This is a genomic window from Cetobacterium sp. 2A (genome assembly GCF_014250685.1).
GTDB lineage: Bacteria > Fusobacteriota > Fusobacteriia > Fusobacteriales > Fusobacteriaceae > Cetobacterium.
The window spans coordinates 1-115343 of the sequence record NZ_JACFAJ010000001.1 but is presented as its reverse complement, the minus strand read 5'-3'; the positions used below and the strand labels follow the sequence as shown (position 1 = coordinate 115343).

Genomic DNA, 115343 nt, shown 5'->3' with positions numbered 1-115343 from the left:
AAGGCTTCTTTTATAACATCTATTTTTTTTGAATATTTTATATTTAAGCTTTCTTTTTCAAGAATATCTTCATTGAAAATAGAGCCATTTCCACAACCACTTAAAATTACATTTGAAATATTAAAAAGTGGTTTTGTTTCTTGAGATTTAGTTAGAATTAAAAGCCTACGATTAGATTCACAAGAAGTTGCTGAAATAAAATCATCAATATTTTTTAGCATGTCTCTTGAATAAAGATGTCCAATTGCTAAATCTTCTAAGTCTTTTGGAGTACACATAAAGGTAGCTAATTTTTTTTCATTTACTATGATATCAACAGGTGCTTCCATACAAATATTTATTTTCATAATTATTTAACCTTTCTATTTATAATGTAATATGATCTAAATATAGTTGAAACTATTAAGATTCCAAGAGCCATAGAACCAGCAATTATAAAGGTTTCAACAGCTTTAAGTAACGATTCTTGGTATCTATCTTGTATAAGATAGAACATTGTATAGTATACTCCACCACCAGGTGCTAGTGGGATGAGAGCTGCAATTAATAGAGTTGTTACAGGAACTTTAATCTTCCTTGCTACAAGTTCTGAGTAAAGTGCAATAGATGTTGTAGCTATAAAATAAGAAGTTGAAATAGCAAAGTTATATTTTAAACTCAATAAATAGAAAAACCATCCAATTCCACCACCAAAACTTGAGAAAAGTAAAAGGTTACCTTTTACGTTAAAAATCAATCCAAAGCTATATGTAACAACTATAGCAAAAAAAATTTCTGTAAGCATTTATTATATTCCTCCCCCTAGCATCATAAGAAGTTTAAGAGATATTCCCGCTCCTACAGCAAGAGCAATTCCAATCATTACAACTTCTGTCATTCTTGATAAACCTGAAACTAAATCTCCAGCTATAATGTCTCTAATTGAATTAATAAAAGCAACTCCTGGAACTAATAGCATAAGAGCTGAGATTATACTAATTGAAACATTATTGATAAGAGATAAATAGAAGAACATATAAGATACTATTGAACAAATAGCACCGCCGACTATATTTATAAAAAAATTATTTAGTTTTAAAGGTGAAGAAAAATGTTCAAATATAGAAATTAGAGCTCCTGATATAAATGCTGGAATAAAGTCATTGAAGCTTCCTTTGAAAAGAAAAACAAAAGATGCTGCTCCAAGAGAATATCCAATGAAACTTTGTCTAAAATTTGGAGGAGTTTCATTATAAACTTTTATAAGTTCTTTTTCTAAGTCTCCTAGAGAATATTTATCCATGTTTCTTAATATATTATTTAATATATAAATTTTATTAAGATTTGTTTGTCTTGAAGTTATTCTTTGAATCAAAGAAGAAATTTCTCCATCTTTATTAGTACCGGATGCCATTATACAAGTAAGAGCAGAAAAACATTCTATTTTTAGACCATAGAATTTACCTATTTTTACAACGACATCTTCTACTCTATAAACTTCTCCACCATTTTCTAAAACTATTCTACCTGCAAAACACGCTATTTTAAGAATCAACTGATCGTTAGAATTATTTGACATTTTAAAGCTCCTTTTAGTTAATGAGAAATTAGATTAATTGTAACTGCAAAGTGAAAAGTTGTAAACAATATTTTAAAAAATAAAAGAAAAAAATAAAAAATAAAAAAAAGCGTTGACATTTTTTGGAGCCTATGATACTATTATTTTGTTGATGCGACGCGGCAAGCGAAGCAAGACGGCAGTAACAACTGCCTGGGTGGCGGAATAGGTAGACGCACGGGACTTAAAATCCCGTGGTGGTTACACCGTGCCGGTTCGATTCCGGCCCCAGGCACCATATTTATGCGGGAATAGCTCAGATGGTAGAGCGTCAGCCTTCCAAGCTGAATGTCGCGAGTTCGATCCTCGTTTCCCGCTCCAAAAATGCCCCGTTCGTTCAACGGTTAGGACAATAGATTTTCACTCTATAAACAGGGGTTCGATTCCCCTACGGGGTACCAAAAAATTTAAAACTGGTGAGGTTCCCGAGCGGCCAAAGGGATCAGACTGTAAATCTGACGGCTCAGCCTTCGAAGGTTCGAATCCTTCTCTCACCACCACCGCCGCTTTAGCTCACATGGTAGAGCAACTGACTTGTAATCAGTAGGTAATTGGTTCGATTCCGATAAGCGGCACCACTTATGAAATTTTAAGACACTATTTAGTGTCTTTTTTTATATACTTGGTATAATAAATTATAAATGAGCATTTAAGGAGGGGTTATGTTAATTTTTGGATTATTGTTAATTATTATTGTTTTAATATGTTTAAATGTAAGAATAGTATCTCAATCTCAAGCCTATGTAATAGAAAGACTAGGTGCATTTAAAGCTACATGGGGTGTTGGAATTAATGTTTTGATTCCGTTTGTTGATAGAATAGCGAAAAAGGTATCTTTAAAGGAACAGATATTTGATTTCCCACCACAACCTGTAATTACAAAAGATAATGTTACTATGCAAATTGATACTGTTGTTTATTTTCAAATAGTTGATCCAAAACTTTATGCATATGGAATAGAGTATCCAACAAGTGCAATAGAAAACCTAACAGCGACAACTTTGAGAAATATAATAGGTGAAATGGAATTAGATGCAACTCTAACTTCAAGAGATGTTATTAACACAAAGATGAGAGCCGTATTAGACGAAGCAACTGATCCATGGGGAATAAAGATAAATAGAGTAGAACTTAAAAATATTTTACCTCCAAAAGAGATACAAATAGCTATGGAAAGACAGATGAAAGCTGAAAGAGAAAGAAGAGAAGCAATATTGATAGCAGAGGGTCAAAAAAGATCAGCGATTTTAGTTGCAGAAGGACAAAAAGAATCTGAAATATTAAGAGCCGAAGCAGAAAAGTTAGCAACTATATTAAGAGCTGATGGTCAAAAAGAGGCTACGATTAAAGGTGCTGAAGCAGAATCAGAGGCTATAGTAGCTCTTCAAAGAGCTAAAGCAGAAGGAATAAAAGCTTTAAATGAAGCTATGATAACAAAGGAAGTACTAACTTTAAAAGGAATGGAAACTTTTGAAAAAGTTGCAGATGGGCAATCAACTAAGTTAATAATCCCTTCAGAAATTCAAAATTTAGTAAATTTTAGTTCGATATTTAAAGAAACTAAATAGATAAAATAAAAATATCCCTCTCTAGAATTTATTCTAAAGAGGGATATCTTTATATAATAACTACATTTTTTATACCAAAACTTAAAGATAATTTTTTCAAGTTTTCCATGTATTGTGTAGTTGGTGAGTTGATTCCAACAAGTTTTGTTTCTCTAACTCCTATAGATCTATATTTTATAAGTTTATAATTTATTTCTGTATCAGATATGATTTCCGAAACTTTTTCAACGGTTGTTTCATTATCCAAAACTCCTGGAACTATAACTGTTCTTACTTCAAATAATTTATTTGAATTTTTTAAAAATAATAAATTTTTTAAAATATTATCATTATTAATTCCAGTGAGTTTTATATGATCATCACTTTTCCATGCTTTTACATCAAGCATAAAATAATCCGTATATTTTATAAAATCTCTGAATAGATCTTTTGATAAATCAAGAGTTCCATTTGTATCTACAAAGCAAGTAAGATTTGGATATTTTAATTTTATATTTTTAAAGAAATTACTGATAAATTGGTATTGTAATGAACATTCTCCACCACTTACAGTAACGCCTTTTATAAAGTGTTTAACTTTTTCAACTTCTTCAAGAAGAGATGTAACTGAATAATTTTTAGTATATTCATTAGAGCCGATAGAAATCGTTTCTGGGTTATGACAATAAGCACAATCTATATTGCACCCTTGGAAAAATATAGCTATTCTATTACCAGGTCCATCTACATTTGAAAATTTTATAATTTTATTAACTACAGCTATTTTATCTTCCGTATTATTTTCTAAGTTTTCTATCAAGAGCTTTTCCATTGTCTCTAGCTCCTTTTCCAAGAGCAGTTGTATCACGAAGAACAACCTCTCCCTTATCTAACTTCATCATTTCAGACTTTTTAACAAGATATCCAGTAACTCTTATAACGTCACAATCACTTCCGTAAAGTGAGAAAAATCTCATATTTTGTGAGAAGCTTCCTTTAATGATATCTAGTATAGCATCAGGATTTTTTTTGAAAGTTTCATCAAAAACAAAGATATCCCCTATTCCACTTGGGAAATATTCGTGGAATTTAGAAGATTGTACTATATGGTCATAAAGTTCAGGTTCTTCATTTACTGGTATTCTACATCCTGGGCTTTCATTTTCGTCAGTTTCAATACCAACTTGAGAATGGAAAAGATGATTGTTATCGAAGAAATCTCCAGCATATGGTGATTTATGTTCCTTGATAATTTCATTTAGTTTTTGTACGATTTGAAGACCCAAACTATTTGCTTTTTCGTTGTGACCAAATCTTTCATTCTTATCTGTTGCATTTAAAAGATTATTTACACACTCTGCTAAACCTACAATCCCAAATAAGCCAGTGAACTTATCTTTTTCTAAGAATCCTTCTTTTACCAAGAAATTACTAGAATAGAATCCACTTTCTTCTATTATAAATTTAGATCTTTCATCTATATATTTTAAAGTTTCTTTTGCAGCTTCAGGTAAAACTTCATTTAAAAATACTTCTGGACAGCTAGCTAATTTTGAAAGTTTACCAAGTCTAATTCTCACTAGAGTATTAGCTCCCCCACCAACTTTTAAACCATTGTAGCAACTAACGATTCCGTATTCTCCAGAAAAATCTTTTGAAAACATATTGTTGTTAGCAAAACTTGGTTTAGAAGTAACAAGAGCTGTTTGAATAGCATCTATAGAAAACTCATCAGATGTTGTGTCATCATATTTGATAGTTAGATTAGGTGTTGGAAGTTGTAGTTCTCTCATAGCTTTTAGTATAAGTCTTCCGGCAACCGTATCAACTGGACCAATATTAGCGTGACAGAATGAATCTGTAATAGTAGAGTCTATATGCTTTAGAAATAGCTTGATAGCCAAATAAGACTCGTCATTATCTTTTGTATATGGATTTAGAAGATAATCGATATTTCCTAGATAAACTGGCATAGTTGTTATAGATGGAACATGTTTGTAAAATATTAGTAAATTATGAATAGCTTCCCATAAATTGGTAGCTGGTTGAATATTTAAAAAAGAACTTCCATTTTTCATGAATTTTTCATAGTCGGGAACAATGTATCTAGGTCTATAAGGAGCGTTACCTTCAAATAAATCGCAAACGATACCATCTTGTTTAAATTTTTTAATATAATCACTTACATTTAAAACTTCAATACTATTTTCTGCATATCTTGCAAGAGAAACGACTTTTTGTTCAAAAGTAATTTTTGAATTTTTGATTATGTTTAAAACATCATTCATAAATCTCACCCCATATTATAGTAATAAAAAAATGAGGAGCATTATACTCCTCTAATTTTTATTTGATTATTTTGGTGCGAGAAGAGGGACTTGAACCCTCACGTCAAAGACGCCAGATCCTAAGTCTGGTGCGTCTGCCATTCCGCCACCCTCGCAAATTTGGTGCCTAGAAAAGGATTCGAACCTTCGACCGTTCGGGTATGAACCGAATGCTCTAGCCAACTGAGCTATCTAGGCGTTATATATGGCAGGTCAAGAGGGACTCGAACCCGCAACCCTCGGTTTTGGAGACCGATGCTCTACCAATTGAGCCATTGACCTAAATGGTCGGAATAGCAAGATTCGAACTTGCGGCCCCCTGCTCCCAAGGCAGGTGCGCTACCGGACTGCGCTATATTCCGACGGATTAATCAAACTACTGTCTGACTACTTAATTATAGTATCACAACAAAAAAAAAATGTCAACAATAAAAATAAAATAATTTTACAAATAATTCTATTAAAGATATAATTGGTCAAATATACAATAAATTAGATGGGTGATAAATTATGAAGAACTATTTATGTGGGGATATAAAACAAAAAATATTTAAGATTATAGATCCTATGTCTAAAGCTTTAAATATAGAAATAGATATAGTGGACAGTTTGGGGATAAGAATTATTGGAACTGGAATTTATAAGCAAAGAACAGGAAATAAAATAAATGAAATAGTTTATAAAAAATCAATATTGAAAAATAAAACTCTTGTAATAGAAAATCCTGGACAAAATGTAGAATGTAGAGATTGTACGAATGGATTTCAATGTATGCAAAAAATTGTTTTGGTAACACCTATGATTTGTGAAGGAGATATAGTTGGAACTATTGCTTTTCTTTCATTTAGTGAGCATCAAAGGGAGAATATACTAAGAAGTATAGAAAGTTACACAGAAGTTTTAGAAAATTTGAGTGAAATGTTAATAAATCAATTTTTAAAAAATAACTATGAAGATATTTATAAAAATCTTTTTTTTGAAACAGATGAAAATATAATGGTTTTAGATAAAGATAATAATATTTTAGATTATAATTGTGGGAGTAAAAATTTATTTGTGGATATAAAAGATTTAAAAAACAAGAAAGTTTTCATAAAACCTATTGGATATAAAAATTATGAGGTTAATATTTCTGGAATAAAAAAACATTTGGAGTTAGAAATTCGTGAGCTTGGCGAGAATGTAAAAATATTATATATAAAAAAATTAATTGAAGTTGATGAATCTCTTATGGATGATGCAATATTGATTGGACACTCTAAAATAATGACAAGTTTAAAAGAAAAAATGAAAAAAATTTCAAAATTAACGTCACCTTTAATTATAATTGGAGGAATTGGAACAAATAAAGAGATGTTCGCAAAATGGTTACATAAAAATTCAAAGCAAAAGACAGGGAAATTTATAAGCGTAAATTGTAGAGATGAAAAAAATAAGAATTTACTTGATAAAAAATCTGAAATAGAGTTACTGCTTGGAAAAATTCAATTGGCTAATAAAGGAACAATTTTTTTTGATGAGATAGAAAATATGGAATTACATCTGCAAGAACAATTACTTTTATTTTTAGAAAAGAATAGAAAGCTGGATGTAAGGGTAATAGCTGCAACAAAAATAAATTTATTGGATCTTGTAGAAAAAAATAGCTTTTTAGAGGATTTATACTACAAGTTAAGTGTTTATAGACTTGAAATTCCAAGTATGAAATATAGAAAAGATGATATAGAAGATATATTAGATTATTTATTTTTAAAGTGTTCAGAAAAATTATTAAAAAAAATAACACTGATAGAACCAAGAGCAAAAAAACAGCTTTGTGAATATGATTGGAAAGGCAATTGGAAAGAAGTAGAAAGTGTCGTTAAATATATAGTGGAGTCTGTGGATGAAACTGGAATAGTAACAAAAGATATGATACCAGAAAAAATAAAAAATAATTTTGAAATTTCTGATTTTAAGTATAAACAAATAAGAAAAATTTCAGAAATAGAAAGAGAAGAGATATTGGCGGCATTGATTCAATATGGATGGGATATTGAATCAAAGAAAAAAATATCAAAAAAATTGGGAGTTGGAATAGCAACTTTATATAGAAAAATGGAAAAATATCAAATTGATAAAAATGAAGTACAAAAACTTCAATAACCTTTGAAAATAAAGAAAAAAAGTAAAAAAAATCATCATTAAAAAATATCAAATTGATAATAAAATTATTTAACCAGAACCTTTCTGTCTTGAAAAGGTTCTTTTTGTTTTGAAAAAGAATGTTTGAAAGAGAAGATATTTGAAGTAATATTTTAGCAGATTATAGATTACTGAGCTTTGAAGGAGGATTTAGTTATGGATAAATTTATAAAATGGGAAAAAAATAGAATCCCTAATTCAGAAAAAATTGATTGTGCAAATATATTATCCTTAGAAGAGGTAGAAAAAGCTAAAAAATTTCATGAAAGTTTTCCTGAGTACAGTAAAACACCTTTAGTAAAGTTAGATAATTTAGCAAATGAAATTGGATTGGGAGGAATTTACCTAAAAGATGAATCTTTCAGATTTGGATTAAATGCATTTAAAGTTTTGGGTGGATCTTTTTCGATGGCAAAATATTTAGCAAAAAAATTAGGAAAAGATATCTCAGAATTAGATTATAAAGAGTTAATAAAAAAAGAAACTAAAGAAAAGATAGGAAATATGACCTTTTATACAGCAACTGATGGAAATCATGGAAGAGGGGTGGCTTGGACAGCTAATAAATTAGAACAAAAATCAGTTGTTTATATGCCTAAGGGATCCTCGGAAATAAGATTACAAGCTATAAAAAACGAAGGAGCAATAGCATCTATAACTGATATGAATTATGACGATGCAGTTAGACTTGCAGCGGAAGATGCAAAAAATAATAATGGATTAATTGTTCAAGATACTGCCTGGGAAGGTTATGAAGAGATTCCAACTTGGATAATGCAAGGGTATGGAACTATGGCTTTAGAAGCAATTGAACAATTAAAATCATACGGGATAGAAGAGCCAACACATGTATTTGTACAAGCTGGAGTAGGATCTTTAGCTGGTGGAGTACAAGGAGTTTTAGTAAATGCATATAAAAATATTCCTAAAACTGTAATTGTTGAGTCAAATTTGGCAGATTGTTTATACAAATCAGCTGTAGCAGCAGATGGAGAACCAAGAATTGTAGGAGGGGATATGCAAACCATAATGGCTGGGTTAGCATGTGGAGAGCCTAATATAATATCTTGGGAAATTTTAAAAACATATAGTGATACTTTTGTTTCATCACCTGATTGGGTTGCAGCAAATGGTATGAGAATTTTAGGAAATCCTTTAGGACATGATACTAGAGTAGTATCAGGAGAATCAGGAGCAGTTACAACAGGATTACTGTATGAAATTATGACCAATGAAGATTATAAAGAACTTAAGAATGAGTTGAAGTTGGATAAAAATTCTAAAGTATTATTATTTAGTACCGAAGGAGATACAGATCCTAAAAAATATAGAGAAATCGTTTGGATGGGAGGAAAATATGAATTCTAAAAAAATGTTAACTAAAGAGAGAGAAAATAAATTAATTAAATTATGCCAAGAGCTTGTTCAAAATCCAAGTAACTCTGGAGAAGAAAAAAGGGTGGTAGAAGTAATAAAGAGAAATATGTTATCTATGGGATATAACAGTGTTCATATAGACAGATTTGGAAATATAATTGGGTGTATTAAGGGAAATCGTCCAGGAAAGAAAATTTTATTTGATGGTCATATAGATACAGTTCCAGTTGTTAATAGAGACAAATGGACACAAAATCCATATGGTGGGGATATCGTTGATGGAAAAATATATGGGCGTGGGACTTCAGATATGAAGGGACAAACTTCAGCATTCATAGTGGCTTGTGCAAGTTTTGCAGAAGATTGCGGTAAGGATTTCGATGGTGAAATATATTGTGCTGGAGTAGTTCATGAGGAGATATTTGAAGGAATAGCTGCTAGAGAAATAAGTAATTATGTTAAACCTGACTATGTTGTAATAGGTGAGTCGTCTGAATTGAACTTAAAAATTGGGCAAAGAGGAAGAGGAGAAATTGTAGTAGAAACATTTGGAAAACCAGCTCACTCTGCTAACCCACAAAAAGGAATCAATTCAGTTTATAAAATGGCCTCAGTTATTCAAGAAATAAATAGAATTGTTCCACCAGAAACAAAACTTGGGAAAGGGATACTAGAACTAACAGATGTTAAATCATCTCCATACCCTGGAGCCTCTGTAGTACCTGAATACTGTAGAGCTACCTATGATAGAAGACTTCTTGTAGGTGAAACAAAAGAGTCTGTTCTAGAGCCAATTCAAGAGGTTCTAACAAACATGATGAGAATAGATCAAGAGCTGAAAGCTAAAGTTTCATTTGCTGTTGGAAAAGAAACTTGCTATACAGGAGAAACAATAGAAGGGGAAAGATTTTTTCCAGGATGGCACTATGATGAAAATGATGATTTTGTACAGGCTGCATATGAAGGGCTAAAAGAATCTGGGATTAATCCTGAAATAACTCAATACTCATTCTGTACTAATGGATCACATTACGCTGGAGAAGCTGGAATAAAAACTATAGGATTTGGACCATCAAAAGAAAATTTAGCACATACAATAGATGAACATATAGAGATAGAGCAGTTGATATTGGGAGCTAAAGGATACTATGGAATTTTAAAATCCGTTTTTAAAAAATAATAAAGGTGGAAAATGATGACTATTTTAATAAAAAATGGACTAATTGTAGATGGAACTAAAAAATTGCCTTATAAAGGAAATATTTTAATTGAAAATCAAAAAATAATTTCTATTGGAAATTTTAATTTATTAAATAAAGTTGATAAGGAAATAAATGCGGAAGGACTAGTTGTTTCACCTGGATTTATAGATACTCATAGTCACTCAGACTTAAAAATTTTAGAGATACCTTATAATGAAGTAAAAGCTAGACAAGGAATAACAACAGAGGTCTTAGGTCAAGATGGGATTTCGATGGCGCCTCTTCCTATGGAGTATATAACACCTTGGAAAAAAAATTTAGCAGGACTTGATGGAACAAGTGAAACTATAGATTGGAATTATAAAACAACTGATGGATATTTGAAACTTATGGAAAAACAAGGTGTGGGATTAAACTACGCATATCTTGTTCCACATGGAAATATAAGAATGGAAGCTATGGGACTTGAAGGAGTCCCAGCTTCTAAAAATCAGATAGAAGTGATGTGTGAGATAACAAGAAGAGAGATGGAGGCAGGAGCCTATGGATTATCCACAGGGTTAATATATATGCCATGTGCTTACTCTGAAACTGAAGAGTTAATTGAAATATGTAAAGTAGTAGCAGAATATGATGGAATGTTAGTAATTCATCAAAGAAGCGAAGCGGGAACGATAATTGATTCAATGAAAGAAGTTTTAGAAATTGGAGAAAAATCTGGAGTAAAAATTCACTTTTCTCATTTTAAAGTTTGTGGAAAACAAAATTGGAAATATATAGATGATGTAATAGAACTCTTAGATCAAGCAAAAAATAATGGAGTAAAAATTTCTTATGATCAATACCCATATGCAGCGGGAAGTACAATGTTAGGTGTTGTATTGCCACCTTGGGCTCATGATGGTGGAACTGATAAATTATTAGAAAGACTTAAAAATCCAATTCAAAGAGAGAGAATGAAACACGATATTGAAAATGGAATTCATGGTTGGGATAATTTTATTGAATTTGCTGGGTTTGATCAGATATTTGTAACTTCAGTACAAAACTCTAAAAATGAGCATCTTATTGGAAAGAATCTTATAGAAATTTCTGAAATAAGAGGAACTAATCCATATGATTCAACATTTGACCTTTTATTAGAAGAGGAGAATGCGGTTGGAATGGTCGATTTTTATGGTCTAGAAGAACATGTAATAAAGTTTTTAAAAAGAGAAGAACAAAATGTATGTACGGATGCTTTACTTTCAGGAAAACCTCACCCAAGAGCTTATGGATCTTTTCCAAGAGTAATAGGAAGATATGTGAGAGAAACTCCTATTTTAACTTTGGAAGAGGCAGTTTATAAGATGACAAAAAAAGCTGCTGAAGCAATGGGAATTACAAATAGAGGAGAACTAAAAGAAGGGATGTTTGCAGATATAACTATTTTTAATTTGGATACAATAACTGATGTGGGAGATTATGTAAATCCTAAGCAGTTTCCAATAGGAGTTCAATATCTACTTGTAAATGGTGAGATGATAATTGATAATGGAGATTTTAAAAATAATACTCCTGGAAAAGTTTTAAGAAAAAGGAGGGGAATTTCTGAATGTACATTTTAGGAAATGGAAGAATAATAACTCAAGATTCTGCTAATCCATATATAGAAAATGGGGCAATAGCAATAAAAAATGACAAAATTTTAGAAATTTCATCTCTTGGTGAATTAGAAAAAAAATACCCTGATTTTGAATTTATAGATGCACAAAATAAAGTAATAATGCCAGGACTTATAAATACGCATATGCATATCTATTCAAGTTTTGCTAGAGGAATGAAAGTTTTGGGTTCTACAAGAAATTTTGATGAAATTTTAAAAAATTTGTGGTGGAAAGTAGATAAAAATTTAAATGCTAATGATATAAAATACAGTGCTCTGGCTACTTACATAGAATCAATAAAAAATGGAGTCACCACTGTTATAGATCATCATGCAAGCCCACTAGAAATAGAGGGAAGTTTAAAAATAATAGCAGACGTAGCAAATAAACTTGGAATAAGAACTTCCCTTTGTTATGAAGTTTCAGATAGAGATGGAATTGAAATAGCGGAAATTGGAATAAAAGAGAATGTAGATTTTATAAAATATACAAACTCTTTAAATTCAGATATGCTAAAAGGTATGTTTGGACTTCACGCTTCATTTACATTATCGGATGAAACTTTAGAAAAATGTCAAAATTTAATGAAAGATTTAAATGTAGGTTATCATATTCATGTGGCAGAAGGATCTACTGATTTGACAAATAGTTTAGAAAAATATGGAAAAAGAGTTGTAGAAAGACTAGATAAGTATGGGATATTTGGAGAAAAAACTATAGCAGTACATTGTATCCATGTGAATGATTCTGAGTTAGATATAATAGAAAAATCAGGATGTTGTGTAATTCATAATCCAGAATCAAATATGGGAAATGCAGTTGGGTGTTCTCCTGCAATTAAAATGTTAGAAAAAAATATTTTAGTTGGTTTAGGAACAGATGGATATACTGCCGATATGCTAGAATCTTTAAAAGTTGCAAATATAATTCATAAACATTCTCTTTGTGATCCAACTGTTGGATGGATTGAATCACCTAAGATGTTATTTGAAAATAATAGAGAAATAGCGAAGAGACAATTTGGATGTGAAACTGGAATATTAAAAACAGGAGCAAAAGCTGATATAGTTATTATGGATTACACTCCACATACTGAAATGAATAGTGATAATTTATATTCTCATATTTTATTTGGAATCAGTGGAAAGAGTGCAATCACTTCAATAATTAATGGGAAACTGATTATGAGAGATAGAGAATTTGTAAATTTAAATGAAAAAGAAGTATTTGAAGAATCTAGAAAAATTTCTAAAAAAATGTGGAAAAGACTTGGAATATGACAAAATAAGAATTAGGGGGATTAAAATGGAGGGGATAAATACAAAGCTTGAAAGAGTAATGTCAGAACCTGTAAGAACCTTATTAATATATGCATTGCAACATATTGCAGCGATGTGTGCTGGAGCAATAGCTGTTCCGATTATTTTGGGTGGAGCATTAAGCTTGCCACAAGAAGAAATTCAATTTTTAGTCAATGCAACTCTTATGGTTTCAGGAGTGGGAACTATGATTCAAACTTTAGGAATTGGGAAAAAGTTTGGATCGAGATTACTTATGATAGAAGGTGTAAGCTTTGCAGGCGTTGCTGCATTAACTTCTGTAGCATCAGCATATAATGGGGTAGATCCAAGACTTGGAATTTCAATTATGTTTGGTGCAACTATGATATCAGGGGTATTTACCATGATATTTGCTCCAGTAGTTGGAAAAATGCTAAAATTTTTTCCAAATTTAGTTTCTGGAACAGTTGTCACTTGTATGGGACTTTCACTTTTACCAGTAGCCATAAGATGGATAGGAGGAGGAAATACAGCTTCACCATCATTTGGAAGTTTTGATAATTTAATTTTAGCTGGATTCACTTTAATAGTTATATTACTAACTCAAAAATTATCAAAAGGATTTATTGGAAATATAGCTATCTTAATTGGATTATTGTTAGGAACATTAGTTGCTACAGTATTTGGAATGGCAGATTTTTCAGCCGTATCAACAGCTAAAATAATAAATTTAAATGTTCCTTTCTATTTTGGGATTCCTAAATTTGAAATATCAGCTGTACTATCTTTAATATTAGTTCAGATGGTAATAATGACAGATGCTACTGGAAATCAGATAAATTTAATGGATATTTCAAATCAAGAGTTATCAAAAGAAAGACTTACAGCCGGTCTTAGAGGACATGGATTATCTTCTTTTATAGGTGGAATATTTAATTCATTTCCACAATCGTTATTTGGTCAAAACGTAGGAGTAGTTGCTTTAACAGGGAAAAGTAATAGGTATGTTGGTTTTACAGCCGGACTTTTACTACTAACTGTTAGTATCTTTCCTAAGTTAACAGCTCTATTGACATCGATTCCATATCCTGTTTTGGGAGGTGCTGGAATAATCATGTTTGGAATGGTTGCGGCAAATGGAATAAAGAGATTAGGAACTGTAGAGTATAATGGAAATAGAAATTTAGTAATTGTGGCAACAAGCTTAGGAATGGCGCTTATTCCAATTTCTGTTCCTCAAATCTTTAATAATTTTTCACCATGGGCAAATATATTATTTAAAAGTCCAATAACGCTAGGAGCTTTAACTGTTGTAATACTAAATATCATTTTTAATGAGTTAGGAAAAAATAAAAAAATGGAGGTTAGCAATGGCTAATTTAAATATAAAATTTGCAGGATTAAATTATAAAAACCCAGTAATAATTGGAGCTGGGCCACCATCAAAGGATGCAGAGACTATAATAGAAGCGATAAAAAATGGTGCAGCTGGAGCTGTAGCAAAAACTGTATCAAGTCAAGCAGCAGTAATTCCAAAACCTTGTATGCATGATTTTAAAGGAAAACACTTTTTAAATACAGAGCTTTGGTCTGAACTTGCGGTGGAGCATTGGATCGAAAACGAATATGAAAACTGTAAGTTAAATGATGAGCCATTAATAATTGGAATGGGATATGTAGCAAAAGATATTGAAAAATTAATTCCTCTTATAGATAGATTTGCAGATGCGTATGAAATTTCAAGCCACTATGTTGGAAGAGACATAACTCCTATGTTAGAAACTTTAAAAACAGCTAAGAGATTGACTAAAAAACCTGTATTTATGAAGATATCTCCAGGTGTTGGAGATATAGGAGAATTAGGAAGACAGCTAGAGTTAAATGGAGCTGATGGAATTGTAGCTATTAACTCTGTTGGACCATGTCTATCAATAGATATAGAAACAGGAATGCCACATATGGGAAGTCAAACGGGTTATGGATGGATGTCAGGTCCTGCAATAAAACCAATAACTTTAAGACATGTATATGAATTGGCAAAAGCTGTTAATATACCTATATTCGGAGTTGGTGGAATTTCAAAAGGTGAAGATGTTATTGAGATGGTTATGGCAGGTGCGACAGGAGTTCAAGTATGTACACAGGCTATAGTTGAAGGACCTAAGGCATTTGGAAGAATAGTTAAGGAAACCAATGATTGGCTGGACTCTCACGGGTATAGATCATTAGATGAGATTAGAGGATTAGCTATAAAGAACTTAGCTCAAAGAACTTCTAATAATTATGAAACGATAGCACCTACTTTAAATTCAAATCTCTGTGTTGGATGTAGCATCTGCGAAAATATATGTCCGTATAACGCAATAGAAATAAAAGAGAAAAAGGCGATAATAGATTCTAAAGTATGTTTTGGATGTGGGGTATGTACTTCGAAGTGTCCTACAAAAGCTTTAAATATAGCATAAAATATATATTTTGGGGGAGATATTGAATGTATACCTTTAAAATCAATGATAAAGAGATTAAAACAACTAAAAATATGAGTTTATTAAATTTTTTAAGAGATGAAATGCAGATTACTTCTGTTAAGAATGGATGTTCAGAAGGTGCTTGTGGAACATGTATGGTTTTACTAGATAAAAAGGCCTTTAGAGCATGTCTTTTAACTACAGAAAAAATTAATGGAAAATCAATCATGACAGTTGAAGGTATAGAGGAAAAAGAGAGAAAAATATATGAATGGGCTTTTGCAGAAGCAGGGGCTGTACAATGCGGATTTTGTATACCTGGAATGGTAATCAGTTCAAAAGGATTATTAGATATAAATATAAATCCAACAGAAAATGATATAAAGAAAGCTTTGAGGGGAAATATCTGTAGATGTACTGGATATGTAAAGATAATAGAAGCTGTTATGAAAGTGGCAAAAGCTATTAGAGAGGGTTATGAACCAGACAACAGCTACACAGGGAAAATAGGAGAAAGAACTCCGCGTATAGATGCCCAAGATAAAATATCGGGAAAAGCAATATATAGCGAAGATTTAAAAATAGAAAATTTATATTATGGTGGAGCTGTAAGAACAAAATATCCAAGAGCACTAGTAAAAAAAATTAATACATCTAAAGCTCTTGAAACTTCAGGTGTTGAGTCAGTATATTTAGCTTCAGATATTCCAGGAAATAGAAATATAGGTCATTTAAGTTTTATTTCTGATTGGGATGCTTTGATAGCCGTGGGAGAAATTACTCGATATATAGGAGATGCTGTTGCTTTAGTTTTAGCAAAGGACAAAGAAAGTTTAAAAAGAGGAATAGCAGCTATTGAAGTTGAGTATGAAGAGCTTCAACCATTGACATCTCCAAAAATGTCTTTGGAAGAGAATGCACCAAAAATTCATGAAAAGGGAAATGTATTATTTTCTCAAAAACTTTCTAGAGGAAATGTTGAGAATGCGTTAAAAAGTTCAAAGTATGTTGTAACTCATACATATAAAACACCTTTTACAGAGCATGCATACTTAGAGCCTGAAAGTGCTATAGCGGTCCCTACTAAACATGGAGTGCATCTTTATACATCATCACAAAGTATCTACGATGAGCAAAGAGAAGTTAGTAGACTTCTAGGAGTGGATCCATCTTTAGTTGAAGTTACAAGCAACTATGTAGGTGGAGGATTTGGTGGAAAAGAAGATATGTCAGTTCAACATCACGCTGCGTTGATGGCATATTTAAGTAAAAAAAATGTTCAAGTTACACTATCAAGACAAGAGAGTATAAATGTCTCAACAAAGAGACATGCAATGGAGATAGAGATGACAACTTCATGTGATGAAAATGGAATATTGACTGGAATGAAGTGTAATATTTTGTCAGATACAGGAGCATATTCTTCATTGGGAGGACCTGTTCTTCAAAGAGCATGCACACATGCATCAGGACCATATAATTATCATAATATTGAGGTTTTAGGAACGGCTGTTTATACAAATAATCCACCAGGTGGAGCATTTAGAGGATTTGGGGTAACTCAATCGGCTTTTGCAACCGAGGCTAATTTGAATAAATTGGCTGAATTGGTTGGGATATCTCCATGGGAAATTAGATTTAAAAATGCTATTGAACCTGGAATGACTTTACCAAATGGGCAGATAGCTGACGAAGGAACAGCTTTAAAAGAAACACTTCTGGCAGTAAAGGATTATTATGATAATAATGAAATTGTAGGAATATCATGTGCTATGAAAAATGCTGGAATTGGAGTAGGACTTCCAGATGTAGGAAGAGCTATAATTTCAATAGAAAAAGGCAAGCTCCACATCAGATGCAGTGCTTCATGTATTGGACAAGGATTTGCAACTATTGCAACGCAAATAGCTTGTGAAGAGCTAGGAATAGATAGAAGTTTTATAGTTGTAGAGGCACCAAATACAGTTAGAACTCCAAATTCGGGAACGACAACAGCATCAAGACAGACAGTTTTTAGTGGGGAGGCTGTTAGATGTGCTGCTCTAAAAGTTAAGAAATTTTTGCAAACAGAAACTTTTACTAATAAAAGTTTAGAATATATATTTAAAAATTTTGATGGGGAAGAATTTACTGGAGAGTATTCGGGAGTAACTGATGCAATGAGTTCAGAAAAAGAAAATCCAATGAGTCATGTTGCGTATGGTTATGCAACACAGGTTGTTAAGTTAGATGAAGCTGGAAAAGTTTTAGAAGTAGTAGCTGCTCATGATGTAGGAAAAGCCATAAATCCGACTGCTGTTGAAGGGCAGATCGAGGGTGGAGTTGTCATGGGATTGGGATACGCATTGACAGAAGATTTTATTTTAGAAAATGGAATTCCAAAACAAAAATTTGGAACTTTAGGGCTATTAAGAGCTACGGATATTCCTAAAATTCAATCGATAATAATTGAAAAGAATGTGGAAGAGTTAACCTATGGAGCTAAAGGTGTTGGAGAAATAACAACCATTCCTACAGCACCAGCAGTACAGGGAGCTTACTATAAATTAGATAAAATATTTAGAACAGAACTTCCTCTAAAAAATAGTTTTTATAAAAAATAATGTTTTTTAATTGGAGGAAAAGATGATTTTAAAAAATGGAACTATTCTAAGAAACGATAAAATGGAATTATTAGATATTTTAATAGAAGATGGAAAAATAAAAAAAATAGACTTCGATATTCAGGAAGAAAATCAAGAAGTTGTAGATTTAAGTGGTAAATATATTGTACCTGGTGCAATTGATGTACATACTCACTTTGATATAGATGTAGGGATAAAATCGGTGGATGATTTTATCTCTGGTAGTATTGCTGCTGCCTGTGGTGGAACAACTACAATAATAGATCATCCTGGATTTGGGCCAAGAGGGTGTAGTTTAGAATATATGATAGATAAATATATGATAAACGCCAAATTTTCTCATATAGACTATTCTTTTCACGGCGTAGTTCAAGAGTTGAATGAAAATACTTATGAAGAACTTCAAAAATTAAAATCAAGAGGAATAAATAGTTTTAAAATATATTTAACATATTTGTATAAACAAAATGATTATGAAATTATAACATTATTCGAATATGCAAAGAGGTTAGATATGATTGTAGCTGTTCATGCCGAAAATGACTCAGTTATACAATATTTTAAAGAAAAATTTCAAGCAGAAAAGAAATTGGATATAACTTATCATTCGCATTCAAGACCAAATGATGTCGAAGCAGAAGCAGTTTGTAGGTTAATAAAATTGGCTAATATTATTAATTATGAAAAATTATATTTGGTACATATTTCTACCAAAGAAGCTATGGAACAAATTTCAATTGCGAAATTGGAAGGGAAAAAAGTATATGTTGAGACTTGTACTCAATATCTTTATTTGAATAATGATAATTACTTAAAACAAGATGCTATAAAATATGTATTGAGTCCACCACTCAGAGAAGATAAGGATATAAAATCTCTTTGGGAAAATTTAAGAAAAGGTAATATAGATATTATTGCAACGGATCATTGTGGTTTTTCTTTAAATCAAAAGTTGAAAGGTAATACTAATTTTTTAAATTGTCCTAATGGAATCCCCGGTGTAGAGGAAAGAAATTTAATATTTTTTTCGGAAGTATTAAATGGAAAAATGAGTGTGAAAGAATATTTAGATTTGTTAGTATTAAATCCAGCTAAAATATTTGGGATGGAAAAATTTAAAGGAAGTATCGATGTTGGAAAAGATGCAGACTTAGTGGTTTTTGAAAAAATTGAAAATATTTTGGATGAAGAAAAACTTCATTCTAAATCAAAATACAGTTGTTTTAATGGCTTTAAGTTGTTAAGTAAAATTGATAAAACATATCTTAGAGGAGATATGATTGTGAATTCCGGAATATTTTTAGAAAAATCTCCAAAAGGAAAATTTATAGAAAGAAATTAGACGAAAAAGTCATGGTAAATAAGCTGTATTTCCCTCAGTTTTTTATTGTGACTTTTTTTTAAATTAAGATTATAAATGTTTGGAAATTTGACAAATATTGTAATGTTGTGTTAGGATTTAAGTAATACTTAAAAAAAAGGGGAGGTTTTACATGGTATTTACAGAGAGAAAAAACAAATTAATTAATGAAATAACAAAGAGGATTAATAGCTTTAATTTTAAGGAGCAAAGAGTATTTTATTTATCTTTTCTAATTATTTTTGTTATTTTATCAACAATATTTGCTGATAAGATTGGGTTTGAAATTACAATAAATAAAATTTTAAATAGTATATTAAATAATTTTGGATTTTTATATTTACTAATAGTTTTAATTATATCAATGTTTTGTTTATTTTTATGTTTTAGTAAATATGGCCAAATAAGGCTTGGAGATGATGATTCGAGGCCGGAGTACTCAAATGTTTCTTGGTTCTCTATGTTATTTTCCGCTGGAATGGGAGTTGGATTAGTATTCTTTGGAGTAGCTGAACCACTTTCTCACTATGTCAATCCGCCTTTTAAAATAGTTGGTGGAAGTAAAGAGGCAATCGCTTTTGCATTTAAAACGTCGTTTTTTCACTGGGGAATTCACCCATGGGGAATATACAGTTTCCTAGCTCTAACTATGGCCTATTTTCAATTTAGAAAAAAAGAAAAAGGTCTTCTAAGTTCTATATTTTCTCCTCTTCTTAAAAACTTTAAATATAAAGAAATAATAAAAAATGTTATTGACATAATCGCTATTTTAGCTACAATTACAGGAGTTGCTACAACTTTAGGTTTGGGAGCTTTACAAATAAACAGTGGACTTAATTTTTTATTTCAAATCCCTGAAAATTTAACAAGCCAAGTTATTATAATCCTAGTAGTTACAGTTATATTCATATATTCTGCAATTGGAGATTTAAGTAAAGGAATAAAAACATTATCTAATTTAAATGTTTTTTTAGCTTTAGCATTACTATTAGCTGTTATAGTAATTGGACCAACTATCTCAATTTTTAATGTTTTTGTTGAAAATTTAGGTGATTATTTAAGTAATTTTCTAAAAATTAGTCTTAGAACAAATAGTTTTGGAGATAAGACTTGGATGTCATCATGGACAATTTTTTATTGGTCAAGCTGGGTAGCTTGGACACCATTTGTAGGAACATTTATTGCCAGAATATCAAAAGGAAGAACAATTAAAGAGTTTATAATAGGAGTTATTTTACTTCCATCATTAGTTTCTTTTATCTGGTTTTCTGCTTTTGGAACTCTTGGAATAAACTTAGGAATGGAAATTGGAAGAGAAGCAATAAAATCTGCAGAAACAGCCTTATTTATTGTTTTTAACCATTATAATTATGGTTCGTTAATGAGTATACTATCAATATTTTTATTAGGGTCATTCTTTGTTACTTCTGCTGACTCAGCAACCTATGTTTTAGGAATGATGTCATCTAATGGAGAACTAAATCCTCCTAAGACTAAAAAAATAATATGGGGATTGGCACAGTCATTTTTAGCAATAGCTCTTATTTTTGCAGGTGGTTTGAATATGTTGAAAACTGCTTCAATAGTTATAGCTTTTCCACTTCTTTTATTATTTCCAATTATGATAGTTTCATTAGTATTAGCTTTGAAAAAAGATCCGATTACAAGAAAGAAAGAATTTATAGAAAAGAAAATAGGATCATTATCGATTGAAGAATTAGATGAATTAATGAATGTTAAAACAGACTAAATTACAAATGGGGGAAATATGAAATTATTAAGTGATTATCATATTCATAGCAAATTTTCAGGAGATTCTAATGAAGAGCTAGAAAAAATAATAAATCAAGCTCAAAAATTAGGAATGAAAGAAATAGCTATAACAGATCATTACGATTTTGATGTAATTAATGTAAGTGAGAATTTCATGGTAAATTTTGAAGAATATGTCCCAAAAATTCTTGAATTAAAAGATATATACAAAGATAAAATTGATATTAAATTGGGAGTAGAATTTGGGATGCAACCACATCTGAAGGATTATGCTAGAAATTTACTTAAAATGTATCCTTTCGATTTTATAATTGCTTCCTCTCATTCTATAGATAGAATAGATGTAAGTTCTAAAGATTTTTTTATAGAAAAGACACCTGAAAAAGCTCATGAGGATTATTTTAAAAACTTATTAAAAAATTTGGATTCTTTTGATGAATTTAGTGTTTGGGGACATTTAGATTTTATTACTAGATATGGTGGACCTCAATACAGAGAATTAAATTATAAAAAAAATTGGGATATAATAGAAGAGATATTAAAAAAGATTATATCATTAGGAAGAGGAATAGAGATAAACACTTCAGGATTTAGATATGGAGAGAATAGATTTTATCCAAAGGATGAAGTGTTGAAGAGATATTTTGAACTTGGTGGTGAGGTTATAACCATAGGTTCTGATGCTCATAAATTTGAAGATATTGGTAAAGATTTTAATGTAGCTTATGATTTTTTAGAAAGTATAGGAGTCAAATACATATCTTCATTTAAGAATAAAGAAGTTAGTTTTAAAAAGTATAAATAAAGGAGAGTCTATATAGTGAAATTTTCAGAATTTAAATATACAAGACCAGATTATGAAGTAATAAAAAATCAGATGGAAAATTTAATAGAAAAAATTGAGAACTCTGAGAACGAATCTCAACAATATGAAAACATTCTAGAGATAAATAAGATTAGAAATCATATATTTTCAATGAAATCGATATGTTATATAAGACATACAATAAATACTGAAGATACTTATTATGATAGTGAAAATAATTATTGGGATGAGCAATCACCTCTTTATGAAGAGCTAGATTCTAAATTTTATAAGGCTATTGTAAACTCTAAGTTCAGAGTAAAATTAGAGGAAAGATTGACTAAACACTTCTTTAACCTTGCTGAGAATTCTTTGAAAAGCTTCTCACCTGAGATAATAGAAGATCTTCAAGAAGAAAATAGATTAGGATCTCAATATCAAAAGTTAATAGCATCAGCAAAAATAATATTTGAAAATCAAGAATATAATTTATCAGGGTTAACACCTCTATCTTTAAATAAAGATAGAGAAATCAGAAGAAAATCTCTAGAAGCTAAATACAATTTCTTTAAGGAAAATGAAGATAAAATAGACGAAATATTTGATAAACTTGTAAAAGTAAGAGATAAGATATCAAAAAAATTAGGATTAAATAACTTTGTGGAATTAGGGTATATCAGAATGGATAGGACAGATTATAATCCTGAAATGGTAGCTAATTTTAGAAAACAGGTAAAGGAATTTATTGTACCCATAGCATCGGAGCTTTATAAAAATCAGCAGAAGAGATTAGGCATTGATACTCTTAGATATTATGATGAGAAATTTGAATTCGAAGATGGAAATGCAATCCCAAAAGGAGATGCAGAGTGGATACTTAAAAATGGATCTAGGATGTATTCAGAGTTATCTGAGGAAACAGATGATTTCTTTAAATTTATGGTAGAAAATGAGCTATTAGATTTAAAAACAAAAGCTGGAAAAGCTGGTGGTGGATATTGTGATTATATCTCGGAGTATAAATCTCCATTTATATTTTCAAACTTTAATGGAACATCGGGAGATATAGATGTTTTAACACATGAAGCTGGACATGCTTTCCAAGCTTATAGATCTAGTTGGATAGAAATACCTGAATTAAATTTTCCAACATATGAGAGTTGTGAAATTCATTCTATGAGTATGGAATTCTTTACTTGGCCTTGGATGAATTTATTCTTTGAAGAGGATGCAGACAAATATAAATTCTCACATTTGGGAGGAGCTATTAAGTTTTTACCTTACGGGATAACTGTTGATGCATTTCAACATGAAATTTATGAAAATCCTAACTTAACTCCAAAAGAAAGAAAAGATATTTGGAGAAAGTTAGAAAAACAATATCTACCCCATAAAAATTATGAAGGTTGTGAAATTTTAGAAAATGGTGGTTGGTGGTTCCAACAATCACATATATTCCAAAGTCCATTTTACTATATTGATTATACTTTAGCCCAAATGTGTGCTTTACAATTTTGGAAAAAAATGAATGAAAATAGAGATGAAGCTTGGAAAGATTATTTAAATTTATGTGATGTAGGAGGAACAAAATCATTTTTAGAGTTGGTGAAATTATCTAATTTAATTTCTCCATTTGAGGATGGTTGTGTGAGTTCTGTGGTAGCACCTATAGAGAACTGGTTAAAAGAAAACCTACGAGATTAATCTCGTAGGTCTTTTTTTATAAATAAGATTTTAGAATTTCCAAATTCCCTTCAATTTCGATATTTAAAAGAGCTGGAATAAAGTAAGTGTCTCCAGTTACTAAAGGATAAACTTCGTCGTTGCACTTCATAGTTCCATTTCCTGAAAGAATTGAAAGTATTTTAAAGTTTGAATTTAAATCATCAAAATGTTTACCAGTAATAAAAAGTTTATCGATATTAAAATATTGATTTCTAACTAACTCTTCCTTACTACAATTTTTTAACTCTATAGTCTGTCTATTTTCAGATGTAGTTATAATTGGAGATTCATCGAAGTTTATAACTTCACCAGCTTTTTCTAAGTGGAGTGGTCTTAGTTCTCCATCTACTAGTCTATCAAAATCATAAATTCTATATGTTGTATCAGAATTTTGTTGAGTTTCACATATAACAATACTTCCAGTTAAACTAGCATGAACTAGTCCTGGTTTTACATCTATAAAATCACCTTTTTTAACACTAACTATATTAAAAATATCGTCAAATTCTTTTTTATTAAATTTTTCAAAAAAACTTTCTTTATTTATTCCTTTTTTAATTCCTAGAATTAAAGTAGCATCTTCACTTGCATTTATAACATACCAAGTTTCAGATTTTCCAAATTCTCCTTCAACTCTTAGTGCATAATCATCACTTGGGTGAACTTGTACAGAAAGTTTGTCATTAATATCTAAATATTTTATAAGTAATGGAAAATTATTACCATATTTTTTATAAACTGTTTCTCCAACAAATTGTTCTTTATATTTTTCAAGCAGTTCTTGTAAACTTAATCCTGAAAATGGACCATTTTCAACAAAACTCATTCCACTTTTGTGAGAACTAACTTCCCAAGACTCACCATAGTTATCTTCAGTAGGTAGTTCGATACCTAAAAGTTCTTGAAAACCATGTCCTCCCCAAACTTTTTTAACTAAATGCTTTTTAAACTTTAATGGATACATAATTCAACTCCTCTAATTTTTCAATTGTATTTGAAAAAATTTGACATACTGAATTATATTATTTTTATATTTAAATTTCAATGTAAATAATTTTAATGCTTATCAATTATAAGGTTAAATAATTTCTCCGCAGCAGTTTTTGGACCTTCTTTTTCCATTCCTACAATACCGAGAGAAGTTTTGATCTGTCCAACTTTAACACCTTTATCAAACATTTCTTTAAAGAAACTATCAATTAAAAGATCAGTTTCTTTTTGTTTTTGAACTGGTCCAAATGGATTTGCAAAATATGATTTAACAAGACCAGTCTCGCTTGTAGTTCCTTTAGCCATTCTAGCACCAGCTTTAAATACTGGAATAGCCTCTTCAGGTGAGGAGAAAAATTCAATCGGTTCTCCTTGCTCATAGTTATTAGCGTAAAGGAATATATCTATAGGGTATCCTTTTATAATTTCATCATAAGTTGAAACTGGAATTATAATTCTAGAATTTATTTTATCTGGATTCATAAAGATACTTCTATCTATTTGCTTGTAAGCATATCCAATATCTAAGTCGTCTAATCTGATAAAAGCTCCAACTTCTGTTCCATACCCTTTTGGTTTACCATCAGATATTTTTAAAACTCCCATGTCATCAAATATAATTTTCATTTCTTTTATATACTCTTCACTTAGAATTCTAAATGCTTCAAGGGACTCTGATTTTCCAGCTCCACTATCTCCCATAATAACAATATTGAATGTTTTTCCATTTTTCATTGTTATATTCACCATTGCTCCATGAATTGGAAGATGACCTTTTTCAATCATTTTAACATTATGAAGAGTTAAGATCATTTTTTTCATATAACCAAAATAATCGATATCTTCATTATAATTAGCATATCCAATCATTATATTATTTACTTTGTCATTATAAAATGTTGTTTTCATTTCTGATTCGAAATCTTTTACTCCATACATGTATATAATATCGGGTTTCATTCCTTCATATTCTTCTTTTTTTGCTAGTTCAAAGAGATTACAAAGTGTGATTCCTTGAGCCATGAAATTTGTATCAAAATATACAAAGGCAAGAAGTTCTCCAACTTTAGCTGGAAAGCATAGCCAGTTATTAAGATTTATCCCAAGGTTTTCAAGAGGATTTTCTACAACTTCTTTAAATGTTCCTTTTCTTGTATTTCTTTTTGGATATGTAATAAATGGTGGTTGAAGTACTATGGACTCAATAAATGGAACTTTTTCTAAATATGAGTATTCCGCGGGGCAACTCCATTTTATATCTGTTAAAACAATTCCAGCATTAGCTCCAGCAGAAAGCTGTCGATAAACTCTATGACTATATCCGATAATTTTTTCTTCAATTTTTCTATATGTATTTAAAATTAAATTTGTAAAATTATTCATAGAGTCTATGAAATTAACACTTTGAAGTCCATCTTTAGTTTGTTTATTTCTAACTACCGCATATCTTTCGAATTTTCTCCAAAATGAGTAAAAACCCTCTATAAATTCAATTAAAATTTCTTTGTTTTTAAAAAGATTAGAATATTTCTCATCAAAATTTTCTATTTCTGGAATATCAAGTACTATTAATAATTTAAAAAGTTTAGTTAATTCATGAGATAAAAAATTAGATTTAAAATTTTCATGTAGATATTTGAATACAAGTGTATCTTTTTTCTCAATTTTATCTAAGTATAAGGTTAATACTTTATTGAAACTCACACTATTTAAAAGGGATTCAGATGAGTCGCAATATCTTATAGTAAAATTCATAATAGCACTATTTCTACTTATAGCAATTTCTTGTTTCATTTTTTACCTCCTAAAATTTCTTATAGCATAATTCTATACAAAAAATAATTAGATGTCAAATATATTTGAAATTATTTTGATCTTATTTTTTAAAAATAAAAAAATATTTTCAAAAAAGGTTGAAATTTTAATTTTTATTGTTTATAATGAGTTAAATAATAAATTATTTTAAGAGGTGGAGAAAGATGCTAGCTAAAGAATCAAAAGTAAAAGAGATACATGATAAGGTTTTTGAGAGTGCCAATAAAGCAAAAGAAGCTAGTAAAAAATATGGAGTTGAAAATGTTATTAATGCAACGATAGGATCATTGTATGATGAGAAAGAAAAACTTGTAACTTTTAATAAAGTTGTTGAAGTATATAAAAATATTTGTTCAGAAGATATTTTTGGATATGGGGCTGGAATAACTGGAACTGAAGATTATAAAGAAGCAGTTAAAAGAGTTGTTTTAGGAGAAAATTACTCAAATGTTTTTAATGAAAATTATTTAGATGTTGTAGCAACTCCAGGAGGGACTGGTGCTATAAGCAATACAATGAAAAATTATTTAAATAGAGGAGAAAAGGTTTTGCTTCCAAATCTTATGTGGGATTCTTATAAATTAATTGCAGAAGAGGTTGGAGGAAGTCATCAAACTTATAACTTATTTAATGAAAAAGGTGAATTTGATATAGAGGATTTTAAAAATCAAGTTTTTAATTTGATATCAGTTCAAGAGTCTTTAGTGGTTATTATTAATGATCCTTGTCAAAATCCAACAGGATACAAGCTATCTATAGATGAATGGAAAGCGATATTAGATGTATTGAAAGAAGCAAGTGAGAAAAAACATGTTATTTTAATCAATGATATAGCATATATTGATTTTGACGAAAGAGATGAAAAGGAAAAAGACGAATACAGATTTTTATTTAAAGACTTACCAAAAAATTTATTAACAATTTTTATATTCAGTATGTCTAAATCATTTACAAGCTATGGATTAAGAGTTGGAGCGCAGTTGGCACTTTCTTCAGATGAAAATGTGATTAAAGATTTTGAAAAAGCGAGTAAGTTTTCATGCAGAACATTATGGTCCAATGTATCTAGAGGTGGAATGAAAATGTTTTCTGAGATAGTTTTAAATAAAGATCATTATGAAGATTTACAAAAAGAAAGAAATGAATATATTTCCCTTATAAGAGAAAGAGCGGATATTTTTCTAAAAGAAGCTAATGATGTTAAGTTAGAAACTTATAACTATAAGAGTGGTTTTTTCATAACTATTCCTGTTAAGAAAAATATAAAAGAAGTAGTTAAAAATTTAGAAGCAAATCATATTTATACTGTAGTTTTAGATTCATCAGTAAGAGTTGCACTTTGTAGTATTAATAAAGGAAAAGTTAAAGGATTAGCAAAAAAAATTAAAGACTGTATAAATAAAGTGAATTAAAATTTATATAGACATATGGGAAGACTACGTTTAAAATATGGTAGATAATAAAATCTATTATGGGGGAAATAAAATGTGGTCTTCAAAATTGATTGAAGTATTTGATTATGTCATAGAAAATAATAAAAATGCAACTATAAAAGAGATAGCATCTAAATTTAATATCTCTCAAAGAAGTGTTAGATATGAGCTTGAAAAATTAAATGAAAAATTAGTGATGAATGAATATCAAGAGATAGAAATAGAAAAAGGTATTTTAAAATTTGAAAATCTGAATGAAATAAGAGAAATTTTAGAAAGTTATGATCAGTATAATATTTCTTCGGATGAAAGAGAGAGTTGTATTATTTTAAAAACTCTTTTAGATAGGGAAATAAATCAAAGAGAAATTTCAGAAGAATTAGATATAAGTAAAACTACCGTTAAAGGGCATTTAAAAGAAGTAAAGAAATTTTTAGAAAAGTATAATTTAACTTTAGATATCCAATATAGAAAAGGACTTGAATTGAAAGGGAAAGAGGAGAATATTCGTGGAGCTCTTTTAAAAATTTTAAATGTGATATCTCGTGGGAATTCAGTATATCTTAAAAATAAAGTAAAGGAACTTATTTTAGATAGAATTGATGAAGTTGGAATTAAAAGATTTATAAATTACTGTCAAAAACTTATAGAAATAATAATATCAGACGAAGCTCACGATATTATTGTAAATTACTTAAAGATAAGTCTATATATGAATAAAAAAGGTTATACTATAGAAAGCATAAAAAATGAAAAGTTTTTATCAGAAACTAAGGAATATAAATGTATAAAAAAAGGTTCTCCAATACTCGAAGAATGGTATGAGGTAGAATTTTCAAAGTTTGAATATCTAAAGATAACTGATTATTTCTTAGGAAGTAATACATATAATCTAAATTATTCATATTATGATAATTGGGTTGAAATTGAAGTTATAGTAAAAAATATGATTCAAGAATTTAGTGATAAGATAGAAGAGGATATTTCTCAAGATAAAGTTCTATTGGAGGGACTATTAAATCATATAAAACCAACTATATATAGAATAAAAAATCATATAGAGCTTGAAAACTCAATATATAAAGAGATTCTAGAGAGTTATTCACATCTATTTGAAATAGCTGAGACTGTTATTAAAAATCTTGAAAAATCTATGGGAGTAAAGTTTACAGAAGATGAAATATCATTTTTAGTAATTCACTTTAAGGCAGCTATGGATAGAAATGTTGTCAGAAGTGAAAAAGCTAAAGTTATATTGGTATGTGGCTCAGGATATGGGACTTCAAAACTTTTGGCTCAACAGATAAAACAATATTACGATGTTGATATAGTTGATATAATTCCGAAATATATGTTAGAAAAGGTTGTAGCTAAAGAATGTGTAGATTTAGTTTTAACAACTATAGATATAGAGAAGGGATTTACATCTAAACCTATAATTAAGTTAAATTCTATTTTAAATGATGAGGATAAGAAAAAAATAGAGAGTTATGGAATCTTAAAAAATAGTAAAAAGATATCTATGAAGAGTTTAATTGAAGTAATAAGAAAAAATAGTAAAGAGTTGAATGAAAAAAGTCTTAAAAGAGACTTACAATCTCTTCTTGAAGGATTTTTAGTGGACGATATTTTTCACGATAACAATACAATTTTCGACTACTTAAGATCAGATAGGGTTTTAATAAATGAAAAAGTGAAGGATTGGAGAGAAGCAATTGAAAAGGTCGGAAATCTTCTTATAAAATCAAAATCAATAGAAGAAAGTTACATAAAAAACTCTATAAAAACTATTGAAGAGTTTGGTGGTTATATGGTTTTAGGGCCTCAAGTGGTATTTCCCCATGCGAGAACAAAGGGAGATGTAAATGAGACAGGATTTGCCATTCTAACATCAGAGGAGCCTGTTTCACTTCCAAGTGGAGAAAAGGTATCAGTTTTTATTCTATTTTCATCAAAAGATAATAAAGAACATCTAGATACCTTTATGAAATTGGTAGATTTATCCAATAAAGATGGGTTTATAGAGAGTATAAAAAAAATAAAGAAAAGTGACGATTTTATAAAGCTTTTAAAAAGAGAGTTTCCTGATTAGGAAGCTTTTTTTTATGAAAAAATATAAAAAAACTAGCCTCTTTTAAATTTGGAACCTTTTCACTATAATTTAAGTATAATAAAAAATATCAAAAAGGTTGGTTGTATATGAAGAAAATTTTAGAGGGAAACATACGTATACTTGATAAGGTTAATGGTTGGAGAGATGGAGTTCAAAAGTCTGGAGAAATTCTTCTTGAAAAAGGAGCAATTGAGAGCAGATATATAGAAGCGGCTATAAAAAATATAGAAAAATTAGGAAACTATATCATTTTAACAGATGGTGTGGCTATGCCTCATGCAAGACCAGAAGATGGAGCTCTTGAAACATCAGTATCTCTTTTAGTTATAAAAGAAGGAGTAGATTTTTCTGATGATGAGAAAGTAAACCTTATATTTATGCTTGCCTCTAAAGACAATACATCTCATATAGATGTAATTAGAAAACTATCAAATCTGATAGATGATGAAGAGATTATTGAAAAATTATCAAAATCATCAACTGAAGTTGAAATATTAAATTTTTTATAAAAAGGGGAGATTCAAGATGGTAAAAATTTTAACAGTATGTGGTAATGGAATTGGAAGTAGCTTAATGTGTGCGATGAAAGTTGAAGAGCTTTGTCAAGAAGAAGGGATAAATGCAAGTGTAAGTTCTTGTGATTTTAACTCTGTAACAGGAAAAGACGTTGATTTGATTATTACAATTAAAGAATTAGCTGATCAAATTACAACAATAAAAACTGCACCTATCAGAAGTTATACAAATAAAAAGAAAATAAAAGAAGATGTTTTAGAGATAATTCAAAGTTTAGTAAAATAAAAAACAAAAGGTAAAAATAAATTTGGAGGGGAAAAATGATAGTAGGATTATTACAAATAATAGGAAATGATATTTTAACAAATCCAGCATTTCTATTGGGGCTTATGTCTCTAGTTGGACTTTTAGCATTAAAAAAACCAATAAATAAACTTATAACAGGAACTCTTAAACCAATACTTGGATTTATAATGCTTGGAGCAGGAGCAGACTTTATCGTTAAAAACCTAGATTATTTAGGAAAAATGATAGAAAAAGGATTTAATATAACAGGAGTAGTTCCAAACAATGAGGCAATAGTTTCTATAGCTCAAAAAGTTTTAGGAAAAGAAACAATGTTTATTCTTGTAGCAGGACTTATAATCAATATTTTAATTGCAAGATTTACAAAGTTTAAATATATATTCTTAACAGGACACCACAGTTTCTTCTTAGCTTGTATGTTCTCAGCAGTACTTGCAACAATTGGTTTTGAAGGTGGAGCACTTGTATTAGTTGGAGGATTACTTCTTGGAATGTGGTCAGCTATTTCTCCAGCTATAGGACAGAAATATACAGATTTAGTTACTGATAATGATGGAATAGCAATGGGTCACTTTGGATCTATTGGTTACTACATAGCAGCGTATATAGGATCAAAAATAGGAAATCCTGAAGATAGTACAGAAAATATCAAGATTCCAGAAAAATTAAACTTCTTAAGAGATACAACAATCTCAACTGGTATCACTATGTTAATATTTTATATAGTTGCAGCTGTTGCAGCTGGGCCTGAGTATGTTGCAGAGCTTTCAGGTGGAAAGAACTACATAGTATTTGCAATAACTTCAGCATTAAGTTTTGCTGTAGGAGTTACAATTGTTTATAACGGTGTAAGAATGATACTATCAGAACTTATTCCAGCTTTCCAAGGAATATCTCAAAAGGTTATACCTAACTCGATTCCAGCAGTTGATTGTGCAGTATTCTTTACATATGCACCAAATGCTGTAATCATTGGATTCCTTTCATCTTTCATAGGTGGAGTAATAGGAATGTTTATACTGGGAGCTATGGGAGCAGTACTTATAATTCCAGGACTTGTACCTCACTTCTTCTGTGGAGCTACAGCTGGAATATATGGAAACGCAACTGGAGGTAAAAAGGGAGCTATAGTTGGAGCTTTTGTAAATGGATTATTCTTATCTTTCTTACCAGCACTTCTTCTTCCAGTACTTGGAGGAATTGGATTCCAAAATACAACGTTTGGAGATATTGATTTCGGAGTTTTAGGTATCATAGTTGGAAAAGTTGGAGAGGTTTATAAAGCTGAAGGAATTTTAGCAATAATCTTAGTTCTAATTGTATTTATAGTAGTATCATCTTTAGTTCAAAAGGATGCAAAAGTAATTAATGCAAGGGATGAATACTAAAATGAAAAAGATACTTTGTGTTGGTCATTCAGCTTGTGATATTACGTATCTGATGAATGAGTATCCTATAGAAAATAGAAAATATAAGGTTGATGAAACAAAAATGATGGGAGGCGGGCCCACTGGGAACGCTTCGTATCTATTAGGAAAATATGGAGAAGACACTTCTTATATAACTACATTGGGAACAGATCCTTACGGAAAGAATATAGTATGGGAACTGGAGTCAGTAGGGATAGATTTAAGAAATAGTTTAATTAGAAATGAGTATATTACTCCTTGCAGTATGATAATAACTAATACTTCTATAGGAAGTAGAACAATTCTAAATCATAGAAGTAAAAATATTATTCCTTCTGATTATAGATTGGAGTATCAAGAGAAACCTAAGTTTATTCTCTTTGATGGTCATGAGATAGAACTTGCAAGAATGGTTCTTCAAGAGTTTCCAAATGCTATGACAGTTTTAGATGCGGGAAGTTATAAAGAAGAAACGGTTGAACTTGCAAGTAAAGTTGAATATCTTATCTGTTCAGAGGATTTTGCTAGAGATTATACCAAAGTAGAAAAAATAACTCCTGAAAATTATCATGAGGTATTTTCTCGAATGGAAGAATTAAATGGTAAAAATGTAGTTATAACTCTTGGGGAAAAAGGGTGTATCTATAGAAAAAATGGGGAACTATATAATCACCCAGCTTTTCAAACTAAAGCTATTGATACAACAGGAGCGGGAGACATATTTCACGGAGCTTTTGTATATGCTTTAAGTAATAATTTTGATTTTATTGAAGCTATAAAGTTCTCTTCAGTATGCGCCTCATTGTCAGTAGAAAAGATAGGTGGAAGAGATTCGATACCAGAACTAAATGACATATATAAAAGGATGGAAAAATGGGAAAGTATAGATTTCAAGATTTAGGATTAGAAAATACAAGAGAGATGTTTAGAAAAGCAAACGAAGGTGGATACTCGGTTCCTGCTTTTAACTTCGCTAACTTAGAGCAACTTAAAGCGATATTAGAAGCTTGTGCTAAAGCAGAATCAGATGTTATTTTGCAAATTTCAGATTCAGCTAGAAAATATATTGGAAAAGAAACATTAGCTCTTATGGTAAAAGGAGCAATTTTAGATATTAGAGAATCTGGAAGTAAAATATCAGTAGCTCTTAACTTAGATCATGGAAAAGATTTTGATCAAATTAAGGATTGTTTAGATTATGGATTCTCATCAGTTATGATAGATGCTTCACATGAAGAATTTTCTAAGAATATAGAAAAAACTAAAGAGGTAGTAGAATTAGCAAAACTTTATGATGCAAGCGTTGAGGGAGAACTTGGAGTATTATCTGGAGTAGAGGATGAGATATCTTCTGAAGATGAAAGATTTACTAATCCAAGCGAAGTAGTAGAGTTTGTTAAAAAGAGTGGTGTAGATTCATTGGCTATAGCTATTGGAACAGCCCATGGAGCTCATAAGTTTAAGCCAGGAACTGATCCAAAGCTTAGATTAGATATACTTGAGAAGGTAAAAGAAGAGCTTGGAAATTTCCCGATAGTTTTACATGGTTCATCATCAGTTCCAGCTGAGTATATTGAAAAGTTTAGAACTTATGGTGGAGAGATAAAGGATGCTATAGGAATTCCAGATGAAGAGTTACAAAAAGCATCTAAATCAATAGTAACTAAAATAAATGTAGATACAGATGGAAGACTTGTTTTTACAAGTACACTTCTTGAATATGTGAAAAGTAATCCTAAAGAGATGGATTTAAAAAAATATTTAGCTATTCCTAGAAAAGAGATGGCTAACTATTATTCAGAAAAAATAGTTAGAGTATTTAAAGTAAAGTAAATATAATAAAAGTAAGGCTCTTAAGTTAATGATATTTTATCACTAATTTAAGAGTTTTTTTATTAAAAGAAAAAATAAAAAAAGTAGTATATTAAATAAAGAGTAATTAAGATTTAAAGATAAAGGAGAGAAATATGAATGCGAAAAAAATATTAGTATTTGCATCAATACTTATATTTGGAGGGATATCACTATTTGCAGATAAGATACCTTCTATAAAATCAGAAACTCAAAGAAATATTGAGGTTGAAGAATCTTTAATAAAAGAATTTTCTCTTGTAAGAGGAGAAGATAAAATAAGTTATCTATACAATAAAATTGATTTGGATGGAGATAAAAAACCAGAAATAATAGTGTATGCCTACGGACCAATGGTTGGTGGAACTGGCGGAGATTCCGGTCTTATACTCAAAGAAAGAAGCGAAGGATATGATACAATTTCAAAGTTCACTAATCTACGTGTCCCAATTATTATAAGTGATAAAACTACCCATGGGTGGAAAGATATTATACTTGAAGTATATGGTGGAGGAGGACCTTCAGGAACGGTAGTTATGAAATTTGATGGTAAAAAATATCCTTCAAATCCTTCAGTCCAAGCTTTATTGCCAAAGAACACAAAGGTAAATGGAGTTAAAATTTTATCTGATAATTTAAGTGAAAATCCTGGAATTTCTTTAGAAAAAATGGAAAGTAATATATCTCTTTTTAAATTTTTTCCAGAATCTACTTTGAACTATTCGGGTGGATTTGAAAATAGTGGTTATACTGTAGTTACTAAAAAATTATCAGATGATTTAGTAATACAAAAATTTGAAACTACAGCAATAACTACATCAAGAGTCATAAAAATAACACCAGAATCTGCTACTGTCATATTTTTGAGTGGTGAAGATGAAGAATATGTATCTGGAAAGATTAATAGTGATTTAGTGATAATGAAATTACCTTTAGAAAAAGGTAATACATGGAAATCAGAAGGAAATACTTATGAGATTGATAGTTTTGATGGTGGGATATTAGTTATCAGCAAAGAGACTGAAAGAAGTACTTCAAAATATACTTATGAAATCGATAAGGGACTCATAAGAGAAAATTTTAAATCAGAAGGATTTGAAAAAGAATCTAAACTAAAATAAAAAATAAAAGTAAAGCTCTTAAATTAATGAGGTTTTATCACTAACTTAAGAGCTTTTTTTATGTTTATATATTTTTATATAATTTCTTCTCCAACACTATCTATACATGTGGATTTTTTAACTCTTATTTTATTATGTACAAATACTATGGTAAAAATTATTGATCCTGCAATAGCAAATGAAAAGTTAGGATGTACCAGAATTACTGCTACAACAAAGAGAATAATTCTTTCGACTATGGTTATTTTTCGTAATAACCATCCTTGTAGGGAATAAGCCAAAGATAGACATGATATTAGTGCAAAAACTATAGTTAAGATTGTTGAAATCTCAAAATTTAAATTTAATAATCTAGGATTTAAAACAAACGCAAAAGGAACAATAAAAGCAACTAATCCTAGTCGGACCGCTTCTATTCCAACTTTCATAGGATTTTCTTCAGCTAATGCAGCCGCGGCATATGATGCAACAGCTACAGGGGGAGTTATAGCAGAAATCGCAGAATAATAAAGAACAAAAAGGTGAGCCGATAAAGGTGTAACACCTAATTTTATTAGAGCGGGTGTTACAGAAGTAGCAGCTATTATGTAGGCAGCAGTTGTCGGAAGTCCCATTCCAAGAACAGAACTGACAAGCATTGCCAAAACTAAACTTGCGATTAAATTTCCTTGAGAAAAATTTATAATGATATTAGAAAGTTTTAATCCTAGCCCAGTTAAAGAGAGCATACCAACAACAATTCCAGAAGTAGCACAAGCAGCAATAACCTGTAAAGAGGACTTGGCACCGCCACTGCATCCATCAATAAGTGTAGTTAGGCTTAAGGGTCTTTTTTTATTAAAAATACTACAAAGTAAAATAGCTACAATTGCACTTATTGCTGAAATCATTGGAGTACTTTGATTGAATATAAGTAAGTAGAGCAAAACAATTACAGGAATAAAAAGATTTAAACTTTCTTTTAAAACTTTTTTTAGATTCGGTATTTGAGATGAATCTAAAGGTTTTTTATTTTCTTTGATAGATTCAATATCCACCATTATAAATAATGTGAAGTAGTACATTAAAGCAGGAATAAGAGCTGCTAAGCAAACAACAGAATATTTAACTCCGGCTAAATCACTAAGGATAAAAGCAGCAGCACCCATGATTGGTGGCATAATTTGTCCACCTGTAGAGGCAACAGCTTCAACAGCACCTGCGAATACACCACGATATCCTTGTTTTTTCATCATAGGGATTGTGAAAGCTCCCGTACTAACAACGTTTGCAACAGCACTTCCAGAAATACTTCCAAAGAATGTACTGCTAAGAACTGCTATTTTTGCAGGTCCTCCTCTTTTTTTTCCTGCAATAGCTAATGATAAATCTTGAAATATTTTATCAGCACCACTAGAATTTAAGAAAGAGGCAAAAAGAACAAATAGAAATACATTCGTAGCAGAAACTCCAAGTGAGGATCCAAAAATTCCTTGTTCACTATATATAGTTGAAACAACCCTTGTTAAATCGTAACCTCTATGTCCAAAAACTCCAGGAAGAACCATACCGTAAAAAGCATAAAGTATTGAAATTATCGCAATGATAGGAAGGGCATTACCCGCGGAGCGTCTTGTTCCTTCTAAAACAATAATAGTTGTTAATATTCCCATTAAAATATCAATATTTTCAGGAAATATTTGTATTCTCATAGCGAAAGTATCGTAATCTTTTATTATATATATTGTAGTGACAAAAGTTAGAATAATTAGAATAATACCAATTAATTTTCTAATAAAAGATGCTTCTTTTTTAGTTGTAAATATCCCTAGGAATATTAGGACCATACCAAATAAAAGATGGAAAGAGTATAAAACTCCACTTTTAATTGGAATAAAAGTAAAAACTGCTATATGAAATAAGGCCATTAAAACTGAAATAGAATTTATTATTTTTTTCATTCATTTTTCCCTCCACACTTAATGTTATCTTAAGGAATGAGTTCGTTAGGAACTACAATATTTATCTCTTTTAAATATTTTATTACTCCAGGATGAAGCTTAGATTTGGCATATGTATAGTTTTCGGGTTGAATATTTTCTAAAGCTTTATTCACTGTTAGAAGAGTATCTTTGTTTTCAAATGTTGTTTTAACAAGGTTATATACAACCTCTTCACTCATATCAGCACTACAAACTAACCAGTTCCAGTCTATTACGGTATTTATATCCTCGGAAGCACCTTTATAACTTCCCTTAGGAATAGTTCCTTTAGATAAGAAAGGAAGTTTTGTTACAATTTTATTAAGCTCATCTTCAGTTAATGAAGTATAAAATATATTTTTTGAAGATTCTAAATCAAGTAAAGCAGGATAAGGTGGATATTGAAAACTAATTCCAGCGTCAATAATTTCATCTCCAACAGCCCCAACAGTATTATTATGGCTATCGTTGTGAATCTGTTTAGGAGTGATATTTAATTCTTTAAAAATTGACTTGGCAATACTGTCCACTCCAGCACCTAAATTTCCAGTTCCTACTTTTTTACCATGAATCTCATTTATATCTTTGATTGGATACTTCTCCAGTGAATATATTGTAAAAGCAGAAGGGTAAAGAGGAAGTAATATTCTAATTTTATCTTTAGGTTTCCCTTGAGTCCAAGCCTCTTTTGCCTCAATACTTTCTATTATTGTTGACCCCATAGTAACTCCAATGTCGATTTTTCCAGTTTGTATCATAGTTAAGTTAGCTGTAGAACCACCAGTGACCTCGGCAGTAACTTCAATATCAGGAGAGTTATTTGTAATTACATTAGACCATCCTCCTCCAACAAGATAGTAATTTCCACCAGGAGTTGAGGTTCCAATTGCTAATCTATTGGTTTTAGATAAAGCAATTTCATTAATAGTAAAAAAAGAAATTAATGCTAATCCTAACGTCACTAGCTTAAAGGATTTTTTGTTCATATATATTCCCCCTTTTAGATTTATTTAATTTTTTGAAGATAAACTCTTAATCCTCTAAAAACTTCAGCGTGAAATAACCCACCACCATGTGTTTCAGAGTTACTCAAAGAACCGCATAAATGTATATGAACAAATGTTTCATTACTTTGTTTTTTTACTTCACCAAATAAACTTAGTGCTTCAAATGGACCTTCAAAACAAGTCATTTTAACTTTGGGAGGAATATTAAAATCAGCAGCATTTGTTAATTTCACATCCACTAAAGATCCTAGTCCACTCATAACATAGGCTTCTTCCCAATTAGTAGTTTCAAAGAACTCCTTAATTTTATCTTTAACAATTTCACCTTTCTTTAATTCTAATATGTGAATCATGATAATCTCCTTAAAAATTTATTTTTTTACTCCATACTTTTCAATAACACCTAAATCATCCATTATTTTTCTTAACTGTTCTACTTTTTCTCCTTTTAATTCTGGATATGGTTTTCTTAAAGAACCAGAAGGAAGTCCAAGAATCTTATAAGCAGCTTTTATAACAATAGGATTTGAGAACCAATAAAGCGCTTCAAGTAACGGATAATATTTGAAATAAAGCTCTCTGCATTCCTCCATAATTTCAACACTTGTCCAAGGTCTAGCCATTTTGGCCATTTCTTCTGGAATTATATTTCCTCCAATATTAGCTAAACCGTTTCCTCCCATTCCCAATGTAGGAATAACTATAGAGTATCCAGGATAATCACAACAAAGAATATTAAGTCTATCTCCAAGAGCTCTTTTTGTTTTTACTAATTGTTTAACCTGTCCCATAGCCTCTTTTACAACTATAAAATTAGAACATTCTTTGGCTAATTTTTCAATAGTTTCAGGTTCAATATTAACTCCTACCCTAGAAGGATTATTATAAATACCGACAGGAATACTTACAGATTTCATGCAAGTTAAAAAATGTTCATACGCTGCTGCCTGAGGTATTAAAAGATATGGTGGAATAGTAAATATTAAACCATCCGCTCCTTCTTTTTCAGCAAACTGACTAAATTCTACAACTTCACCTGTAGAAGGAAAGCCAGTTCCAAAATATACTGGAATTAGTCCTTTAGACATTTTTATAACATTTTTAACAATCTCTTTTTTTTCTTCCAGAGTTAAAAGGGTTACTTCTCCAGCGGATCCCATAACTAAAAGTTGAGAAGTACCATATTTAGCTTGAAACTCAATAATAGTCTTGAAACCTTCATAGTCAATTTTACCTTCTTTCGTATATGGAGTAGGTATTGCTACCCAAGATCCTTGTGGTTTATTCATAAAAAATCCTCCTATTAGTTTTTGTCTTGGTCCGAGTATATAATATAAGAATTAAAAAATCAATAGATAAATGGAAAAAATAATTCATATAAAATCAATAATGAATTATTATTCATTTTGTATTTGCTTTTTTTTGAAATATTAACTATAATTAGAACTAAAGATAGATTAAGGAGAATTGATATGGAAATAAATATTATGAATGAATTAATGTTGAAAAAAACTAAGTCAAGTAAAATGTTTAAAATAATATCAAGCTATATGATTGAAAATATCCATGAAATACCATTATTAAATTTGAAAGAAGTTTCTGAAAAGAGTGGAGTAAGTACTGCAACAATTGTAAGATTTTGTAAATCATTAAATTTCAGCGGGTACTCAGAATTACAAACAACTTTAAAAAATTTTTTAAAAAAAGAAATTATTCCTACAAAAGAGTTTAGAGAGTCAATTATAAACGATAGAGAATCTTTTGAAGTTTTTAATGACATTATAGATACAAATATTGATATGTTAAAAGCTTTAAAAACAGAAAAAGTATTTCTAGATTTGGAAGAGATTGTAAATATGTTAAACACATCTAATAAAGTTTATATCGTCGGAAATAGATTATCTTATTCTTTTGCATATTATCTTTTTTATTTATTGAAAGGATTGAAAGAAGAGGTTGAGATGATTACTTCAGATAGGGAAGATTACACTAATAAATTATTATATGTAAAGCCTGATGATGTAGTATTCAGTATATGTTTTTATCCTTATGTTAAATTTACATATAAAATAACTAGTTATTTTATATGTAAAGGATGTAGAGTGATATGTTTAACGGATACAATGGAGTCTCCTTTTGTAGAGTTGGGAGATAAAGTTTTATATGCTTATAATAATAGCAAAACTTATTCTTTTATAGCTGCAATAAGTATGTTAAATTTTATAGTAACCTCATTTGGTAAAAAAAATAAAAATCATTCTTTAGAGCAAATTCAAAAATTAAAATCCATAACAGAAGAAATCGATATTTATTTTAAAAAATAGATATTTTAAATTTATGCAAACAAAAAAACCTCTTAGGTTATTAGCTTAAGAGGTTTTAACATATTATTTACTATAAACATAATTTCCAGTATAAACATTCTACAATACTTTTAAGTAATCTTTCCATATCTTTTGAATTAATTTCTCCAATATTTCCTATTCTAAAAGTGTCAGATTCAGAAACTTTTCCTGGATAAATTACAAAACCTTTTTCTTTTAACAATTTATAAAATTTCTCAAAACTAAATTCTGAAGATTTTGGAGAATAAAAAGTCGTTATTATTGGTGACATTTCACTATCTTGAAGCAGTGTCTTAAATCCTAATCCTCTCATTCCATTAACTAAAAGATCATGATTTTTTGTATATCTCTCTTCTCTTGCAGTGACTCCACCTTCAGCCTCTAATTCCAATAAAGCTTGATAGAATGCTCTAACAACGTGAGTTGGGGATGTAAATCTCCACTTACCTCCACTTTTTTCCATAGTATCCCATTGAGAATATAAATCTAAAGATAAAGATTTTGCATTCCCCTTACAGACTTCTAAACTCTTTTTATTAGCCACAACAAAACCGAATCCTGGAACACCTTGAATGCACTTATTAGCTGAACTTATTAAAAAATCAATCTTCAAATCATCTATTCTTATATCTATTCCACCAAAACTACTCATAGCATCAACGATAAATAATTTATTGTACTTCTTTACTATTTTACTAATTTTTTCAATTGGATTTAATCTTCCTGTAGTTGTTTCACAGTGTACGACAGCAACATGAGAAATTTCCTTATCCGTTTCTAACATTTTCTTTAAAAGCTCTAAATTAACTTCTGATGTTTCTCCAAAGTTCATCTCTACACTGGATAGTCCTAGTACATTTGCAATTTCTACTATTCTTTTTCCATAAACTCCATTAACTATTATTAATATTTTGTCCTGTTCTCTTCTTATTGAGCTTCCAATTACAGACTCAACCACAAAAGTTCCACTACCTTGCATTAAGATTGTAGTATATTCCTCTTTATTTTTTACTCCTATATTTAGTATTTTATCTCTCATACTTTGTACTAATTCATTATATTCTTTATCCCAAGTACACCAATCTTTTAACATTACCTCTTTTACTGTATCACTTGTTGTTAAAGGTCCTGGTGTTAAAAGTATATAAGGTCTTTCTATTTTATTCTCCATCTTTTTCCTCCTGAACTTCCCTTATGGCTGATTCTAATATATTCATAGCTATATCCAAATCTTTTTCTTTTATTGTTAATGCAGGTGCTAAAGTTAAAACTGATCCGCTAGAAATTTTAAAACTTAATCCTCTATCTAAACATTTATACATTATTTTTTCAGCTTCCATTAAAGCTTTTTCTTTTGTTGTTCTATCTTTTACTAATTCTATTCCAAATTGTAGTCCTATTATTCTATAGTCACCTATAATACTATATTTTTTCTTCATAGAATCAAGTTTGATTTCTATTTTTTTACTTAAATCATTTACGTTATCCATTATTCTATTTTTTTCGATATATTCTATCGTAGCTAAGGCTGCAGCAGAGCCCACTGAACTTTTTTCATGAGTATAGTGTCCAAGAGCAGTCTTTTGACCTATATCTAAATCGTCTCTTGCTATGAGAGCGGCAATAGGAAAAATTCCTCCTCCTAATCCCTTTCCTATTACAACCATATCTGGTTCAATATCAAAGTTTTCAAAGGCAAAAAATTTACCTGTTCTACCAAGTGCAATAGGAGTCTCATCTAATATTAGTAATACATTGTGTTTATCACAGATTTCTCTTATTCTTTTTAAAAATCTTTTTGGTGGAACCATAATATCTGTATTTCTAAATGTTTCCATTATTACAGCAGCAACTTCTCCTTGTTTTTCTATTGTATATTCTAAAATTTCACAAATTCTCAAATCAAAATCTTCAGAATTTCCAAATAGTGGCCTATAGGAATTATAAGGAATAATATGTTCACATCCTGGAATCATTGGTCCTAGTCCTTTTCTAAAAAATTCCTCTCCACCAACGGATAAAGCGTCCATCGATGCCCCATGAAAAGAGTCCCAAAATGATATGAAATTATGCTTTCCTGTTGCTAACTTTGCAAGCTTCATAGCCATTCCTATAGCTGATGTAGCTCCTGGTGTTAAAAGTATTTTATTTAATTTTTTAGGAGCAAGTTCAGTTAATTTTTTAGCAAGGGCAACCGCTTTTTCATTGGTATATCTTCTTGGAGAAAATGGAAGTGAATCCATTTCCTCTTTTATAGCTTTTATGACATCGCAGTTTCCATAACCAACTTGATGTACATTATTTCCATGAAAATCTAGATAGAGTTTTCCATCTAAATCTTCAATATAAATTCCTTTGGAACCTTTTAAAACATTTAAACAAGGAGTTGATAAGGATTGATGTAAAAAATATTTAGCATCCTCTTCTAAAATTCTAAGAGATTCTTTGCTTAGATTTTTATTTTGCCATGTTTCTCTAAAGCTTGAAAGGTTAGTATCTCCTTCAACTCTTAAGCTTTCATCTAACTTCATTACGGCCTTTCACCTCTTAGTAATTTTTCATTTATCTGATTTATTATTTCATCTAAACATCCCACTTCTTCAATTATAAAGTGAGCTCCGTTATCTAAAAATCTTCTTCTCACAACTTCTAATTTTTCATTCAATTCATCTTTAGGCATATTTATTACTTCTTCTTCTGTCAATCCTAACTCTGAAGATCCTTTTAATATTCCTACAGACCAGCATTTTGCATTTACACCCTCTTTTATGTCAGAAACTGTATCTCCAACTTTTATTACACACTCAGGATTATTTAGTTTTAATACTTTCATATTTTCTAATATCATGTATGGATGAGGTCTTCCTGCTGGTTGATTACTTGGAGTTGATAGAAAGTCTGGTGAGTATCCTTTTTCTTTTGCGTGCTTTTCAACAATATCCATCATTTTTCTTGTATAACCAGTTGTAGAACCTATTTTTAGTCCTTTTTCTCTAAGTCTTTTTATTAATTCAAGTATCCCTGGAACTGGAGTTGTAAAATCTGGTAAAATTTCAAAAAGCTGTTTTTCAAAGTTAAAATATAATAAATTTACATCATCTTCATTCCAATTTCTACCATATTTTTCTTTCCAAAGATTTGATATTCTTTCTACAGAAAGCATTGCTATGACATGATCTATTTTAAGCATTCCCATGGGTCCTCTAGCTTCTTCGATTGTTGGTTCTATACCTTTATCTTTAAATATATCTAAAAAAACTTTCACTGGAGCAAAGCATCCATAATCAACTGTTGTCCCTGCCCAATCAAAAATAACTCCTTCTATTCTCTTCACAAATTGCCTCCAAAATTTTATTTTATTTTTCTATTTTTTTATGATAATAATTTTTAAAATTATTAACTATTAAGTTTATAAACAGTATTACTATTGATAGAGCAAAGATTAGATTAAATTGATTATTCTGTTCTAAACTTTTTATACTCAGTGATAAAGTTTGAACTTTATATGTTGAAACGAATATTAATGCACTCATAGTTGTAAATGAACTTATAAACAGGTAGCTCATTATGTCAACAAATGGTCCTTTCAAGTTAGGAATTATAATCTTTATTACAGTTTTAAGGTATGAATCTCCCAAAACGTAAGAGATATCTTCTAAGTTATCATTTATTTTTTCTAATGAGTTCTTAAATAGCAAGTAAGGTGATGTAAAGAAATGGACACTATTTAGAAGTATCATTGTTATCATTGCATATTTTGATAGTCTATAGTTACTAACTATTAATAAGTATCCTAGTCCTAAGCTCATTCCTGGAATTATGTTGGGCATTAAACAGATTGTATCTAATATTTTCTTAAACTTATTAGTTGATCTTGTTGTTACAAGAGCGGTAAAAAAAGTTATAATTGTTCCGAGTATTGCCGTATAAATTGCAACTTCAAATGTTGTAACTACATTTCTATAGAAACTTATTCTTTTTAGGGTGTTTTTATTCCAAATATCTAAACTAAAACTAAAATCATAAGGCCAATTTTTTACAAATGGGACTATAAATATTACTGAAAATACAAGGATTATTATTGAAAAGTATATAAAAGTGACTCCACATAGTAAGAAATCTCTTTTTTTATTTTCTGTAGGTTGAACTTTTTGAATATTATCTAAACTGGTATATTTTTTTTGATAGTAAGATACTATTAAATAGTTAATAAGTGGGACCATTAAAAGAATAACACCTATTATTGCCCCTTTTCCTATTTGTGGAACTGAACCAAGGGTTGTCTTGTAAAGATACTTTGCTAAAGTATCATAATTTAGAGCCATTGGTAATCCAAAGTCTGAAAAAGCTAGAGAAAATCCTACAAAGAAAGCATTTATAAGCCCTGTTTTCATTCCTTGGAAAGTAACATTTTTAAAGGTTTGCCACTTTGTATCATTTAAAACTTTTGAGACCGTATATAAATTCTCATCCAAGTATCTAAAACTATTATTTATTATCATAAAGATAGGACCTATTGTGTAAATCATATATCCTAAAATAAGGCCTTGATATGAATAAACATCAATTAGAGGAGTTCCAATAAGCCTTTTTACCAATCCATTAGCTCCAAACACGTAGATTATAGCGAATCCATAACTTATGGAAGGAAGGAGCATTGGAAGAACTACTAAATTTTTTAATAGATTTTTGTACAAATTGTGAACTTTAGTTCTCCTCATTAAATAAACTAAAGCTAAAGCTAAAGTTGTTGTTAACGCTGAACTTATTGCTGCTAAAAATATACTTTTAAGAAAAGAATCATAAAAATCTTTATCTTTAAAAATACTAGTTAAATTATTTAAAGTAAAAGCCCCGTTTTCGATGAATCCATAAAGTACTAATAATGTAAATGGAATTAGTAAAAATAGACCCAAATAAATAAAAACGAATGAACTTATAAAGTTTAGTTTTCTATTCTGCATCTAAGACCTCTTTTATATTGTTGAATTTTAGAATTAGAAGATTATTTATAAATTTTTCTACAAATTCAGATTTAGGTTTTTTTATTATATTGGCAGGAGTATCAAACTGTTCGATATGACCTCCATTTAGAATTAAAACTTTATTTCCCATTGTTAATGCTTCTTCTGGATCGTGAGTAACCATTACTATCGTTATTCCTAATTTCTTTGCACTCGCCATAATTAAGTTTTTAACTTTTTCTTTTACCATTCCATCTAATGCACTTATAGGTTCATCTAAAAGAAGGACTTTAGGTTTTATTGCTAAAGCTCTAGCTAAACTTACTCTTTGTTTTTGTCCTCCACTTAAACTAGATATTGGTTTATTTATATGTTCTTTTAAATCCATCATTTGGATTATATTATTTAGTTCCTCTTCTCCTATTGGTTGTTTTTGATTCTTTATTCCATATCTTATATTTTCCATTGCATTAAGATGTGGAAATAGTGCGTAATTTTGAAAAGCTATACTAAATTGTCTCTCATTTGGTTTTGTATGAATAATATTTTTTTTATTTAATAATAGTTCTCCTTCACAAGATGTTTCTATTCCTAGTAGTATTTTTAAAAGAGTTGTTTTTCCGCAACCACTAGGTCCCAGTATTGAAACAAAATCATTTTCTTCTATGTTTAAGGAAATATTATTTAATATTGTTTTATCATCATATCTTTTTGTGATATTTTTTATCTCAAGCATTTAAAACTTCCTTTTATATTTTTTTTTCATTATTTTTTAAATATTCTTATATGTTCATCTAATAAATCTTTTGTTAAAGGTTTTGAGAATATTCTTGGATTCATTGTAGAATCAGTTGGAACGTTGTCTGATTCGTAAATTTTAGCTGTATTTATAGTTGATATCTCTTTGTGAACAGGTTCTGATGTTATTATTTCCAAAACTTTTCTGATTTGTGGAGTATCATTCACCAAGGCAAATGATTCAGTTATAATGTAGTTTCCTTCTTTTGGATCAGAAACTTCCATTGGGATTCCTTCCATTTTTTTCATTTCAGCTTGATGTCTCATCCCAACGCCAATTGCTACTTCGCCTGATTGAACTTTTTTTATAGGAGCAGAACCACTAGCTTCAATATGTGGACCAGCATTTGTTTTTATTCCATCAATTATTACTTTTGCTTCTTTTGTATCATAGTTATCTAGGATTGCTTGAATCATTAGCCAACCAGTTGTTGATGATTCTAAATTTGGAAAGCTAATTTGCCCTTTATATATTGGATTAGCTAGCTCTTTATAACTCTGTGGTACAGGTAATCCCCTTTTTTCTAATTCTATAGTGTTATAGAAAATACTTCCTGAAAAAGCTATGAAAGGAATGTAGTAAGTATTTCTAAAATCTTTTACAATTTTTGTTTCATCAAATGCATGTTTTTTTAACATATCATATTTATCTTTATAAGTTTCTAGATAAAATGAAGAAAAAGTTAAGATGTCAGCTTCTGTATTTTTATTTTCTATTTCAATTTTCCCAGCCAAATCTGAAGTACTAAACTTTACTATTTCTACTTTGTCCTCTAACCCTTTTTTATTTAACTCTTTATTCATTATGTCTATATATTCATCTTCTGCGTTTGAATAGATTAGAACAACATCATTATCTGCCATTATTTTTTCTGATCCTATTCCCAAAACTGATATTACTGTCATCATTATAAGAAACATATTTAATAATTTACTTTTAATTTTATTTTTCATTTTCTCTCCCCTTTAATAGTTTTTAACTGATTCCCGTGTTTAGTATATCAATCCAATGTAAAGTAACTATTGTTTTTCGGTAAAGAAAATGTAAACAAAGAAAACTTTAAAATATAAGTAGTCCAAATAAAAAAAGCACCACAAGTTTTATTTAAACTTGTGATGCTCTAGTATTAGAAGTCTTAATTTTTTTATTAATCATCGATGAATTTAAAGTATATTCTTAATTATAAAATCTATTGCTCTGTTAATTGTCCTGTCAAGATTTTCTGGAGTTGTAGTACTAGGATTAACCCCAATTTACAAATAGTAAATTATTAGTCGGTGGATTCATTGGTGGAGATGAATCGTAGCCATTAGTTTCCACCAATTGACATTTACTAGTTATTGTTGATAATATTTTGAAGTTGAATAAACAAATCTTTAAAACCTTCGAAATTAATATTATCGAAAGGAGGGGTTTTTTTATAAATATAATTAGCAAAATCGGACTTAGATAATGCTAAGCTTTGATCTTTACTATTTGAAACATCAGTATCAATAATTTTTTGCGTTGTTTCTTCTAAATGTTTAGAAATTTTAGAGGAGTTTTCATAACAAATATCAGTATCTTTAAGAAATCTTCCTTTTTTACTGAATTCATTAGAAAGATATAATCTTCTTTCACAAGGAGAAGTTTGCAATAAATCTGAATCATAGTAAAGGAGCTCAACACTAATTCCTTCAGTATTTTTTTTTCTATGAGAAGGATCATTTATACAAAAAGCAAAAACATTATTTCCTAAGTGCTCGAAAGTCAGATATTTTTTTCCAATACTATGATCTGAATCAAAAATACCAATAATTTTATTATTTTGAGAAAACTTTGAAAGACTCAATAAAATAGTATTTAGTTCTGAGACACTCATATTTAATTTTATAGACGGAGCATCTTTAGATTTATCATTAGAGTCAGTATATTCTAGAAAATTAATATCTAAATCAAGAAACAAATCTTTTGATTTAAAAAATTCAAGTGCAGTTTTAAAATGTTTCCAATCTGTTTTCCCCTCTGTGATAATTAAAGGTTTTTTATTGTTAGGCAATTGATTTAGAAAATAATCAATATTAAAAGCTTCTTTTATAATCTCTTCATTTGTCCAATTAAAAAATTTTTTTTCATCGGAAACAGAAATATTTCCAGAGTAATCTTTTTTTAAAGTGATAACTTTATCATTAGCTCTAGTTTCGTTATGAAGAATAAAAGGAGAATGAGTAGTTAAAATAATTTGATTTGTATACTGTTCTGATTTACATAGAATTTTAAAGAATTCAACAATTTTCATTTGCCAAGTAGGGTGTAAACTGATTTCAGGTTCATCTATTAAAATTATTCCTTTATTTGAATTTTGATTTCTGAGTAAAAACCCTCCTCTAAAAACTATTTGTTTTTCTCCAGAACTTAATTGGTTTATAGTCATTTTTTTTTGATTTTCTGTAAATAAGATTTCTTTATTTCCAGAAATGTTTTTAATACCATCAAATTTTTTACAAGGGAACATAAAATCAAAAGCATTTTTAAATCTCTTAGTCCTAATTTTTTTTACTTCTCTGGGAGGAGCTAACCCTGGATTTTCTTCAACCCATCTTGCAAGATCACTATTATCGGAAGAATCAATATCAATTAAGAGTTGAGCAATTTCAGTTGAGATATTTTCTGTTTGCTTTAAACTATCTTTTAACTGTTCGTCAATTTCTTTTGCAGTGACACTACTTATTTCGTTAACATTAAAATTTATTTGGGTTGTAGAATAAGTAGTTTGAAAATATTTTTTTGAATTATTCAAAATAAAGAAATAATTATCTACAGATATAATTTCTGTACCATTATAATATTTAATTTTAGAATAATTATTTTCAGAAGAGGTATCTAAATAAACTGTAAACTTATTTTCAATTAGATTTATTATTCTGAAATCATTTTCAGTTTTAATGGAATTAAATTCATCTTCATTTAATTCTATTTCAAATTCATAAATTGCATTTTTAAAATGAGTTGAATTGGGACGTAGATTATGATTAGAAAAATTATGAATAAGATCTAATATTCTAGTTTTTCCAACACCATTTTCTCCAGCTAATATTATGGTATTAACTACTTTACCGTCCTCGTTTGTAAAGTCTAACTCCATATTACCTAGGACATAATCATTTTTTATTGTTAATTTTCGAATTTTCAAAATATGCCTCCTAAAAAATATTGTAAACTATATAAAAAACCATACAGGCAATTTATGTTGTTTGTATGGTTTATATTTAACAACTTTTAAATTTACTACAGTAAACTTCAGTTAGTGGATTCATTGGTGGAGATGAAAATAACTGAATCCGTGTCCCATACTTAAGTTTATATTTATTTTAAAATTAGCTCAACAGGGCAATGATCAGAGCCTAAAATTTCTGTGTGTATATTAGCTTCGACTATGTCAGTTGCGAGTCTATCAGAAACTAGGAAGTAATCTATTCTCCATCCAGCATTATTTTTACGAGCACTAAATCTGTAAGACCACCATGAATAAACACCCTCTTGTGTTGGGTGCATATAACGATATGTATCTATAAATCCAGCATTTAAAAGCTCAGTAAATTTACCTCTTTCTTCATCTGTAAATCCAGCATTTTTTCTATTTGGTTTAGGATTTTTTAAATCTATTTCCGTATGAGCTACATTTAAATCTCCACAAATGATTACAGGTTTTTTATCATCTAGTCTTTTTACATACTCTCTAAATGAATCATCCCAGTCCATTCTATAATCTATTCTGGCCAATTCTGATTGAGAGTTTGGAGTATAGACAGTTACAACAAAATAATTCTCAAATTCTAATGTAATAATTCTACCCTCTTGATCATGTTTGTGAAGACCCAGTCCATACATTACATCCAAAGGTTTAGTTTTGGTAAAAATAGCGGTCCCAGAATATCCTTTTTTAACAGCATGGTCCCAGTATTGATAGTATCCATCTAATTGTAAATCAATTTGCCCATCTTGTAGTTTTGTTTCTTGAAGACAAAATATGTCAGCATCAACTTCTTTAAAATATTCAAGAAAATTCTTTTGAACAATTGCTCTTAGTCCGTTAACATTCCATGAGATTAATTTTATCATTATTCTGCCAACTTATAAATTTCTACTATATCTTGCTTATTTAATTTTACAAAATTTCCTTGTGGTCCAAATTCAGTAGCTTTAGATGCCATTTCTTCAAATTTCTCATTATTAATTCCAGCATCTTCTAAAGTTACAGGCATCCCAATTTCTTTGAAGAAGCTTGTCATTTTTCTGATACCTTCTAGAGCTGTTTCTTCAGGAGAATTATAATCATATTCTACATTCCAAACACGAGTGGCAAATTGTATAAATTTTTCCATATTATGCTTATAAACATATTTCATCCAAGCTGGGAAAATTATAGCCAATCCTGCTCCATGAGCTATATCGTAGATTCCACTTAGTTCATGTTCAATGTTGTGAGATGCCCAGTCACCAAGTCTACCAGTTCCTAAAAGATTGTTATGAGCTATTGTAGATGCCCACATGATTTCAGCTCTTGAGTTATAATCAGTTGGATTTTTTAACGCTTTAGGTATATTTACTATCATTGTTTTTAATGTTGCTTCACAAAGTCTATCTGTAAAATCTACATTTGGCTCATTAGTAAAATATCTCTCCATAACATGGGCCATTATATCTACACCTCCAGCAGCGGTTTGATACGCAGGAAGAGTGTAAGTTAGTTCAGGATTCATAATTGCGAATTTGGGTCTTATAACATCTCCACCAAATGATTTTTTATACCAACCATTTTCATTTGTAATAACACTTCCACTACTAGACTCACTTCCAGCAGCCGGAATAGTTAAAATTACTCCAATTGGTAGAGCATCTGTAACTAATAATTTTTTCAAGAAAAAATCCCATACATCTCCATCATATTTAGCTCCAGCTGCTATAGCTTTAGCTGAGTCAATAACACTTCCACCTCCAACAGCTAAAATTATATCTATGTTATTTTCTTTACAAATTTTTATTCCCTCATTTACAAGACTAAGTCTCGGATTGGGTTTGACATTATTTAATTCAAAAATCTCAATATTATTATTTTTAAGTTCGGCTATTACTCTATCATATAATCCTGATTTTTTAATACTTCCTCCACCGTAGTGCAGAAGCACTTTTTTCCCATATTTTGCAGTTTCTACTCCAACTCTTTCTTCAGTATTTTTACCAAATATTATTTCTGTTTTATTCTGAAAATCAAAATTTAACATATTATACCCCCTAGAATTTATGTATTAAAAAATTCACTCTAAATTGATTTTACTCTAAAATAACAAAAATATTAATAGAAAAGTGAAAAATAAAAATTATTAAGAGGAATTAAATTTTTTCAATAGTATATTATTTTAATTTAATCAGACATTTTAGGGAGGTTTTTAAAATGAAAAAACTTGCGATGGGTATTTTATTAGGTCTTACTTTAATGGGATGCTCAAATCTAAACACGACTGAAAAGAGCGCTCTAGTTGGTGCAGGAGTAGGAGCTCTAGCTGGGCAAGCTATTGGTGGGAATACGGCAGGAACATTAATAGGAGCAGGAGTAGGAGCCTTAGGTGGTGCTGCAGTAGGTAATTATAGATCAACAGGAAGTGTTTTAGGGAAATAAACAATAAATTAATAAAAACTTGAGTCTCTTCATTTAAGATGGGACCCAAGTTTTTTTATTTTCGGATATTTTATTAATATAATCATAAATTTTTTGTTCATGCCAATATGGAAAATCTTCTAGTTGTGAGAAACCTATATGTCCCCCAAATTCAGGAGTTTCTAATTGAATATATGAATTATTTTCAGATTCCTTATAAGGATAACAGTCGCTTCCCATAATTGGATCGTCTAAAGGCATTAAAATATAAGTAGGGATTTTTATATTTTTGAGTGTATGTATGGAGCTATTTTTTTCATAGTACTCATATGATGATGAGTATCCATAAAGAGGAGCCGTAAAAATTTCATCAAACTCCATAAGTGTTTTAATCTTTTGAAACTTATTTAGATCTATTAAATTTTTATAAATTCCAGGATAAAGTTTATTTTTTCTTATAACTTTTTCTTTTAAACTTTTAAGAAATTGATTTTGATATATTAAACTGGCTGAAGCTTTCATTTTTTCAGCAGAACACAGCAGATTACAAGGCGGAGAAACAGCAGTAGCAACTGCTAAATTTTTTGGATAGTGTTCACAAGTTCCAAGGTATCTTAAAATTAGATTGGCTCCAAGACTAAAGCCTACAATACCAATAGTTGAGTATTTATTATACTTTTCTACGACAAATGTTAAATCTTTAGTACAACCAGAATTATAAAAATATGGCTGTTTATTTATTTCTTCACTACATCCTCTATAATTTATAGCTAAAATATCCCAGTTTCTTTCAGAAAAATATTTTGCCATTCCCTTGATGTATTTACTGTTTGAACTTCCTTCCAATCCATGGCATAAAATAAGAAGCTTATCGCTTCCTGTTTTAACCCAGTCTAAATCCAGAAAATCATTATCTGGTGTTTCTATCCGTTCTCTTTCATATTTAATTTCAATCTTTCTAAATAGTGTAGGAAAACAAGTGTTTATATGTTTATTTTTAAATATAAAACTTGGAGTATAATCTGTCATTGTTTATCACCTTTGTAATGTATTTGAATTAATTTATTCAAAAAATTATTCTAAATAGATTAAAAAAATCCTTTAAAAAGGATTTTAACTTTTAAGAAATTTTGTGGTACAATTTAAAGTGAAAGAAGAATGAAAATATGATAAGGGGAAGAGAAAATGAAAATAATTAGTTTTTTAAACTTTAAAGGCGGTGTTGGAAAAACTACATCAACTCATTGCATAGGAGCGGCTCTATCAGAGCTTGGAAAAAAAGTTTTATTAGTAGATATGGATCCACAAGGAACTCTTTCATTTTTTTCAACGGAAGAAATTATAAATAAATCTACTTTTGATCTATTACTAAGAAAAGCTGGAGTAACTGATTGCATAATGAAGTTAGAAGAGTTTGACTTGATACCTAGCACAATAGATTTAACAGTTGCGGAGTTACAACTTAATATAACTTATAATAAAGAATATAGATTAAAAAATTCTTTATCTGAAATAAAAGAAAATTATGATTATATTCTAATAGATTGTCCACCAAGTTTATCTATATTTACATTAAACTCATTAGTGGCATCAACAGATTTAATAATTCCATGTGAGTGTGAATTAGCTTCTATGGATGGATTAAATTTACTTCTTAAGAGTTTAGAAGATGCAATAAATGAATTAAATCCTACATTGAATATTTTAGGAATATTACCGACAAAGTTAGACGGAAGAAAAAAAATATCGGGAGAGATATATGAGGTGTTGAAAGAAAGTCATCCAAATATATTCCCAGCAATTAGAATAAATAGTAAATTAAGTGAACTAGGAATAGAAAAAAAATCAATTTTCAAATCCGATAAAAATTCTAAAGGGGCAAAAGATTATTTAGATATTGCAAAGGTGATAGCGAATGTCTAGTAATAGATTAGATAAATTAAGAAGTATAAATAAGAAAAAAGAAAATTCGGTAACTGATAAAGAGGCATTGAAAGATTTAGTGATGAGTGATATCAGAAATATACAATCCACATTTGATTATGATTCTTTAGGAATAGATAGTTTAGATAAAAATTTATTAATAGATTTTGAAAAGGGACTTTTAGTTCAAGGTAAAAGATTAGGAGAAATAGCATATGAAATTGGAGATATTTTAGAAAAAGCTAGAGCAGTCTTCAATAGGTATGCAAAATCTGAGAATGATCCAAGTTTTATGATGTGGTATCAAAACGTTGGACTAAATAAAGATCAGGTATCGATTTTTACAAAGAGATACCAACTTTGTTTAAGCTATAAAGATAAGAAAGAAACAATATTATCTTTAACAGATCATGCAGTTAAATTACTTTCAAATAAAAAAACACCGGAGATAGTTTTAGAAAAAGTTTTATCTGGAGAAGTTAAAACAGCAAGAGAAATTAAAGAGGCAAATGAAAAAGCTATTTCGAAAATTTTCGAAATAGAAGAAGTTGTGGATTTCGATGTCTTTGAAAAAAATAGTATATGGATAAACAAGAAAAATAAAGAAGAATATAAAGTTATTTCTCTTGCAATAGATGCTACAAATTCAAGAGATGGTCTTTCGGTTGTTTTATATTTAAAAAACAATAAATATTTTGTTAGAGATAGAGCAGAATTTTTAGAGAAATTTTACAGAAAACATAATCTTTAATATGATAAAACCATAGGGAGAAGTATGAAATTAATAATAGCAGAGAAACCTGATTTAGCTAGAGCAATTGTTTCGGCTATATCGGGGCCTCAAAAAAATGAGGACGGATACATAATAAAAGGTGATTATACAGTAACGTGGGCATTTGGACATCTTTTTAAATTAAAGAGTCCAGAGGAATATGATATTAAATATAAGAAATGGAATTTAAAAGAATTGCCTATATTTTTTGAAAATTGGGAAGTTGCGCCAATTTCAGAAAAACTTAAACAAGTTAATATAATTGGGAATCTTTTAAAAAAATGTGATGAAGTTATAAATGCAGGCGATCCAGATCCTGAAGGACAACTTTTAATTGATGAAATATTGACATATTTTAAAAATGAAAAACCTGTAAAAAGAGTATTGATAAATGATAATAATACAGAAGCAGTAAAGAAGGCTATGTCAAGATTAGAGGATAATTCAAAATATGAACCTTTAGGAAAAAGTGCTTATGCTAGAGCAGTTTCTGATTTTTTAGTTGGAATAAATGCTTCTAGATATTTCACTCTTCTTAACCAAGGTGCTGGAAATTTAAGTGTTGGAAGAGTTCAAACTCCTACATTAGGATTAGTAGTAAATAGAGATTTACAAATTGAAGCACATTCTAAAGAAAAATATTATGAATTATTTTTAGTTGTTGATGAAAAGAGCACTAGCTCAAGTATTAGATTTAAATATGTTATAGATAAAAACAACCCAAACTCTGATGAAGATGGTAAAATAAAAGACGATAAAATATTAAAAGAAATTCAATCAGAGAGTCAAGGGAAACAAGTTGAATTTGAAGTGACAAAAGCAATCCAAAAAGAAGAGCCTCCTCTACCATTTAATCTTGCAAAGCTTCAGTCTTATGCAAATACAAAATTTGGATACTCTCCATCAGAAACGCTTGATATAACACAATCTTTAAGAGAAAAACATAAAGCAATAACATATAATAGATCAGATTCTCAATATTTAAATGAAGAGCATCATTTGGAAGCCCCAGATGTTTTAAAGAAAGTATTAGAGAATTTAGGAATTAAAAATTTAGAAGAAATAGATTATGAGAAAAAATCAAAATGTTTTGATAGCTCAAAAGTGACAGCACATCACGCCATAATTCCTACTAAAAAGAATTTAGGATTAAATTCTTTAACAGAAAAGGAAAGAAATATTTATATAACAATTTGCAATTTCTATATTATTCAGTTTTTACCACATATATTGAAGGAAAAAACTGAGGCAGAATTAGAGATAAATAATGAAAAATTTAAAACTACCTCAACAAAAATTTTAGAAGTTGGATATAAAAAATATTTGAAAGAAAAAGTTGAAACAGACAAAAGTGAAGAGAGTTCACAGCTTTCAAAATTATCAGAAGGAACGTATGAGGGGGAAGTCAAAGAGAGTATCATTGAGGAAAAGACTACAACTCCTCCTAAAAGATACACTGAGGCAACGTTAATTCAAGATATGACTTCAATATCAAAATTTGTTGAAAGTAAGGATATTCAAAAACTATTAAGAGCAAAAGATAAAGATAAAAAAGGTGAAAATGGTGGAATAGGAACACCTGCTACTAGAGCTACAGTTTTAGAGATATTGTTTAAAAGAGGATTTATTGAAAAAAATAAAAAACAAGTAATATCGACTGAACTGGGTAAAAAATTTTATAATTCTCTTCCAGATGAATTAAAAAAACCAGATATGACAGCCAAATGGTGGGTAATTCAAGAAGAGATACAAGATAATGAAGCAGAACCAAACAAATTAATTTATAGTGTTTTAGATACTTTAAAAGAAATTCTTTCCAATGATAGTTATCCTAAGTTATATCAAAAAGAAGTTATAGGGATTTGTCCAAGATGTGGAAAAAATATCTATGAGAGTGAAAAAGCATATTACTGCGAAGGATTTAAAGATGACCCTAAGTGTGGGTTTTCTATTTGGAAAGAAAATAAATTTTGTGGATTTATAGATAAGGAATCTGCTCAAAATTTTATAAAAGGCGAGAAAGTATTATTCCAAAAGTTAAAAAGTAAAGCTGGAAAAGAATATAATGCATATTTTGTAATTGAAGATACTGGAAGTTATATTAACATCAAATTAGATAGTTTTGAAAATAAAATTAATAAACCCACTTAGAACATTTACTTTTTGGTAAATTATGGTATATATAATGGTAGCGTACTAATTATTTATAAGCTGAGGGGGAGAAAAAATGGTAAAACAAAAGAAAGATAATTTAATTATCAAACTTATTTTAGGGGTGGTCATTGGACTTATACTTGGATTAACAGCAAATTCTCAAGTTATTGGGATAGTTCAAACAGTTAAGTATATGTTGGGACAAGTTATATCGTTTACTGTTCCATTAATTATTTTAGGATTTATAGCACCTGCAATAACGAAAATGAAAGCAAATGCTAGTAAAATGTTGGGGACTATGTTAGCTCTAGCATATGCTTCATCGGTTGGAGCTGCTTTATTTGCAATGGTAGCTGGATTTATATTAATACCAAAATTAAATATAAATTCAACAGCTGGTGGATTAAAAGAATTACCTGAGATTCTTTTTAAGTTAAATATTCCACCAATACTATCGGTTATGTCTGCTTTAGTTTTAGCTTTATTTGTTGGACTAGCTGTAGTATGGACAAAGTCTGATGGAATGGAAAAACTTTTAGATGAATTTAATAACATTATGCTCTCAATAGTTCATAAAATAATAATTCCAATTTTACCTGTATTTATAGCTTCAACATTTGCAAGTTTAGCTTATGAAGGTGGGATAACAGAGCAATTACCAATATTTTTAAAAGTTATAGTAATTGTTTTAATTGGACATTTTATATGGCTGGCATTACTTTATTCTATCGGTGGAGTTGTATCAAAGCAGAATTCATTCAATTTATTAAAACATTATGGACCGGCTTACTTAACGGCAGTTGGAACAATGTCTTCAGCAGCAACATTACCTGTAGCTTTGAGTTGTGCAAAGAAATCAAAAGTTCTACACGATGATATAACAGATTTTGCAATACCTTTAGGAGCAACTGTTCATCTTTGTGGATCAGTTTTAACGGAAGTATTCTTCGTAATGACGGTTTCACAAGTTCTTTACGGGACTCTTCCATCTGTAGCAACAATGGTTTCATTTATATTACTACTTGGAATTTTTGCAATAGGAGCACCTGGAGTACCTGGTGGAACTGTTATGGCATCACTGGGAATAATATCATCAGTTTTAGGATTTGATGATAGTGGAATAGCTCTTATGTTAACAATATTTGCATTACAAGATAGCTTTGGAACTGCTTGTAATGTAACTGGAGATGGAGCTTTAGCACTGATTCTAAATGGATTATTTAAAAAAGATTTAGAAAAGAGCGAAGTAGTTCAATAAAAAATAAAAAAAGCTATTCAGACAATGTCTGAATAGCTTTTTTTATAATCCCAAAGCTTTCCCGTCTCTTCTTGGATCAGCTCCTCCTCTCAAAGTTCCGTCAGGCATATAAACAATCCCTTGTACAGACCCAGATCCCCATTCTCCATTACTGTTTACTTTGTGACCCATTTCTTGAAGTTTATATATATATTCAGGATTTAAACGAGATTCATAATTTATTTCAGCAGAAGTATTATCCCAAATTCTAGGGGCAGAAATAGCATCTTGAATATCCATATTATGATCTATGACTTTACTTAATACTTGAGCTACTGTTGCAAATATTTTGGCACCTCCTGGAGTTCCTAAAACCATGAAAGGATTTCCATTTTTTAAAATTAAAGTTGGAGTCATTGAACTAAGTGGTTTTTTTCCAGGTTCTACAGAATTAGCGTGTCCAGGTCCTGTTACAAAATCATCCATCTCATCATTCATTATGATTCCATATCCATCAACACAAACTCCACTTCCAAAATATCCATTTATGGTTTTTGTAACTGCGACCATATTTCCTGCTTTATCAGCTATAGAAAAATGAGTAGTATCCTCATGTTCATATTGCCATGGATTATGTGGCTCATGAGTATTTGCTTTGGTTAAATCAATTTTATTTATGATATTTTTAGCATATGCTTTAGATGTTATTCCACCTAGTGGAACTTTTACAAAATCTGTATCTCCCATATATTTGGATCTATCAGCATAAGCTAGTTTAAATGCTTCTGAAAAAAGATGAAGATATTCAGGAGAATTTACTTCTAGAGAACCAATATCATAATTTTCTAGGATGTTTAATATTTGGATAAGATGAGCTCCACCCGAGCTAGGTGGTGGGGATGAAATGATCTCATAACCTCTATAGTTACCTACTATTGGCTTTCTTACAGAAACTTTATATTCAGCAAGATCTTCGAGTGTAAAAAGACCATCGTATTTATTTACAGAGTTTACAATAGCTTCTGCAACTTCACCTTTATAGAATCCATCAGCGCCTTTTTCTTGTATTATAGAAAGTGTTTTTGCTAAATCTGGATTTTTAATTATATCTCCTGTTTCATATGGAAAACTTCCATCTTTCCAATATATTTTAGTTATTTCAGGAAATTCAATCATAGTATCATATGTTTCTTTAAGTACTTCTGCCAAGGTTGGAGATACAGTATATCCATTAGTAGCCAAATCAATAGCAGGTTGTAGAACTTCATTTCTAGACATAGTTCCATATTTTTCAAGTAGGTAAAGAAGTCCGGCAACCTCTCCGGGAATTCCAGAAGCTTTTCCACCATCAGTTTTTTGTTTTCCAATAACTTTTCCTTTATCATCTAAAACCCACATTTTTGGAGTTGCATTTTTGGGAGCAATTTCTCTAAAATCTATAAATATGACTTCACCAGTTTCAGCTATTCTTAAAGTCATAAAACCTCCCCCACCTAATCCAGAAGAATGAGGTTCACATACAGAAAGAGCAAAAGCAGTAGCAACAGCGGCATCAACAGCATTTCCGCCTTTTTTAATTATATCTGCTCCTATTTTTGATGCTTCATACTTGCTCGCGGCAACTATTCCTTCTTTTCCAGTAGAATCTCTATTAGTTCTGAGAAGTTTTCCCTCTTCGTCATAAAGTTTGAATTCATCTAATACGGTTTCTTTTTTTACTTGAACATTAGTTTGTGTTTGTAAAGCATAGGATGAAAGATTCATTCCTAAAGCAGTAACGATGGCAATTAAGAGCTTTCTTTTCATTTTTATTTTCTCCTTTGTGGTCGTTAGTGGTACGAGTATACTTTGAGTTTTTTATTTTGTCAATGTAAGTAGAAAAAGTCGACTTATATAAGTCGACTTTTTTATTTTTTACCAATTATAAGTTCTTCAAGTGATAATTTAGGAACAAATTGATTATAGTGATGAGAGCCCAAATCTTCTCTTGAATATTTCATATTTTCATCTTCTACTTCTGTCAAGATAACATCATCTGTAGGAATACCTATAGGCATAACGAAAAGTGGTGTATATTCTTTTGATATTTCTAATAGCGATAAAATATCATCTTTTTTTACAGGTTCCATGAAATTAACTCCATATCCTAAAGATGTAGCAATTAGTTTCATATTTTGAAGAGCAATTCCACAATCTGTATATATAAAGTTTAAAGGTAATTTGGAAGGATTGTTTGTAAATATGATTATATAAGCTCCAGGAGCTTCATCTTCCGAGGGTTTCCATTGTATTTGACTAGCCCATACAACATCTTTAAAAAGTTTAGAACAAATATTTTTATCATTTGTTAAAAAATATCTTAAAAATTGTTTATTTGCTCCAGCTGATGAGAAATGAGCTCCTTCCATGATTTTCATTAGATCATCCATAGGGACAGCTATATTTTTAAAACTTCTATGGGAACGAGCTTTTTTTATTAAATCTAAAATTTTCATTAAAAAATCCTCCTTACCGCATTAATATATTTGGAATTATATACCAATAAATACTACTATTTCCTTTAGAATAAACTCCAATCTTGCTGTTTATAGTTAGATACTGTATAATATGAAGGTTACTATTTTGAAGGGGGTGAAAATTTGAAGTGAGTTAATTGATTGGACATTACTTTTAGGTTAAAAGTATTAAAAGAAATACAGTTATTTCAAATTTTCATGCTAAGTGCTGCGTGAAATATAAAAATTTTACGAAGGAGTACATAATGAATATAAAAACAACAACGATTACTTTTACAGGAGTAGGAATAGCCTTAAATATAGTATTGGCAGTACTTGCAAAAAGTTTTAAAATTCCATTTTTATTTTTAGATACAGTAGGAACAATACTTGTTGGAGCTGTTTTAGGACCAATATTTGGTGGATTAACAGGACTAATTACAAATATTATAACGGCAATGGTAAATAATCCAGTTGAACTTCCATTTGCTATTGTAAATATGGCGATAGGGGTAGTTGTTGGACTAATTTCAAGAAAATTTGGATTTACTTTAAAAGTTGCTGTACCTACTGGAATTTTATTAGCTATATTAGCTCCAATGATAGGAACTCCGATAGCTGTTTATTTATTTGGAGGGCTTGCAGGTGGAAGTTTAGATATTTTAACAGGATGGCTTGTTAAAAGTGGACAGAAAATATTTACAGCAACATTTATTCCGAGAATAATATCAAACTTAATAGATAAAATTGGTTCATGTGTAGTAGTTTCAATTATAATATCAAGAATACCAGGTTCTCTTTTAAGAAAGATTAAAGGAGAATAATTATGAATAGAGGTAAAAAAATAGTTATACTGAGTCATTGTATAATTAACCAAAATTCTGTTGTAAAACCATATGCAAAAAATGGTAAAGATTTTCTTCCTTTTATAACTTGGTGTTTAAGTAATAACATTGGAATAATTCAACTTCCCTGTCCAGAAACCGGTATTTTAGGACTTAGAAGATGGGGTCATGTTAAAGATCAATTTGAAAATAGCAATTTTATAAATAGTTCAATAAAATATCTAGAGCCATTTATAGATATAATTCAAGATTATTTAAAAGAAGAGTATCAAATACTTGGAATATTTGGAATAAAAGGGAGTCCAAGTTGTGGAATTTCAAAAACTTGCAGGGCTGATTGGTGTGGAGAAGCTAGTAGTTATGAAAGTATAAATGATATAAGTTCAAGAGTGAAAATGGTTGATGAAAAAGGTGTTTTTATGGAAAAATTTGAAGAGCTTTTAAAGCAAAAGAATATTTCGATTCCATTTATAGATATAGATGATTGGAGAATTGAAAATGATTAAATTTAAAGAGATATCATTTTCATATAATGATGCCCCCCTTATATCTAACCTGAATTTAAATATAGAAGAGGGAAAATTTATAACTATTTTAGGAAAAAATGGATCTGGGAAATCGACACTTTTAAAGTTATTGTTTGGAATAGAAAATTTAAAATTTGGAGATATTATTGTAAATAAACTAAGCTTAAAAAATAATCCATATGAAGTTAGAAAGATTATGGGATTAGTTTTTCAAAATCCTGATGAACAGATAGTCTCAGACTCTATAGAAGAGGAATTAGCTTTTTCTATGGAGAATTATGGTTATGATGAAGAAAAAATAAGAGAAAGTATGAATGAAGTATTAAATTTAGTGGGATTATCTCATAAATTAAAGAGTAAAATACATACACTTTCTGGTGGTGAAAAACAGAGGTTATGTATTGCTTCTGCGATGGTTTTAAATCCAAAAGTTTTAGTTTTGGATGAGGCTACATCGATGTTAGATACTAATAATAGAGAAAATATTATGAAAATACTTTCTGGGATCAATAAAAAAGGAGTAACCATTATAATGGTTACTCATCATCTATTAGAATTAAAATATTCGGAAGATGTTATTTATATTGAAAAAGGAGAGGTTGTTTTTCAAGGAGAAAAAACTTCTTTTATTAGAGATTTGATTTTAAATTCAAATAAATTTAGTTTAAATTTACCAACTTCATTTAAATTAATTGGTGAAATATATCAAAGAAAAGGAATAGATTTATCAGAATTTGTCTTTGATATAAAAAAGGTTGGTGAAAAGTATGGATCTATCTTTAGATAAAATTTGTGTTAGTTATGACAAAGAAGATGTAGTGGATAAAATTTCACTTTCATTTTTAAAAAATGATTGGCATTTTTTTATTGGAACTACCGGAAGTGGTAAATCGACACTTTTAGAAGCTATATCTGGACTTGTTAAAATAAGTTCAGGTGAAATCTATTTAAATAAAAAATCTATAAAAGAAAAGAGTGTTTTAAAAGAACTTAGAAACAGTTTAGGGATAATGTTCCAATATACTGATAGACAATTTTTTAATCATACAGTTAAAGAGGAAATTATCTTTACTTTAAAAAATAAAAAATTAAAGTTAGAGTTAATAAATAAAAAATTAGAAGAAATAGTGAAAAAATTAGAACTACCTCCAGAAATGCTAGAAAAATCACCTTTTGAATTGAGTGGCGGTCAAAAAAGAATGGTGGCATTGGCCTCGATATTAATAAATGAGCCTAAAATTTTAGTCTTAGATGAGCCTACAGTGGGATTAGATGTAGAAACAAAAGAACTTTTCTTTAAAATTTTAAAGCAACAAAATGATGAAGGAGTTACTATTATACAATCTTGTCATATACTTGAAGATGTTGCCGAATATGCTAAAACAGTGACAGTTCTAAAAAATGGTAAGATACAAGCCAGTGGATTACCAGAAGAGATAATTCTTTCTAGAAAGATATTAGAAGAGGCAAACTTAGAACCACCTGAAATACTAGAAATAACAGAATCGTTTAGAGCATTTTATGAAGAACTTCCAAACTTTTTAAAAGTTGAGAAATTACTAAATTATTTGGAGGAAAATAAAAATGTTGAAAAAATATGATCCTAGAACTATTTTTTTATCTACAATTTTTATAATAATAGCTCTAGTATTGATGAAGACGCCTTTAGAAATGCTTTTATGTGGTATTTTGGTATCGGTTCAAATATATATATTTAAAATTGATATAAAAAATCTAAAAAGAATATTAAGTTATTCAATTGGATTATTCATATCTATAATATTTGTAAATTATTTTTTTATGGGAAAATCTGAAACTGAAATTTTATTAAGTTTGGGAAGAGTATTAGGAATTATAATGTTATCTGTATCAGTTCTTTCATCAATGGAAATAAGTGATATAGGATATTCGATAGAAAAAATATTTAAGCCTTTAAAATACTTTAAAATACCGGTAGAATCTATAGGAACAATAATAGCTATATCGCTCAAATTTATTCCTTTAATTGAAGAGGAATCCAAAAGAATATTAAAAGCTCAAAAAGCTAGAGGAATAGATTATGATATAATGAAGATATCAGAAAGAATAAAAAATATTCCAACTCTATTTTTACCAGTAGTTATATCTGGAATACAGCATTCGATAAATTTAGCCACTGCAATGGAAGTAAGGGGTTATGGTGCACCTTATAAAAAGACTAGACTTAATGAGTCAAAAATAAGTTTTATCGAATATAGCTATTTGATTTTTATTTTAATATTTATATTTGTATTGGGAGTGATTAAATGAGTGTAAAGAAAACAAATGCTATCAGAGAAATTGAAAAATCTAAAATACCTCATAAAATAATGACGTATGAGGTTGATGAAAATAACTTAGGAGCTATAAATGTTTCTTTGAAAACTGGAGCTGATATAACTAAGGTATTTAAAACTTTGGCTCTATTTAATGAAAAGAAAGAGTTAATAATAGCTTGTGTTCCAGGAAGTGATGAGTTAGATTTAAAAAAATTAGCTAAGCTATCAGAAAGTAAAAAAGTTGAAATGATTGATATGAAATCACTATTGGAAAATACAGGTTATATTCGTGGTGGTTGTTCTCCGGTTGGAATAAAAAAACGTCATAAAAGTTTTATACATCAATCAGCACTATTAAAAGATACAATAATAATAAGTGGTGGAGCTAGAGGAATACAATTAGAACTATCACCTAATAGTTTGATAGAATACTTAAAAATGATAGTAGGAGATATAATAGTATAAAGATAAATCCCAATAAATATTAGATTAATCTGATATTTACTGGGATTTTTTTATTTGAAATTTAATTATTTTTTTAGAGCTTTTTCTACAGCTTCTTTTATAGCAGAAGAAGTAACAGATGCTCCAGCCACATTAATAACATCAGTTGAATTTTTTTCAATAATTTGTGGTACTATTCCTTTAATAGCCTTTTTTAATCTACTATTTCCTTTTTCAGCAACTACATCAATTTTTTGAATTTTTTCATTTTCTGTAGTAACAGTTGCAGTAATTTTTCCATTGTATCCATTAGATTCTCCAACAGTAGTTTTAGCAAGAGCAATTGTAGTTACTAACATTATTCCAAATAAGATTTTTTTAATCATTATATCCCCTCCAACTTTTATGGTAAGTATATCATAATATTCAAAATTGGTATACAATAATCTCAAAACATAACCTTACCCATATAGGGGGGGTTGACATTTGAAAAAAACATGATATTATAAATTTAACAGAAGCTATTATAAAAGTGAAATAAAAAGGAGAGAAAAATGATTGAAAAAATATTAAAAATAGAAGGAATGAATTGTTCATCATGTTCAATGCATGTAGAAAAGACAGTGAAAAAATTGAATGGAACTCTAGAAGCAAATGTAAATTTAGCAACCGAGAAGTTAAAAATTAAATATGATAGTTCTAAGCTAAATATGGAAGATATAGTGATTGCTGTTAATAAAGCTGGTTATAAAGTTGTGAAAGATAGTCAACCCGAGAGAGATGTTGTGGACTCATTGTCGAAAAGATTCATTACTTCAGCTATATTTGCTATTCCACTTTTAGTAATTTCTATGGGACATATGTTTGGATATTCTCTTCCAGAATTTATAGCACCAGAATTTAGTCCAAGAACTTTTGCAATATCGCAATTATTATTAACTACTCCTATTATGATAATTGGATGGAATTTTTTTAAGGTAGGGACAAAAACTCTATTAAAAGGTGCACCTAATATGGATTCACTCATAGCGATAGGAACATCAACGGGTTATTTGTATGGCTTATTTGCCGTATATCAGATTTTTAATGGAAATTTAAGTTATATTCATCAATTATATTTTGAATCTTCTGCTACAATTTTAATGTTAATAACTTTAGGAAAACATCTTGAATCAATGAGTAAAGGTAAAACTTCAGAGGCTATAAAAAAATTGATAGAACTTGTTCCTAAAACTGCTCGTATAGAAAGAGTTAGTAAAGAGCTTATAGTTCCACTAGAAGAAGTAAAAGTAGGAGACATTGTAATAATAAAGCCTGGAGATAAGGTACCTGTAGATGGAGTAGTAGTCGAAGGAAGTACATCAATTGATGAATCTATGCTAACAGGAGAAAGCATTCCAGTAGAAAAAATTGTAGGGTCATCAATAATTGGGGCAAGCATAAATAAAAATGGTTTTGTAAAATATCGTGCTACAAAAGTTGGAAAAGACACTGCTTTAGCTCAAATAATTAAGCTTGTAGAAGAAGCTCAAGGTTCAAAAGCACCTATTGCAAAAATGGCCGATATTATTTCTGGATATTTTGTACCAATAGTAATGGTTCTTGCTATACTCTCAGGATTGGCTTGGTATATAGGAACTGGAGACTTGATATTTGCAATGACAATTTTTATATCGGTACTTGTAATAGCATGCCCGTGTGCTTTAGGGCTTGCAACTCCTACAGCAATAATGATTGGAACAGGAAAAGGTGCTGAATACGGTGTGCTTATAAAAAGTGGTGAGGCATTAGAGACAGCTCATAAAATCCAAACTATAATTTTTGATAAAACTGGAACAATAACAGAAGGAAAACCAAAGATTACAGATATTTTAGTGGAGGGAAAATTTTCTAAAGATGAAATATTAATTTTTGCTGCTAGTGCAGAAAAGGGATCAGAGCATCCATTGGGTGATGCTATTGTTAAAGCTGCAGAAGAAAAAGATTTAGAACTTAAGCCAGTTGAAAGTTTTAAAGCAATACCAGGATATGGAATAGAAGTTGAAATTGAAGAAAAGTATATTCTTTTGGGAAATTATAAGCTGATGACTGAAAGAAATGTTGAACTTAAAAATTTAAAAGAGGTTTCAAATAGATTAGCTGAAGAGGGAAAAACACCAATGTATATTGCTATTGACCAAAAGATAGCTGGAGTAATAGCTGTTGCCGATACGATAAAGAAAAATTCTAAAAAGGCAATAGAGGTTCTCCATAGAATGGGGATAGAAGTAGCAATGATAACTGGGGATAATGAAAGAACAGCTTATGCAATTGCAAATCAAGTTGGCATAGATAGAGTTTTTGCAGAAGTTCTTCCTAAAGATAAAGCAACTGAAGTTAAAAGGCTTCAAAATGAGGGAAAGAAAGTAGCGATGGTAGGAGATGGAATAAATGATGCTCCGGCTCTAGCTCAGGCAGATATAGGTATTGCAATCGGGTCAGGAACAGATGTTGCAATAGAATCTGCAGATATAGTTTTAATGAGAAGTGATTTAATGGATGTATCAACTGCTATTAAACTTAGTAGAGAAACTATTAAAAATATAAAACAAAATTTATTTTGGGCATTTGGATATAATATACTAGGAATTCCAGTAGCTATGGGAATACTATATATTTTTGGTGGGCCTCTTTTAAGTCCAATGATAGCAGGTGGAGCTATGAGCATAAGTTCAGCCTCTGTAATCACGAATGCATTGAGACTTAAAAGATTTAAACCCGAAAATGGAGAGAAGATCTAGATTAATTATTTAAGAGATTTTGATATTTTTTTAAAGCACTTACATATTTATTTATAAACCATTCTCTTAGTTCTAAAGGTTCTAAGATTTCAACGTCATCTAAAAAATAAGAAAAATATCTTTTAGCTTTTTCTTCAGAACATTGTAATTCATAAATATCTTTATTGATACTTAAAATTTCAGCTCTATTTATTTTTATATTTTTAAAAAGTAATTCACCGTTTGGAGTTAACCTAACTTTTATTATCTTATCTTGTGAAAGAAAAGGATCAAAATTATTTTTAACCTTTTCAATAAAATCTAGGTCTCTAACGGTGAAAATTTTATTATTAATATAAATATTTTTAATATTATTGAGTTTATAATTTTTAAATTCACCCTCTAATAAATCAAAACAGAAAATATAGTTAGCAATTTCTAGTTTAGAATTACCAATATAGTATGGTTCTATTTTAGTTTCTTTTTTATCCATAAAAGTTATATTTAATATTTTATTTTCTTTTATACCAAGGTTGATTCGTTCAACTACCTCTTTAAAAATGAATAGTTCTCTTTTAACTTTAGATTGGTTTGCGTATTTAATAAAAAGTTTTCTGAAAAAACTAGCTTCTACTTGAATACCATTTTCTTCTAAAAAATTGTAGTAGTTTTCTCTATTTTTTTTGTTTAAGTTAAATTGAATGACAGTTTTTTCTCCATCAAATTTTCCATCTTCTAAAAATTGTTCAAACTTTAAATTTTTGTAGATATAGTTTAAAATATAATTTTTATTAATTTTAAATTCTTCAATATCTGCTTCAATAGTTTTATAGATATATTCTGGTAAAGTTACTCTTAATTTTTTTTCCATAAGTTTCACCTCTTACTTACAATAACAATATTTTATAAAAATATCAAGTTTTTGAAAAAATATTCATAAATATAGAATAAAAATATTAAATTAATACTTATAAAATAAGAGGATTAATAATATTTGTATGAACATTATTAATTTTATTTTGGTTACTAGAATATTCGATATCTAATGAGTTAAACTATACTGGTATGAATAAATATGGATGGGGTGAGATTAATGAATTTAAGAAGTAACAAAAGTATTTGGGAATCTTATAGATTTCCTATAATTTTAATTGGTTCTATCATAATAGGAAGTATTTTAGGAATTGTTATGGGGAAAAAAGCTGTAATGTTTCAACCTTTAGGTGATCTTTTTATAAATGCTATGTTCACGATAGTTGTGCCACTTGTATTTACAACAATAGCAAGTTCAATATCTAGTATGTCAAATATGAAGAGATTAGGAAGTATTTTAAAAAATCTTTTTATGGTATTTCTATCTACAGGATTAATAGCCACAGTTTTAATTATAGTTGTTGTTAAAATATTTCCTCCAGCTCAAGGAGTGTCTTTAAATTTAACAGCGACAGATGCTATAAAACCATTTGAAACTGGAAACCAAATTGTTTCTGCTTTTACAGTTAAAGATTTTCCAGAATTAATTTCAAGAAAAAATATGTTACCATTAATTATATTTTCTATGTTTTTTGGATTTTGTATAAATCTAATTGGAGAAAAAGGAAAAATTATTTCAGATGGATTAGATGCTTTGGCTCAAGTGTTTTTAAAAATGATTAATATAATAATGTATTATGCACCAATAGGTTTAGGAGCATATTTTGCTGCACTAGTTGGAGTATTTGGTAAAGAACTTTTAGGATCTTATGCAAGAGCTATGATGATTTACTATCCAGTTTGCATTTTATATTTTCTTATTGCATTTCCCTGCTATGCCTATTTAGCGGCAGGAAAAGAGGGTGTAAAATCTTTAAAGTATCTTATTTCACCAGCTATAACATCTCTAGCTACTCAAAGTAGTATGGCTACTCTTCCTGTAAATTTAGATGCTGCTAGAGATATAGGAGTACCTGAGGATATTAGAAATATAGTTTTACCAATTGGAGCTAGTGCTCATATGGATGGAACTTGTTTAAGCTCGATTTTAAAGATATCTTTTCTATTTGGAATATTTGGAGTACCTTTTGATGGAATGGGAACTTATGCAAGTGCATTGCTTCTTTCTATAATGGGAGGAGTAGTAATGTCAGGAGTCCCAGGTGGAGGATTGATTGGAGAGATGTTGATTGTTACAATGTATGGTTTTCCGCCTGAAGCCTTCCCAATTATAGCTACAATAGGGTATTTAGTAGATCCTCCGGCTACAATGGTAAATGCAACAGGAGATACAGTGGCAGCAATGCTTGTAACAAGATTAGTTGAAGGAAAAAACTGGATGCTAAAGAAAAGAGAGGGCATCATTTAGTTATAAGTTAAGAAAAGACACTTTCTTCATTTGTATGAAAGAAGTGTCTTTTTATATTATAAAATATTAGATTGTATTGATTTTTTAAAGTCTTCTTTTAATTTTTCTTTGATTTCTAAATTTGTAAAAGCTGCCTCAACACTATTGAAATAGATATTTTTATAAATCTCTAAATCAATTTTAAAATTATCTTTTACAGTATTATACTCATTTGTCAAAGTTGTATTCGATACAGTTCTATTATCTGTATTTATTGTTACTTTTATTCCATCTTTATAAAAATCTAAAATTGGATGATTTTCAAATGAATCAACAGCTTTTGTTTGAACATTACTTGTTGGGCAGATCTCTAAAACAATATTTTTTTCTTTTACAATGTCATAAGCTTTTTTACAATTTTTTATATGGATTCCATGTCCAATTCTTTTTGCACCAAGAGTCTGAATCGCATCTAAAACATTTTCACCAATTCCAGTTTCTCCAGCATGAATTGTAACTTTGTATCCATATTCTCTTCCAAGTAAAAATGGTTTTATGAACTTTTCACAAAATCCTTTCTCTTCACTTGCACAAAGATCAATTGCTACAACTCCTTTTTGCAAATATTTTCTTCCAATCTCAATAACTTCATATACAGTTTCAATAGGCATATGTCTTAAAAATGATAAAATTAAATTCCCTTTTATATCGTAATTTTTTTCTCCTTCTCTGATTCCACTCAAAACACTTTCTATTACATCTTCAATAGATAAACCTTTATCTATATGTAGTAATGGAGCAAATCTAATTTCTATATATTTTATATTTTCTTTTGCTGAATCTTCCATTAATTCGTAAGCAATTCTTTTTAGACTTTCTTTTGATTGCATAACTGCTACTGGTATTTCAAATCTTTCTAAGTACTCATTTAAAGAGGTGCATTCCATAGGAGCAATCATATTGTTTTTTATTGTTTCAATTTCATAGCTAGGTAATTTAACTCCTTCTAATTTTGATAGTTCAATAATTGTTTCAGGTCTCACACTTCCATCTAAATGACAATGTAACTCTATTTTAGGTAATTTTTTAAAGTTCATATTTCCTCCTCTAAAATTAAAAATTTATAAATAAAAAAATCCCGCCTACAAAGAAAATATGTACAGTACGTGACATATTCTCTTCGTAAGCAGGAATTAATGGTTCCATGGTAGACACCCCCATACCATATTAATGGGGTTATACGAAAATTTTATATTTTATATTTCATGTATTATATTACAAAAACAAATTGTATGTCAATAAAAAAAACACTAGATATTTAAATATCTAGTGTTTCAAAAGCTTTCGCTATTCTAATTACTTAGTTTTGATGTTTGTAGCTTGAGGTCCTTTAGCTCCTTGACCTAAGTCAAAAGTAACTTCCTCTCCTTCTACTAACTTTTTGAATCCGTCTTTTTGAATTTCAGAGAAATGTGCGAATACATCTTTCCCGTCCTCACCAGTTATGAATCCAAATCCTTTTTCTTCGTTAAACCATTTTACGATACCGTTCATAGTATACCTCCATAAATTAATTTTAACTATATAAATCTTAAATTTAAATTTAATAAAAAGGTACTTTTGAAAGATATCCCTTAATTACTAGTTGAAATTTTTAACTCATATTATTAACTTCTTTTAGTATACTATAATAATAATAAAAAGTAAAGATATTTATTTAACAATTCTATTATTAATTAAAATATTACCATTAATCTCTAGAAAAACTATATTTTTAATTTCAATTTCTGTTCCATCCTGTAGAGTTAAAAACTCACTTTTAGGATCAAAATGAATTCTCTCACATTTGTCTGTAAGAAAAGTACCGTCACTCATTTCAATTAAAACATTTTCCATATTAAGCCTCCTAGTTTTTTAATAAATCAGAACTTTTAATTAATACAGCCCCTTTTTCTTGCATTTCAAGTAGAGCATTGTCAGAATCAAGTGAATTTATATTAACACCTTTACATCCATCTGTGATAACGAAAACATTATATTTTAAAGCTAGAGCGTCTAAAACAGTATATTTAACACAATAGTCTGTAGCAAGACCGACTATATATAAATCGGTAACATTATGTTCTTTTAGAAGTGAGTCTAAATTAGTTTGCTTTCTATATTCATTATCAAAAAATCCACTATAGGAATCAATTTTAAGATCAGTCCCTTTTAAAACTATATTAGAGAACTTATTAAGTTCAGGATGAAATTCAGAACCAAATGTATTTTCAACACAGTGGACAGGCCAATACGAAAAACTTATGTGATTTTCAGGATGATAATCTTTTGTTCCAACAATAAATAAATTCTTTTTTTTGAAATATTCAATTAAATTATTTATTACCGGAATAATTTCATTACTTTGACTTATCTCTAAGCTTCCTCCTTGACAAAAGTCATTTTGAATATCAACAATCAATAATCCCTTCATGCTTCCTCCCTAATGTAAAATTATAATTAAAGAGATTATAGCATATTATTTGCTTATAAGAACAATTGAACTCCTATCTTTTACTAAATATTTATTATCCTCTATAACCAATGGAATTTCTAAGAAATCTTCAGTAGGTTCAGAGGTATCAACTACCCTATACCATTTTTTGCCAGGAATATAAGGAAGATAAAATGTCAGTGGTTCATAATGTGAGTTTAGAGCTACATAAATATCATTATCTTCATCTGTTCCATTTATATCTCCACCGTCAATCATAAAAGCTAATACTCTAGATTCATAAGACCAATCAGGTTTTTCGGGATATAATCCATGCCAACTTATATCAGTATATCCATTTCCATCTAAATCAGAATCAGAAAAAAACTTTTCACGCTTCAATGCTTTGTGTGTTTTTCTAAAATTTATCATATTTTTAAAAAAGTTAAAAATATCAATAAATTTTTCCTTTCTATCCCAGTCAATCCAGTTAGTATCATTATCCTGGCAATAAGCATTATTATTACCATTTTGAGTTTTAGCCATCTCATCTCCCATAAGAATCATAGGAACACCTTGAGAAATCATTAGGATAACAACCATATTTTTCATTTGTTTTTTACGAAGGGCTATAATGTTAGGGTCATCAGTTTCACCCTCTATCCCATGATTCCAGGAATTATTATTATTTTCTCCATCTCTATTATCTTCACCATTTGCTAAATTATGTTTTTCATTGTAAGAAACCAAATCCCACATAGTAAAGCCATCGTGAGCTGTTATAAAATTTATACCATGGTAAGGTTTTCTTCCATATTTTGAAAAAAGATCAGGACTTCCTATTACACGAGTTGCTAAATCAGAAACTTGTCCAGGATCTCCTTTTATAAACTTTCTTACGGTGTCACGAAATTTTCCATTCCATTCAGCCCAACCACATGGGAATTCACCAAGAAAATATCCACCAGCAGCGTCCCATCCTTCAGCAATAAGTTTTGCACCTGAAATAACAGAATCATCTGCAATATCTTTAAGTAAAGATAAGTCACCAATCCAGTTACCATTCTCATCTCTTCCTAAAATTGCAGCAAGATCAAATCTAAATCCATCAACTAACATCATAGCGTACCAGTATCGTAAACTAGCTATTATTAGCTCCTTAACAACAGCGTGAGATGCATTGATAGTATTTCCTGTTCCAGAATAATTGCAATAGTATCGTTTATCTTTTTGAGATAATAAATAGTAAATGCTATTATCAAGTCCCTTGAAAGATACAGTAGTTCCATTTTCGTTTCCTTCTTCTGTATGGTTGAATACAACATCTAATATAACTTCTATCCCAGCTTTATGAAATTCTTTAACAAGATTTCTAAATTCGATGATGTGTCCACCAACAAAAGTTAAGATATCAGTTTGATTACTATATCTTGGAGTAGGTGTAAAAAAGGCTATTGGGTTATATCCCCAAATATTTTTTAGTTTTTCTCCAGTAAATGGGTTTATTGTAAATGTATCTTCCGAATCAAAAGCAAAGATTGGAAGTAATTCGATTGCCGTAACTCCTAATTCTTTTAGATAATTAATCTTTTCGACAACCCCTTTATATGTCCCTGGATTTTCAACATTTGAATTTTTATTCATGGTAAATAACCTAATATGCATTTCATAAATAACAGTTTCTTTGAATTCTGTTCCCGGAACTTCTTCTCTTTCTAATTCTAAAAGTTTTCTTTCGTTTACGATTAAATTTTTCATAAAAGTATTCTCACACAGATATTTTGGAGTAATAGCTTTTGCATATGGATCTATAAGTCTTTTGTTGTAATCAAATCTGTGACCAAGTCTTGGAACAAAAGGTCCATCCGCTCTCCAAGAATAAGAATAGTTTTCATTAATACCCAGAATATATACATGCCATGTGTCACCTGTTCTATTTCTTTTAGGATCCAAATCATAGGAAAATATTGGTTCATTGTCAGATAAATTTTCAAAAATTTCTAGAGTCATTTTTGTAGCGTTTCGTGAGAATATTCCGAAATTTACTCCCTTATCCAAAACAGTTGTCCCCTTAATTATATAACCTGGAGAAACTTGAAAATTTTCCATATTTAACCTCCATATTAATTCTTAATATTGTTAAGTTCTACTAGAAAAAAATTAAAATCCTCTTAATGTATTTTTAGGTTATAATTAGCTGAGGTGAAGATTATGAAAGAAAAAATAAAAATCATTTTGATTCATGGATTTAGTAAAAATAGTAAAGATATGAAATACTTAAAAAATGAGCTCTGTAAGAGAAACTATAGTTGTGTTGCGATTGATTTACCTTTGACTTTTAAAAAAATGGAAATTAATTTTGAAATCTTTAGAAATAAAATGACAGAAATTATTAATAACTTAGAAGAGGGAGAAAAAATAGTTTTTATTTCACATAGTGCGGGTGGCTTTATTGTTAGAAATTTTTTAATTTTGGAAGAGTATCATAATTTAATAAAATCATGTATCTTGATTGCACCTCCAAATCAAGGATCAATATTTGCTAATTTTTTTTATAAATATACACCTTTGAGATTATTTTGTAAAACATTAGAAGGATTAACTACCGATAATTTTAAGGATTTAGAAGTTTATAGAGAAGATAAAATAGATATAGGAGTTATTGCGGGAAATAAAGACAATATTTTATTAGGTAAAATCTTTTATGATGAAATGGGAGATGGAAGAGTGTCTTTAGAGTCAACTAAATTAGAAAACTCTAAAGATCACATTATAATTCCATATAACCATCATAATATTCATTATAATAAAGAGGTAATTGAATTAATTATAAACTTTATTAAGCAAGGAAAATTTTAATTAATGAGCATAGCTGGGTGTTGTTAAATCTTTAATCCATTTTCCAGACTTTAATCTTGGATAAGTGGCAATAACCTTAAAAGGCTCTTCTAAACAAATAAGAAGATAAAGTGATGTAATAGGAAGCTTAAAGTAAGTGGCTCCTATAAAGGCTAATGGAACTCCAATTCCCCAAACCGCAGTAATCTCAATAAGGATTGCAAATAAAACATCTCCACCACCACGAAGAACACCAATTATCTGTATAATTCCAAAGAATCTAATAGGAACAAATAGAGCCATAATTCTAAGAATTGTAACTACATTTTCTTGAGTTTCAAGAGAAACTTTGAAGAAACCAGCTATAATTGGAGCTATAAGATAGACACCAGCACCCATTATAACGCCAGAAAGAGTTCCAAAATTAGTAATTTTTTGAGCGTCTTCATAAGCTTCATCATTTAATTTGGCACCGATTTTATTTCCAATCATAATAGCGGCAGCACAACCAATACCAACCCCAACTATATTAAACATGTTATTGATTGTAGTTGCAATTTGCATAGTTGCAGTAGCTTTAGTTCCTAGTTTAGCATAAGCTATAGAGTAAGCTGTAATTCCAGCAATCCATACAATATCATTAAAAATTACAGGAAAGGCTGTTTTAAAGAATCTTTTAATAAGATTCCAGTTGAAATTTATAAGTGAGTTCAGAGGTGCCGCTACAATATTTTTTTTGAAATAAACTACATATAAAATAAATGCAAGCTCTGCAATCCTAGCAATAGTTGTTCCAATTGCAGCTCCAGTGACACCGAGAGCAGGAGCACCAAATTTTCCAAATATGAATAAATAATTTAAAACCCCATTGAAAACAATTCCTATCAAACTTGCATACATTGGAATTTTAGTTTGTTCAGTACTTCTAAGGGTTACAGAATAACAAAGAGAAATAGAAGTTAAGATATAACTTACAGCCACCATTTTTAAATATCCTACACCTAGAGATGTAACAGTTTCATCAAGGGTAAAAATATGCATTATAATTTCAGGTTTTATATAAGCAAGTCCAGCAAAGAATAAAGATGCTAATAATGAAACAACTAAGGAAACGCCAAGAAAACTATGTATTTGTTTGATATCTTTTTTACCCCAGAGTTGAGATATAAAAATACCAGCACCCATACTAATTCCCATTACAGAGTGGAAGAAAACCATATAAAATTGGTTAGAGAGTCCAACTGCTGCAATTTCATTTTCACCAAGAGAACCAATCATTAAGTTATCTAAAAGATTCAATGAAGAAGTAATAAGACTTTGCAATATTATTGGAATTGCCAGTACCATAAGAGATTTAAGAAAGGTTTTTTCAAAACCAAATTTTTTCAACATAAATAAAAATACCTCCAAAAAAATAAGAAGCAAACGGGTAATTAAAGTCGCCCGTCTACTTCTTTATTAAGTTTAATATATAAATATAATTATATCACAAAAGTACTTGATTTTGTACAGAAAATATTGTAATCAATTATAGTAAAATAAATACAGGAGGATATAATTTATGAAAAAAAGTTTAGCTAGTGACAACTGTAGCGGAGTTCATCCAAAAATTCTTGAATATATAGTAGAAATAAATAATGGACATTGTCCAGCTTATGGAGAAGACTCTTATACAAGCCAAGCAGTTGAAGAAGTTAAGAATTATTTTGGAGATGTTAAAGCATATTTTGTTTACAATGGAACTGGAGCTAATGTTTTGGCTTTAGATGCGATGAAAGGAAAAGCAAGCTCTGTTATTTGTGCTGATACAGCTCATATTTTTTCTGATGAAACTGGAGCACCATCTAAAATAACTGGAATGCAACTTTTTCCAGTTCAAAATATCAATGGGAAGTTGGATTTGGAGGCTGTTAAAAAATATGTTTCTTATAAGAATAGTTTTCACAAGCCAAATCCTTCAATCATTTCTATAAGTCAAACAACAGAAACAGGAACTGTTTATTCTCTAGAAGAGATTAAAGAAATAGGAAAATTTGCAAAGGAAAATGGGATGTTATTTCATATGGACGGAGCAAGAATTTCAAATGCGGCAGTATCACTTGGATGTTCGTTTAAGGAAATGACTTCAGATTTAGGAGTAGACGTACTTTGCTTAGGTGGGACAAAGAATGGGCTTATGATGGGAGAGGTAATAGTATTTTTTAATGAAGAATTAGCTGAAAATTTTTTAAAGCTTAGAAAACAAGATTTACAATTGAATTCAAAGATGAGATTTTTATCAGCTCAATTTATACCATATTTAAGAAATAATATTTGGTATGAGTCAGCAAAAAATGCTAATGATATGGCAAAATATCTATCTGAAGAACTTAAAAAAAATGGTATAATTATAGTGAATAAGGTGGAAGCCAATACTATTTTCGCAATACTTCCTAAACAGATAATAAAACCTCTACAGGAATTTTGTCATTTTCATGTTTGGGATGAAGATAAAAATGAAGTGAGATTTGTAACATCGTTTGACATTGAAAAAAATGATATAGATTTATTTATTTCAAAATTAAAAAGTTTAACGGAGGGAATTTAATGAAAAAATTTGCACTAGCTTCAATTATTTTATCGGCAACAATGTTCTCTACAAATCAAGAGCTATTTTCAGCAAAACTGGAAGAGATTAAACCAGGATTTGCTAAGAATGTAATAGTTTTAATAAGTGATGGAACTCCTGTTTCAACAACAACATTAGCAAGATGGGTTTATAATGATGGGAAGCCACTAAATGTTGACGAAATTGTTACTGGAATGTCAAGAACTCATAATTCAGATACTGCAATAGCTGATTCTGCACCAGCAGGGACAGCTATTGCAACAGGATGGAAAACACAAGATAAATTAATTGGAGTAAAACCAGCAGCAGCAACTTTATATGGAGCGAAAGAAGTTAAAGAAGATGATAAACTTGCTCCTGCAGCCTCTGTTTTAGAAGCAGCAAAATTGATGGGAAAGGCAGTTGGTGTGATAGCAACATCTGAGATTACTCATGCAACTCCTGCAGATTTTACAGCTCATTCAACTCATAGAAATAATTATTCTGATATAGGAGAACAACAAGTTTTCCAAGGAATGAACGTTATTTTTGGTGGTGGAAAATCTTTCTTTAATCCTAGTAATGATAAGGATGACAGATCTAAAAATAGAACAGATGGCGAAGATATGGTAGAAGCTATTAAAAATCAAAATTATAAAATAGTATATGATGTAAATGAAATGAATTCAGTAGATGGAGAAAAGGTTTGGGGATTTTTTGCTGAAAAGGATATGGATAACGATTTGGACAGAGATCCAAAAAAACAACCATCATTAGCACAAATGACTGAAAAAGCTATTGATTTACTTAAAAAAGATAAAGATGGATTTTTCTTGATGGTAGAGGGATCAAAAGTGGATTGGGCCAGTCATGCTAATAGTCCTGTAGCACAAATTTCAGACTATAAAGCTTTTGATGCTGCTGTTGGAGTGGCGTTAGATTATGCTAAAAAAAATAAAGATACACTTGTTGTTGTGACAACAGATCATGCAACTGGAGGTCTTACAATAGGAAATGCTAGTACGTCAAAGAGTTATCCTGAACATCCAATTGAGGATTTTGTATCAGTGTTGAAAAAAGCTAAAGCAACAGAAGGAGCGGTAGCAAAGCAAATTGTAGATAACAAAGCAGAAGCTAAAACTCTTGTATTAGAAAAATTAGGATATGAATTATCTCCAGAAGAATTAAAAGAAATAGATAGCGCTAAGAATGCTGGTGCAATTGAAACTATACTTGCTAACGGAATGAGTTCAAGATCGCGTTTAGGATGGACAACAAATGGTCATACAGGAGAAGATGTACCTTTCTACGCATATACTTCAAATCCTCAAGATACACTTTCTGGAACAATTCAGAATTCTGATATAGCTCTTTACATGGCTAAGGCAATAAATGCAGATTTAGATAAAGTTACAGATGAACTTTTTGTTTCTGGAAAGAAAATAAAAGCTATGGGAATAGATTTGAAAATTGATAATTCAATAGTATCTAATCCTAAATTTATATTGAGTAAAAATGGAAAAGAATATACTTTCTTTGAAAATAAAAATTATTTTGAAGTAGATGGGAAAAAACAAGATTTTAATGGAATAGTTATCTATAATGAAAAAGAGGTATTTATTCCACAAGCGGCACTAAATAAAATTAAATAATAAAATAAAAACCCCTAAAAAATTTATTTTTGGGGGTTTTTATCCTTCAACTTTCACTCTGACAAAATGTCTGTTACAGTGAATGCATTTTGTATCATTATTTTTTCCATCAACAAACTGATTTTCGCAGTATTTTTCTGGAATTTCTTCGTTACAAATTTTACAGATATGGACTTCTTTTTCTTCTGGTTCAAAAATAGTTTCTAAGTCTTCATTGATTTCTTCAAGAAAATTTTCAATATATTTAAAACTAAAAAAATTAGCCATTTTAATTCACCCCTTTTTATAAAGCTATGAATTTATACTATGACTAAATTTTCACACAAATACTTAAAAAAGTCAATAAAATTATAATAATCATTTGAATATCAGGAGGACATTTATATGAGTGAGAGCGTTAAGAGAGAAGTCATAGCAATAATTTCAGTTGTTCTCATAACAATTATTGGAAAAATGATACATATGGAGAGGCAGGGTTTATTTTATGCCGCTATTTCTGCAGTTATTTTGACAAGTGTAGATTTTAAAGATTTATTGAAGAAATCAAAAGAAAGATTGATTGGGACAATAATAGGTGGAATTATTGGAGTTATTTTAAGTTATTTGGATATCAATGATATTTATGTAATAATAATAGGGGAAATATTGGTGATATTCATATGTGAGAAAATTTTGAAAATTCCATCTGCTATAGCTTCGATAGTATTTTTAGTAATTATTTACGGTGTCCCATCTTCAGAACCATATATATATGGATTAAAAAGAGTGCTAGACACTACTTTTGGAATATTGATGACAGTTTTTGTTACATATACTGGAGAGAAATTAAAATTCTTTTGAAAATATGTGTTATTATGTTAAAATAAATCAAATTAAATAGAAAAAGGGAGCTAGTAAAGAAACTGGCTGAGAGGAAATTGATACTATTTCGACCTGAGCTGATTTGGATAATGCCAACGTAGTTAAGTTATTAAAGCTGTTGACCTTATTCAACAGCTTTTTTATTTTTTTAATGGGAGGTAATTATGAAAAAAGTTTTAACTATTGCAGGATCTGATTCTTGTGGAGGGGCAGGAATACAAGCAGATTTAAAAGCTATGAGTGCTCAGGGTGTTTATGGAATGAGTGTTATTACTGCCATTACGGCTCAAAATAGTATGGGAGTTTTTGCTGTAGAAGAGTTGAGCAAAGGGATAATAGAAAAACAAATTGAAGTGGTATATGAAGATATTGATGTAGATGCAGTTAAAGTTGGGATGCTGTCGAGTGCTGAAATAATTGATACTGTTTCAGAAACATTAAAGAGAGTAAAGGCTAAAAATATAGTTATAGATCCAGTTATGATTTCAAAGAGTGGATATTATCTTTTAAAAGAAGATGCGATAGAGTCTTTAAAAAGATTTATAGTTTGTGGGAAAATAATCACACCTAATATTCCTGAAGCAGAAGCTATATCTAAAATAGAAATAAAAAATGAAGAGGACATGATTGAAGCTGCAAAAATAATAAAAAAATTGGGAGTTAAAAATGTTCTTGTGAAAGGTGGACACAGAGAGGATAATTGCACAGATATTTTGTTGACAGAAACAAATGAAATTATAAAGTATCCCGGAGTTAGATTTGAAACTAAAAATACTCATGGAACAGGATGTACACTTTCATCTGCAATAGCTTCGTATTTAGCCAAAGGAGATTCGGTAGAAGAGGCGGTAAAAAAAGGGAAAGAGTATATATCTAAAGCTATAGAAAATTCTTTTCAAATAGGAAATGGAGTTGGACCAATAGGACATTTTATAGAAATTTATAACAGAGCAGGGATTGATTACAAATAGCCCAAATTTATTTTAAATTTGGGCTATTCATATAAATTACTTTATCAGCTATAGAGAGAGCTCTCTTGTGAGAGAGAACATTGTGAACTCTAACTATTTTTGCTCCATTAGTTATGGAAAAAATATTTAAAGCTAATGTTCCATCATCTCTTTCTATAGGGGATAAATTTAAATCTTTTCCAATAAATCCTTTTCTAGAAACACCTATAAGAATGGGAGCAATATCTTTTAGCTCGTTTAATCTACTTAAAACTTCAATGTTTTCATCATAACCTTTACCAAAACCAATTCCTGGATCAATAATTATTTTATTTTTTTCGATATTGTGATTTGCAGCTATTTTGAAAGTTTTATCAAAAAATGTTCTAATAGAAGTAATTATATCAATAGGATAATCTTTTGTATTTTGATTGTGCATAGCTATTACAACAGCATCGTATTCTTTAGCAACTTTAGCCATATTTTCGGATTCATTTTGTAATCCCCATATGTCATTTATAATGTGAGCTCCGTTTTCTAAAGCTTGCTTAGCAACTTCTGATTTATATGTATCCACAGAGATTAAGCAATCAAATTCTTTTGAGATAGCTTTGACAACAGGAATAACTCTATTTAGTTCCTCTTCTAATGAGATTTCCTCATACCCTGGCCTAGTTGATTGTCCACCTATGTCAATTATATCAGCACCATCTTCCAAAAGCTTCCTAGTGTGTATAAGGGCGTTTTCTATGGAGTTATAATTTCCGCCATCTGAAAATGAATCGGGAGTAATATTTAAAATCCCCATAATCAAAGTTTTATTATTTAGAGAAAAACTTTTTCCATTTGAAGTAAAAACCATAAAAATCTCCTCCTTATTTTTCAATTAATCTTTTTAGGGTAGATATTGTTTTCTTTTCTAAAGGATGAATAAAGTTTGGAGCAATCTCAGAAAGTGGTTGTAAAACAAACTCCCTTTCACACATCCAAGGATGAGGAATAGCTAACTCATCAGTTTCATGGATTTCGTCATTGAATAGAAGAATGTCTAAGTCAATAAGTCTAGGTCCCCATTTTATTTCACGTACTCTTCCCATTTCTTTTTCAATTTGAATTAAAGAATCTAATAGTTCAGGGGCTGTAGATAGGGTTTCTAATTCCAAACATGCATTTAAAAAATTGTCCTGTACAACATCACCAAAAGGTTCAGTTTCAATAAATGAACTTATTTTAGATATTTTTGTATTTGGAAGAGAGTTTATTTTCTCTATAGCTAGATTTAAATTTTCTTTTTTATTTCCCATGTTTGTCCCAATTGAAAGATATGCTTTATTTTTTGAACGATTAATTTCAACAGCTACATAATCAAAGTGTTTCTTTATTGGTGCCCAAGGTTTTTTTACAGTTACTTTTATACTTTTTACAAAATGGTAGTTTATCAAAATTTTCTCAGCAATTTTCTCGGCTAGAGCTTCAATTAAATCGAAAGATTTAGAGTAAAAAACTTCCTCAATATCATTTGAAACGAAACCGTAGTGAGTAGAATAGTTTAAATCATCATTACACCCAGCTCTTCTTGTTGAAGTACTCATTTCAACTGAAATAATAAATTTTTGTTCTAAAAATTTTTCTTCTGGAAAAACTCCATGATTACCAATAAATTCAAGATTTTCTATATAAATTTTATCCATTTTTACTCCTTTTTATTTTAATAGATTTATAACTTCAAGTTTAAAATGAGGTTCGTTTTCAAAGCATCCTTTGGAGACAGTGGTGATTATTTTCGTTCCAGGTGCTCGAACACCTCTCATAGTCATACAAAGATGTTCGGCTTCAATTTTTATATAAACACCCTTACATTTTAATTCATCAAAGATGGTATTGGCAATCTCTGAACCCATTCTTTCTTGAAGTTGAGGTCTTTTAGAATAAGCTTCAACAACTTTTATCAAGTCTCCAAATCCTACAATTTTACCATTTGGAATGTAGGCGATATCTATTTTTCCAAAAAAAGGAAGAAAATGATGTTCGCACATAGAGTAAAAAGTTATATTTTTTTCTAGAATGAGATCATCACTTTGAACAGGAAATGTTCTTTTGAGAAAATCATTTGGATTTATAGATAGACCAGAAAAAATTTCTTTATAGAAAGTAGAAATTCTTTCTGGAGTATTTTGTATGACTTCCTGTGAAATAATATTTCTTCCACCATCTATATTTAAAATGATATTTCTAATATTTGTGTCCATATTTACTCACATCCTATTGAATTAAGTTTTTTTATAAATATTATAGTAACAAATATAAATATAAGATTTAAAAATATTGGAGCAATTGGTCCATACTGAAAACTTAAATTTATGCATGTAGCAATTAAAATTGTGCCTGTTAATGCTGTGATTGAAAATGCTAATGAATAGTCTCCTAATACAGGAGTTGAAAATTCTGAGTCACAAATTCTCAAAAGTAAAAGGCCTGTTAAAAAGATACCCAGAGAAGTTCCAAGCATAGCTATGAATCTTTCAAAAGGATAGTTATTTTTAAAGTACTTATAACTAAAATACTTAATAATAAACCAAGTACTAATAAAACCAAGAATTAACATAGTAAATATTGGGACAGCATAATAAAAAACTGCTTTAAAAGGAAGCGTAGTAACTGCTGAGATTATAGCAAATTCTGTCAATAAACTTGAAAGTCTTGTTTTAACCTTAGAGTCAACACACCATTCCAATTTTAGAACTTTTATTAACTTCCATATTCCAAACATTAGAATCATAGCAATGACCCATACGGAAATAGACGATAAAACTGGAATTTTATATTTTTTAAAAAAATTTAAGATTATAAAAGCAAGTCCACATACTGAAAAAATAATCGATATATGAAATGCCAGAGTATCGACTGAGGATGAGAGCATAGTTTCTCTTCCTAAACTCTCTTGCTTTAAAATATCAGTATAGTATCCCTTTTTTAGTTCTGCTGGGATACTAGAAGATTTAACGGATCTATTGATTAAGAAAATTCCCAAAATAATACCACCTATTAATCCAAAAGTTGCGGTGGTAGTAGCAATTCCTTGAGCGATTGCCCAATAGTCCATATTCATGTCTTTTAATATCCTTCCAATCATTCCAGCAGTTCCATGACCTCCTGAAAACCCAGCGTTAAGCTCTGTTCCAAAAGTATTATAAATATTAAATGAAAATAGATTATTAAAAATTAAATTAGTAGAATACCCTATGAAAATTTGCGTGAAAGTAACTAACAACATAATAGCAGACATAATTCCTATATCCCTTGTTGCAGATTTTCCAGTTATACCTTTAAATTCTAAACCTAAAGGAACAGAAGCAATGATTGGTATTATTAATATTCCTGGAAATAAAGCAATTTCTGTTAACCAAGCATCAGGAATAAAAGTAGAACCAATTATTAAGCCAATAATACCACCTATAACAGACGCTGGGATAAAAAGTTCTTGAAGTAATTTTATTTTTGATCTGATAAATGTACCTATTAAAAGCAGAACACTTAAGTAACAAATAGAGTAAAAAATAGTATTCATAATCCTCCCAAATTTATTAAAAATTAATATTGAACAGAGTAAAGAAATAATCCTTGAGGAGGAACAACAAATCTATGCTTAGTTCTAGTTTTTTCGTTTAATAGTTCTTTTATATCTTCGTATTTAATTTGGTTTAATCCTACACCAATTAAGGCACCAGTTAGCATTCTAACCATGTTATATAAAAAACCGTCCGCTTCAAAATATATTTCTATAATTCCATTGTTTTCTTTTAGTTCAATAGAATTAATAGTTCTTACACAAGATTTTTTCTTGCTGTTATTTTTAGAAAACGATGTGAAGTCGTGTTCTCCAATAAATAATTCTAAAGTTTTTCTCATTGCAGGAATATCTAATTTCTTATCTATATAGTAAGAATAATCTCTTAAGAATAAATTTCCAAATCTTGTGTTATCTATTCTATACATATATACTTTTTTTGTTGCATTATATCTAGCATGAAATTTATCATCAACTTTTTTAAATTCTGTAATTTTAATATCTTTTGGTAAGTATTTATTGAAATCTTCTATAAAATTATTATCTAAATTTTTTAAAGTTTTAAAGTTGCATACTTGCATTAGAGCATGAACTCCAGCATCAGTTCTACCACTTCCAATAATTTTAACATCTTCTTCCAATAGACGTGAAAGGAGAACTTCGATTTTTCCTTGAATAGATTTTTCTATATTGTCAGGCAGTCTTTGCCAACCATTATATTTAGAACCATCATACTCGACAACAAACATATAATTTTTCATTTTGATCTCCTTAATAAATTAAATTTTAGTAATATATTATATCATAAAACATATCAAAAAAGTCCAACCGAAAGTAAAAACTTCAATTGGACTTTTTTATTTAAACTATATCAGCACCTTTAAAAAGATTCAGTAGTTTTTTTAAATCATTTATTTGGCTAATTAATTCTTTACCTATATCAGTATCTCTAACTCTTAGTCTAGAATCACGACTTTCAATGATTTCTGTAGTTGTAGGAACATCTAAACAGTTTTCAACATAATCCCCTGTATTGTCAAAAGGAGTATGAGATATTAGACGTTTTCCATAAGAATTAAATATTAATGTATAACCAGCTATACCAGTAGTAGGTTGATAGGCTTTTGAGAATCCTCCATCTATAAGAAGAAGTTTTCCTTTTCCTTTGATAGGCTTTTCTCCTTTTTTAACTTTTACTGGAACATGACCACTAACTATATTTGATCCGTCTGTTGGAAGTTTAAACTCTTTTAAAATAGTATTTAAAACCTCTTCGTTTTCATAAAAATCATAGTAATAATCATATATTTCCTTATGTGTTTCTTTTTCATCTATAAAATATCTTTCAAAAGTTCTCATTTTATCTTTTCCAAATAATGGTGAATCTTTTCCACACCAAAGATACCAAAGAAAATCTTTAGCTTTTGTGTTATTTGCATTATAGTATCCATCTTTACAAAATCCTTCAAGTGTCTCTAAAAGTTTTTTTCCTTTAAGTTTTGAGTTGAAAATATTTACTTCTCTCAAATTTCCAAATTTATCTAGTGGAATACATCCGTGATAAATTAAGTTTGAATTTCTTTTTAGATATACATTCCCTTTTTCTAATAAAAATTGAATATGTTTTTGAAGTTTTTCACTATTTTTAAAACTAAATAAAAGACTGTCTATAACCTCTTGTTCTTTTGGTGTTAAAGTGGTTTGAAATCCATTTTTTAAAGTTGGAAAGAATTGATCATTTAAAAAATATTGTTTTTCATCGATAGTAATAATATTTTTTTCTATATCGATTTTTTCAAGAAGCAATCTATCATTCATTTCAAACTCTGGATTGTTTTTTATAGTTTTTTCTTCTAACTTAAACTGAATTATAGAGATGGCTTTATGCATTTTTGCAAGAAGACATAAATTTTTCTTTTCTGAACCTTCTTTAGCTTTTATAACAAACTGTTTACATAAATCATCTTTATATTCTTCCATGGCAAAAGTTGCAAGAGGAAGAAGGTTAATACCATAACCTTCTTCTAGGACTTCAGTATTACCATATCTTAATGATATTCTAACTGCGTTAGCTATAGAGGCTAATTGTCCACTGGCAGCTCCAACCCAAAGAATATCATGATTTCCCCATTGAATATCAACGTTGTGATGTTCCATTAATCGATCTATAATTTTATGAGGATAAGGACCTCTATCGTAGATGTCTCCAACAATATGAAGAGAATCTACAGTTAATTTTTGAATTAGTATTGATAAATTTACTATAAATTCTTTACCTCTATCAATCGAAATAATAGTATTTATAATTCCTTTCACATACTCTATTTTATTAGGAGTTCCTTCTCTTTCATAGAGAAGTTCCTGTATTATATAAGAAAAATCCTTTGATAGGGCTTTTCTAACCTTAGAACGAGTATATTTTGAAGCAACAACTTCTAAAACTTTAAGAATTCTATGTATAGTTTTTTCATACCAAATATCCATATTTTCCGTACAATTTTTAATGAGTTCTATTTTTTCTTTTGGGTAATAAATAACTGTTGCCAGTTGTTTTTTTTCCTTAGAACAAATTGTATTTCCAAAGATGGACTCTATCTTTTCTCTTATAACTCCAGAACAATTTTTTAGAAGATGATTAAATGCATCATATTCACCGTGAATATCGCTAATAAAATGTTCAGTCCCTTTTGGCAGGGAGAGTATTGCTTCAAGATTAATTATTTCAGCAGCGGTTTCTTCTATTGTAGGAAAACTTTTTGAAAGTAATTTTAAATAGCTTAATTCTCTATCTTCTGACATAATTTTCTCCCCCATTATTTAATTTGTTTTACTTATTTTACTTTGAGCTGCGGCAACGATAGCTATAGGAACTCTAAATGGAGAACAACTTACGTAATCAAGTCCTAAATCATGGAAATATTCAATACTTTTTGGATCCCCACCATGTTCTCCACATACTCCAATTTTTATTCCTGGTTTAGTTTCATTTCCAAGAGTTTTAGCTAGAGTTAATAATTTTCCAACACCACGAGTATCAATGCTTTGGAATGGATCTCTTTTCATGATATTTTTTTCTTTGTAGAAATCGATAAATTTAATTGAATCATCTCTAGAAATTCCGTAAGTAGTTTGAGTTAAATCATTCGTTCCAAATGAGAAGAAATCACTTTCAGCAGCAATTTCATCTGCTAACAGACAAGCTCTTGGAAGTTCCATCATAGTTCCTAATTTGAAATCTATAGAGTCTGAATTTTCCTCAAAAACTAGTGCGATTTTATTTAATATTCTTTCTTTTATATATTTAAATTCACTGATTCCTCCGATAAATGGAATCATAATTTCAAGAGTGATAGGTATATTTTCATTTTTACATTGAAGAGCAGCTTCAATTATAGCAGTAGCTTGCATTTCATAAATTTCAGGGAAAGTTACAGCAAGTCTACATCCTCTATGACCTAACATAGGATTTTCTTCTTTAAGTTCACTAATTCTTTCTTTTATATTTTCAAAAGTTCTATTTGTAAAGTCAGCTAACTTAACAATGTCTTTTTCAGTCTTAGGAAGGAACTCGTGGAATGGTGGATCAAGAAGTCTTACATTCATTGGACAGCCAGAAAGTTCTTTTAATATTTCATAGAAATCTTTTCTTTGAAGTATTAATAGTTTTTCAAGAGCTAAATCTCTTTCTTCTTTATTTGAAGCTATTATCATTTCACGTACGCTCCAAATCTTCTCGTCTTCGAAGAACATGTGTTCTGTTCTGCAAAGTCCAACACCTTCGGCACCAAATGATTTTCCAACGATTATATCTGTAGGAGTATCAGCATTCATACGAACTTGTAATTTTTTTATATCCTTACACCAAGAAATAAATTCACGGAAATTATGATCAAGTCTAGGTGGTTCTAGTTTTACAGCATCTAGATAGATATCTCCATTAAAACCATTGATAGAAATTATATCTCCCTCTTTAACAACTGTATCTCCAAGAGTAAAGAATTTTTCAGAAGCATCAATTTTTATAGATTCACAACCAGTGATACAACATTTACCCATTCCTCTAGCAACAACAGCACCGTGAGAGGTAGCTCCTCCTTTAACTGTTACGATTCCTTTAGCAAGACTCATACCCTTTATATCTTCTGGAGAAGTTTCTTTACGAACTAGGATGTAGTCTTCTCCCTCTTTTATTGAGTGACAAGATAGAGCAACTTTTCCTACAGCTACCCCAGCAGAACCAGGTAGACCTTTTCCTAAAAACTTTTTATTCTTTAAATCTTTTTCGTCAAAATTACCTGTGAAAAGTTGTGGAAGTAAAGTTGTATCGATTCTCATAATTGCTTCTTCTTTTGTGATAAGATTTTCATTTACTAAATCCATTCCAATTTTGATAGAAGCATAAGGAGAACGTTTTCCATTACGAGTTTGTAGAATGAATAGTTTACCATTTTCAATTGTAAATTCAATATCTTGCATATCTCTGTAATGATTTTCTAAAATATTAGCAATTTCAATAAATTGAGTATATATTTCAGGAAGTTGTGTTCCTAGTCTATGAAGAGGTTCTGGAGTACGAATTCCAGCAACTATATCTTCTCCTTGAGCTTCTAATAAGTATTCACCAAATACTTCTTTTTCTCCTGTAGATGGATTTCTTGTAAAAGCAACTCCAGTTCCTGATAGGTTATTAAAGTTTCCAAATACCATCTCTTGAACAACAACAGCGGTACCGATGTCATGGCTGATACTGTAAAGGTTACGATAGATATCCGCTCTCTCATTATTCCAAGATCCAAAAATAGATTCAACAGCAAATAATAATTGATCTAGTGGATTTTGTGGGAAATCTTTTCCAGTTTCAGCTTTGAAAAAGTTTTTATGTATTTCTATTACTTCTCTTAATGAAGAAATGTTAGATTTATTTTTATGGAATTTTTCTTTATCTATACCCATTACAATTTCAGAGAACATCTCTATAAATCTTACATAACTTTCAAGTGCAAATTTTTCTGAGTTAGTTCTAGAAATAATATTCTCAACTGTTTTATCATTTAAACCTAAATTTAATATTGTATCCATCATTCCAGGCATAGATACAGGAGCTCCTGATCTAACTGATACAAGAAGTGGATTTTCTCCACCGAATGTTTTTCCAGTAGCAAGTTCTAATCTTTTTATACCAGCTTTTATTTCATCTATGATTAAAGTTGGTAGAGAATTGTTATTTTTAAAATATTCTCTACATCCATCAGTTGTTACAATCATTCCGTTTGGAATAGGAAGGTTTATTCTTTGCATTTCAACAAGATTTTTTCCCTTTCCGCCTAAAATTTCCTTATTCATATGGTAACTCTCATTAAATAAAAAAACATTTTTCATATATAAACGCCTCCTGAGAATAAATAATTCAATATTTTTTAAGTGTACTCTATTATGTAATAATATCTATTTAATTATCAACACTACTCTATATGAGGCTATAATAACACACTTTCAAAAGATGTGCAATACAATTATACAGTGTTCACTTAAATTTAACAAAAAAAAGAGAGAACCTATAATTCTCTCTTTATACAAACTATATTTTTACTATTATTTATATTTATTTTTTATATGTATAAGGGGTAGATATAGTCACATTGTTCTGTGTAATTGCAGTTATTGTAGATGAGTGTACTAGAGAAGTATTAACTATAGAACCACTATTTCCTCCACCAGTTTCTCCACCAGTAGATTCAGAAGTTCCCATGAACGCTTCATTCATTCCCATAGGATCATTACTTTCAGAATTTACTTCTTCTTCAGAGTTAAAAGATTCTTGAGCGGCATTTGAAACCGGAGCTTGTTCAGCGGCAAATACATTAATTGAAAATAAACTTACTAGCACAGATACAAATAATAATTTTTTCATAATATTCCTCCTAGAATGTATATGCTGCAGAAATTCCTGCAATAAAAGAAACTTTATCATCTGAATATTCAAAGATATCAGAAGCCCCAGCCATTAAAGATACTGGAAGTTTTGGGAATGGAACAACACTTACTCCGGCAGTTGTTACACCTGAAGTGTAGTCAGCTACTAAGCTTAGTTGAGGCATTAAATATACTGCAAGTGCTCCAAAAACTCCAATTTTACTTTTCAAATCTTCATCTGATTTAGAGTCTGAATAAACATTATTTCCAAATCCCGCAGTTAATATCATAGGTGCAATATTATTTGGCAATAATTTTGTAATAGAACCGTAAAAACTTGGATCAAATTCATTATCATCGTTATCGTGCCAAAGATCAATGTTAGATACTCCAACAGCAACTCCAAGACCTTGTTTTGCAAAATGTCTTCCTGTAGTTAGGTTTAAAGTTCCACGATTAAAGGCTCCTCCATCTCTAGGATCTATACTTCCAATAGCTAAAGTTGCAGCTCCACCTAAAGAATTTAGAGGATCTCCAAATCCCATACCTACTGCAAGTGCGCCATCAGTATCAGAACTATTAGTTTTTCCAGATAAACCAGCAAATATAACTCCGTATCCTGGAACCATTCCAACTGGAGCTCCTAATGAAAAACTTGGAGCAGTAACAAGATGACCAAATTTTTCAACCTTGTAAACACTTAAAATCGAAGCATTGGCAGCAGTAGTATTTGCAACTTCATCACCAAGGGCAACAATAGATAGAAGTGATGTAAGTAATGCAGTATTTTTAAAAAAATTCATAATCTCTCCCCCTATATAATATTAGCTTTAATATGTTTGGAATTATATCACGTTATGTAGCACTTAATATAATTTATATTTTATATAATACAATATGTTTTATATTTTCCTTGTTTTAAATAGCATAAAGGATAAATTAATATTATCTAGAAAAATAGTTCAAATAAATTTTTGATAAGGAGGAGATTTCTATGTTTAAAAATAAGTTGATATTATTATTTGTATTCCAAATTCTAAGTAAAACTTTATATCCTAATTATGTTGAACCACGAGAGGTTAAAAAGTATTTTCCTACTTTAAAAGTTACAAATGCAACTCCTGCTTTTTCTCATGGTAATATCAGAGTTACTAGTAACAATGAAATGCAACAATATATAAATGCTTTGGATCAAAAAAGTTCTAAAATTAGCGTTCAAACTTTGGGACAAACTTCTCGTGGTAAAAATATTCCATACGTGATATTAACAGAAAATGGAACTGTAGATAAAAATAAGGTAACAGTTTGGATTCATGCTATGAAGCATGGAGATGAGCCAGCAAGTGGGGAAGCAGCTTTGGGATTAATTAATTACCTATCAAAAGAAGGGGCTGGATATTTGAGATCTTGTAATGTAATTATAGTTCCGAGAGTAAATATGGATGGAGCGGATAATTCTCAAAGGTTTAGTAGTTCAGGAATAGATATTTGTTTAGATCATAGTAAGCTTGAACTTTCGGAAACTAGAGCTATAGCAAATGGAATCAGAAAATATCCACCAGATGTTGTAATAGATTTGCATGAATATGCAGCATCTACAAAAGTTTATAAAGATTTAGAAAATGGAATTTTGCCATATTATGATGTTGAGTTTGAAGCTGCCACAAATTCAAATATAGCAAAATATTTGAGAAATATAACTACTAAAGGTTTTATAGAACCAACACGAAAAGAACTTGCTAAAAATGGAGTGACTAGCAGTTATTACTATAATAATATATATCAAACTCAAAATTTAGGAGATAAAAGAATAAGATTAGTGGGAGCATCAAGTGAAATTAACATTGGAAGAAATTTTTATGGTGTGTATCCAGGAATTTCGATGTTAGTTGAACTCCGTGGAAAAGATATTGGTATAGAAAATTATGAAAGAAGAGTAGAAAGTGGAGTTATGGTTTTAAAAAATATGATAAAGATTTGTAGTGAAAAACAGATAGAGATTAAAAATGCGATAAATCAAAGTAGACACAGTACCGGTCAATTAACTGAAGAAATTACTGTTTTATCAGGAAATGATGTAACAAGAGAAATATATAAATTTATAGAGTTAGGAACTGGTCAGTTAAAGGATATAGAGGTCGAGGTTGAAAGAAGTGGGCAAAGTCCATTGATAAAAAGAACTAAGCCTTGGGGATATGTTTTAGATTCAACAGAAACTCAAGCAGTTGAAATTTTGAAAAATCAAGGAATTAAAGTCGATAAAGTTGATAAAGACATGTCAATACTTGTAGATGAATACCAAATTAGAGAGATTCAAAAAGATAATAAAATGTATGAAGGAGTTTATAGAACATATATAAAGACGGATTTAATAAGAAAAAAAGTAGATATAAAAGCTGGGAGTTATTTAATATCAACAAATCAACCAGAAGGAGATTTGATTGTTTTACTTTTAGAACCCGAGGGATTATCTAGTTTAGTGAGACATAGTATAGTAGATATTAAAAATAAAAAAGTTCCAATTTATAGAGTGATGGAAAAAAATAAGTAAAGTAAAAATTATTGAAATGTATGTAAAATAATGCTACAATAAACATGTTATTCAAACGTTATAAAAGGGAGTTGAATATTTTGTTAAGAAAGAGAAAAAAAGAACTAGATTACGATTACGAAGAAAATTATGAAGAAGATGAAGATGAAATTGACTTGCTAGAAATTGTGATGATAGTTCGTAGGCATATAAAGGTTATTATTGCGATAGCTGCTATATTTCTTTGTCTTGGAGTAGGATTTGCAATGAGTCGTGTAGCTACATACAAATCAACAACAACCTTGATAGTATCATCAGGTAATTATTACAATGCAAAAAATTTAGACTCGGGAGAACTATCATTAAATCAAAAGTTAGCTACAACTTACACAGAGGTGGCAAAAAGTCCGAGTGTTCTAAATTCAGTTATAAAGAGATTGGATTTAGATATGAAAACAAATCAACTTTCAAAGTTAATTAGTATAAATTCTGTAGAAGATACAGAGCTTATTAAAATTACAGCAATTGATAAAGATCCTGTAATGGCAATGAGAATAGCAAATGAAGTAGCAGCAGAGTTTACTCAAAAAGTAAAAGAAGTTATGACTTTTGAAAATATAAAAGTAGTGGAACCAGCAGAAGTTCCAGAAGTTCCAGAAAGCAGAAAGCGTGCTTTAATAGTTGCTATTGCAGGTATATTAGGTGGAATGTTAGGAACTTTTATGGTGTTATTGATTGAAATGTTTCACTCAAAATTACGTCGTCCAAAAGATATTGAAAATATTTTAGGGGCTTCGATTTTAACTCATGTCCCTTTATATGAACAGATTGGTGAATTAGAAACTCTTCATGAAAATAGTAAACTTAAATCAATACTAAAGCTGGGAGAGTTTGGTAAAAGAAAATCTGGAGGGAAATCTTAATGGTTGATAAGATGAAAAAAGAGGAAAGTCAGAGAAGATTGTTTTTTAAAGGGGATAAAGAAGATCAAGTAGCTGAAAGTTTTAGATTACTTCGTACAAATATTCACTTCATGGATGAAAAGACAAACAGGGTTGTAATAGTTACGAGTACAATACCTAAAGAAGGAAAGAGTTCAGTTGCTTCCAATTATGCCATGAGTGAAGCGATTGCAGGTAAAAAAGTTTTGATAGTAGATTGTGATATTCGTAGACCCAGAGCTCATACGAGTTTTGGAATTCAAGTAACAAAGGGATTAGCGGATGTTTTAGCTGGGAATGCTAAAATAGAGGATGTTATTCTTAAAGATGTAGAGAATAATTTGGATTTATTACCTGCTAAACATTTCCAGGGAAATGTAACGGAAATGTTTTTAAGTAAAAATCTATCAAAACAATTAGACACTTTACGTGCTTTATATGATCTTATAATTCTTGATACAGCTCCTTTAACTGTTGCCACAGATGCCGTACTATTGGCCGAACATGGAGATGGAGTAATATATGTCGTTGGATATGATATGGTGACAAAAAAAGAATTGGAGCATGCTAAAAAATTATTGCATAGAGCAAAAGCAAACTTATACGGTGTAGTTATGAATAAAGTCGATAAGACAGGTTATTCATATGGTAACTATGGGTATTATAACTATAATTATCGTTATTACAATGACTATATTACTGAGGAATAGCAAATTAGGGAATTACTGATGGTAATTCCCTTTTTTTTAAAGGGGGAGAAGTGAAAAAGAAAATATTGATGGCTGGGATGTTATTATGTACTGCTGTATACTCTAAAGAAATTGGTTTAGTTGAAGTTCTTGAAAAATTAAAAGTTAATAACTATGAAATAAAATCTCAAGAACAAGAAATAGAGATAAAAAAATTAACTGTAAAAAAAGAGTTTAAAAAATTATTTCCTGGAGCAGATTTTGAGGTAGAAAAAGAAATTTTAAATAATCAACAATATAAAGATGGAGCAAATGTATTTGGACCACAAAAGGTAACGGCTGGAATAAATGTATATTCTGGAGGAAAATTAGTTAATAACTATAAAAAAGTAAAAAAAGATTTCTCTAAATCAGAAATAGACTTAATTTTAATTAATCAAGATATGGAGATAAAAGCTATCGAATTATATTTTGAAATTTTAAGTTTAAATAAGCAAAAAGAAATAACTTTATTTGCTAAAGATACTTTATTAAAACAGGAAAAGCGTTTAGACATATTATTCTCTAATAATAAAATGGTAAGTAAAAATGAGCTTCTTGAAGTAAAGGCTGATATTATGAGTATAGATGCAGAACTTTTAGAATACGCAGACTCTATTCGTGTAGCAAAAGAAAAATTATTTGTTCTAATAGGAGAAGATATAAATTCTGACTATACATTTACTGAATATAACGAAGAGTTTTTAAGAAAAAGCAGAGAACAACTTCAGATGGATATAGAAAAAGCTAAAAAAGAAGGAAACTTAGCATTAAAAAAAGATTTAGATATAGAAAAGGCAGAGCTTGATGTGAAAATAGCACGTGCGGGATTTTTACCTACCATTAAATTAAATGTAGAGTATCGTTTAGATGATGATATAAAGTATGGAGATAATCATAAAGATTGGGGATTAGAAATTGAAGCATCTATGAATGTTTTCCAGTGGGGAGCAACACTTGATGATATAGACAGTAAGAAAATTGCTTTAGAAAGAAGAGAGCTTGAAAAAAATAATGTTCTTGAGAATTTAACTGTGGATATTCGTAGCAAGTATTCAAAGATAGAGCAGTTAAAAAAAGAGATTACTATAGCAAAAGAACGTAAGTTATTACTTGAAGAGAGTACGAAAATACAAAATATTCGTTTCACAAATGGAATGTTGAGTTCATTAGATTATCTAGAAAGTATACAGTTATTAAGACGAGCTGAAGAAAAAGGATATGTACTTCAAAAAGATTTAATCTTAGCAAATAAAGAGTATAATAACTTAATTAGATAGGGGAGAGAAGAATGAATAAGAAAAAAGTAGCAATACTTGCAATAGCAATACTTTTAATAGCAGGATGGGGAGTTAAAAAGAAATTTGAATCAAGTAATTTAGTAGTTAGAACTGCTCCAATAACATCTGGAGGGTTAAATGATACAATAACTCTAGAGGGAGTTGTTGAGCCAGAAACAGAAGAGACAATCTATGCAGAAGTTCCAGTTGTAGTAGAAAAGGTTGAATTAAAAGTTGGAGCTAAGGTAAATAAAGGGGATACTATCCTATCTTTTACTGGAGAGGCTAAAAAAGAGATAGAAAAATCTTTAGAAGAGATAAGTATTCAAGTTAATACAAGTGAAGCACTTTTAGATACAATAAAAAGACAGGCTAAAAATGCAGGTTTTGAAGCAGAAGTAACAGCTCAACAAGCAAAGGTAAATAAGGAACTTTTAGATCAAGATGCTATAAGTTCTATAGAGGTTGCTAAATCTGTAAGCATGGCTAACAAAGCCTCTTCAGAGTACGAGGATTTAAAAGCTCGTGGATTAGTTGAAGAACAAAAATATAATCTTTTAGTATTAAAACAAAAAGATTTAGAAAAAAAGTTTAAATCTATAGGAGAGGATTTAAAAGCTCCCCAATCAGGAATAGTTACAAATTTATCTGTTGAAAATGGTACCATTTTAAGACAGGGGCAAAAAATACTTAGTATAGCAAAAGAAGGAAATTACAAAATTAAAATCGAAGCTCCTGCAAATTTAATTTCAAGTATAAAAGAAGGAAGCGAAGCAAATGTTAGAGATCTTTCAAACGGTGGGAAATATGCTTATAAAGGGAATATAACAAAAGTTTCAAGAGTGGCTAGAGATGATGCCAAGAAAAGAAAAGTTATCGATATAGAGGTTGCTTTAGAAAATGGAGAGGGGTTAAATCCAGGATTTTTAACTTCTGTTGAAATAGTTGGTGGATTTAGTGATACTGCTAAATTAGTGGATTCATTTTCTGTTTTAGAAGAGAATGAAAGATACTTTGTTTATATGGTAAAAGATGGTGTTATAGAAAAAGTTCCAGTAGAAATTGGAGCTCAAACAAATCTTAAATATGAAATATTAAACCTTCCTGTAGGTACTAAAATAGTCATTAATCCTTCAAGAGTAAAGTCTGGACAAAGAGTTAAAGAGATTTAAAATATACAAATAAACTATCTCTATTTTTTATATTATGAAAAGTATGATATAATAGAATGAATATGAATTAATAATCATAAAAAATAAAGTTAAAAAATGGAGAAAAATGAAATTTAAAGAATTTAATTTAAAAGAAGAGATAATGATGCAAGTAGAAGCTGTTGGATATAAAGATGCTACACCTATACAAGAAAAAGCAATTCCAATAATACTAGATGGAAGAGATATACTTGGACTTGCGAAAACAGGAACGGGAAAGACAGCTGCTTTCGTTCTTCCTATGTTACAAAAATTATGTATTAGCCAGGTTAAAGGAAGAACAGTTCGTGCTTTAATAATTGCACCAACAAGAGAGTTAGCAGAACAAATAAATAGTACTATATTACAACTAGGAAAATATACAAGACTAAAAAGTGTTGCAATATATGGAGGAGTATCAACAAAATCTCAAGTAGATGCTCTACGTGGTGGAGTGGATATAGTTGTTGGATGTCCAGGAAGATTACTTGATCTTATCAATCAAAAATATTTAATGCTAAATAAAATAGAAATGCTAGTTTTAGATGAAGCTGATCATATGTTAGATATGGGATTTTTAAAAGACATAGAAAAAATTATCAAGCAAACACCTAAAGTTAAGCAGATGCTTTTATTTTCAGCAACAATGCCAAAAGAAATAAAAAGTCTAGCTTCTAAAGTGTTAGTAAACCCTGAAGTAGCTGAGATTGAATATAAAGATCCAGTAAAATTAATAGAGCATACTCTTTGTCATATAGAGAGTAGTCAAAAAAAGGATAAATTACTTTCTCTATTAGAGGATCCTGAGTTAGAATCTGTAATTGTATTTACAAATAGTAAGCATAAAGCTAAAAACTTAAGTAGAATACTAGAGCATAAAGGTCATAAGTCAGTAAACTTCCAAGGTAATCTTTCTCAAAACCAAAGAGAAAATGCTTTAGATGGATTTAGAAGTGGACATTATAAGATTTTAGTAGCTACGGATATAGCTGCTAGAGGTCTTGATATACCACAGGTTACTCATGTTGTTAACTTTGATTTACCAAGAACAGCAGAGGCTTTTACACATAGAAGTGGAAGAACAGGAAGAGCAAACAAGAGTGGAAAAGTTTTATCTTTTGCATCTGCAGAAGATAAAAAGATACTTTCTGAAATAATCAAAGTAAATAAGTTAAAGTTTGAAAAAATAGAGGGAAAAGAAGATACTTCTACTGTTGCAAAAAAAGAAGTAAAAAAACCTAAGAAAACATGGACTAATAAAAAACCTTACAGTGGAAATAAAACAAAAACAGAAAAATAAATTATAGAGTTATTCAATGGATAAGAGAATGTAGATTTTTTACATATCTTATCCATTTTTTATTATTGACTTTTATAGTATAAATTAGTTGACAATATTTTGTAAATAATATACTATATATTAAAAATAGTTTGATACACAAAATATAAAAGAGGAGAGACTATGAAAAATAATGATTTATATGGAAATATTAACTCAGGAGAAATACTTTCAGAAATGGAAGAATTCATTGATAAGTTTAAATCTGTAATAATAGGAACTGTTTCTATAGATGGTGGGGTAGACTTAACATATGCTCCATATTTGAAACTTGATGGGGAAAATTATATATACATTAGTGAAATAGGAGATCATTTTTCAAATCTAAAAAATAAAGAACAAATCTTTGAAATAATGTTTTTGGAAGATGAATCAGAATGTGTTTCACCAGTAGTACGTAAAAGAGTAAGATTTAATGTAAATGCAGAATTTTTGCCAAGAGATGAAGAGTTTGAAAAAGTTTTAGATTCTTTTGAAGAGAAAGTTGGAAAGCATATGAAGATAACTAGAAATATGAAAGATTTTCATCTTGTAAAATTAAATATTTTAAATGGAAGATTTGTAAAGGGATTTGGAAAAGCTTATAAAATTCAAAATGATGGAGAGGGTTTTAAATGGAAAAAATAAGAACTTATGATATAGAAAAAATTGATGAATTATTTGAAATTTTAAGAGGTTGGGAAAAAGTTTTCTTACTTGTTGTAACACAAAATTTTGTTTTAGAGATTCAAGATAAATTTCCAAGTGGATTTTATGCCCATGGTTATTTAAATTTCCATGATAAAAAAACATCTATTGGTGGACATCTAAGTGTTAGTAAAATAAAGAAAATTCTTTTGGTAGAAGGTATAATGTTTGGAAGAAAAAGTTGTTCTATAAAATTTTATAGTGAAAATGACGATGAAATATTTAGTATTTACGTTCCAAGGGATGAAAATAAAGAATTAATCCCTGAATGTTTAGAGAGTTTTAATAATTTATAAAGATGATTTTGTTTCTTGGGGAGTTGATAAATAACTCCCCAATCTATATTTTTATTTCTAAATTGAATTATATATATTTAGTACCTGCATCATTACGCCAGTCAAAAGTGCATCTTCGTCTATATCAAAATTACCATTGTGTGCTTGAGTGATTATATTTTTTTTCTTATTTTTAGTTCCTAGCGTAAAGAAAGCTCCACTTGTATTTTCAATAAAATAGGCGAAGTCCTCAACTCCCATGTCAGCTAATTTTTTTTCATATATATATTCTTCACCAAACAACTCTATAATACTTTTTTTAATAATATCTACTGATTCATCATGATTTATTAAAGCTGTATAGTCTGGTTCTATTATAATTTCACCCTTTCCACCAAATGCTAGAGGAAGTGTATTTACAATTTCTTCTATCCTTTTTTTCATATAAGCTCTAACTTCTGGGTTAAGAGTTCTTAAAGTTCCTTCTAATTCAATCTCGTTTGAAATAATATTTCCAGCTGTTCCACCGTTAATTATTCCTATTGTGATTACACCAGATTCTCGAGCATCTAAATTTCTACTTACAATACTTTGGAGAGCTACAATAACGTGAGAGGCAATTAAAAGTGCATCTATTCCTCTATTTGGATAAGCACCGTGACAACTTTCTCCTATTATCTTTATTTTTAATATATCTGATGAAGCATACATAGCTCCGTATCTTATTCCAATTTGCCCTGTATCTAAGGTTTCATCTACATGTAAACCATAAACAGCGTTAACTCCTTTAAGAGCACCATCACTTATCATGGATTTTGCTCCTCCAACAGTTTCTTCTGCTGGTTGAAAGAGAAGTCTTATGTTTACTGGAGGCTTTATTTTTGCGTCATAAAAATATTTAGCAACTCCTAAAACTACTGTAGTATGTACATCATGACCACAGGCATGACAGACACCTATATTTTTAGATGCATACTCTACATCTTTTATATCTAAAATAGGCAATGCATCAATATCACCTCTCAAAGCGATTGTTATATTTTTATTTTCACCTTCTATATCTGCAATAACGCCAGTATTAAAAGATGTCCTATGAGTAATGTTCATTTCATCCAAATACTCGCAAATTTTATTGTGGGTTCTAAATTCTTTGGTACTTAATTCTGGATGTTTATGAAAATCTCTTCTCACTTGAATTAACCAATTTTTTAATATTTCTTTATTCATTTTTTACTTCCTATTATATTTTCTTCTAACAAGAAATCATTTTTTACTAAATCTTCATAAGTTTCTCTTTTTGAAACTAAATAACTTTTTCCAGATTTTACAAATACCACAGCAGATTTTAAAGATTTATTATAATTGCTACTCATTGAATGGCCATAAGCGCCAGTGCAACTAACAAGAATTAAATCTCCTTCATGACATTTTCCTAATTTTATATTTTTAGCTATTATATCTCCAGACTCACAGCACTTACCTGCAATTGTAACAGTTTCTTTTTTTGTTTCATTCAATTTATTTGCAATAATGGATTCATATTTTGCTTGATATAGAGCTGGACGAATATTATCTGTCATTCCACCATCTATAAAAATATATTTTTCACCTCCAAATGTTTGCTTTTCTCCTCCTACTGTATATAATGTACTTCCAGCTTGAGCTACAATAGAACGACCAGGTTCTATTGATATATTTTCAATTTTCAAATCTTCTTTTTCTAAATTTTCTTCCAAACATTTTATAATTTTTTTCATTATTTTTTTTAAATCTACATCGGTATCTTCTTCTGTATATCTTACCCCAAAACCACCACCAATATTTATATCAGGAATTATGATATTTAACTGTTTAGAGATTTTTTTTGTAAATTTAATCATTGTTTCTATTCCGTCACAAAAAGCTACTTCATCGAAAATTTGAGATCCGATATGACTATGAAAACCTAGAAAATTAAGTTCTTCTTTTTCTATAATATTTTTTACAATATTTACGATATCTGTATCAAAAATTGATTCTCCAAATTTTGAAGAATGTTTTGAAGTCTTTATATATTCATGAGTATGTGCATCTATTCCAATATTTAATCTCAACATTACATTCATTTTCTTTCCAAACTTTTTACAAGCTTCGGAAACTTTTTCAGCTTCAAATCTATTATCTAAAATTATACTTCCAATTTCATTTTGTACACAAAACTCGATTTCTTCTTGAGATTTGTTATTTCCATGCATGTGAATTTTTTTTGCTGGAAATCCAGAGGATAAAATTGTATAAAGTTCTCCAGCAGAAACTGCATCAATATCTAATCCAAATTTATTTATAATTTGAGCCATTCCTTTTGATAAATAAGCTTTTGATGCATAAACAACAGTGGTTTTGAATTTCTCACTTTTAAAAACATTTTTAATAGCTTCTATTTTCTCTTCCATAAAGTCTAAATCATAAATATATAAGGGTGTTCCGTATGTTTGTTGTAGTTCTTCTACAGATACTCCACCTATTTCTAAAACACCACTTACATTAGTCATTGTTCCTAGATATTTCAATGGTTGCCTCCTGAGTTAAAATATAAAAAAGATCTAAAAAATCTCCTGTTAAGCAGAAATTTAGATCTTATTCTCGTTAATCAATAGATATAATGTATTCCTACTTTTAAGTATGTACCTCAATATTTAATAAATGTCAAATAAAAAGAATTGATATAAACAAAAAAGTGAGGTATATAAAAATATTAATAGAAAAATAAAAGGAAGTGATTATATGAATATTGAATCAAACACGGGAGCTAAAATTAATGAAGTGGTAGAAAAAGAAAAATTTAAGATAGAAAAATTTAAGATACCTCACACATATGTCATAATATTTGGGATGATAATGCTATCTTTTATAGGAACATATATAATTCCAGCAGGAGTTTATGAAAGGGTTAAAGATGTAAATTCAGGAAGAATGATTATAGCTCCTGAAACTTTTACTTATGTTGCAAATACTCCAGTTAAGTTTTTTTCTTTTACAGAGCATAATCTATTCACTGTTATAATTAGAGGGTTACAAGCAACTTCTGGAATTGTTTTCTTTACATTTTTAGTTTGTGGATTTTTTAATATGATTCAAAAGACTGGAGCAATTGATTCTGGAATAGCTAGAGTTGCATATGTTTTTAGAAATAGAGGAATGATATTGATACCAGTTGTTATGTTTGTATTCTCGGTTGGTGGAGTTGCAATAGGAATGAATACGGAGGCTATAGCTTTTGTTCCCTTAGGAGTTCTACTAGCAAGAGCGTTAGGGTTTGATGCTATGGTTGGAATGGCCATGGTTGCTCTAGGAGCAGGGGTTGGATTTATAGGAGGATTTATAAATCCTTTTACAGTGGGAGTTGCACATTCTGTAGCTGGACTACCAATTTATTCAGGGATGGGATTTAGAGTAGGAGTATACGTAGTTTTATATATAGCTACTGTTTTATATATAGTAAGATATGCAAAAAAAGTTAAAGAAAATCCATCGAAAAGTGTAGTTTATGATTTAGAAATGAAACAAAAAAATATATCTTTAGATGTAAAGGAAATGCCGGATTTAACATTGAAACAAAAAGGTGTGCTTTTAATTATGTTATTTGGATTTGTAGCTTTAACATATGGAGTTTTAAAACATGGGTGGGGGACAGATCAGTTGATAAGTGTATTTATGTTTATGGGAATAACATCTAGTTTAGTTGCAGGAATATCTCCGAGTGACTCAGCTAATAACTTTTTAGATGGAGCAAGAAACGTTGTATTTGGTGCTTTGGCAGTGGGTATAGCTAGAGGAATTTTGGTAGTATTAGAAGACGGCCAAATAATAGATACAATTTTATTTTATCTATCTAGTAAAATATCGTCATTACCTGGAGTAATCTCAGCATTATTAATGTATCTTGTTCAAATAATAACAAATTTATTTATTCCTTCAGGAAGTGGTCAAGCGGCAACAACAATGCCAATTATGGCTCCTTTGGGAGATATGATAGGAGTTTCTAGACAAACAGTTGTTTTAGCTTTCCAATATGGTGATGGATTTACAAACTATATTAATCCAACAGCTGGTGGACTTATGAGTTACTTAGCGATATCTCAAATATCTTATGAAAAATGGGTAAAGTGGATGGCTCCTCTCATGGGAATATGGTTAAGTATAGGTGCTATTGCTATAGTAATAGCTTATTTTATTGGATATTAAACTTTATTTGCTATCTAGAAACAAGTGTGGTATATAAAGAAGTTATTACATTTGTACTAATGGGGGAGATTTTATGAAAAGAAATTTTTTTAAACATTCATTGTTATTTTGTATGAGCTCATTGATTCTTACGGCAGCAGATTTTTATCAAAACGGAAATATCTATACTGTAGATTCAAACTTTTCTAAGGCAGACTCTATGGTTGTAGATAATGGGAAAATAGTTTTTGTTGGAAAGGAAGCAGAGGCGAAAAAATATTTAAAAGGAAATGACAGAGTTATTAATTTGGAAGAGAAAACTGTTATTCCGGGAATAGTTGAGTCTCACATGCACTTTAGAGGAGAGGGGGAAAAGCTTTTAGCTCTTGATATTTTTATGAAAGATAAAAAAACAATTCTTGAAATGGTTGAACTTGAAGCGAAAAAGTTAAAGCCCGGAGAATGGATAACTGGTAGAGGATGGAATCAAGAAGTTTGGGAGAACCCACAGTTTCCTTCAAAAGAGGACTTGGATAAGGTGGCACCCAATAATCCAGTATCTTTGACTAGAGCTTGTGGACATGCTTTGTGGACTAATACTTTAGGGCTAAAAGAAGCTGGAATAACTCTCGAAACAAAAGATCCTGTAGGGGGAGAAATTCTTAAAAATTCTAAAGGAGAACCTTTAGGAATATTAACAGATACAGCAATGAATATGGTTAGAGGAAAAATACCTCCTTTAAGTAATGAAAGAAAACAAGAGGCTATGAAGCTTGCTCAAAAGAATTTATTTTCTTTAGGAATAACATCAGCATCAGATGCTGGAGCAAATTTAGAAGATATATCAAATTATAAGGCCCTTTATGATAAGGGAGAACTAGATATAAAAGTTTATGTAATGTTAGGTGGAGCAGAGGTTGCAAATCAATTTTATCCAAATGGACCTCAACCAAATTTATATAATGGAAAATTAAATATCTCGGCTTTAAAATTATTTGCAGATGGATCTTTAGGAGCAAGAAGCGCATGGATGTTAGATGATTATAGTGATAGAGTTGGACATAAGGGAAATGGAAGATATAGTGATGAAGAAATATATCAATATGTAAAGGATGCAAGAAAAAATGGATTTATAGTTGCAACTCATGCTATAGGGGATGCTGCTAACAGACAGACAATAGAAGCATATGAAAAAGTGTTAAAAGAAATGCCTTGGGACGACCATCGTTTTAGAATAGAGCACTTTCAAATTGTTAATTTAGATGATATTTCAAAAACAATAAATCTTGGAATATTACCTGTTATGCAGGCAGTTCATGCAACTTCAGACATGAATATGGCTGAAGATAGGGTTGGTTCAGAAAGAATTAAAGGTGCATACGCGTGGAGAAAAATTATAGATATGGGTGGAAAAATAGCTAATGGTTCTGATGCTCCTGTAGAGTTAGTAAATCCATTTTATGGGATATATGCTTCTGTGGCCAGAAAAGATCATAATGAAACTCCTAAAAATGGTTGGTATCCTGAGGAAAGTATGACAAGAGAAGAAGCATTGAAGTCATTTACAATTTGGTCTGCATTTTCAGAGAAAAAAGAGAGTATAAAAGGGTCTCTTGAGCCAGGAAAAGCAGCAGATTTTATAGTTTTAGATAGAGATATAATGGTTGTTCCTGAAAAAGATATAATAGATACTAATGTTTTATTAACTGTTTTAGATGGAAAGGAAGTTTATAAAAAATAAATAGAATATTAAATATAAAAATCTCCTTGGCTATTGATAACCAAGGAGATTTTTACTAATTTTTCTTAAATTCTTCATTCAATCTTTTTTTATACATAAATTCTGTAAAATCTATATTATATGTTTCCAAAGTTTTTAAATATTCTTCAAATATGTTTTTTACATAATTAGGAATTTCATTTATAGGTAAAATTAAATTAGGAACTTCATAAGAAAGTGCTTGGGTATTATTTGTTAAAATTCCACCAATATACACTTGCATACAATCAGTTATTACATCATTTATTCTCTTTTTTAATCCAATAAATCCAAGAGGTGCAATTGGAATACCGGCACAAGAGCTTGGACATCCTGATACTCTAATATTTTTAGCTTCTTTAAATATAATATCTCTATATTCTGGACGTTCATTGGCAAGATTATCTAATTCTACACCTATTGCATCTCCAATTTTCATTGAATCTTGTATACCAATCATACAGATAGTAGATCCAACACAACATCTTAATTTTCCCCTAATAGATAGAGTTTCAGTTACTATTTCAGGAATTTTTTCATCCAAGTAATTGTAGATATGCTCTAATGCCGATTCGTGTATTAGTGGGATAACTAAATTTTGATTTATAGTGGCTCTAACCAACGAGATGCCTAATTCATCCAAAATTTTTATAAGTTTTTCTAATTTTTCAACAGAGAGATCTCCATTCTTAACATAAAGAGCTAAAGAAACTATATTTTTAAATTTAGTTGGTCTAGTACAGACTTTTTTCCATTCATTAAAAGATAAATTAGAAGGAGTTTCTTTGAATGCTAATAATTCTTTTACTTTTTTTTCATAATTAATATATGGAATAGGTCCATTTTTAACATTGCTTTTATTAAAATATTCCAAAAATAATTCCCTAAATTTATCTATACCCATCTCTTCTACTAAAAATCTCAATCTTGCCTTCATTCTATTGGTTCTATCACCAAACTCATAAAAAATATCAATAATAGTTTTAACAGTTTTTAGGATATCTTCCTCTGGTAAAAATTCAATTAATGTATGTCCCAGTCTACTATTTCTACCCATACCACCACCACAGTAAACTTTGAATCCTTTCTTTCCATTTATTTCTTTAGCAAGAAATCCTAAATCTTGGATTGCTACTACAAATTCCTCTTCCGAATTATTTGCAAGACCAACTTTGAGTTTTCTACCAAAGTCAAAAGCTTTATCATAAAAAAAGACTTCGTTTTCAATCATTCTTGCATATGGCATAACATCGAATGTATTTTTTTCGCTTACACCTGTAAAAGTCGATACTAAGATACTTCTAAAAGTATTTCCTCCTCCACCTCTGAAATACATTTCTTTTTCGTTACAAGCTTCAATTACTGATTTTACATTTTCAAATGGAACTTCGTGAAGTTGATAATTTTGTCTAGTTGAAAGATGCATATAAGGAATTTTATATGTTCTCATTATTTCAGCAAGATTTTTTAATTTTTTAAGAGATAGTTCACCACCAACAGCTTTTAATCTAAGCATCATAGTTTTTCCCTTTTGTTCATAAATTCCAAACTTTGATCCCTTCTTTTTTAAATCTGCCGATGTTATACAGTTGTTAGCATATTGCTCGATATTTGATTGTAAATCTTTATATTCACATTCAATTTCTTTTAATTTTTCATGTATGTTGTTCAATTAAATCACCTCGAGAGTCTTTTCGAGAACTTTTCTTTAAATCCTTCAAATTTTTTAAATCAAATTACTAAAAGTTTGAATTGCCATAAATAAGTCATTTTCATCTGGATGAGAGGCTGCAATTTCCCATCTTTTTTTTCTTTCCGGAGAAGATGACATTATAGCTGTTAATTTTGGATCAATTGCTCCTTGGCAAAAGTATCTTTTTACAATTGAATTATTATTTTCTAAAAATAACTTATCAATATTATCTACGCAATTTTTGGCATGTTCAGAATCTGGAGATGCTCCTAGAGTAAAGAAATATCCAATTTTTTTGTTTTTAATATTTTTAACTAAAGTTAATGAAGTAGTATCAAGCGTTGCTCTATCAATCCACCCACCTACAACAATAAAATCATAATCTTCTAAATTTACTTCGTTATTATCTTTAATGTTTACTAAGACTGAGTTTGGGATTGTTGTGTGAATAGCCTCCGCAATTTTTTTTGTATTTCCAGTATTTGATGAATATAAAATGATAGATTTCATTTTTCCTCCAGTTTTATTTTTTATTAAATTTAAATTCTTTATAAAAATATAATTTTATAGGTTTATTGTTTACTGTAATTGGAGTTAATTTCCAATTGCAAAGAGCTTTTTTAACTTCTTCTTGAAATCCTAATTTGTCATTTTGACCATAGAATTTAATTTCTTCTATATTTCCTTGAAAATCAACTAAAAAACGAACTTTTACAAAAACTTCTTTTGAATATGAAAGTCTTTTAGCCATTAAAGGATATTCAGGTTCTGGTTGTGCTATAAATGAATATTTCAAGCCTTTAACACCTTGGTTTTTAGCAGCATAAATACCTTTTGAGAGTTCAATAAAATCTGAATTTAGTTCTTTTGTCTCATTTTTAGAATTTTTATTGTCTTTATTTTTATTGTCTTTATTTTGAATTTGTTTACTATAATCAGTTTTTTTTTCTTCTTTTACAATTTTATCTTTTACAATTTCTTGTTCTATAGATTTTTCTACACTTTCTGTTATCACTTCTTCCACTTTTGGAGCAACTTCTTGATTTTGATAAGAAAAATTCATAGAAACCTTATCAATGGTTAAATTTGTACCTGATTCATCAATTTGAAATTTTGGATTTCTATCAAATGTATAATCAAAAATGAAAATAAAGGCATGTAAAAAAAGAGAAAAGATAATAAATTTCATAAGACCCTCCTAATCTAAATATAATTTTTATTTTAGAAAATTATTATAACAAAAATTACTTTAATAATCAAACTATTTTAATTCAAATAATTTTATTTAGAAATATATTGACGAATCGTAATAAAAATATTATACTGACAAAGAAAAGATTTGATAATCAAACTATTTATATTTGTATTTAAATTTAAGGGGTGAAATAAATGTTAGATTTTTTAAGAGATGGCGGACCACTTATGGTAGTGATAATTTTATTATCTATAGCAGGTTTAAGTGTAGTTTTGGAGAGAGGTTATTATTTTTATAAAAATGAAAAACACAATGGAGAAATTTTGATAAATCATTTGGAAAAATTTGTTAAAAATGGAGAAAAAGTGAAGGCTATCGAAGTTTGTGATTGTTTTAAAAATACATCATCTAAAGTTATGAAAACGATATTAATGGAATACAGTTCAGAAAAAATGAATTGCTGTACTTATGATTACCTAGAAGAGAAAGCTAGGGAGTGTGCATTAAGAGAATTACCTAAATTGGAAAAAAATATGTGGATTTTAGCAATTGCCGCAAACGTAACCCCATTAGTTGGACTTCTGGGAACGGTAACTGGGATGATAGGAGCGTTCACTTCGATGTCGCAACATGGAGCCGGGGATCCAACAGTTCTAGCTTCTGGGATATCACAGGCCTTAGTGACAACTGCATCAGGATTAATAGTAGCGGTTCCATCATTAATATTTTATAATTTTTATCAAAAAAAAATAGAGAAAGCTATGATAGACATGGAAAAAAATGTTGTTGAGTTTATAAATATAATAAGAAAGATGTAGGTGAGGGAATGTTTGGATCAAAAAGATTTATGAATTATCAAAGAAAACAACTATCTCCAGACTTGACTCCACTGATAGATGTAGTTTTTCTTCTTCTGATATTTTTTATGGTAGCTACAACATTCGATGATATGGGAGGAGTGAAGATAGAATTACCAAAATCACAAATTGAGAAGATTGAGGAATTAACTGAAAAAGTCTCTATTTTAATGACAAAAGATAATCTTTTAAAAATAAAAACAGCCACAGATAGCGGAACAAATATAACAGATGTGAATAAAGAAGATTTAAAAGAAAAACTAGCACTAGAATTAACTAAAATAAAAAATAAAAGAGTAGCTATAATGGCTGATAGAGAACTAGATTATGGAGAAGTTATAGATATTATATCTGATATTAAACTCTCAGGAGCAGAATCAATAGACATAGAAACTAAAAGGAAGTGAAAAGATGAATACACAAAATATACAAAACCCTTTCGAAATAAGATATAAAAGCCATCATAATGTGAGTGCATTAGTAGGAAAATATTATCCGTCAGTTAGATTAAAGGAGGATGATTTCTTAAAAAAATTAAATGAGGACCCAAAAGATGTTCCAAGAGCTATATATGTTCATACTCCGTATTGTGATAAAATTTGCTCATTTTGTAATTTAAATAGAGAACAATTAAATGGCAGTCTGGATAGCTATTCGGAATATATATCGGACGAGTTTAAAAAATATGGACAATATAAGTATTTTAAAGAAAAGCCTATAGATGTTATTTATTTTGGTGGTGGAACTCCAACAGTTTATAAGGAATACCAACTGGAACAAATTTTAAAAGCTTTAAATGAGAATGTGAAATTAGCAGATGATTATGAATTTACATTTGAAACAACTCTACATAATTTAACAGATGGAAAATTAGAAATAATGCAAAAATATGGTGTGAATAGATTATCGATTGGAATCCAGAGTTTTTCTACAGTGGGAAGAAAGTTTTATAATAGAACTTTTGATAGAGAAGAGACGATTCAAAAATTACTAGATTTAAAGAGAAAGTTCAAAGGGGAAGTTTGTGTTGATATTATTTATAACTATCCAGAGCAATCGGTAGAAGATGTAATAATGGATGCAAAGACAATAAAAGATTTAGATTTAGGAAGTTCTAGTTTTTATTCTTTAATGGTTCATGACGGATCAACCTTATCTAAAGATATAAAAGATGAGAAAGTAAAATTAAATGAGAGTTTGAGAATAGAAAAAAAATTACACGATGCTTTTGTTGATGAACTAACTAAAGGTGAAGAATATTATATCTTAGAATTAACTAAAATAGCTAAAAAGGGAAGAGATAAATATAAATATATAAAAACCAGAAGTTTTGGTGGAGATACTTTTCCTATCGGAGTCGGAGCAGGTGGAAATATTGATAATATAACTGTTTTTAGAATGAAAAAAGAGATAAGTATGTTTGTTGAAAAAAGTGAGTATCAATTAAGATTAGATAAAATTTCAGGGTTATTTCAATTCCCGGTAGTGGAAAAAAATATTTTATATCCAATGTTAGAAAAAAGAGAAAAAGAAATATTTACATCTATAATTGGTGAATTTAAAGAAAAAAAATTAATAAATGAAACAGCAGATAATTATACTCTAACTAAAGATGGTTTATTCTGGGGAAATAATATATCTAGAGATATTTTAGTTAGATTGATTGAAGAGACATTATAAAAAGAATGGGAGAGTTAAGAAAATGAATAAAAAAATACTGATAGCAAGTTTAATACTATCCAGCTTATCTTATGGAACGGAAGATTTTTTTTATGAAGAATCAGAAAAGGGAGTTAAGTTAAAAGAAAGTGTGATATCTACAACGGGATTTGAAACATCTCAAAGAAATATAGCAAATACTGTAACAGTAATTACGGCGAAAGATATCGAAGATAATAATTACCAATCCGTATCAGAAGCCTTAAAAGATGTACCCAGTGTAAATGTTATAGGAGATCCAAAAAATCCAATCATTGACATGAGAGGACAAGGAGTAAAAGCAAACGCCAATGTTCAAATTTTGATAGATGGAGTTGGAGCAAATTTACTAGATACGAGCCATGCAAAAACACCTATTAATACAGTTCCAATTGAAAATATTGAAAAAATTGAAATAATACCGGGTGGTGGAGCCATCTTATATGGAAATGGAACTAGAGGTGGAATAATAAATATTATAACTAAATCTGGAGCAAATTATAATGGAGCATCGATAAGTAGTGAATTAAATAGTTTTGGTGGTAAAAAGGGAGAAGTTTCTTATGGAACAACAGTTAAAGATTTAGGGATAAATTTAAATTATACAAAGAATGATTATAAAGGTTTTAGAGATGGGGATGAATCTAACTCTGAATTTTTTGAAAGTGGATTTAAATACAAACTAACAGAAAATCAAAATATATCATTAAAATATTCAAGATACGAAGATAAAGCAACATCACCAAGAGCACTTAAAAAATCACAATTAGATAATCCTGAAAGTAATGGGCTATTTACTAAATATGATAAACTTTTAGAAAATAATGTTGTAAAAAATGAAGTAAACGGTAGATATGACTATAAAATTAATGAAAAGGTTTCATTAGATTTAATAGCATTCTATCAAGAGACAGAGATAGAAGATACGAACGATTATGGAGTGGATTTTGCTGGAAAATTAATCGCTAAAACAAACAATATGAATTTTACTGATAAAAAAATAGGATTTAAACCTAAATTGAAAGTTTCTTATGGGGATGAAAATAATGTTATCTTAGGATATGACTATATAAATAATTCATTAACTAGAAACAGCGTAATGAATATGATGAGTTCAGAACTTTATAAAAACGACTTAACAAAAGAAACTCATAGTATTTTTGTTTTAAATACAAATAAATTAAATAAGTTTGAATTTACCCAAGGGATAAGATATGAGTATGCAGATTATGATATAAAAAGAGGATATACAAAATCATCTTTGTCAACAGGACAAATTTCCTCAAAAACAAATATAGCTAAAAATAGTTCTATGGAAAATATGGCCTATGAGGTAATAGGAAATTATTTATATTCAGACACTGGAAATGTATATATAAAGGCTGAAAAAGGATTCACATCTCCAGCTCCAGCTCAACTTGTGGATAAAATAGATGGAGCATATATTGAAAATGATTTAGAATCAGAAACATATCTAACATATGAAACTGGATTCAAAGATTATTTCTTAGGTAGTTTTATAAGTGGAGCAATTTATCTAACAGAAACAAAAGATGAAATAACAACAGATAACTTTACTGGAATGAACTTTAAAAATTATAATATCGGAAAAACTCAAAGATATGGTTTGGAACTTAATGCAGAACAATATTTTGGGAAATTAACAATAAAAGAGGGATATGCATTAATAAAAACTGATATTTTAAAAGATTCCGATAAAAGTATAGAAGGAAATGAAATAGCAAATGTACCAAATAATAGATTTAATATAGCATTCGACTATGAACTGAACTCTAAAATTAATTTGATACTAGATACCATATACTCATCATCATATTACTTAAATAATAAAAATGAAAGTGGTAAACAAAATGAAAATGTTGTAACTAATTTAACAGTTAATTATAATCCAATACAAACATTGAGAGTATATGCTGGAATAAATAATATTTTCAATGAAAAATATTATGATTCAATTAGTGCGGATGGGAATGAGTTTAATCCAGCAGCAGAAAGAAGTTTATATACAGGATTTAAATATAACTTCTAGTTAAAGTATTAAGGAGAAGAATTAACATGAAAAAATATTTACCATTGATATTGATTCTGGGAATAATAATGACAGGAATATTTTCTGTTGGAATGGGTAGTGTACCCATTCCATTAGAACAATTATTTTCAATGACAGATGCCCCAGATTACATAAAAACAATAATATATGATATACGTTTACCTAGAATATTTATGGCAATACTAATTGGAATGATGCTTTCTTCGAGTGGAGTTGTAGTACAGGCAGTTTTCCAAAATCCATTAGCAGATCCTTATATAATAGGAATAGCCGCTTCAGCGACATTTGGGGCAGTAGTAGCCTATGTATTACAGCTTCCTGATATTATGTATGGGGTATTAGCATTTATATCTTGTCTAATAAGTACATTTATAATATTTAAACTTTCAAATAAGGGCGGAAAAGTTGACATAACGACTTTATTGATAGTAGGGATAGCGGTGTCATCATTCATTGGTGCTTTTACATCTTTTGCTATGTATCTGATAGGAGAAGAGTCTTTTAAAATAACAATGTGGTTAATGGGATATCTAGGTGGAGCTACTTGGATAAAGGTTGGAATTTTAATTGTTCCTCTTATATTGTCATTAGTATTTTTCTTCTTACAAAGAACTCAGTTAGATGCTCTTTTATCTGGTGATGAGGAGGCTCACTCATTGGGTGTAGATGTACAAAGTTTAAAGAAAAAAGTATTGGTTGTATCCTCTTTTGTAGTGGCATTTTCAGTGGCATTTTCAGGAATGATCGGTTTTGTAGGGCTTATAATTCCTCATTCAATAAGAATGATAACAGGACCATCAAATTCTAAATTGTTGCCAAATTCAGCATTGGCTGGAGGATTTTTTCTTTTGATATGTGATACCATTGGTAGATTGGTATTAGCTCCAGTTGAAATTCCAATTGGAGTTGTAACTGCATTCTTTGGAGCTCCATTTTTCTTATACTTAGCTTTTAAAGGAAAGGGAGGGAAATAATGGATATAAAGATAGAAAATTTAATGTTTTCATATAGAGATAGACAGATTCTAAAGGGAATAGATATTGAAATAAAAAAAGGGAAAATGGTTGGAATTTTAGGACCTAATGGTTGTGGAAAATCTACATTTTTAAAAAATATTTTAGGGTATCTTACTCCAGATGAAGGTAAAATTGTTTTTAGTGATTTGCTTCAGTCTAAATTAGATAGAAAAGAGATTGCAAAGTTAATATCTTTAGTTCCTCAAAAGTCAAATTTGATGGCTACAATGTCTGTAGAAGATTTTGTTTTAATGGGAAGATTACCTCACTTAAAATCAACTTGGGAAGGATATTCGAAGTACGATAAAGATTTTGCTAAAACTAATCTAGAGTTTTTAGGTCTTGAAAAATTTAAAGATAGGATTGCTCTTAGTTTATCAGGAGGAGAGTTCCAAAGAGTTCTTTTGGCAAGAGCTTTGACTCAAGAACCACAAATTTTATTACTTGATGAGCCTACATCAGCCCTTGATTTAAATCATGCAGTAGAACTTTTAAATAGAGTAAAAAATTTAGTTGAAGAAAAAAAGTTAACAAGTGTTATAGTTCTTCATGATTTGAATTTAGCTTCTATGTTTTGTGATGAATTAATTATGATGAAAGAAGGAAAAGTAGTTTATCAAGGAGCTCCAAAAGATGTTTTAACGGAAGAAAATCTTAAAGAAGTTTATAATCTTAAGTCAAAAATAATAAAAGATGATAAAGGTAATCCGCATGTGATACCTTTAATATAGGGGGAGAATATGAAAAAAACAATAGCGGTATTAATGAGTTTGATGCTTTATGCTCCTACTTATTCTCTAAAGATAGATGGGAATAAGATAGTGGATAAGAGTGGAAATGTTGTACAGAATAAAAAATATGAAAAAATATTGGTATTAGATCCAGCTGTTGTAGAATCCTTTTACCTAATAGAAGGGGAAAAAAGTATCGTAGCTATAGCAGATACTGCAAAAAGTCCAATTTGGCCAGTTGAAAAAACTAAAAATTTACCAAAAGCTGGAACAATCATGAAACCATCGGTAGAACAAGTTTTATCGTTTGAACCAGATTTAGTTATATTAAATTCTATGTCAGAAGGTTTTG

103 protein-coding genes, 9 tRNA genes and 2 riboswitches (1 of these 114 running past the window's edge) are annotated in these 115343 nt (G+C 29.5%); of the genes, 62 read left to right on the top strand and 50 right to left on the bottom strand.

Annotated elements, in window-relative coordinates; genetic code table 11:
* The 3 genes in view from fdhD to H3N56_RS00550 are tightly spaced (at most 3 nt apart) and all read right to left on the bottom strand, a layout consistent with a single transcriptional unit that may run on beyond the window.
* A protein-coding gene (gene fdhD, locus H3N56_RS00560; RefSeq protein ID WP_185879403.1) for a formate dehydrogenase accessory sulfurtransferase FdhD crosses the window boundary here: on the bottom strand, window positions 1-347 show its 5' portion. Its footprint begins 370 nt before the window's first position; 347 of the gene's 717 nt are visible here — the first part of the coding sequence; its start codon is at window positions 345-347; the stop codon falls past the left edge of the window.
* A 2-nt stretch (window positions 348-349) separates the two neighbouring features.
* Window positions 350-784, bottom strand: coding sequence for a threonine/serine exporter family protein (locus tag H3N56_RS00555; protein ID WP_185879402.1), 435 nt, complete (start codon window positions 782-784; stop codon window positions 350-352).
* 3 nt (window positions 785-787) lie between these two features.
* Entirely contained in the window at window positions 788-1558 is a 771-nt protein-coding gene (locus H3N56_RS00550) for a threonine/serine exporter family protein (RefSeq protein ID WP_185879401.1), read from the bottom strand.
* Window positions 1559-1748: 190 nt separating this feature from the next.
* On the opposite strand from H3N56_RS00550, the gene H3N56_RS00545 reads away from it, so the two are divergent.
* The 6 genes from H3N56_RS00545 (at window position 1749) to H3N56_RS00520 (ending at window position 3165) form a co-directional block, all read left to right on the top strand.
* Window positions 1749-1835, top strand: a tRNA-Leu gene (locus tag H3N56_RS00545).
* Between the two features lie 7 nt (window positions 1836-1842).
* Window positions 1843-1918 (top strand) — tRNA-Gly (locus tag H3N56_RS00540).
* A 5-nt stretch (window positions 1919-1923) separates the two neighbouring features.
* Window positions 1924-1998 (top strand) — tRNA-Glu (locus H3N56_RS00535).
* A gap of 14 nt (window positions 1999-2012) precedes the next feature.
* A tRNA-Tyr gene (locus H3N56_RS00530) sits at window positions 2013-2097 on the top strand.
* 2 nt (window positions 2098-2099) lie between these two features.
* A tRNA-Thr gene (locus H3N56_RS00525) sits at window positions 2100-2175 on the top strand.
* Between the two features lie 84 nt (window positions 2176-2259).
* Window positions 2260-3165, top strand: a complete 906-nt coding sequence (locus tag H3N56_RS00520; protein ID WP_185879400.1) for an SPFH domain-containing protein — start codon at window positions 2260-2262, stop codon at window positions 3163-3165.
* Window positions 3166-3214: 49 nt separating this feature from the next.
* Here the strand turns inward: H3N56_RS00520 and H3N56_RS00515 are convergent, their stop codons facing one another.
* The 6 genes from H3N56_RS00515 to H3N56_RS00490 all read right to left on the bottom strand — a co-directional run bounded on the left by H3N56_RS00515 (window position 3215) and on the right by H3N56_RS00490 (window position 5833).
* Window positions 3215-3976, bottom strand: coding sequence for a radical SAM protein (locus H3N56_RS00515; RefSeq protein WP_185879399.1), 762 nt, complete (start codon window positions 3974-3976; stop codon window positions 3215-3217).
* Window positions 3942-5432 (bottom strand): YjjI family glycine radical enzyme, encoded by a 1491-nt coding sequence (locus H3N56_RS00510; protein ID WP_185879398.1) that lies wholly within the window; start codon window positions 5430-5432, stop codon window positions 3942-3944. Before H3N56_RS00510 ends, H3N56_RS00515 begins: the two co-directional genes overlap by 35 nt.
* Before the next feature lie 72 nt (window positions 5433-5504).
* A tRNA-Leu gene (locus H3N56_RS00505) sits at window positions 5505-5587 on the bottom strand.
* A 5-nt stretch (window positions 5588-5592) separates the two neighbouring features.
* Window positions 5593-5669, bottom strand: a tRNA-Met gene (locus H3N56_RS00500).
* Window positions 5670-5677: 8 nt separating this feature from the next.
* Window positions 5678-5753: transfer RNA gene (locus tag H3N56_RS00495), tRNA-Trp, on the bottom strand.
* Window positions 5754-5756: 3 nt separating this feature from the next.
* Window positions 5757-5833, bottom strand: a tRNA-Pro gene (locus H3N56_RS00490).
* 148 nt (window positions 5834-5981) lie between these two features.
* On the opposite strand from H3N56_RS00490, the gene H3N56_RS00485 reads away from it, so the two are divergent.
* The 12 genes from H3N56_RS00485 (at window position 5982) to H3N56_RS00430 (ending at window position 23894) form a co-directional block, all read left to right on the top strand.
* On the top strand, window positions 5982-7616 hold the full coding sequence (locus tag H3N56_RS00485; RefSeq protein ID WP_185879397.1) for a sigma 54-interacting transcriptional regulator: 1635 nt from the start codon (window positions 5982-5984) through the stop codon (window positions 7614-7616).
* A gap of 195 nt (window positions 7617-7811) precedes the next feature.
* A complete protein-coding gene (gene dpaL, locus H3N56_RS00480; protein ID WP_185879396.1) occupies window positions 7812-9023 on the top strand; it encodes a diaminopropionate ammonia-lyase in 1212 nt (403 codons plus the stop codon).
* Window positions 9024-9027: 4 nt separating this feature from the next.
* Entirely contained in the window at window positions 9028-10212 is a 1185-nt protein-coding gene (locus H3N56_RS00475) for a YgeY family selenium metabolism-linked hydrolase (protein WP_185879624.1), read from the top strand.
* Between the two features lie 12 nt (window positions 10213-10224).
* The gene (locus H3N56_RS00470) at window positions 10225-11841 is read left to right on the top strand and encodes an amidohydrolase family protein (protein ID WP_221893412.1); all 1617 of its coding nucleotides are present in this window, start codon (window positions 10225-10227) and stop codon (window positions 11839-11841) included.
* A complete protein-coding gene (gene ssnA, locus H3N56_RS00465) occupies window positions 11829-13160 on the top strand; it encodes a putative aminohydrolase SsnA (RefSeq protein WP_185879394.1) in 1332 nt (443 codons plus the stop codon). The genes H3N56_RS00470 and ssnA overlap by 13 nt, the downstream gene beginning before the upstream one ends.
* Window positions 13161-13185: 25 nt before the next feature.
* On the top strand, window positions 13186-14538 hold the full coding sequence (locus H3N56_RS00460; RefSeq protein WP_185879393.1) for a nucleobase:cation symporter-2 family protein: 1353 nt from the start codon (window positions 13186-13188) through the stop codon (window positions 14536-14538).
* Entirely contained in the window at window positions 14531-15625 is a 1095-nt protein-coding gene (locus tag H3N56_RS00455; RefSeq protein ID WP_185879392.1) for a 4Fe-4S binding protein, read from the top strand. Before H3N56_RS00460 ends, H3N56_RS00455 begins: the two co-directional genes overlap by 8 nt.
* A gap of 26 nt (window positions 15626-15651) precedes the next feature.
* Window positions 15652-18231: a selenium-dependent xanthine dehydrogenase gene (gene xdh / locus H3N56_RS00450; RefSeq protein WP_185879391.1), complete on the top strand. Its 2580-nt coding sequence runs from the start codon at window positions 15652-15654 to the stop codon at window positions 18229-18231.
* A 22-nt stretch (window positions 18232-18253) separates the two neighbouring features.
* Window positions 18254-19594, top strand: coding sequence for a dihydropyrimidinase (gene hydA / locus H3N56_RS00445; protein ID WP_185879390.1), 1341 nt, complete (start codon window positions 18254-18256; stop codon window positions 19592-19594).
* A gap of 151 nt (window positions 19595-19745) precedes the next feature.
* On the top strand, window positions 19746-21362 hold the full coding sequence (locus H3N56_RS00440) for a BCCT family transporter (protein WP_185879389.1): 1617 nt from the start codon (window positions 19746-19748) through the stop codon (window positions 21360-21362).
* An 18-nt stretch (window positions 21363-21380) separates the two neighbouring features.
* Window positions 21381-22190, top strand: coding sequence for a histidinol-phosphatase HisJ family protein (locus H3N56_RS00435; RefSeq protein ID WP_185879388.1), 810 nt, complete (start codon window positions 21381-21383; stop codon window positions 22188-22190).
* Window positions 22191-22205: 15 nt separating this feature from the next.
* Window positions 22206-23894: a M3 family oligoendopeptidase gene (locus H3N56_RS00430; RefSeq protein WP_185879387.1), complete on the top strand. Its 1689-nt coding sequence runs from the start codon at window positions 22206-22208 to the stop codon at window positions 23892-23894.
* A 16-nt stretch (window positions 23895-23910) separates the two neighbouring features.
* Here H3N56_RS00430 and H3N56_RS00425 read toward each other — a convergent pair whose 3' ends face one another.
* Together H3N56_RS00425 and H3N56_RS00420 are read right to left on the bottom strand one after the other, a co-directional pair.
* Window positions 23911-24879, bottom strand: coding sequence for a type I phosphomannose isomerase catalytic subunit (locus H3N56_RS00425; protein ID WP_185879386.1), 969 nt, complete (start codon window positions 24877-24879; stop codon window positions 23911-23913).
* 92 nt (window positions 24880-24971) lie between these two features.
* The gene (locus H3N56_RS00420) at window positions 24972-26699 is read right to left on the bottom strand and encodes a phosphoenolpyruvate carboxykinase (protein WP_185879385.1); all 1728 of its coding nucleotides are present in this window, start codon (window positions 26697-26699) and stop codon (window positions 24972-24974) included.
* Window positions 26700-26884: 185 nt separating this feature from the next.
* On the opposite strand from H3N56_RS00420, the gene H3N56_RS00415 reads away from it, so the two are divergent.
* The 8 genes from H3N56_RS00415 (at window position 26885) to H3N56_RS00380 (ending at window position 35469) form a co-directional block, all read left to right on the top strand.
* Entirely contained in the window at window positions 26885-28132 is a 1248-nt protein-coding gene (locus H3N56_RS00415; RefSeq protein WP_185879384.1) for a pyridoxal phosphate-dependent aminotransferase, read from the top strand.
* A 73-nt stretch (window positions 28133-28205) separates the two neighbouring features.
* Window positions 28206-30245 (top strand): BglG family transcription antiterminator, encoded by a 2040-nt coding sequence (locus H3N56_RS00410; RefSeq protein ID WP_185879383.1) that lies wholly within the window; start codon window positions 28206-28208, stop codon window positions 30243-30245.
* 107 nt (window positions 30246-30352) lie between these two features.
* Complete coding sequence (locus H3N56_RS00405) at window positions 30353-30775, top strand: PTS sugar transporter subunit IIA (RefSeq protein ID WP_185879382.1); 423 nt, start codon at window positions 30353-30355, stop codon at window positions 30773-30775.
* 16 nt (window positions 30776-30791) lie between these two features.
* Entirely contained in the window at window positions 30792-31067 is a 276-nt protein-coding gene (locus H3N56_RS00400; protein ID WP_185879381.1) for a PTS sugar transporter subunit IIB, read from the top strand.
* A gap of 35 nt (window positions 31068-31102) precedes the next feature.
* The gene (locus H3N56_RS00395; RefSeq protein ID WP_185879380.1) at window positions 31103-32476 is read left to right on the top strand and encodes a PTS ascorbate transporter subunit IIC; all 1374 of its coding nucleotides are present in this window, start codon (window positions 31103-31105) and stop codon (window positions 32474-32476) included.
* 1 nt (window position 32477) lies between these two features.
* The gene (locus H3N56_RS00390; protein ID WP_185879379.1) at window positions 32478-33398 is read left to right on the top strand and encodes a carbohydrate kinase family protein; all 921 of its coding nucleotides are present in this window, start codon (window positions 32478-32480) and stop codon (window positions 33396-33398) included.
* The gene (locus tag H3N56_RS00385) at window positions 33371-34330 is read left to right on the top strand and encodes a ketose-bisphosphate aldolase (RefSeq protein ID WP_185879378.1); all 960 of its coding nucleotides are present in this window, start codon (window positions 33371-33373) and stop codon (window positions 34328-34330) included. The genes H3N56_RS00390 and H3N56_RS00385 overlap by 28 nt, the downstream gene beginning before the upstream one ends.
* Before the next feature lie 134 nt (window positions 34331-34464).
* Window positions 34465-35469 carry a hypothetical protein gene (locus tag H3N56_RS00380; RefSeq protein ID WP_185879377.1) on the top strand — a complete coding sequence of 335 codons (1005 nt, stop codon included), beginning with the start codon at window positions 34465-34467 and terminating at the stop codon, window positions 35467-35469.
* 74 nt (window positions 35470-35543) lie between these two features.
* Here H3N56_RS00380 and H3N56_RS00375 read toward each other — a convergent pair whose 3' ends face one another.
* Genes H3N56_RS00375 through H3N56_RS00360 form a run of 4 tightly spaced genes read right to left on the bottom strand, consistent with a single transcriptional unit; the run spans window position 35544 to window position 39726 of the window.
* The gene (locus H3N56_RS00375; protein WP_185879376.1) at window positions 35544-37409 is read right to left on the bottom strand and encodes a TRAP transporter permease; all 1866 of its coding nucleotides are present in this window, start codon (window positions 37407-37409) and stop codon (window positions 35544-35546) included.
* Window positions 37410-37438: 29 nt separating this feature from the next.
* Window positions 37439-38416, bottom strand: a complete 978-nt coding sequence (locus H3N56_RS00370; RefSeq protein ID WP_185879375.1) for a TAXI family TRAP transporter solute-binding subunit — start codon at window positions 38414-38416, stop codon at window positions 37439-37441.
* 20 nt (window positions 38417-38436) lie between these two features.
* Entirely contained in the window at window positions 38437-38790 is a 354-nt protein-coding gene (locus tag H3N56_RS00365; protein WP_185879374.1) for a PPC domain-containing DNA-binding protein, read from the bottom strand.
* Window positions 38791-38808: 18 nt separating this feature from the next.
* The gene (locus H3N56_RS00360; RefSeq protein WP_185879373.1) at window positions 38809-39726 is read right to left on the bottom strand and encodes a dihydrodipicolinate synthase family protein; all 918 of its coding nucleotides are present in this window, start codon (window positions 39724-39726) and stop codon (window positions 38809-38811) included.
* A gap of 183 nt (window positions 39727-39909) precedes the next feature.
* On the opposite strand from H3N56_RS00360, the gene H3N56_RS00355 reads away from it, so the two are divergent.
* On the top strand, window positions 39910-40761 hold the full coding sequence (locus H3N56_RS00355; protein WP_185879372.1) for a MurR/RpiR family transcriptional regulator: 852 nt from the start codon (window positions 39910-39912) through the stop codon (window positions 40759-40761).
* A gap of 70 nt (window positions 40762-40831) precedes the next feature.
* Here H3N56_RS00355 and phnW read toward each other — a convergent pair whose 3' ends face one another.
* From phnW to H3N56_RS00310, 9 genes are all read right to left on the bottom strand, one after another.
* The gene (gene phnW, locus H3N56_RS00350) at window positions 40832-41953 is read right to left on the bottom strand and encodes a 2-aminoethylphosphonate--pyruvate transaminase (protein ID WP_185879371.1); all 1122 of its coding nucleotides are present in this window, start codon (window positions 41951-41953) and stop codon (window positions 40832-40834) included.
* The gene (locus H3N56_RS00345; RefSeq protein ID WP_185879370.1) at window positions 41943-43313 is read right to left on the bottom strand and encodes an aspartate aminotransferase family protein; all 1371 of its coding nucleotides are present in this window, start codon (window positions 43311-43313) and stop codon (window positions 41943-41945) included. Before H3N56_RS00345 ends, phnW begins: the two co-directional genes overlap by 11 nt.
* Window positions 43313-44116, bottom strand: coding sequence for a phosphonoacetaldehyde hydrolase (gene phnX, locus H3N56_RS00340; protein ID WP_185879369.1), 804 nt, complete (start codon window positions 44114-44116; stop codon window positions 43313-43315). The genes H3N56_RS00345 and phnX overlap by 1 nt, the downstream gene beginning before the upstream one ends.
* Before the next feature lie 22 nt (window positions 44117-44138).
* Window positions 44139-45746: an ABC transporter permease subunit gene (locus H3N56_RS00335; protein WP_185879368.1), complete on the bottom strand. Its 1608-nt coding sequence runs from the start codon at window positions 45744-45746 to the stop codon at window positions 44139-44141.
* On the bottom strand, window positions 45736-46482 hold the full coding sequence (locus H3N56_RS00330) for an ABC transporter ATP-binding protein (protein ID WP_185879367.1): 747 nt from the start codon (window positions 46480-46482) through the stop codon (window positions 45736-45738). Before H3N56_RS00330 ends, H3N56_RS00335 begins: the two co-directional genes overlap by 11 nt.
* A gap of 29 nt (window positions 46483-46511) precedes the next feature.
* Window positions 46512-47498, bottom strand: coding sequence for an extracellular solute-binding protein (locus H3N56_RS00325; RefSeq protein ID WP_185879366.1), 987 nt, complete (start codon window positions 47496-47498; stop codon window positions 46512-46514).
* A 380-nt stretch (window positions 47499-47878) separates the two neighbouring features.
* Window positions 47879-49717 (bottom strand): AAA family ATPase, encoded by a 1839-nt coding sequence (locus H3N56_RS00320; protein ID WP_185879365.1) that lies wholly within the window; start codon window positions 49715-49717, stop codon window positions 47879-47881.
* 173 nt (window positions 49718-49890) lie between these two features.
* Window positions 49891-50643 carry an exodeoxyribonuclease III gene (locus H3N56_RS00315; protein ID WP_185879623.1) on the bottom strand — a complete coding sequence of 251 codons (753 nt, stop codon included), beginning with the start codon at window positions 50641-50643 and terminating at the stop codon, window positions 49891-49893.
* A 2-nt stretch (window positions 50644-50645) separates the two neighbouring features.
* Complete coding sequence (locus tag H3N56_RS00310) at window positions 50646-51809, bottom strand: iron-containing alcohol dehydrogenase (protein WP_185879364.1); 1164 nt, start codon at window positions 51807-51809, stop codon at window positions 50646-50648.
* A 170-nt stretch (window positions 51810-51979) separates the two neighbouring features.
* Here H3N56_RS00310 and H3N56_RS00305 point away from each other — a divergent pair, with 170 nt between their 5' ends.
* Window positions 51980-52204: a YMGG-like glycine zipper-containing protein gene (locus H3N56_RS00305; protein ID WP_185879363.1), complete on the top strand. Its 225-nt coding sequence runs from the start codon at window positions 51980-51982 to the stop codon at window positions 52202-52204.
* 33 nt (window positions 52205-52237) lie between these two features.
* On the opposite strand, the gene H3N56_RS00300 is transcribed toward H3N56_RS00305, so the two are convergent.
* The gene (locus tag H3N56_RS00300) at window positions 52238-53212 is read right to left on the bottom strand and encodes a YheT family hydrolase (RefSeq protein WP_185879362.1); all 975 of its coding nucleotides are present in this window, start codon (window positions 53210-53212) and stop codon (window positions 52238-52240) included.
* 156 nt (window positions 53213-53368) lie between these two features.
* Here H3N56_RS00300 and H3N56_RS00295 point away from each other — a divergent pair, with 156 nt between their 5' ends.
* The 4 genes from H3N56_RS00295 to H3N56_RS00280 all read left to right on the top strand — a co-directional run bounded on the left by H3N56_RS00295 (window position 53369) and on the right by H3N56_RS00280 (window position 58290).
* Window positions 53369-54106 carry a ParA family protein gene (locus tag H3N56_RS00295; protein ID WP_185879361.1) on the top strand — a complete coding sequence of 246 codons (738 nt, stop codon included), beginning with the start codon at window positions 53369-53371 and terminating at the stop codon, window positions 54104-54106.
* Complete coding sequence (locus H3N56_RS13255; protein ID WP_255492120.1) at window positions 54099-54857, top strand: hypothetical protein; 759 nt, start codon at window positions 54099-54101, stop codon at window positions 54855-54857. Before H3N56_RS00295 ends, H3N56_RS13255 begins: the two co-directional genes overlap by 8 nt.
* Window positions 54858-54881: 24 nt before the next feature.
* Window positions 54882-57029 (top strand): DNA topoisomerase 3, encoded by a 2148-nt coding sequence (locus tag H3N56_RS00285; RefSeq protein WP_185879360.1) that lies wholly within the window; start codon window positions 54882-54884, stop codon window positions 57027-57029.
* 76 nt (window positions 57030-57105) lie between these two features.
* Window positions 57106-58290 (top strand): dicarboxylate/amino acid:cation symporter, encoded by a 1185-nt coding sequence (locus H3N56_RS00280; protein WP_185879359.1) that lies wholly within the window; start codon window positions 57106-57108, stop codon window positions 58288-58290.
* Between the two features lie 42 nt (window positions 58291-58332).
* Here the strand turns inward: H3N56_RS00280 and ggt are convergent, their stop codons facing one another.
* Together ggt and H3N56_RS00270 are read right to left on the bottom strand one after the other, a co-directional pair.
* Complete coding sequence (gene ggt, locus H3N56_RS00275) at window positions 58333-60075, bottom strand: gamma-glutamyltransferase (protein WP_185879358.1); 1743 nt, start codon at window positions 60073-60075, stop codon at window positions 58333-58335.
* A 101-nt stretch (window positions 60076-60176) separates the two neighbouring features.
* Window positions 60177-60764 carry a nitroreductase family protein gene (locus H3N56_RS00270; protein ID WP_185879357.1) on the bottom strand — a complete coding sequence of 196 codons (588 nt, stop codon included), beginning with the start codon at window positions 60762-60764 and terminating at the stop codon, window positions 60177-60179.
* A 266-nt stretch (window positions 60765-61030) separates the two neighbouring features.
* Between H3N56_RS00270 and H3N56_RS00265 the strand changes: the two genes are divergently transcribed.
* The 6 genes from H3N56_RS00265 to ybaK are packed head-to-tail and all read left to right on the top strand — an operon-like array spanning window position 61031 to window position 64898.
* Window positions 61031-61588, top strand: coding sequence for a CD3073 family putative ECF transporter S component (locus H3N56_RS00265; RefSeq protein WP_185879356.1), 558 nt, complete (start codon window positions 61031-61033; stop codon window positions 61586-61588).
* Between the two features lie 2 nt (window positions 61589-61590).
* On the top strand, window positions 61591-62115 hold the full coding sequence (locus tag H3N56_RS00260) for a CD3072 family TudS-related putative desulfidase (protein ID WP_185879355.1): 525 nt from the start codon (window positions 61591-61593) through the stop codon (window positions 62113-62115).
* A complete protein-coding gene (locus H3N56_RS00255; RefSeq protein WP_185879354.1) occupies window positions 62108-62923 on the top strand; it encodes an energy-coupling factor ABC transporter ATP-binding protein in 816 nt (271 codons plus the stop codon). The genes H3N56_RS00260 and H3N56_RS00255 overlap by 8 nt, the downstream gene beginning before the upstream one ends.
* Complete coding sequence (locus tag H3N56_RS00250) at window positions 62904-63737, top strand: energy-coupling factor ABC transporter ATP-binding protein (protein WP_185879353.1); 834 nt, start codon at window positions 62904-62906, stop codon at window positions 63735-63737. The genes H3N56_RS00255 and H3N56_RS00250 overlap by 20 nt, the downstream gene beginning before the upstream one ends.
* Window positions 63721-64425: an energy-coupling factor transporter transmembrane protein EcfT gene (locus tag H3N56_RS00245; RefSeq protein WP_185879352.1), complete on the top strand. Its 705-nt coding sequence runs from the start codon at window positions 63721-63723 to the stop codon at window positions 64423-64425. Before H3N56_RS00250 ends, H3N56_RS00245 begins: the two co-directional genes overlap by 17 nt.
* Complete coding sequence (gene ybaK, locus H3N56_RS00240; protein WP_185879351.1) at window positions 64422-64898, top strand: Cys-tRNA(Pro) deacylase; 477 nt, start codon at window positions 64422-64424, stop codon at window positions 64896-64898. Before H3N56_RS00245 ends, ybaK begins: the two co-directional genes overlap by 4 nt.
* A 65-nt stretch (window positions 64899-64963) precedes the next feature.
* Here the strand turns inward: ybaK and H3N56_RS00235 are convergent, their stop codons facing one another.
* Window positions 64964-65263, bottom strand: a complete 300-nt coding sequence (locus H3N56_RS00235; protein ID WP_185879350.1) for an FMN-binding protein — start codon at window positions 65261-65263, stop codon at window positions 64964-64966.
* A gap of 168 nt (window positions 65264-65431) precedes the next feature.
* On the opposite strand from H3N56_RS00235, the gene H3N56_RS00230 reads away from it, so the two are divergent.
* On the top strand, window positions 65432-67657 hold the full coding sequence (locus H3N56_RS00230) for a heavy metal translocating P-type ATPase (protein WP_185879349.1): 2226 nt from the start codon (window positions 65432-65434) through the stop codon (window positions 67655-67657).
* A gap of 1 nt (window position 67658) precedes the next feature.
* Here the strand turns inward: H3N56_RS00230 and H3N56_RS00225 are convergent, their stop codons facing one another.
* Window positions 67659-68507, bottom strand: a complete 849-nt coding sequence (locus H3N56_RS00225; protein WP_185879348.1) for a WYL domain-containing protein — start codon at window positions 68505-68507, stop codon at window positions 67659-67661.
* Window positions 68508-68729: 222 nt separating this feature from the next.
* Here H3N56_RS00225 and H3N56_RS00220 point away from each other — a divergent pair, with 222 nt between their 5' ends.
* Complete coding sequence (locus H3N56_RS00220) at window positions 68730-69977, top strand: dicarboxylate/amino acid:cation symporter (RefSeq protein WP_185879347.1); 1248 nt, start codon at window positions 68730-68732, stop codon at window positions 69975-69977.
* A gap of 56 nt (window positions 69978-70033) precedes the next feature.
* Here the strand turns inward: H3N56_RS00220 and add are convergent, their stop codons facing one another.
* The 5 genes from add to H3N56_RS00195 form a co-directional block, all read right to left on the bottom strand.
* Window positions 70034-71053, bottom strand: a complete 1020-nt coding sequence (gene add, locus H3N56_RS00215) for an adenosine deaminase (protein ID WP_185879346.1) — start codon at window positions 71051-71053, stop codon at window positions 70034-70036.
* A gap of 66 nt (window positions 71054-71119) precedes the next feature.
* Window positions 71120-71220, bottom strand: a riboswitch (purine riboswitch).
* A 92-nt stretch (window positions 71221-71312) separates the two neighbouring features.
* Window positions 71313-71510 (bottom strand): cold-shock protein, encoded by a 198-nt coding sequence (locus tag H3N56_RS00210; protein WP_185879345.1) that lies wholly within the window; start codon window positions 71508-71510, stop codon window positions 71313-71315.
* Window positions 71511-71669: 159 nt separating this feature from the next.
* Window positions 71670-71852, bottom strand: a complete 183-nt coding sequence (locus H3N56_RS00205; protein WP_185879344.1) for a hypothetical protein — start codon at window positions 71850-71852, stop codon at window positions 71670-71672.
* A gap of 10 nt (window positions 71853-71862) precedes the next feature.
* The gene (gene pncA / locus H3N56_RS00200) at window positions 71863-72429 is read right to left on the bottom strand and encodes a bifunctional nicotinamidase/pyrazinamidase (RefSeq protein ID WP_185879343.1); all 567 of its coding nucleotides are present in this window, start codon (window positions 72427-72429) and stop codon (window positions 71863-71865) included.
* A 45-nt stretch (window positions 72430-72474) separates the two neighbouring features.
* The gene (locus H3N56_RS00195; RefSeq protein ID WP_185879342.1) at window positions 72475-74538 is read right to left on the bottom strand and encodes a glycogen-debranching protein; all 2064 of its coding nucleotides are present in this window, start codon (window positions 74536-74538) and stop codon (window positions 72475-72477) included.
* A gap of 102 nt (window positions 74539-74640) precedes the next feature.
* Here H3N56_RS00195 and H3N56_RS00190 point away from each other — a divergent pair, with 102 nt between their 5' ends.
* Window positions 74641-75288, top strand: coding sequence for an alpha/beta fold hydrolase (locus H3N56_RS00190; protein WP_185879341.1), 648 nt, complete (start codon window positions 74641-74643; stop codon window positions 75286-75288).
* Here the strand turns inward: H3N56_RS00190 and H3N56_RS00185 are convergent, their stop codons facing one another.
* The gene (locus tag H3N56_RS00185; protein WP_185879340.1) at window positions 75289-76659 is read right to left on the bottom strand and encodes an MATE family efflux transporter; all 1371 of its coding nucleotides are present in this window, start codon (window positions 76657-76659) and stop codon (window positions 75289-75291) included.
* A gap of 169 nt (window positions 76660-76828) precedes the next feature.
* On the opposite strand from H3N56_RS00185, the gene H3N56_RS00180 reads away from it, so the two are divergent.
* Both H3N56_RS00180 and H3N56_RS00175 read left to right on the top strand, forming a co-directional pair.
* On the top strand, window positions 76829-77854 hold the full coding sequence (locus H3N56_RS00180; RefSeq protein ID WP_185879339.1) for a low specificity L-threonine aldolase: 1026 nt from the start codon (window positions 76829-76831) through the stop codon (window positions 77852-77854).
* Window positions 77854-79506, top strand: a complete 1653-nt coding sequence (locus tag H3N56_RS00175; RefSeq protein WP_185879338.1) for an alkaline phosphatase — start codon at window positions 77854-77856, stop codon at window positions 79504-79506. The genes H3N56_RS00180 and H3N56_RS00175 overlap by 1 nt, the downstream gene beginning before the upstream one ends.
* Before the next feature lie 39 nt (window positions 79507-79545).
* On the opposite strand, the gene H3N56_RS00170 is transcribed toward H3N56_RS00175, so the two are convergent.
* Window positions 79546-79773 carry a hypothetical protein gene (locus H3N56_RS00170; RefSeq protein WP_185879337.1) on the bottom strand — a complete coding sequence of 76 codons (228 nt, stop codon included), beginning with the start codon at window positions 79771-79773 and terminating at the stop codon, window positions 79546-79548.
* A gap of 117 nt (window positions 79774-79890) precedes the next feature.
* On the opposite strand from H3N56_RS00170, the gene H3N56_RS00165 reads away from it, so the two are divergent.
* Window positions 79891-80346: an FUSC family protein gene (locus H3N56_RS00165; RefSeq protein WP_185879336.1), complete on the top strand. Its 456-nt coding sequence runs from the start codon at window positions 79891-79893 to the stop codon at window positions 80344-80346.
* A gap of 33 nt (window positions 80347-80379) precedes the next feature.
* A riboswitch (TPP riboswitch) is annotated at window positions 80380-80488 on the top strand.
* 43 nt (window positions 80489-80531) lie between these two features.
* Window positions 80532-81338 carry a bifunctional hydroxymethylpyrimidine kinase/phosphomethylpyrimidine kinase gene (gene thiD, locus H3N56_RS00160; protein ID WP_185879335.1) on the top strand — a complete coding sequence of 269 codons (807 nt, stop codon included), beginning with the start codon at window positions 80532-80534 and terminating at the stop codon, window positions 81336-81338.
* 7 nt (window positions 81339-81345) lie between these two features.
* Here thiD and folP read toward each other — a convergent pair whose 3' ends face one another.
* The 9 genes from folP to H3N56_RS00115 all read right to left on the bottom strand — a co-directional run bounded on the left by folP (window position 81346) and on the right by H3N56_RS00115 (window position 91601).
* Window positions 81346-82179: a dihydropteroate synthase gene (gene folP / locus H3N56_RS00155; protein WP_185879334.1), complete on the bottom strand. Its 834-nt coding sequence runs from the start codon at window positions 82177-82179 to the stop codon at window positions 81346-81348.
* A gap of 13 nt (window positions 82180-82192) precedes the next feature.
* Window positions 82193-83008, bottom strand: a complete 816-nt coding sequence (gene folK / locus H3N56_RS00150; protein WP_185879333.1) for a 2-amino-4-hydroxy-6-hydroxymethyldihydropteridine diphosphokinase — start codon at window positions 83006-83008, stop codon at window positions 82193-82195.
* 12 nt (window positions 83009-83020) lie between these two features.
* Entirely contained in the window at window positions 83021-83566 is a 546-nt protein-coding gene (folE, locus tag H3N56_RS00145) for a GTP cyclohydrolase I (RefSeq protein WP_185879332.1), read from the bottom strand.
* Between the two features lie 2 nt (window positions 83567-83568).
* Window positions 83569-84885, bottom strand: coding sequence for a sodium/glutamate symporter (locus H3N56_RS00140; protein ID WP_185879331.1), 1317 nt, complete (start codon window positions 84883-84885; stop codon window positions 83569-83571).
* Between the two features lie 23 nt (window positions 84886-84908).
* Window positions 84909-85646: a tRNA pseudouridine(38-40) synthase TruA gene (gene truA, locus H3N56_RS00135; RefSeq protein WP_185879330.1), complete on the bottom strand. Its 738-nt coding sequence runs from the start codon at window positions 85644-85646 to the stop codon at window positions 84909-84911.
* 100 nt (window positions 85647-85746) lie between these two features.
* Window positions 85747-87684 (bottom strand): fructose-1,6-bisphosphatase, encoded by a 1938-nt coding sequence (locus tag H3N56_RS00130; protein ID WP_255492118.1) that lies wholly within the window; start codon window positions 87682-87684, stop codon window positions 85747-85749.
* Window positions 87685-87702: 18 nt separating this feature from the next.
* Window positions 87703-90264 (bottom strand): pyruvate, phosphate dikinase, encoded by a 2562-nt coding sequence (gene ppdK, locus H3N56_RS00125; RefSeq protein WP_185879328.1) that lies wholly within the window; start codon window positions 90262-90264, stop codon window positions 87703-87705.
* 223 nt (window positions 90265-90487) lie between these two features.
* Window positions 90488-90796, bottom strand: a complete 309-nt coding sequence (locus tag H3N56_RS00120) for a hypothetical protein (RefSeq protein WP_185879327.1) — start codon at window positions 90794-90796, stop codon at window positions 90488-90490.
* Window positions 90797-90806: 10 nt separating this feature from the next.
* The gene (locus H3N56_RS00115) at window positions 90807-91601 is read right to left on the bottom strand and encodes a hypothetical protein (protein WP_185879326.1); all 795 of its coding nucleotides are present in this window, start codon (window positions 91599-91601) and stop codon (window positions 90807-90809) included.
* Between the two features lie 191 nt (window positions 91602-91792).
* On the opposite strand from H3N56_RS00115, the gene H3N56_RS00110 reads away from it, so the two are divergent.
* From H3N56_RS00110 to hutX, 8 genes are all read left to right on the top strand, one after another.
* The gene (locus H3N56_RS00110) at window positions 91793-93349 is read left to right on the top strand and encodes a M14 family zinc carboxypeptidase (RefSeq protein ID WP_185879325.1); all 1557 of its coding nucleotides are present in this window, start codon (window positions 91793-91795) and stop codon (window positions 93347-93349) included.
* Between the two features lie 80 nt (window positions 93350-93429).
* Complete coding sequence (locus H3N56_RS00105; RefSeq protein WP_185879324.1) at window positions 93430-94251, top strand: YveK family protein; 822 nt, start codon at window positions 93430-93432, stop codon at window positions 94249-94251.
* Window positions 94251-94979: a CpsD/CapB family tyrosine-protein kinase gene (locus tag H3N56_RS00100; protein ID WP_255492117.1), complete on the top strand. Its 729-nt coding sequence runs from the start codon at window positions 94251-94253 to the stop codon at window positions 94977-94979. Before H3N56_RS00105 ends, H3N56_RS00100 begins: the two co-directional genes overlap by 1 nt.
* A 50-nt stretch (window positions 94980-95029) precedes the next feature.
* On the top strand, window positions 95030-96277 hold the full coding sequence (locus H3N56_RS00095; RefSeq protein ID WP_185879323.1) for a TolC family protein: 1248 nt from the start codon (window positions 95030-95032) through the stop codon (window positions 96275-96277).
* Window positions 96278-96288: 11 nt separating this feature from the next.
* On the top strand, window positions 96289-97449 hold the full coding sequence (locus H3N56_RS00090; protein ID WP_185879322.1) for an efflux RND transporter periplasmic adaptor subunit: 1161 nt from the start codon (window positions 96289-96291) through the stop codon (window positions 97447-97449).
* Window positions 97450-97555: 106 nt separating this feature from the next.
* Complete coding sequence (locus H3N56_RS00085) at window positions 97556-98767, top strand: DEAD/DEAH box helicase (protein WP_185879321.1); 1212 nt, start codon at window positions 97556-97558, stop codon at window positions 98765-98767.
* 162 nt (window positions 98768-98929) lie between these two features.
* Window positions 98930-99433: a pyridoxamine 5'-phosphate oxidase family protein gene (locus H3N56_RS00080; protein WP_185879320.1), complete on the top strand. Its 504-nt coding sequence runs from the start codon at window positions 98930-98932 to the stop codon at window positions 99431-99433.
* On the top strand, window positions 99421-99789 hold the full coding sequence (gene hutX / locus H3N56_RS00075; RefSeq protein WP_185879319.1) for a heme utilization cystosolic carrier protein HutX: 369 nt from the start codon (window positions 99421-99423) through the stop codon (window positions 99787-99789). The genes H3N56_RS00080 and hutX overlap by 13 nt, the downstream gene beginning before the upstream one ends.
* 57 nt (window positions 99790-99846) lie before the next feature.
* Here hutX and H3N56_RS00070 read toward each other — a convergent pair whose 3' ends face one another.
* Both H3N56_RS00070 and lysA read right to left on the bottom strand, forming a co-directional pair.
* The gene (locus tag H3N56_RS00070; RefSeq protein WP_185879318.1) at window positions 99847-100995 is read right to left on the bottom strand and encodes a M20 family metallopeptidase; all 1149 of its coding nucleotides are present in this window, start codon (window positions 100993-100995) and stop codon (window positions 99847-99849) included.
* A complete protein-coding gene (gene lysA / locus H3N56_RS00065) occupies window positions 100992-102317 on the bottom strand; it encodes a diaminopimelate decarboxylase (RefSeq protein WP_185879317.1) in 1326 nt (441 codons plus the stop codon). The genes H3N56_RS00070 and lysA overlap by 4 nt, the downstream gene beginning before the upstream one ends.
* Before the next feature lie 214 nt (window positions 102318-102531).
* Between lysA and H3N56_RS00060 the strand changes: the two genes are divergently transcribed.
* Window positions 102532-103992 carry a YfcC family protein gene (locus H3N56_RS00060; RefSeq protein WP_221893410.1) on the top strand — a complete coding sequence of 487 codons (1461 nt, stop codon included), beginning with the start codon at window positions 102532-102534 and terminating at the stop codon, window positions 103990-103992.
* Between the two features lie 73 nt (window positions 103993-104065).
* Window positions 104066-105712 carry an amidohydrolase gene (locus tag H3N56_RS00055; RefSeq protein WP_185879316.1) on the top strand — a complete coding sequence of 549 codons (1647 nt, stop codon included), beginning with the start codon at window positions 104066-104068 and terminating at the stop codon, window positions 105710-105712.
* Window positions 105713-105767: 55 nt separating this feature from the next.
* Here H3N56_RS00055 and H3N56_RS00050 read toward each other — a convergent pair whose 3' ends face one another.
* From H3N56_RS00050 to H3N56_RS00040, 3 genes are read right to left on the bottom strand one after another with little or no spacing between them, the layout of a single operon-like run.
* Window positions 105768-107402 (bottom strand): nitrite/sulfite reductase, encoded by a 1635-nt coding sequence (locus H3N56_RS00050; protein WP_185879315.1) that lies wholly within the window; start codon window positions 107400-107402, stop codon window positions 105768-105770.
* Between the two features lie 54 nt (window positions 107403-107456).
* Window positions 107457-107933: a flavodoxin family protein gene (locus tag H3N56_RS00045; RefSeq protein ID WP_185879314.1), complete on the bottom strand. Its 477-nt coding sequence runs from the start codon at window positions 107931-107933 to the stop codon at window positions 107457-107459.
* A gap of 13 nt (window positions 107934-107946) precedes the next feature.
* Entirely contained in the window at window positions 107947-108612 is a 666-nt protein-coding gene (locus H3N56_RS00040; protein WP_185879313.1) for an energy transducer TonB, read from the bottom strand.
* Between the two features lie 200 nt (window positions 108613-108812).
* Between H3N56_RS00040 and H3N56_RS00035 the strand changes: the two genes are divergently transcribed.
* The 7 genes from H3N56_RS00035 to H3N56_RS00005 form a co-directional block, all read left to right on the top strand.
* Window positions 108813-109436 (top strand): MotA/TolQ/ExbB proton channel family protein, encoded by a 624-nt coding sequence (locus H3N56_RS00035; RefSeq protein ID WP_185879312.1) that lies wholly within the window; start codon window positions 108813-108815, stop codon window positions 109434-109436.
* An 8-nt stretch (window positions 109437-109444) separates the two neighbouring features.
* Window positions 109445-109882: a biopolymer transporter ExbD gene (locus H3N56_RS00030; protein WP_255492116.1), complete on the top strand. Its 438-nt coding sequence runs from the start codon at window positions 109445-109447 to the stop codon at window positions 109880-109882.
* Between the two features lie 4 nt (window positions 109883-109886).
* Entirely contained in the window at window positions 109887-111155 is a 1269-nt protein-coding gene (locus tag H3N56_RS00025; protein WP_185879311.1) for a radical SAM protein, read from the top strand.
* A gap of 22 nt (window positions 111156-111177) precedes the next feature.
* The gene (locus H3N56_RS00020) at window positions 111178-113223 is read left to right on the top strand and encodes a TonB-dependent receptor (RefSeq protein ID WP_185879310.1); all 2046 of its coding nucleotides are present in this window, start codon (window positions 111178-111180) and stop codon (window positions 113221-113223) included.
* Window positions 113224-113249: 26 nt separating this feature from the next.
* The gene (locus H3N56_RS00015; protein WP_185879309.1) at window positions 113250-114218 is read left to right on the top strand and encodes an iron ABC transporter permease; all 969 of its coding nucleotides are present in this window, start codon (window positions 113250-113252) and stop codon (window positions 114216-114218) included.
* On the top strand, window positions 114218-114991 hold the full coding sequence (locus H3N56_RS00010; RefSeq protein ID WP_185879308.1) for an ABC transporter ATP-binding protein: 774 nt from the start codon (window positions 114218-114220) through the stop codon (window positions 114989-114991). Before H3N56_RS00015 ends, H3N56_RS00010 begins: the two co-directional genes overlap by 1 nt.
* 9 nt (window positions 114992-115000) lie before the next feature.
* Window positions 115001-115343 (top strand): ABC transporter substrate-binding protein (locus H3N56_RS00005; protein ID WP_185879307.1); only part of this gene is annotated, 343 nt, incomplete at its 3' end.

What these genes read in the sequence shown, in the direction of transcription:
- H3N56_RS00555 (WP_185879402.1), bottom strand. Translation starts at nt 784, where the DNA reads ATGCTTACAGAAATTTTTTTTGCTATAGTTGTTACATATAGCTTTGGA.
- H3N56_RS00550 (WP_185879401.1), bottom strand. Translation starts at nt 1,558, where the DNA reads ATGTCAAATAATTCTAACGATCAGTTGATTCTTAAAATAGCGTGTTTT.
- H3N56_RS00520 (WP_185879400.1), top strand. Translation starts at nt 2,260, where the DNA reads ATGTTAATTTTTGGATTATTGTTAATTATTATTGTTTTAATATGTTTA.
- H3N56_RS00515 (WP_185879399.1), bottom strand. Translation starts at nt 3,976, where the DNA reads ATGGAAAAGCTCTTGATAGAAAACTTAGAAAATAATACGGAAGATAAA.
- H3N56_RS00510 (WP_185879398.1), bottom strand. Translation starts at nt 5,432, where the DNA reads ATGAATGATGTTTTAAACATAATCAAAAATTCAAAAATTACTTTTGAA.
- H3N56_RS00485 (WP_185879397.1), top strand. Translation starts at nt 5,982, where the DNA reads ATGAAGAACTATTTATGTGGGGATATAAAACAAAAAATATTTAAGATT.
- dpaL (WP_185879396.1), top strand. Translation starts at nt 7,812, where the DNA reads ATGGATAAATTTATAAAATGGGAAAAAAATAGAATCCCTAATTCAGAA.
- H3N56_RS00475 (WP_185879624.1), top strand. Translation starts at nt 9,028, where the DNA reads ATGTTAACTAAAGAGAGAGAAAATAAATTAATTAAATTATGCCAAGAG.
- H3N56_RS00470 (WP_221893412.1), top strand. Translation starts at nt 10,225, where the DNA reads ATGATGACTATTTTAATAAAAAATGGACTAATTGTAGATGGAACTAAA.
- ssnA (WP_185879394.1), top strand. Translation starts at nt 11,829, where the DNA reads ATGTACATTTTAGGAAATGGAAGAATAATAACTCAAGATTCTGCTAAT.
- H3N56_RS00460 (WP_185879393.1), top strand. Translation starts at nt 13,186, where the DNA reads ATGGAGGGGATAAATACAAAGCTTGAAAGAGTAATGTCAGAACCTGTA.
- H3N56_RS00455 (WP_185879392.1), top strand. Translation starts at nt 14,531, where the DNA reads ATGGCTAATTTAAATATAAAATTTGCAGGATTAAATTATAAAAACCCA.
- xdh (WP_185879391.1), top strand. Translation starts at nt 15,652, where the DNA reads ATGTATACCTTTAAAATCAATGATAAAGAGATTAAAACAACTAAAAAT.
- hydA (WP_185879390.1), top strand. Translation starts at nt 18,254, where the DNA reads ATGATTTTAAAAAATGGAACTATTCTAAGAAACGATAAAATGGAATTA.
- H3N56_RS00440 (WP_185879389.1), top strand. Translation starts at nt 19,746, where the DNA reads ATGGTATTTACAGAGAGAAAAAACAAATTAATTAATGAAATAACAAAG.
- H3N56_RS00435 (WP_185879388.1), top strand. Translation starts at nt 21,381, where the DNA reads ATGAAATTATTAAGTGATTATCATATTCATAGCAAATTTTCAGGAGAT.
- H3N56_RS00425 (WP_185879386.1), bottom strand. Translation starts at nt 24,879, where the DNA reads ATGTATCCATTAAAGTTTAAAAAGCATTTAGTTAAAAAAGTTTGGGGA.
- H3N56_RS00420 (WP_185879385.1), bottom strand. Translation starts at nt 26,699, where the DNA reads ATGAAACAAGAAATTGCTATAAGTAGAAATAGTGCTATTATGAATTTT.
- H3N56_RS00415 (WP_185879384.1), top strand. Translation starts at nt 26,885, where the DNA reads ATGCTAGCTAAAGAATCAAAAGTAAAAGAGATACATGATAAGGTTTTT.
- H3N56_RS00410 (WP_185879383.1), top strand. Translation starts at nt 28,206, where the DNA reads ATGTGGTCTTCAAAATTGATTGAAGTATTTGATTATGTCATAGAAAAT.
- H3N56_RS00405 (WP_185879382.1), top strand. Translation starts at nt 30,353, where the DNA reads ATGAAGAAAATTTTAGAGGGAAACATACGTATACTTGATAAGGTTAAT.
- H3N56_RS00400 (WP_185879381.1), top strand. Translation starts at nt 30,792, where the DNA reads ATGGTAAAAATTTTAACAGTATGTGGTAATGGAATTGGAAGTAGCTTA.
- H3N56_RS00395 (WP_185879380.1), top strand. Translation starts at nt 31,103, where the DNA reads ATGATAGTAGGATTATTACAAATAATAGGAAATGATATTTTAACAAAT.
- H3N56_RS00390 (WP_185879379.1), top strand. Translation starts at nt 32,478, where the DNA reads ATGAAAAAGATACTTTGTGTTGGTCATTCAGCTTGTGATATTACGTAT.
- H3N56_RS00385 (WP_185879378.1), top strand. Translation starts at nt 33,371, where the DNA reads ATGGGAAAGTATAGATTTCAAGATTTAGGATTAGAAAATACAAGAGAG.
- H3N56_RS00380 (WP_185879377.1), top strand. Translation starts at nt 34,465, where the DNA reads ATGAATGCGAAAAAAATATTAGTATTTGCATCAATACTTATATTTGGA.
- H3N56_RS00375 (WP_185879376.1), bottom strand. Translation starts at nt 37,409, where the DNA reads ATGAAAAAAATAATAAATTCTATTTCAGTTTTAATGGCCTTATTTCAT.
- H3N56_RS00370 (WP_185879375.1), bottom strand. Translation starts at nt 38,416, where the DNA reads ATGAACAAAAAATCCTTTAAGCTAGTGACGTTAGGATTAGCATTAATT.
- H3N56_RS00365 (WP_185879374.1), bottom strand. Translation starts at nt 38,790, where the DNA reads ATGATTCACATATTAGAATTAAAGAAAGGTGAAATTGTTAAAGATAAA.
- H3N56_RS00360 (WP_185879373.1), bottom strand. Translation starts at nt 39,726, where the DNA reads ATGAATAAACCACAAGGATCTTGGGTAGCAATACCTACTCCATATACG.
- H3N56_RS00355 (WP_185879372.1), top strand. Translation starts at nt 39,910, where the DNA reads ATGGAAATAAATATTATGAATGAATTAATGTTGAAAAAAACTAAGTCA.
- phnW (WP_185879371.1), bottom strand. Translation starts at nt 41,953, where the DNA reads ATGGAGAATAAAATAGAAAGACCTTATATACTTTTAACACCAGGACCT.
- H3N56_RS00345 (WP_185879370.1), bottom strand. Translation starts at nt 43,313, where the DNA reads ATGAAGTTAGATGAAAGCTTAAGAGTTGAAGGAGATACTAACCTTTCA.
- H3N56_RS00335 (WP_185879368.1), bottom strand. Translation starts at nt 45,746, where the DNA reads ATGCAGAATAGAAAACTAAACTTTATAAGTTCATTCGTTTTTATTTAT.
- H3N56_RS00330 (WP_185879367.1), bottom strand. Translation starts at nt 46,482, where the DNA reads ATGCTTGAGATAAAAAATATCACAAAAAGATATGATGATAAAACAATA.
- H3N56_RS00325 (WP_185879366.1), bottom strand. Translation starts at nt 47,498, where the DNA reads ATGAAAAATAAAATTAAAAGTAAATTATTAAATATGTTTCTTATAATG.
- H3N56_RS00310 (WP_185879364.1), bottom strand. Translation starts at nt 51,809, where the DNA reads ATGTTAAATTTTGATTTTCAGAATAAAACAGAAATAATATTTGGTAAA.
- H3N56_RS00305 (WP_185879363.1), top strand. Translation starts at nt 51,980, where the DNA reads ATGAAAAAACTTGCGATGGGTATTTTATTAGGTCTTACTTTAATGGGA.
- H3N56_RS00300 (WP_185879362.1), bottom strand. Translation starts at nt 53,212, where the DNA reads ATGACAGATTATACTCCAAGTTTTATATTTAAAAATAAACATATAAAC.
- H3N56_RS00295 (WP_185879361.1), top strand. Translation starts at nt 53,369, where the DNA reads ATGAAAATAATTAGTTTTTTAAACTTTAAAGGCGGTGTTGGAAAAACT.
- H3N56_RS13255 (WP_255492120.1), top strand. Translation starts at nt 54,099, where the DNA reads ATGTCTAGTAATAGATTAGATAAATTAAGAAGTATAAATAAGAAAAAA.
- H3N56_RS00285 (WP_185879360.1), top strand. Translation starts at nt 54,882, where the DNA reads ATGAAATTAATAATAGCAGAGAAACCTGATTTAGCTAGAGCAATTGTT.
- H3N56_RS00280 (WP_185879359.1), top strand. Translation starts at nt 57,106, where the DNA reads ATGGTAAAACAAAAGAAAGATAATTTAATTATCAAACTTATTTTAGGG.
- ggt (WP_185879358.1), bottom strand. Translation starts at nt 60,075, where the DNA reads ATGAAAAGAAAGCTCTTAATTGCCATCGTTACTGCTTTAGGAATGAAT.
- H3N56_RS00270 (WP_185879357.1), bottom strand. Translation starts at nt 60,764, where the DNA reads ATGAAAATTTTAGATTTAATAAAAAAAGCTCGTTCCCATAGAAGTTTT.
- H3N56_RS00265 (WP_185879356.1), top strand. Translation starts at nt 61,031, where the DNA reads ATGAATATAAAAACAACAACGATTACTTTTACAGGAGTAGGAATAGCC.
- H3N56_RS00260 (WP_185879355.1), top strand. Translation starts at nt 61,591, where the DNA reads ATGAATAGAGGTAAAAAAATAGTTATACTGAGTCATTGTATAATTAAC.
- H3N56_RS00255 (WP_185879354.1), top strand. Translation starts at nt 62,108, where the DNA reads ATGATTAAATTTAAAGAGATATCATTTTCATATAATGATGCCCCCCTT.
- H3N56_RS00250 (WP_185879353.1), top strand. Translation starts at nt 62,904, where the DNA reads ATGGATCTATCTTTAGATAAAATTTGTGTTAGTTATGACAAAGAAGAT.
- H3N56_RS00245 (WP_185879352.1), top strand. Translation starts at nt 63,721, where the DNA reads ATGTTGAAAAAATATGATCCTAGAACTATTTTTTTATCTACAATTTTT.
- ybaK (WP_185879351.1), top strand. Translation starts at nt 64,422, where the DNA reads ATGAGTGTAAAGAAAACAAATGCTATCAGAGAAATTGAAAAATCTAAA.
- H3N56_RS00235 (WP_185879350.1), bottom strand. Translation starts at nt 65,263, where the DNA reads ATGATTAAAAAAATCTTATTTGGAATAATGTTAGTAACTACAATTGCT.
- H3N56_RS00230 (WP_185879349.1), top strand. Translation starts at nt 65,432, where the DNA reads ATGATTGAAAAAATATTAAAAATAGAAGGAATGAATTGTTCATCATGT.
- H3N56_RS00225 (WP_185879348.1), bottom strand. Translation starts at nt 68,507, where the DNA reads ATGGAAAAAAAATTAAGAGTAACTTTACCAGAATATATCTATAAAACT.
- H3N56_RS00220 (WP_185879347.1), top strand. Translation starts at nt 68,730, where the DNA reads ATGAATTTAAGAAGTAACAAAAGTATTTGGGAATCTTATAGATTTCCT.
- add (WP_185879346.1), bottom strand. Translation starts at nt 71,053, where the DNA reads ATGAACTTTAAAAAATTACCTAAAATAGAGTTACATTGTCATTTAGAT.
- H3N56_RS00210 (WP_185879345.1), bottom strand. Translation starts at nt 71,510, where the DNA reads ATGAACGGTATCGTAAAATGGTTTAACGAAGAAAAAGGATTTGGATTC.
- H3N56_RS00205 (WP_185879344.1), bottom strand. Translation starts at nt 71,852, where the DNA reads ATGGAAAATGTTTTAATTGAAATGAGTGACGGTACTTTTCTTACAGAC.
- pncA (WP_185879343.1), bottom strand. Translation starts at nt 72,429, where the DNA reads ATGAAGGGATTATTGATTGTTGATATTCAAAATGACTTTTGTCAAGGA.
- H3N56_RS00195 (WP_185879342.1), bottom strand. Translation starts at nt 74,538, where the DNA reads ATGGAAAATTTTCAAGTTTCTCCAGGTTATATAATTAAGGGGACAACT.
- H3N56_RS00190 (WP_185879341.1), top strand. Translation starts at nt 74,641, where the DNA reads ATGAAAGAAAAAATAAAAATCATTTTGATTCATGGATTTAGTAAAAAT.
- H3N56_RS00185 (WP_185879340.1), bottom strand. Translation starts at nt 76,659, where the DNA reads ATGTTGAAAAAATTTGGTTTTGAAAAAACCTTTCTTAAATCTCTTATG.
- H3N56_RS00180 (WP_185879339.1), top strand. Translation starts at nt 76,829, where the DNA reads ATGAAAAAAAGTTTAGCTAGTGACAACTGTAGCGGAGTTCATCCAAAA.
- H3N56_RS00175 (WP_185879338.1), top strand. Translation starts at nt 77,854, where the DNA reads ATGAAAAAATTTGCACTAGCTTCAATTATTTTATCGGCAACAATGTTC.
- H3N56_RS00170 (WP_185879337.1), bottom strand. Translation starts at nt 79,773, where the DNA reads ATGGCTAATTTTTTTAGTTTTAAATATATTGAAAATTTTCTTGAAGAA.
- H3N56_RS00165 (WP_185879336.1), top strand. Translation starts at nt 79,891, where the DNA reads ATGAGTGAGAGCGTTAAGAGAGAAGTCATAGCAATAATTTCAGTTGTT.
- thiD (WP_185879335.1), top strand. Translation starts at nt 80,532, where the DNA reads ATGAAAAAAGTTTTAACTATTGCAGGATCTGATTCTTGTGGAGGGGCA.
- folP (WP_185879334.1), bottom strand. Translation starts at nt 82,179, where the DNA reads ATGGTTTTTACTTCAAATGGAAAAAGTTTTTCTCTAAATAATAAAACT.
- folK (WP_185879333.1), bottom strand. Translation starts at nt 83,008, where the DNA reads ATGGATAAAATTTATATAGAAAATCTTGAATTTATTGGTAATCATGGA.
- folE (WP_185879332.1), bottom strand. Translation starts at nt 83,566, where the DNA reads ATGGACACAAATATTAGAAATATCATTTTAAATATAGATGGTGGAAGA.
- H3N56_RS00140 (WP_185879331.1), bottom strand. Translation starts at nt 84,885, where the DNA reads ATGAATACTATTTTTTACTCTATTTGTTACTTAAGTGTTCTGCTTTTA.
- truA (WP_185879330.1), bottom strand. Translation starts at nt 85,646, where the DNA reads ATGAAAAATTATATGTTTGTTGTCGAGTATGATGGTTCTAAATATAAT.
- H3N56_RS00130 (WP_255492118.1), bottom strand. Translation starts at nt 87,684, where the DNA reads ATGTCAGAAGATAGAGAATTAAGCTATTTAAAATTACTTTCAAAAAGT.
- ppdK (WP_185879328.1), bottom strand. Translation starts at nt 90,264, where the DNA reads ATGAAAAATGTTTTTTTATTTAATGAGAGTTACCATATGAATAAGGAA.
- H3N56_RS00120 (WP_185879327.1), bottom strand. Translation starts at nt 90,796, where the DNA reads ATGAAAAAATTATTATTTGTATCTGTGCTAGTAAGTTTATTTTCAATT.
- H3N56_RS00115 (WP_185879326.1), bottom strand. Translation starts at nt 91,601, where the DNA reads ATGAATTTTTTTAAAAATACTGCATTACTTACATCACTTCTATCTATT.
- H3N56_RS00110 (WP_185879325.1), top strand. Translation starts at nt 91,793, where the DNA reads ATGTTTAAAAATAAGTTGATATTATTATTTGTATTCCAAATTCTAAGT.
- H3N56_RS00100 (WP_255492117.1), top strand. Translation starts at nt 94,251, where the DNA reads ATGGTTGATAAGATGAAAAAAGAGGAAAGTCAGAGAAGATTGTTTTTT.
- H3N56_RS00090 (WP_185879322.1), top strand. Translation starts at nt 96,289, where the DNA reads ATGAATAAGAAAAAAGTAGCAATACTTGCAATAGCAATACTTTTAATA.
- H3N56_RS00085 (WP_185879321.1), top strand. Translation starts at nt 97,556, where the DNA reads ATGAAATTTAAAGAATTTAATTTAAAAGAAGAGATAATGATGCAAGTA.
- H3N56_RS00080 (WP_185879320.1), top strand. Translation starts at nt 98,930, where the DNA reads ATGAAAAATAATGATTTATATGGAAATATTAACTCAGGAGAAATACTT.
- hutX (WP_185879319.1), top strand. Translation starts at nt 99,421, where the DNA reads ATGGAAAAAATAAGAACTTATGATATAGAAAAAATTGATGAATTATTT.
- H3N56_RS00070 (WP_185879318.1), bottom strand. Translation starts at nt 100,995, where the DNA reads ATGAATAAAGAAATATTAAAAAATTGGTTAATTCAAGTGAGAAGAGAT.
- H3N56_RS00060 (WP_221893410.1), top strand. Translation starts at nt 102,532, where the DNA reads ATGAATATTGAATCAAACACGGGAGCTAAAATTAATGAAGTGGTAGAA.
- H3N56_RS00055 (WP_185879316.1), top strand. Translation starts at nt 104,066, where the DNA reads ATGAAAAGAAATTTTTTTAAACATTCATTGTTATTTTGTATGAGCTCA.
- H3N56_RS00045 (WP_185879314.1), bottom strand. Translation starts at nt 107,933, where the DNA reads ATGAAATCTATCATTTTATATTCATCAAATACTGGAAATACAAAAAAA.
- H3N56_RS00040 (WP_185879313.1), bottom strand. Translation starts at nt 108,612, where the DNA reads ATGAAATTTATTATCTTTTCTCTTTTTTTACATGCCTTTATTTTCATT.
- H3N56_RS00035 (WP_185879312.1), top strand. Translation starts at nt 108,813, where the DNA reads ATGTTAGATTTTTTAAGAGATGGCGGACCACTTATGGTAGTGATAATT.
- H3N56_RS00030 (WP_255492116.1), top strand. Translation starts at nt 109,445, where the DNA reads ATGTTTGGATCAAAAAGATTTATGAATTATCAAAGAAAACAACTATCT.
- H3N56_RS00025 (WP_185879311.1), top strand. Translation starts at nt 109,887, where the DNA reads ATGAATACACAAAATATACAAAACCCTTTCGAAATAAGATATAAAAGC.
- H3N56_RS00020 (WP_185879310.1), top strand. Translation starts at nt 111,178, where the DNA reads ATGAATAAAAAAATACTGATAGCAAGTTTAATACTATCCAGCTTATCT.
- H3N56_RS00015 (WP_185879309.1), top strand. Translation starts at nt 113,250, where the DNA reads ATGAAAAAATATTTACCATTGATATTGATTCTGGGAATAATAATGACA.
- H3N56_RS00010 (WP_185879308.1), top strand. Translation starts at nt 114,218, where the DNA reads ATGGATATAAAGATAGAAAATTTAATGTTTTCATATAGAGATAGACAG.